Source organism: Vibrio sp. 2433-A1 (assembly GCF_056726085.1).
Window position 1 is genome coordinate 1 of sequence record NZ_JBRESC010000004.1, and the last position, 115343, is coordinate 115343.

Annotated in this window: 98 protein-coding genes and 10 pseudogenes (1 of these 108 running past the window's edge); 59 read left to right on the top strand and 49 right to left on the bottom strand. The window is 45.2% G+C overall.

Going from position 1 to position 115343, the window contains the following annotated elements; genetic code table 11:
- Window positions 1-2604 (top strand): Tn3 family transposase (locus ACU01J_RS05205; RefSeq protein WP_481084707.1); only part of this gene is annotated, 2604 nt, incomplete at its 5' end.
- Between the two features lie 129 nt (window positions 2605-2733).
- Here the strand turns inward: ACU01J_RS05205 and ACU01J_RS05210 are convergent.
- The 3 genes from ACU01J_RS05210 to ACU01J_RS05220 form a co-directional block, all read right to left on the bottom strand.
- Complete coding sequence (locus tag ACU01J_RS05210) at window positions 2734-3447, bottom strand: LytR/AlgR family response regulator transcription factor (RefSeq protein ID WP_481084708.1); 714 nt, start codon at window positions 3445-3447, stop codon at window positions 2734-2736.
- On the bottom strand, window positions 3444-5084 hold the full coding sequence (locus ACU01J_RS05215; RefSeq protein WP_481084709.1) for a LytS/YhcK type 5TM receptor domain-containing protein: 1641 nt from the start codon (window positions 5082-5084) through the stop codon (window positions 3444-3446). Before ACU01J_RS05215 ends, ACU01J_RS05210 begins: the two co-directional genes overlap by 4 nt.
- A gap of 309 nt (window positions 5085-5393) precedes the next feature.
- A complete protein-coding gene (locus ACU01J_RS05220) occupies window positions 5394-5567 on the bottom strand; it encodes a hypothetical protein (protein ID WP_481084710.1) in 174 nt (57 codons plus the stop codon).
- 140 nt (window positions 5568-5707) lie between these two features.
- On the opposite strand from ACU01J_RS05220, the pseudogene ACU01J_RS05225 reads away from it, so the two are divergent.
- The 4 genes and pseudogenes from ACU01J_RS05225 to ACU01J_RS05240 form a co-directional block, all read left to right on the top strand.
- Window positions 5708-5929 (top strand): annotated as a pseudogene (locus tag ACU01J_RS05225) (glutamate synthase-related protein); the annotation flags it as partial.
- Window positions 5930-6092: 163 nt separating this feature from the next.
- Window positions 6093-6284, top strand: a complete 192-nt coding sequence (locus ACU01J_RS05230; protein ID WP_269977973.1) for a hypothetical protein — start codon at window positions 6093-6095, stop codon at window positions 6282-6284.
- Between the two features lie 151 nt (window positions 6285-6435).
- Window positions 6436-6732 (top strand): annotated as a pseudogene (locus ACU01J_RS05235) (peptidase M23); the annotation flags it as partial.
- Between the two features lie 186 nt (window positions 6733-6918).
- Entirely contained in the window at window positions 6919-8472 is a 1554-nt protein-coding gene (locus tag ACU01J_RS05240) for an ATP-binding response regulator (RefSeq protein WP_481084711.1), read from the top strand.
- Window positions 8473-8519: 47 nt separating this feature from the next.
- Here the strand turns inward: ACU01J_RS05240 and ACU01J_RS05245 are convergent.
- Window positions 8520-8723: pseudogene (locus ACU01J_RS05245) on the bottom strand (HD domain-containing protein); the annotation flags it as partial.
- Between ACU01J_RS05245 and ACU01J_RS05250 the strand changes: the two are divergent.
- Together ACU01J_RS05250 and ACU01J_RS05255 are read left to right on the top strand one after the other, a co-directional pair.
- A pseudogene (locus ACU01J_RS05250) lies at window positions 8722-8832 on the top strand (DUF6500 family protein); the annotation flags it as partial. The pseudogenes ACU01J_RS05245 and ACU01J_RS05250 sit on opposite strands and share 2 nt — an antisense overlap.
- An 88-nt stretch (window positions 8833-8920) precedes the next feature.
- Window positions 8921-9655 carry a TrmH family RNA methyltransferase gene (locus ACU01J_RS05255; RefSeq protein WP_481084712.1) on the top strand — a complete coding sequence of 245 codons (735 nt, stop codon included), beginning with the start codon at window positions 8921-8923 and terminating at the stop codon, window positions 9653-9655.
- A gap of 202 nt (window positions 9656-9857) precedes the next feature.
- Here the strand turns inward: ACU01J_RS05255 and ACU01J_RS05260 are convergent, their stop codons facing one another.
- From ACU01J_RS05260 to ACU01J_RS05275, 4 genes and pseudogenes are all read right to left on the bottom strand, one after another.
- Window positions 9858-10676: an FTR1 family iron permease gene (locus tag ACU01J_RS05260; protein WP_481084713.1), complete on the bottom strand. Its 819-nt coding sequence runs from the start codon at window positions 10674-10676 to the stop codon at window positions 9858-9860.
- Window positions 10677-11157: 481 nt separating this feature from the next.
- Window positions 11158-11313: a hypothetical protein gene (locus ACU01J_RS05265; protein WP_481084714.1), complete on the bottom strand. Its 156-nt coding sequence runs from the start codon at window positions 11311-11313 to the stop codon at window positions 11158-11160.
- Between the two features lie 207 nt (window positions 11314-11520).
- Complete coding sequence (locus ACU01J_RS05270) at window positions 11521-11730, bottom strand: cold-shock protein (RefSeq protein WP_481084715.1); 210 nt, start codon at window positions 11728-11730, stop codon at window positions 11521-11523.
- Window positions 11731-11942: 212 nt separating this feature from the next.
- Window positions 11943-12470, bottom strand: a pseudogene (locus ACU01J_RS05275) (glycoside hydrolase family 36 N-terminal domain-containing protein); the annotation flags it as partial.
- A 966-nt stretch (window positions 12471-13436) separates the two neighbouring features.
- Between ACU01J_RS05275 and ACU01J_RS05280 the strand changes: the two are divergent.
- Together ACU01J_RS05280 and ACU01J_RS05285 are read left to right on the top strand one after the other, a co-directional pair.
- Window positions 13437-16529 carry a beta-galactosidase gene (locus ACU01J_RS05280; RefSeq protein WP_481084716.1) on the top strand — a complete coding sequence of 1031 codons (3093 nt, stop codon included), beginning with the start codon at window positions 13437-13439 and terminating at the stop codon, window positions 16527-16529.
- Window positions 16530-16719: 190 nt separating this feature from the next.
- Window positions 16720-17751, top strand: coding sequence for a substrate-binding domain-containing protein (locus ACU01J_RS05285; protein ID WP_481084919.1), 1032 nt, complete (start codon window positions 16720-16722; stop codon window positions 17749-17751).
- Window positions 17752-17869: 118 nt separating this feature from the next.
- Here the strand turns inward: ACU01J_RS05285 and ACU01J_RS05290 are convergent, their stop codons facing one another.
- Window positions 17870-18361 carry a VOC family protein gene (locus ACU01J_RS05290; RefSeq protein ID WP_481084717.1) on the bottom strand — a complete coding sequence of 164 codons (492 nt, stop codon included), beginning with the start codon at window positions 18359-18361 and terminating at the stop codon, window positions 17870-17872.
- A gap of 273 nt (window positions 18362-18634) precedes the next feature.
- Window positions 18635-18958 (bottom strand): ferredoxin FdxA, encoded by a 324-nt coding sequence (gene fdxA / locus ACU01J_RS05295; protein WP_004746605.1) that lies wholly within the window; start codon window positions 18956-18958, stop codon window positions 18635-18637.
- Window positions 18959-19179: 221 nt separating this feature from the next.
- Here fdxA and ACU01J_RS05300 point away from each other — a divergent pair, with 221 nt between their 5' ends.
- The 7 genes from ACU01J_RS05300 to choV all read left to right on the top strand — a co-directional run bounded on the left by ACU01J_RS05300 (window position 19180) and on the right by choV (window position 28158).
- Window positions 19180-20796, top strand: a complete 1617-nt coding sequence (locus ACU01J_RS05300) for an NAD(P)/FAD-dependent oxidoreductase (RefSeq protein ID WP_481084718.1) — start codon at window positions 19180-19182, stop codon at window positions 20794-20796.
- A gap of 470 nt (window positions 20797-21266) precedes the next feature.
- Complete coding sequence (betI, locus tag ACU01J_RS05305; protein WP_481084719.1) at window positions 21267-21863, top strand: transcriptional regulator BetI; 597 nt, start codon at window positions 21267-21269, stop codon at window positions 21861-21863.
- Window positions 21864-21882: 19 nt separating this feature from the next.
- Window positions 21883-23343, top strand: coding sequence for a betaine-aldehyde dehydrogenase (gene betB / locus ACU01J_RS05310; RefSeq protein ID WP_481084720.1), 1461 nt, complete (start codon window positions 21883-21885; stop codon window positions 23341-23343).
- A 23-nt stretch (window positions 23344-23366) separates the two neighbouring features.
- A complete protein-coding gene (gene betA, locus ACU01J_RS05315; protein WP_481084721.1) occupies window positions 23367-25058 on the top strand; it encodes a choline dehydrogenase in 1692 nt (563 codons plus the stop codon).
- Window positions 25059-25096: 38 nt separating this feature from the next.
- A complete protein-coding gene (locus ACU01J_RS05320) occupies window positions 25097-26035 on the top strand; it encodes a choline ABC transporter substrate-binding protein (protein WP_481084722.1) in 939 nt (312 codons plus the stop codon).
- A 90-nt stretch (window positions 26036-26125) separates the two neighbouring features.
- A complete protein-coding gene (gene choW / locus ACU01J_RS05325; protein ID WP_134835543.1) occupies window positions 26126-26968 on the top strand; it encodes a choline ABC transporter permease subunit in 843 nt (280 codons plus the stop codon).
- Window positions 26969-26970: 2 nt separating this feature from the next.
- The gene (gene choV, locus ACU01J_RS05330) at window positions 26971-28158 is read left to right on the top strand and encodes a choline ABC transporter ATP-binding protein (RefSeq protein ID WP_481084723.1); all 1188 of its coding nucleotides are present in this window, start codon (window positions 26971-26973) and stop codon (window positions 28156-28158) included.
- Between the two features lie 267 nt (window positions 28159-28425).
- Here the strand turns inward: choV and ACU01J_RS05335 are convergent, their stop codons facing one another.
- The 3 genes from ACU01J_RS05335 to ACU01J_RS05345 all read right to left on the bottom strand — a co-directional run bounded on the left by ACU01J_RS05335 (window position 28426) and on the right by ACU01J_RS05345 (window position 30861).
- On the bottom strand, window positions 28426-29274 hold the full coding sequence (locus ACU01J_RS05335) for a TPR end-of-group domain-containing protein (RefSeq protein ID WP_481084724.1): 849 nt from the start codon (window positions 29272-29274) through the stop codon (window positions 28426-28428).
- 289 nt (window positions 29275-29563) lie between these two features.
- The gene (locus ACU01J_RS05340; RefSeq protein WP_481084725.1) at window positions 29564-29908 is read right to left on the bottom strand and encodes a rhodanese-like domain-containing protein; all 345 of its coding nucleotides are present in this window, start codon (window positions 29906-29908) and stop codon (window positions 29564-29566) included.
- A 65-nt stretch (window positions 29909-29973) separates the two neighbouring features.
- Window positions 29974-30861 carry a LysR substrate-binding domain-containing protein gene (locus ACU01J_RS05345; protein WP_481084726.1) on the bottom strand — a complete coding sequence of 296 codons (888 nt, stop codon included), beginning with the start codon at window positions 30859-30861 and terminating at the stop codon, window positions 29974-29976.
- Window positions 30862-31016: 155 nt separating this feature from the next.
- On the opposite strand from ACU01J_RS05345, the gene ACU01J_RS05350 reads away from it, so the two are divergent.
- From ACU01J_RS05350 to ACU01J_RS05380, 7 genes are all read left to right on the top strand, one after another.
- Entirely contained in the window at window positions 31017-31415 is a 399-nt protein-coding gene (locus ACU01J_RS05350) for a RidA family protein (protein ID WP_481084727.1), read from the top strand.
- Between the two features lie 66 nt (window positions 31416-31481).
- Window positions 31482-32942: an aldehyde dehydrogenase family protein gene (locus tag ACU01J_RS05355; protein ID WP_481084728.1), complete on the top strand. Its 1461-nt coding sequence runs from the start codon at window positions 31482-31484 to the stop codon at window positions 32940-32942.
- A 78-nt stretch (window positions 32943-33020) separates the two neighbouring features.
- The gene (locus tag ACU01J_RS05360; RefSeq protein ID WP_481084729.1) at window positions 33021-34010 is read left to right on the top strand and encodes a membrane dipeptidase; all 990 of its coding nucleotides are present in this window, start codon (window positions 33021-33023) and stop codon (window positions 34008-34010) included.
- 138 nt (window positions 34011-34148) lie between these two features.
- A complete protein-coding gene (locus tag ACU01J_RS05365; protein ID WP_481084730.1) occupies window positions 34149-35756 on the top strand; it encodes a BCCT family transporter in 1608 nt (535 codons plus the stop codon).
- Window positions 35757-35848: 92 nt separating this feature from the next.
- Window positions 35849-37585 (top strand): hypothetical protein, encoded by a 1737-nt coding sequence (locus tag ACU01J_RS05370; RefSeq protein WP_481084731.1) that lies wholly within the window; start codon window positions 35849-35851, stop codon window positions 37583-37585.
- On the top strand, window positions 37582-38313 hold the full coding sequence (locus tag ACU01J_RS05375; protein WP_481084732.1) for a DUF3726 domain-containing protein: 732 nt from the start codon (window positions 37582-37584) through the stop codon (window positions 38311-38313). The genes ACU01J_RS05370 and ACU01J_RS05375 overlap by 4 nt, the downstream gene beginning before the upstream one ends.
- A gap of 137 nt (window positions 38314-38450) precedes the next feature.
- On the top strand, window positions 38451-38924 hold the full coding sequence (locus tag ACU01J_RS05380; RefSeq protein WP_481084733.1) for a PaaI family thioesterase: 474 nt from the start codon (window positions 38451-38453) through the stop codon (window positions 38922-38924).
- 57 nt (window positions 38925-38981) lie between these two features.
- Here ACU01J_RS05380 and ACU01J_RS05385 read toward each other — a convergent pair whose 3' ends face one another.
- The 4 genes from ACU01J_RS05385 to uraH form a co-directional block, all read right to left on the bottom strand.
- A complete protein-coding gene (locus tag ACU01J_RS05385) occupies window positions 38982-40016 on the bottom strand; it encodes a GGDEF domain-containing protein (RefSeq protein WP_481084920.1) in 1035 nt (344 codons plus the stop codon).
- Between the two features lie 185 nt (window positions 40017-40201).
- Window positions 40202-40327, bottom strand: a complete 126-nt coding sequence (locus ACU01J_RS05390; protein WP_481084927.1) for a hypothetical protein — start codon at window positions 40325-40327, stop codon at window positions 40202-40204.
- 145 nt (window positions 40328-40472) lie between these two features.
- Window positions 40473-41816 (bottom strand): NCS2 family permease, encoded by a 1344-nt coding sequence (locus ACU01J_RS05395; RefSeq protein WP_481084734.1) that lies wholly within the window; start codon window positions 41814-41816, stop codon window positions 40473-40475.
- Between the two features lie 134 nt (window positions 41817-41950).
- Window positions 41951-42304, bottom strand: coding sequence for a hydroxyisourate hydrolase (gene uraH, locus ACU01J_RS05400; protein WP_394126916.1), 354 nt, complete (start codon window positions 42302-42304; stop codon window positions 41951-41953).
- Window positions 42305-42651: 347 nt separating this feature from the next.
- Between uraH and puuE the strand changes: the two genes are divergently transcribed.
- The 16 genes from puuE to ACU01J_RS05480 all read left to right on the top strand — a co-directional run bounded on the left by puuE (window position 42652) and on the right by ACU01J_RS05480 (window position 59911).
- A complete protein-coding gene (gene puuE / locus ACU01J_RS05405) occupies window positions 42652-43575 on the top strand; it encodes an allantoinase PuuE (RefSeq protein ID WP_481084735.1) in 924 nt (307 codons plus the stop codon).
- Between the two features lies 1 nt (window position 43576).
- Complete coding sequence (uraD, locus tag ACU01J_RS05410; protein WP_481084736.1) at window positions 43577-44092, top strand: 2-oxo-4-hydroxy-4-carboxy-5-ureidoimidazoline decarboxylase; 516 nt, start codon at window positions 43577-43579, stop codon at window positions 44090-44092.
- 125 nt (window positions 44093-44217) lie between these two features.
- Window positions 44218-45204: an allantoicase gene (gene alc, locus ACU01J_RS05415; protein ID WP_481084737.1), complete on the top strand. Its 987-nt coding sequence runs from the start codon at window positions 44218-44220 to the stop codon at window positions 45202-45204.
- Window positions 45205-45218: 14 nt separating this feature from the next.
- Complete coding sequence (locus ACU01J_RS05420) at window positions 45219-45770, top strand: ureidoglycolate lyase (protein WP_481084738.1); 552 nt, start codon at window positions 45219-45221, stop codon at window positions 45768-45770.
- Window positions 45771-45793: 23 nt separating this feature from the next.
- Window positions 45794-47074, top strand: coding sequence for a urate hydroxylase PuuD (locus tag ACU01J_RS05425; protein WP_481084739.1), 1281 nt, complete (start codon window positions 45794-45796; stop codon window positions 47072-47074).
- Between the two features lie 87 nt (window positions 47075-47161).
- On the top strand, window positions 47162-47311 hold the full coding sequence (locus ACU01J_RS05430; RefSeq protein ID WP_481084740.1) for a hypothetical protein: 150 nt from the start codon (window positions 47162-47164) through the stop codon (window positions 47309-47311).
- A gap of 107 nt (window positions 47312-47418) precedes the next feature.
- Window positions 47419-47919 (top strand): putative pterin-binding protein, encoded by a 501-nt coding sequence (locus tag ACU01J_RS05435; RefSeq protein ID WP_394126601.1) that lies wholly within the window; start codon window positions 47419-47421, stop codon window positions 47917-47919.
- Complete coding sequence (locus ACU01J_RS05440; protein WP_481084741.1) at window positions 47912-50044, top strand: ATP-binding protein; 2133 nt, start codon at window positions 47912-47914, stop codon at window positions 50042-50044. Before ACU01J_RS05435 ends, ACU01J_RS05440 begins: the two co-directional genes overlap by 8 nt.
- 375 nt (window positions 50045-50419) lie before the next feature.
- Window positions 50420-51712 carry a carbohydrate porin gene (locus tag ACU01J_RS05445; protein WP_481084742.1) on the top strand — a complete coding sequence of 431 codons (1293 nt, stop codon included), beginning with the start codon at window positions 50420-50422 and terminating at the stop codon, window positions 51710-51712.
- A 377-nt stretch (window positions 51713-52089) separates the two neighbouring features.
- A complete protein-coding gene (locus tag ACU01J_RS05450) occupies window positions 52090-53085 on the top strand; it encodes a LacI family DNA-binding transcriptional regulator (RefSeq protein WP_481084743.1) in 996 nt (331 codons plus the stop codon).
- 29 nt (window positions 53086-53114) lie between these two features.
- A complete protein-coding gene (locus ACU01J_RS05455; RefSeq protein WP_481084744.1) occupies window positions 53115-54359 on the top strand; it encodes an extracellular solute-binding protein in 1245 nt (414 codons plus the stop codon).
- 62 nt (window positions 54360-54421) lie between these two features.
- Window positions 54422-55411: a carbohydrate ABC transporter permease gene (locus ACU01J_RS05460; protein WP_394126596.1), complete on the top strand. Its 990-nt coding sequence runs from the start codon at window positions 54422-54424 to the stop codon at window positions 55409-55411.
- A gap of 19 nt (window positions 55412-55430) precedes the next feature.
- The gene (locus tag ACU01J_RS05465) at window positions 55431-56294 is read left to right on the top strand and encodes a carbohydrate ABC transporter permease (protein WP_481084921.1); all 864 of its coding nucleotides are present in this window, start codon (window positions 55431-55433) and stop codon (window positions 56292-56294) included.
- A gap of 14 nt (window positions 56295-56308) precedes the next feature.
- Window positions 56309-57658 (top strand): GH1 family beta-glucosidase, encoded by a 1350-nt coding sequence (locus ACU01J_RS05470; protein WP_481084745.1) that lies wholly within the window; start codon window positions 56309-56311, stop codon window positions 57656-57658.
- Window positions 57658-58752: an ABC transporter ATP-binding protein gene (locus ACU01J_RS05475; RefSeq protein ID WP_481084746.1), complete on the top strand. Its 1095-nt coding sequence runs from the start codon at window positions 57658-57660 to the stop codon at window positions 58750-58752. The genes ACU01J_RS05470 and ACU01J_RS05475 overlap by 1 nt, the downstream gene beginning before the upstream one ends.
- A gap of 142 nt (window positions 58753-58894) precedes the next feature.
- A complete protein-coding gene (locus ACU01J_RS05480; RefSeq protein ID WP_481084747.1) occupies window positions 58895-59911 on the top strand; it encodes a LacI family DNA-binding transcriptional regulator in 1017 nt (338 codons plus the stop codon).
- Between the two features lie 58 nt (window positions 59912-59969).
- Here ACU01J_RS05480 and ACU01J_RS05485 read toward each other — a convergent pair whose 3' ends face one another.
- Window positions 59970-60257, bottom strand: a complete 288-nt coding sequence (locus ACU01J_RS05485; RefSeq protein WP_481084748.1) for a hypothetical protein — start codon at window positions 60255-60257, stop codon at window positions 59970-59972.
- 234 nt (window positions 60258-60491) lie between these two features.
- Between ACU01J_RS05485 and ACU01J_RS05490 the strand changes: the two genes are divergently transcribed.
- Both ACU01J_RS05490 and ACU01J_RS05495 read left to right on the top strand, forming a co-directional pair.
- Complete coding sequence (locus ACU01J_RS05490) at window positions 60492-60779, top strand: putative pterin-binding protein (RefSeq protein ID WP_481084749.1); 288 nt, start codon at window positions 60492-60494, stop codon at window positions 60777-60779.
- Window positions 60780-60819: 40 nt separating this feature from the next.
- Window positions 60820-61044 (top strand): hypothetical protein, encoded by a 225-nt coding sequence (locus tag ACU01J_RS05495; protein WP_481084750.1) that lies wholly within the window; start codon window positions 60820-60822, stop codon window positions 61042-61044.
- Between the two features lie 485 nt (window positions 61045-61529).
- On the opposite strand, the gene ACU01J_RS05500 is transcribed toward ACU01J_RS05495, so the two are convergent.
- From ACU01J_RS05500 to agaR (ACU01J_RS05545), 10 genes are all read right to left on the bottom strand, one after another.
- On the bottom strand, window positions 61530-62384 hold the full coding sequence (locus tag ACU01J_RS05500; protein WP_481084751.1) for a tagatose bisphosphate family class II aldolase: 855 nt from the start codon (window positions 62382-62384) through the stop codon (window positions 61530-61532).
- Window positions 62375-63580 carry an N-acetylglucosamine-6-phosphate deacetylase gene (gene nagA / locus ACU01J_RS05505; protein ID WP_481084752.1) on the bottom strand — a complete coding sequence of 402 codons (1206 nt, stop codon included), beginning with the start codon at window positions 63578-63580 and terminating at the stop codon, window positions 62375-62377. The genes ACU01J_RS05500 and nagA overlap by 10 nt, the downstream gene beginning before the upstream one ends.
- Window positions 63570-64010, bottom strand: coding sequence for a PTS galactosamine/N-acetylgalactosamine transporter subunit IIA (gene agaF, locus ACU01J_RS05510; protein ID WP_481084753.1), 441 nt, complete (start codon window positions 64008-64010; stop codon window positions 63570-63572). Before agaF ends, nagA begins: the two co-directional genes overlap by 11 nt.
- A gap of 69 nt (window positions 64011-64079) precedes the next feature.
- Window positions 64080-64964 carry a PTS N-acetylgalactosamine transporter subunit IID gene (agaE, locus tag ACU01J_RS05515; RefSeq protein ID WP_481084754.1) on the bottom strand — a complete coding sequence of 295 codons (885 nt, stop codon included), beginning with the start codon at window positions 64962-64964 and terminating at the stop codon, window positions 64080-64082.
- A complete protein-coding gene (gene agaW, locus ACU01J_RS05520) occupies window positions 64954-65730 on the bottom strand; it encodes a PTS N-acetylgalactosamine transporter subunit IIC (protein WP_481084755.1) in 777 nt (258 codons plus the stop codon). Before agaW ends, agaE begins: the two co-directional genes overlap by 11 nt.
- Before the next feature lie 17 nt (window positions 65731-65747).
- Window positions 65748-66221 (bottom strand): PTS N-acetylgalactosamine transporter subunit IIB, encoded by a 474-nt coding sequence (agaV, locus tag ACU01J_RS05525; protein WP_481084756.1) that lies wholly within the window; start codon window positions 66219-66221, stop codon window positions 65748-65750.
- 17 nt (window positions 66222-66238) lie between these two features.
- Window positions 66239-67399 carry an SIS domain-containing protein gene (locus ACU01J_RS05530; RefSeq protein ID WP_481084757.1) on the bottom strand — a complete coding sequence of 387 codons (1161 nt, stop codon included), beginning with the start codon at window positions 67397-67399 and terminating at the stop codon, window positions 66239-66241.
- Window positions 67396-68703, bottom strand: coding sequence for a D-tagatose-bisphosphate aldolase, class II, non-catalytic subunit (locus tag ACU01J_RS05535; RefSeq protein WP_481084758.1), 1308 nt, complete (start codon window positions 68701-68703; stop codon window positions 67396-67398). The genes ACU01J_RS05530 and ACU01J_RS05535 overlap by 4 nt, the downstream gene beginning before the upstream one ends.
- A 20-nt stretch (window positions 68704-68723) precedes the next feature.
- Entirely contained in the window at window positions 68724-69488 is a 765-nt protein-coding gene (gene agaR / locus ACU01J_RS05540; protein WP_481084759.1) for a transcriptional repressor AgaR, read from the bottom strand.
- 437 nt (window positions 69489-69925) lie between these two features.
- A complete protein-coding gene (agaR, locus tag ACU01J_RS05545) occupies window positions 69926-70702 on the bottom strand; it encodes a transcriptional repressor AgaR (protein WP_481084760.1) in 777 nt (258 codons plus the stop codon).
- 247 nt (window positions 70703-70949) lie between these two features.
- On the opposite strand from agaR (ACU01J_RS05545), the pseudogene ACU01J_RS05550 reads away from it, so the two are divergent.
- Window positions 70950-71872 (top strand): annotated as a pseudogene (locus ACU01J_RS05550) (IS5 family transposase).
- 110 nt (window positions 71873-71982) lie between these two features.
- Here ACU01J_RS05550 and ACU01J_RS05555 read toward each other — a convergent pair.
- Together ACU01J_RS05555 and ACU01J_RS05560 are read right to left on the bottom strand one after the other, a co-directional pair.
- Window positions 71983-73179 carry an anaerobic sulfatase maturase gene (locus ACU01J_RS05555; protein WP_481084761.1) on the bottom strand — a complete coding sequence of 399 codons (1197 nt, stop codon included), beginning with the start codon at window positions 73177-73179 and terminating at the stop codon, window positions 71983-71985.
- Window positions 73180-73228: 49 nt separating this feature from the next.
- Window positions 73229-74824, bottom strand: coding sequence for a sulfatase (locus ACU01J_RS05560; RefSeq protein WP_481084762.1), 1596 nt, complete (start codon window positions 74822-74824; stop codon window positions 73229-73231).
- Between the two features lie 477 nt (window positions 74825-75301).
- Here ACU01J_RS05560 and ACU01J_RS05565 point away from each other — a divergent pair.
- Both ACU01J_RS05565 and ACU01J_RS05570 read left to right on the top strand, forming a co-directional pair.
- A pseudogene (locus tag ACU01J_RS05565) lies at window positions 75302-75502 on the top strand (transposase); the annotation flags it as partial.
- A gap of 13 nt (window positions 75503-75515) precedes the next feature.
- Window positions 75516-75908, top strand: coding sequence for a response regulator (locus ACU01J_RS05570; protein ID WP_481084763.1), 393 nt, complete (start codon window positions 75516-75518; stop codon window positions 75906-75908).
- A gap of 74 nt (window positions 75909-75982) precedes the next feature.
- Here the strand turns inward: ACU01J_RS05570 and guaD are convergent, their stop codons facing one another.
- The 7 genes from guaD to ACU01J_RS05605 all read right to left on the bottom strand — a co-directional run bounded on the left by guaD (window position 75983) and on the right by ACU01J_RS05605 (window position 85827).
- The gene (gene guaD, locus ACU01J_RS05575) at window positions 75983-77320 is read right to left on the bottom strand and encodes a guanine deaminase (RefSeq protein ID WP_481084764.1); all 1338 of its coding nucleotides are present in this window, start codon (window positions 77318-77320) and stop codon (window positions 75983-75985) included.
- 39 nt (window positions 77321-77359) lie between these two features.
- A complete protein-coding gene (gene xdhC / locus ACU01J_RS05580) occupies window positions 77360-78211 on the bottom strand; it encodes a xanthine dehydrogenase accessory protein XdhC (RefSeq protein ID WP_481084765.1) in 852 nt (283 codons plus the stop codon).
- A gap of 30 nt (window positions 78212-78241) precedes the next feature.
- Window positions 78242-80629 (bottom strand): xanthine dehydrogenase molybdopterin binding subunit, encoded by a 2388-nt coding sequence (xdhB, locus tag ACU01J_RS05585; protein ID WP_481084766.1) that lies wholly within the window; start codon window positions 80627-80629, stop codon window positions 78242-78244.
- Complete coding sequence (xdhA, locus tag ACU01J_RS05590) at window positions 80622-82067, bottom strand: xanthine dehydrogenase small subunit (RefSeq protein WP_481084767.1); 1446 nt, start codon at window positions 82065-82067, stop codon at window positions 80622-80624. Before xdhA ends, xdhB begins: the two co-directional genes overlap by 8 nt.
- 311 nt (window positions 82068-82378) lie before the next feature.
- The gene (locus ACU01J_RS05595; protein WP_481084768.1) at window positions 82379-83110 is read right to left on the bottom strand and encodes a GntR family transcriptional regulator; all 732 of its coding nucleotides are present in this window, start codon (window positions 83108-83110) and stop codon (window positions 82379-82381) included.
- Between the two features lie 201 nt (window positions 83111-83311).
- Window positions 83312-84973, bottom strand: a complete 1662-nt coding sequence (locus ACU01J_RS05600; RefSeq protein WP_481084769.1) for a methyl-accepting chemotaxis protein — start codon at window positions 84971-84973, stop codon at window positions 83312-83314.
- A gap of 497 nt (window positions 84974-85470) precedes the next feature.
- Window positions 85471-85827: a PTS lactose/cellobiose transporter subunit IIA gene (locus tag ACU01J_RS05605; protein ID WP_481084770.1), complete on the bottom strand. Its 357-nt coding sequence runs from the start codon at window positions 85825-85827 to the stop codon at window positions 85471-85473.
- Window positions 85828-85991: 164 nt separating this feature from the next.
- Here ACU01J_RS05605 and ACU01J_RS05610 point away from each other — a divergent pair, with 164 nt between their 5' ends.
- The 4 genes from ACU01J_RS05610 to ACU01J_RS05625 all read left to right on the top strand — a co-directional run bounded on the left by ACU01J_RS05610 (window position 85992) and on the right by ACU01J_RS05625 (window position 89958).
- Complete coding sequence (locus tag ACU01J_RS05610; protein ID WP_481084771.1) at window positions 85992-86330, top strand: PTS sugar transporter subunit IIB; 339 nt, start codon at window positions 85992-85994, stop codon at window positions 86328-86330.
- Between the two features lie 72 nt (window positions 86331-86402).
- Window positions 86403-87746: a PTS sugar transporter subunit IIC gene (locus ACU01J_RS05615; RefSeq protein ID WP_481084772.1), complete on the top strand. Its 1344-nt coding sequence runs from the start codon at window positions 86403-86405 to the stop codon at window positions 87744-87746.
- 49 nt (window positions 87747-87795) lie between these two features.
- On the top strand, window positions 87796-88902 hold the full coding sequence (locus ACU01J_RS05620; RefSeq protein ID WP_481084773.1) for a M24 family metallopeptidase: 1107 nt from the start codon (window positions 87796-87798) through the stop codon (window positions 88900-88902).
- Window positions 88903-88908: 6 nt separating this feature from the next.
- A complete protein-coding gene (locus ACU01J_RS05625) occupies window positions 88909-89958 on the top strand; it encodes a M42 family metallopeptidase (protein ID WP_481084774.1) in 1050 nt (349 codons plus the stop codon).
- Here the strand turns inward: ACU01J_RS05625 and ACU01J_RS05630 are convergent.
- Complete coding sequence (locus ACU01J_RS05630) at window positions 89909-91624, bottom strand: BglG family transcription antiterminator (RefSeq protein ID WP_481084775.1); 1716 nt, start codon at window positions 91622-91624, stop codon at window positions 89909-89911. The genes ACU01J_RS05625 and ACU01J_RS05630 overlap by 50 nt on opposite strands.
- A gap of 250 nt (window positions 91625-91874) precedes the next feature.
- Between ACU01J_RS05630 and ACU01J_RS05635 the strand changes: the two genes are divergently transcribed.
- On the top strand, window positions 91875-92231 hold the full coding sequence (locus tag ACU01J_RS05635; protein WP_481084776.1) for a YibL family ribosome-associated protein: 357 nt from the start codon (window positions 91875-91877) through the stop codon (window positions 92229-92231).
- Window positions 92232-92278: 47 nt separating this feature from the next.
- On the opposite strand, the gene ACU01J_RS05640 is transcribed toward ACU01J_RS05635, so the two are convergent.
- On the bottom strand, window positions 92279-93235 hold the full coding sequence (locus tag ACU01J_RS05640) for an AEC family transporter (protein WP_481084777.1): 957 nt from the start codon (window positions 93233-93235) through the stop codon (window positions 92279-92281).
- 181 nt (window positions 93236-93416) lie between these two features.
- Complete coding sequence (locus ACU01J_RS05645; protein ID WP_481084778.1) at window positions 93417-95198, bottom strand: sodium:solute symporter family transporter; 1782 nt, start codon at window positions 95196-95198, stop codon at window positions 93417-93419.
- A 697-nt stretch (window positions 95199-95895) separates the two neighbouring features.
- Here ACU01J_RS05645 and ACU01J_RS05650 point away from each other — a divergent pair.
- Window positions 95896-96099, top strand: a pseudogene (locus ACU01J_RS05650) (oligogalacturonate-specific porin KdgM family protein); the annotation flags it as partial.
- A gap of 55 nt (window positions 96100-96154) precedes the next feature.
- Here ACU01J_RS05650 and ACU01J_RS05655 read toward each other — a convergent pair.
- The 3 genes from ACU01J_RS05655 to ACU01J_RS05665 all read right to left on the bottom strand — a co-directional run bounded on the left by ACU01J_RS05655 (window position 96155) and on the right by ACU01J_RS05665 (window position 99626).
- Window positions 96155-96871: a 3'-5' exonuclease gene (locus tag ACU01J_RS05655; protein WP_481084779.1), complete on the bottom strand. Its 717-nt coding sequence runs from the start codon at window positions 96869-96871 to the stop codon at window positions 96155-96157.
- Entirely contained in the window at window positions 96871-98733 is a 1863-nt protein-coding gene (locus ACU01J_RS05660) for a putative nucleotidyltransferase substrate binding domain-containing protein (RefSeq protein ID WP_481084780.1), read from the bottom strand. Before ACU01J_RS05660 ends, ACU01J_RS05655 begins: the two co-directional genes overlap by 1 nt.
- 173 nt (window positions 98734-98906) lie before the next feature.
- Window positions 98907-99626: a FadR/GntR family transcriptional regulator gene (locus ACU01J_RS05665; protein WP_481084781.1), complete on the bottom strand. Its 720-nt coding sequence runs from the start codon at window positions 99624-99626 to the stop codon at window positions 98907-98909.
- Between the two features lie 434 nt (window positions 99627-100060).
- On the opposite strand from ACU01J_RS05665, the pseudogene ACU01J_RS05670 reads away from it, so the two are divergent.
- The 3 genes and pseudogenes from ACU01J_RS05670 to ACU01J_RS05680 all read left to right on the top strand — a co-directional run.
- A pseudogene (locus tag ACU01J_RS05670) lies at window positions 100061-100273 on the top strand (SDR family oxidoreductase); the annotation flags it as partial.
- Between the two features lie 118 nt (window positions 100274-100391).
- Window positions 100392-100709, top strand: a pseudogene (locus tag ACU01J_RS05675) (FadR/GntR family transcriptional regulator); the annotation flags it as partial.
- 198 nt (window positions 100710-100907) lie between these two features.
- On the top strand, window positions 100908-102197 hold the full coding sequence (locus ACU01J_RS05680) for an MATE family efflux transporter (RefSeq protein ID WP_481084782.1): 1290 nt from the start codon (window positions 100908-100910) through the stop codon (window positions 102195-102197).
- A 750-nt stretch (window positions 102198-102947) separates the two neighbouring features.
- Here the strand turns inward: ACU01J_RS05680 and ACU01J_RS05685 are convergent.
- Both ACU01J_RS05685 and ACU01J_RS05690 read right to left on the bottom strand, forming a co-directional pair.
- Entirely contained in the window at window positions 102948-105113 is a 2166-nt protein-coding gene (locus tag ACU01J_RS05685) for a heparinase II/III domain-containing protein (protein WP_481084783.1), read from the bottom strand.
- A gap of 2 nt (window positions 105114-105115) precedes the next feature.
- Complete coding sequence (locus ACU01J_RS05690) at window positions 105116-107296, bottom strand: heparinase II/III domain-containing protein (RefSeq protein WP_481084784.1); 2181 nt, start codon at window positions 107294-107296, stop codon at window positions 105116-105118.
- Between the two features lie 421 nt (window positions 107297-107717).
- Here ACU01J_RS05690 and ACU01J_RS05695 point away from each other — a divergent pair, with 421 nt between their 5' ends.
- From ACU01J_RS05695 to ACU01J_RS05705, 3 genes are all read left to right on the top strand, one after another.
- Window positions 107718-108053, top strand: coding sequence for a cupin domain-containing protein (locus ACU01J_RS05695; RefSeq protein ID WP_005450851.1), 336 nt, complete (start codon window positions 107718-107720; stop codon window positions 108051-108053).
- A 34-nt stretch (window positions 108054-108087) separates the two neighbouring features.
- Window positions 108088-109020 carry a 2-dehydro-3-deoxygluconokinase gene (kdgK, locus tag ACU01J_RS05700; RefSeq protein WP_481084785.1) on the top strand — a complete coding sequence of 311 codons (933 nt, stop codon included), beginning with the start codon at window positions 108088-108090 and terminating at the stop codon, window positions 109018-109020.
- A gap of 78 nt (window positions 109021-109098) precedes the next feature.
- Window positions 109099-109722 (top strand): bifunctional 4-hydroxy-2-oxoglutarate aldolase/2-dehydro-3-deoxy-phosphogluconate aldolase, encoded by a 624-nt coding sequence (locus ACU01J_RS05705; RefSeq protein WP_481084786.1) that lies wholly within the window; start codon window positions 109099-109101, stop codon window positions 109720-109722.
- 183 nt (window positions 109723-109905) lie between these two features.
- On the opposite strand, the gene ACU01J_RS05710 is transcribed toward ACU01J_RS05705, so the two are convergent.
- From ACU01J_RS05710 to ACU01J_RS05725, 4 genes are all read right to left on the bottom strand, one after another.
- Window positions 109906-110784, bottom strand: coding sequence for an NAD(P)-dependent oxidoreductase (locus ACU01J_RS05710; protein WP_481084787.1), 879 nt, complete (start codon window positions 110782-110784; stop codon window positions 109906-109908).
- Window positions 110785-111086: 302 nt separating this feature from the next.
- The gene (locus ACU01J_RS05715; RefSeq protein ID WP_481084922.1) at window positions 111087-112250 is read right to left on the bottom strand and encodes an amino acid permease; all 1164 of its coding nucleotides are present in this window, start codon (window positions 112248-112250) and stop codon (window positions 111087-111089) included.
- Window positions 112251-112602: 352 nt separating this feature from the next.
- Entirely contained in the window at window positions 112603-113715 is a 1113-nt protein-coding gene (locus ACU01J_RS05720; RefSeq protein ID WP_481084788.1) for a permease, read from the bottom strand.
- A gap of 214 nt (window positions 113716-113929) precedes the next feature.
- The gene (locus ACU01J_RS05725; protein ID WP_481084789.1) at window positions 113930-114253 is read right to left on the bottom strand and encodes a hypothetical protein; all 324 of its coding nucleotides are present in this window, start codon (window positions 114251-114253) and stop codon (window positions 113930-113932) included.
- Window positions 114254-114406: 153 nt separating this feature from the next.
- Between ACU01J_RS05725 and ACU01J_RS05730 the strand changes: the two genes are divergently transcribed.
- The 3 genes from ACU01J_RS05730 to ACU01J_RS05740 all read left to right on the top strand — a co-directional run.
- The gene (locus tag ACU01J_RS05730) at window positions 114407-114727 is read left to right on the top strand and encodes a helix-turn-helix transcriptional regulator (RefSeq protein WP_481084790.1); all 321 of its coding nucleotides are present in this window, start codon (window positions 114407-114409) and stop codon (window positions 114725-114727) included.
- Between the two features lie 146 nt (window positions 114728-114873).
- The gene (locus ACU01J_RS05735; RefSeq protein ID WP_481084791.1) at window positions 114874-115167 is read left to right on the top strand and encodes an ArsR/SmtB family transcription factor; all 294 of its coding nucleotides are present in this window, start codon (window positions 114874-114876) and stop codon (window positions 115165-115167) included.
- Between the two features lie 124 nt (window positions 115168-115291).
- Window positions 115292-115343, top strand: the 5' portion of a protein-coding gene (locus tag ACU01J_RS05740) for an MAPEG family protein (protein WP_481084792.1). 335 nt of this gene lie beyond the right edge of the window; only the first 52 of its 387 coding nucleotides appear in the window; its start codon is at window positions 115292-115294; the stop codon falls past the right edge of the window.

A 115343-nucleotide genomic window follows, 5' to 3' on the forward strand; every position in this document is an offset into this window, starting at 1 on the left:
TATCCCAAGTATATTTTTGATGAATGCTTAGCCTTCTTTGGCCAAAAACGCATTGGCTTAGCCGCTTATTCAACATTACAAACCATGATCACGTCCGTCCTAGCCAGTGAGAGGAAGAGGACAGAGTCCATTCTCTCAAGCTCCATGTCAGACACCACTCATATGCAACTTAAAAAAATACTGCATACCAAAGGGCGCTTGAATCAACTTTCTGCGCAGAAAGGCTCAGCGAAAGACTTCACCCCATCGGAACTCATGCGTGAAATTGAAACGCACAATACAATAAGAAGTGTGTATCAGGAGATAAAAGGACTCATCAATGAACTAGGGTTATCGCAAGGAAACTTAACGTACTACGCGTCTATTATTCGACACCAATCTATCTATAAGATCCGCCGTTCTCCTGAATGGCAAGGGATGCTATACATCGTGTGCTACTTGTTTTTTCGTTATCAAGAAACGAATGATAAGTTAGTCACTGCTTTTCAATATGTGACCAGAAAACTAAGGGAATCCGCCTCTGCCGCCGCTAAACAACGGATTGCAGATGAGCTTGAAGTGGTCAGAGACAAGTTGACCCACGCCGGTCACCTCCTTGGACTATTTGTCGATGACTCCGTCAGTGACCAGACTCAATTTGGTGATATTCGGCAAAATGCCTTTGAAAAGCTCTCCAAAGATGAAATCCAGCTCATTAGTCAGCACTTAAATAAGGAAAATTTTGATAAGCGACAATACGAGTGGCAATACATTGACAGCCAATATAGAAAGATCTCAAACTCGATTAGACCCCTTTTTCTAGCGATAGATATTGAATGTGAACCCGGTCAGACATTACTTTCTACGCAATTACAAGTAGCAAAATCAGAGCTTCAAAAAGAAAAGCACCTTTGTACTGCAGACCAAAGGTTACTTCTTAAGCAGGACAAAGACTATATCGTTGATAAGGAAGGCGTTAACTATCGACGTTTTGAACATTACTTGTACCAGAAAGTCTCTCGAATGCTTGATAGCAACCATATATTTGTTAATGAAAGTGCGAAAAACAAACGTCTCGAAGATGATCTTATCCCTATAACTGAATGGAAAAAGAATGAAAATCTTGTTGCCAATACAGGGTTAGATAAGTTGATTGCTCCTATCGAGCAAACCCTTGCGACATTAACAAAATCCGTACGTCACAAAATGTCTCAAGTCAGCCGTAATATCAATGATGGAGCCAATGATTTTGTTATCCATCAACCTCGCACCAACCAGCTCACTTGGAAGTTAGCCAATAAGCGTTGGAAAGACGATCTTGATAACCCGATTTACAACCAACTTCAACATATGGGCATTATCGAAATTATGGATTACGTAAATCAGAGAACCGGTTACTTAGATGCCTTCAAAAGTATCGGAACTAAGAAGCTAGGGAGTAAGGCGAGAGAAGAAGACTTACTCGCTTGTATCTTTGGCAATGGCTCTAATTATGGATTGCATCATATGTCATCGATATCTGATCGAGCCATTGGTGTTCTGAGGGCCGTAAATGATGGGTATATTCGGCCGGAGACGACAAGCGATGCCAATGATGTGATTTCAGATTCGCTGGCAAAACTTCCAATCTTTAAACATTACACAATCAATGAGTCCACCCCCTTTGGTAGTATTGATGGTCAAAAGCATGCCTGCCGTATCAATACATTCAAAGCTCGATTTTCAGCAAAATACTTCCGTAAGGGTAAAGGGGTATCCGCCCTAACGTTGGTGTCAAACCATGTGCCAATCAACACCAAGATAATTTCAGCTAACGAGTATGAAGGACATCATGCTTTTGATTTGCTCTATAACAATAGCAGCGATATTCAGCCTAAAGCGTTAGCAACCGATACTCATGGGGTCAATAATGTCAACTTTGCGATCCTTGACTTATTTGGTTACCAATTCGCTCCACGATACGCCAAGTTTAAATATGTCTTCCATGATTTGTTCGAAATAGAGCATGGAGAGGCCGTATCATTAAAGCTGCGCCGACCGTTTAACACCTCACTAATCAAACGTGAGTGGGAAAATATTCAAAGGATCATTTGCTCGTTAAGTCGTAAGACAACGACACAAAGTACGATCATTACCAAGCTGTCGAATGGTAAACAGAACAGTCGAACATTAGCCGCACTTAGAGAGTATGACCGAATCATTAAGTGCCTTTATGTACTCGATTATGTTGACGATAAAGTCCTGCGACAGTTTGTCCAGCAAGCTTTGAACCGTGGCGAAGCCTACCACCAACTACGTCGAGCTATTGCTTCAATCAATGGAAATCAATTCCGTGGAGGTAATGATTATCAGATAGATCAATGGAATGATTGTGCGAGAATTATTGCTAACTGCATCATTTATTATAACTCGGCCTTGCTATCCAGTCTGATTGATAAGTTTGAGCAAGAAGGTAATCAGGAGGTGGTGAATCTGATAGCGGGTTTATCTCCAGTCGCATGGCGTCATATCCAACTTGCCGGTAATTACACCTTTGGTATTCAGAAAGACAATATTGTTCTAGAGAAACTGCTTGAGAACTTAGAGCCTTGGAGAGAGGAGAGCATGGTCGAACTGGTGGCCTAAGAAGGGTGTTAGAAAATAAGCCATTCCCTACAGCCCTTATAAATAAAGAGCTGTAGGCTCACATTGGACTTTTCGCTGAAATGGGCGCAAAACCCCTGTTAGGAATGAAATGCAAATATAGGGAATGAATTACAGCCCCATATGGTCACGAAATGCTTTGATGCTCGAACGACTGACCGGGATCTGCTTGTCACTTCCTTTCAACTTGAGTCGATAGGTACCACTGTGCCAAGGTGTTATCTCTTCGATTTTATCGAGGTTAATCCAAAATGAGCGGTGGGTTTTGAAAAATCGGGTCGATTGATTTTTTTCCACGAACTCGCTGAGCATGTGCGGTGAAGTAAAGGTACCGTGAATAGTCACTACTTGAGTCACTTTGCCATTTGCCTCAGCAAATATGATGTCGCTTTTCTCTGAGACTCGAATACGACTCCCTTGGTAAAGCGTTAAATGAGTACACGACGACTTATCGGTCTCTGGCTGGCATTTTTGACTTAATTTCTGCAAAGTTTTTTGAAACCGTTCTTCAGTGTACGGTTTTAATAGATAATCAAAAGCCTCTATTTCAAATGCTTCAGCAGCGTGTTCTCGATACGCAGTCGTGAAGATGATTTTAGGCTGAGATTTTGAATTATAAAGGCTTTTTGCTAATAGCATGCCATTGATAGAAGGTATGTTGATGTCTAAAAAGGCGACATCAACTTGGGCACTTTGCAAATATTCGAAGGCTTTAAGTCCATCGTCAAACTCTGCGATAAGTTCGAGATCACTGTATTTGCTAATTAAGTATTTCAATTCTTCTGCAGCAAGAGGCTCGTCTTCGACTAATATTACGGTTTTCATTGAGAGGGTCCTGTCGGAATAGTAAAGGAGAACTCGGTACCTGGCTCTAAGCGTGAAATTGTCAAACCTTCACCATAGAGAAGCTTGAGACGTTGATGTACATTATTCAGCCCAATTCGTTTAGATTCGATAGTGCCATTTTGGATGCATTGTATAACAGACTGAGGAATTCCTATGCCGTCGTCACAGACGGAAATTAGAATATTGTTGAGTCGGTTTTTCACCGATATTCGTACGTTACCCCCGCTACCTTTTGGGATGATACCGTGGCCTATCGCATTTTCTACCAGAGGTTGAATGATAAGTGGAGGGACGGATACGGTGACGTTGTCTATATCAAATTCAACTTCTAGTTTGTCCCCAAAGCGCGCTTTTTCAATGGAGACGTAGTCCCTGACTTGGTTAAGTTCCGCTTCTAAGGGAATCATTTCATCGACATTCTCAAGATTAAAGCGCATAAAGGCTGCTAATTTGCCGACTAGTTCACGTGCTTTATCTGGTTGAATTCGGATTAAAGTTGAGATGGCATTTAAGGTATTGAACAAAAAGTGAGGGTTGATCTTATTTTGTAATGCACCAAATTCTGCCTCATTAGCCATTGTTTTCAGTCTTTCTACTTTGGCCACTTCCAACTGTGTCGATATCAGCTGTGATAGTCCGATAGCCATTTCATGTAGTGCAAGGGTGATTTGATGTGGCTTGTTAAAAAAGATCTTAAGGGTTCCGGTCACCTTGGTATTTTCAGAAAGTGGAATGATCATTAACGAACGAAATGAATGTTCGCGAATATCGTTGCTTTTAATGATTCGGTTATCTTGAATCGCTTGCTGTGTCATCAGACTTATTTGGTTGTGAAGATTGCAAAACTGCTCTTCTCCTTGGCCTACGTATACTTGAACGTCTTTTGTATCGGTTATTGCAACAGCATCCGCTTGTGTTTCAGAACGTATAATATTACAGACTTGAGTCAGTGCATCGGGCGAATTTTGACGAATGTAGGGCAAGGTTTGGTTGGCGACTTTAAGAGCTTGCTTAGCTTGGTATGCAGCGACCTTATCTTTTTCGCTCTCCATATCTTGGAGCCATTTGATTATCAGCACTAAGCAAAGTGAGCCTAGGATCATCGGTAAAGCGATAGTCCGTACGATAGAGAACGCTAGCGCCTTGTCTTGGTTTGTCAATATGATGAGTATCATGGTCAGCACTTCACATGAAGCCGCGACGATGAGGCCATATTTCGCATAATTTGCGTAATTTGCTCTGATATGAACCCATGAAGCAGCTACTCCAGCTAGTACGCTTGTAATAAGGCAAGGGATAGAGGAAGGGCCATTTAAATCGATCAGGTAGCGGTGGATGCCTGAGATTAATCCTACAGGTAAACCAACCCAAGGGCCAAATAGAATGCCACCAGAAACAATAGAGATAATGCGTACATTAACTAATGATCCTTCAACGTTTACCCCAGTGTAGGTACTGAAAATGGCAAAAAGAGTAAAGAACACGGTCAGAACGGTCAGCTCCACACCGCTTCTGCTTTGTTTTGCAATAATGGTCTGAAATACTCGCATATGGGTGAAAAAATGCAGAGCCATTAGCAGCAGAGATGCACGCTCCGCCACGGCTAAGAGCATCATCAATTGGTCGTTATACATAAAAAACAGTGTAAGAAAGCAAAGCGAGAATCGTATCTCTGTTCCTTATAGAGATCATTAGGTAATTGCTAGAACTAAAATATCGAATTTTGCTATTCACTGCTTGATGCTGTGGTTAAGAATGAAGCGGTTTTAAGCCATGAAATGGAGACAGCACAGCCTCCATACAACTATCCTACGAATGGTGAGATTTTTTATGAAGGTAAAGACCAAAACAAAAAGGCAGGGAGAACTCTGCCTTTTTCAATTAATCCATTACGATCCCTTTCAGCTTGGAATCTTGTCAAAAGGTTACTTACTTAAAGTGTCGACAAGATTTGGCTCATCATCAGGGTGATGAGTTTGGTGTTCTTCCAACCAATTCGGGTTGTTATGTATCGCTTCTATTAGCTCTTGATCTAAGTGGGTGAAGTAAAGGTCTTCTTCAGCTTTGCCCCTTAGTCTGAGTTTTTCCGTAAAGTCCATGGCTTGCCTCCTTGGATCTCGAGATCCTACTTAAAGTATAGTTAGCCGTGACCCATTCAGATTCGAAGCCCTACAATGATTACTCAAAGTGAGAGGTTGGTGGGGTATTAATTTGCATTTTTTAGCGTGAGCAACTGCTAATTGCAGAGGTGCGAGGCATTGAAGCTGGAACATTGACCATCTATGCGCCGACATTTAAAGACTTACATACCGTTGACGATTTTAAGACTTTCGCCAATCGGGTACGAGAAGTCACTGGCGGCATTCCGATTTGTTTCAAGCTCAGTGCCAATCATATCGAAGAAGATATCCAGTTTGCTCTGGATGCCAGTGCCGATTACATCATTCTTGATGGCCTTGGGCGCTGATGATGTGGCGCTTTATTGCTGAATTGGCTATCGGTAAGCTATTGAGCGTCAAAGGATATCGTAAAAACTCTGCATATCTTGGTATGGTGTTACTAATAAAAGTGTAAATTACCTACTAGAATTAACGGGTGCTTGATGCTTTTTGTTGGAGGTAAGCATGAATTTTTTTGTCCAATTTGATGAAGAAGGTATGTACCAAAATAATCCGTGGGATATACCGGTTCCTTACACAAAAGGTGAGGTACGTGCGCTGAATCCTCTGTTAGCCATGGATCTTATCGAAAGAAACCAAGCTCATCTCCACCATAACAATCAAGATCTTCAAGCTGAACAAGGCAGTATGAAGTAGCTGCTTTTACCGATGTCGTAATTGGAAATACCTGTTGTCATAATGGCAACAGGTCAAATCTAGGTCGTTGACATATTATCTTCGCAAACGACAACAGTGTGCGAGGACAACATGTCACGATTTCTTTTATGCAGCTTTGCCTTTGTGCTGCTCTGCCTACAAGATAGGCCTGTCATCAAAGCAGATTACTGAAATTACTCGGGTGTTGAAAGATAAGGTTAATTTCTCTCGTACGCTTCGTGCAGGTGACCAGTTCGATGTGATGGTCAATAAGCAATATTTTGGTGACCATCCGACGGGGAACAGTGAAATTCAAGCGATCTCATTTAAGCTGGTGAAAGGTGATGTCTCTGCATTTTTAGCCAATGATGGACGCTTCTATGATCGAGATGGTAACAGCCTAGAGCGAGCCTTTAACCGTTATCCGATAGACGCACAATATCGCCAAAAGATAAGCCGGCATTCGTGGCTCGTATTGCTGAGTTTGAAGCTAAGGTGAGTCCAGAAAAGTCTCAAGGGTAAGTGTGCGTTAGCAAAGCAGTATTTCAACGTACTACCCCTTTAGCGTTACATTGTCTTGGGTATTTATTGACTACACTGTAACTATTGCCATAACAGTGAGGGTCGTCTAGGTATGCAAAAATGTCTACTTAATACTGCAAACACACCAGAACGTTTGAAGCTCGTTTTAGATAGCACAAGATTAGGAATGTGGGATTGGTCTCCAGTTACTAATGAAGTTGTGTTTGATGGTAATTGGGCAAGTATGTTGGGGTTAAGGTTAGATGAACTTAGCATGACGTTAGATGACTGGTCTACCAGAGTACACCCTGATGACATGGATAGCTGCTTAGCCGATATTCAAGACCACCTAGAAGGTAAAACCGATTTCTACGAGAACATGCACAGAATGAAGCATGCTGATGGTAGTTGGGTGTACATCCTAGATAGGGGGCGAGTGGTTGAACGTGATAGCGAAGGTAATGCGCTACGTTTTACAGGGACTCACGCGGATATGACGGCGTTAAAAAGTGCAGAGTTTGACGCTTTGCTCGCGACCAAAGCAAAAGAGCGTTTTTTCGCGAGTATGTCTCATGAACTCAGGGCCCCACTCCATGCAATGCTAGGGCTTCTAGAACTGGTCCAAAATGATCATACCGCAAGTGATGTTCCTGAGAAATTGAAGATCATGAACGAGTCGGGTCTACATCTCCTCAATGTGGTGAATAACCTATTAGATGCGAGCCGCCTTCAACATACGGAACTTAATATTAAAAAAGTGGAGTTTGATATTGTTGCGCTGCTCTACAATGTTCGTGATCTGTTTTCTTATCGAGGACAAGAGAGAGGCATCTCGTTAGAAGTCACGAACAACCTAGATTGTGAAGCCTGTTATTTGCTGTCAGATCGTTCGCGCTTTTTTCAAGTGTTGATCAACCTGATTTCAAACGCGATTAAGTTTACTGATCAGGGGTCAGTTACTCTCTCTTTGAACAGAGTTGGAGAATCCCAATCTATCCAGCTTGATGTAACGGACACTGGGGTGGGCATCGAAGATACCTCAAAAATCTTTCAACCGTTCTTTTCTAAAGAAGTAGAAGTGAGTGGTGAGTATGATGGTGCAGGCTCAACGGGGCTCGGGCTTAATATTTCCAAGGAAATCCTAGTTTCATTAGGTTGTGAGCTGAAGGTTCAGTCTGTCGTCGGGAAGGGTTCTACATTTTCAATCGCTATTCCACATTCGTTAGAAGTGAATCGAAGTGCTTTACAACCTAATACTTCAACGAAAGAATCGATTGATTCCGGCAGTTGCATGACTAATTGGTCTGGAAAAGTGGTGTTGGCCGTTGATGACACTCCGATTAATTTGGTGTTGGTGCAAGCGATTTTAGCGCCAACACCTCTTGAGGTCATTAACGCGAGAAATGGCAAACATGCGTTGGAAATTTTGAAGGAAAAACGGGTCGATTTAGTGATTACTGATCTCCATATGCCTGAGTTAGGAGGGCTAGAGCTCTCTCAACAGATACGTTTACACCCCAATATGAAAGATGTCCCAATCATCATATCGTCCGCCGACACAAAACAAGAAACTTGGCCCAAATGTGAAGATGCCAAAGCGACGGATTTTCTTGAAAAGCCATTTTCTGGTCGCCAGCTTTTGAGTATGTTGCAGAACTACTTGTGAGAGGGCTTTGTTAAAAGGACTCTCCTGATAACCGAATGTTGCTTCTATCACCTTATTTCTTGCTTCAGCTGTTGAAGAAATCCTTCCATATAGGCCGTTCTTTTGCGCGCTTCTTGCTTTGCAGATTCGGTATTCATCATCGCTTCGAGTTTAAACAGCTTGTTGTAGAAGTGATCGACGGTGTAGTTCTTATCATCCAATTCTCGGTCAGTACAAAACGGGTCATCCACCCGGTAAAGGTTGGCACCAAATCCAGTGTTGTTGATGGAAGCTACGACATGGTGGATTCAGACTCATGAGCTTGATCATTTCGAGAAAACGACAAAAATCATTGAACTGGTGCAATCAGAATCTGAGTAATCTTGACTAGCCTCTTTAGCTCACCAAGGCTTTACTCTATAATTGCCGCGCTTTTATTTGGGCTAAGCCCTCTTACCTTGGACAGATTATGATTTCAAAAAACCAACTTAAATTACTTCGAGCTCTTGGCCAAAAGAAACAGCGTAAAGCACACGGTCTGTTTTTGGTGCAAGGAGAAAAGAACGTACTTGAGTTGGCAAATAGCGCTCTGTCGGTTAAGCAGATCTTTGCGACTCAAGAGTTTCTGGCTGAGAATCGCAGCGAGCTGAGCGGTTTTGAATGCATCGAAGCCTCGCTTGATGACCTAACCAAAGCGAGCACGCTCGTTAGTAATAATGCTGCAATTGCAGTGGTTGAAATTCCAAGTGTAGAAACACCCAAAGCGCAAGGCTTGATGATAGCTCTTGATGGCGTGTCTGACCCGGGCAACCTAGGTACGATTATTCGTGTTGCTGATTGGTATGGCATCAAGCACATTGTGGCGAGCAGCGATTGTGCAGACCCATATAATCCGAAAACGATTAGTGCGACGATGGGCAGTTTTGGCCGTGTGACGGTAAGCCAGCTTGACCTGCCAAACTACCTAGAGCAATCAAATTTACCTGTTTACGGAGCGTTTCTCGAAGGTGAAAACGTACACAAAACGGAATTTGCTGCTGAAGGTATTTTACTGATGGGTAGTGAGTCTCACGGCATTCGCGAACACGCTGCTAAGTTTGTGACAGATAAGATTACCATTCCAGCCTTCGGTGGCGCAGAGTCACTCAACGTAGCAATGGCGACTGGTATCATCTTAGATAACTTGCGCCGCCAACATAGCTAACTGTTGATACAGAACATAAAAAAAGCGCAGTGATGGATAATCACTGCGCTTTTTTCGTTTTGAGCAGACGGTATTACTTAAAAAGACTTTAGTAGTAAGTTCTATAGCTATTGCTATGCCCACATTAGCGTTTACAGGTAAAAGTCCAGATTATGGTTAGTCTTAAGCGCAGCTTAGAATGTAACGAATTAGGTAGTGAAGTTTACTTCTTCTTATATTTAATTGTTTGATTTTTGGTTAATGCAAAAAGAATAACTAATGTAACAATATAAGCGATCAGCTGAGCTAAACTCGGTTTTTCTGTATATCCAAACATTACGTGAATCAATAAGCCAAACCAATTTGAATGATGATCAAGTAAGGCGGTGCTATTCCATAATGGGTTGATAATTGGATTAATTAACCCTGCTGAAGTAAATTTACTTACAGCATTCATTGCCATACCCGCAGCTAAAAATGACATTAATATTGCAAAGAAGTTGAATACTTTACCAAGATTGATTTTGATGAAACCAAAGTACATTGCAACACCTGCAGCAATCGCGCCAACAGCTCCGATTCCACTACCACTTAAGATTGCAAGTCCGGTTGTTTCACTGTCACTTGTTAAACCTAGAAGAAATAATACAACTTCAATACCTTCACGGAAAACACAAAAGAAAGCGACCAAACTTAGTGAAAATAAAGGTTTATTGTTTTCTTTGATATTATTTACAGAAGCTTTGATATCTTGAGAAGCTTTCATTCCGTTTGATTTCATCCAAATAACGGTATAACCAATTAAAATACTAGATAACGTTAGGATGATTCCTCCTGTGATTTTGCCTTCAATTAGTGTCGTAATAGTTGCGTTGTTTAACGCTAAAATGGCTAGTAATACAGCGAGAATGACTCCTGTTCCTGTTCCTCCTAAAATCCATCTTGATCTGTTGGGTATATCTCTTGTTGCGGCTAAAAGCAAAGAAACAATAATGGCCATTTCTAAGCCTTCTCTAAATACAATCGTTATGCTAGCAAACATCAAAAACATCCTATCTCATTGAAGTCAAACTATGTTAATACAAGTCATTATCAATTTCATTTGCATTTGTGGGAAGTTATATTGATAAAATCGAGAATAAGTGGAAAGGTAAGAGAAAGACCACAAGGGACAGTTCTTGTCGTCTTAGTGGTAGCTTTCTTTTGAATTTTTGCTTGGACTGTCCTTGTAAACCGGTCTAGAACAGACAAAAAGTGCAGTAATGACCAATCTCTGCGTTTTTTCGTCATTCAATAGACTGACGAAGGGAGTAGGGAATCTCTCTAAGTTTCTCAGCCCACCTTTAAAACGCAGGATTTTGTTCTTTGCGCTGTGTTGTGCCCTGAAATTTGTCAGGGTTATTAAAATGAGGTCGATTAATCAGCCCCTCACAAGCTATATATTCAATTTGATAGAAATTTCTTTCTAGTGCTTGATTCGCACTTTTTCAACTTGAACCAGATCTTTTTTCTTCCATTGTTTCTCAAAATAACTCCTCCAAAACGACGCCAGCTTGACCATTGACGACTCTTTGAAGAAGACTATTTACTTTTACTCTTTCAGTAGTTGATGTTTGTTTATTTTGAATAGTCTTACTTCTATTAAATCTATTCTCGTTATTAACTGTTTGATTAGACATATTATGCCCCTTATAAAAATTAAAATTAAGGTGCACTGAACATAGGTATTATTTTTAGGATAGAGAATTAAGTGAGGTTACAGAGAGAAACTTGCTAGGGATGACGCTGAAAAACTTTCTTTATATTTTATCTTTAAACAACTCTTTGCCAGAGCAACTTCCTTACCATACTAATAATGATAAGGAAGTTAAAATTCAACTGTAAGACTATAGTGCCGTTACATTTTCAGCTTGAAGACCTTTTGGTCCTTTACCTATAGTAAAAGAAACCTTTTCGCCCTCAACAAGCTTCTTAAATCCATCACCTAAGATGCTTCGGAAATGAACAAATAAATCATCGCCATTTTCTTGAGAAATGAAACCGAAACCTTTAGTTTCGTTAAACCACTTTACTGTGCCAATTGTTTGATTAGACATATTATGCCCCTTATGAAATTAAAATTAAGGTGCACTGAACATAGGTATTATTTTGGAGATAGAGAATTAAGGGAGATACAGAGAGAAACTTGCTAAGGATGACGCTGGAAAACTTACTTTATATTTTATCTTTAAACAACTCTTTGTCAGAGCAAGAGCAACTATACAGGTTTAAAGAATTAAAGATAGGTTTATTTTTGATCTATTTTCATTAGAAATGGCTGGCGCACGGTTTGGAACTCATGAACCCAACGGCCGTAATAAGTCATCAATTCATTCGCACGAGCGGGCAAAGGCAACGTATTGGCAAGACGGTTCACATGATAAACGCCTGCTTTTTTGTTGGTGAGCGTATGACGCGTTTTCACCACATCGTTGCTATCAAGCTTAAGTTCGGTTTGTAAACGAAGACCTGCGATCGCATCTTCGCTCTCAATCACAATACTGTCGTGCTGTTGTTCAATATGGGAGATGACAAACACTGGCGCCCAATCTTGACCATCGCGATGCCCTTCCACACCAGGGCTGCTAAAAACGCCACGACCAAGCTCTGGGTGTAGAGTCATGGATACGTCGCTGTCCAAACGACCGTATGGCACGGGACGATGTAAAGCCATGCGGAAACCACTAAGGTCACCACTTACTTGTTGTCCCCAATGCAGAATCTCTGCATATTCGCCTAACTCTACAATCAATTGAGTTTGCTGACCGGTTAGCTCAATCAGTGTTTTGTCCGTCATCTTGTCTTACCTTGAAACTGGAAATTACGCTGCATCATAATGAAAAAAACAAAAGAATCTGTGAGCCACACCAAAATCATGGAAACGTTTACAATGAATTTCTAAAACTTGTGCCGTCGCCCGCTACGCCTAATTTCTTCTTATATTATGTTGCAATCAGCTCCAAAAACTCAGATTTTTTGCTTACTTAGCTCATTAAAGCACGGTACGTAAATTCGAATACTAAGCTGATTTATAAAGAATTTCTCACGATTGACTTCACTGCCTTGCAACAAAATCCTAAATAAGGCTACAGACCGCTCAGTTGAACTCCTCACCTCTTGAAGTGGCTAACTGACAATCGTATTCTTGAGGCTTCGAGATTCTTTATGAAGTGTCTTCTTGGGTCCTAACTCAAAATCCCAGTTTGACGATACAGCAAATGCTCGTGTGCAGCGCGCCCACGAACCACTTTCTGTATATGCTTCCTTGTCTCACATGCCCAGTTGATTTCAATTGGGCTCTCTTTTCTAAGAGCGTCCTTTTAATAAAAAATGATTTAATTCAATAGTTTGAATGACATTGGCTTCCGCCTTTAAACTTAAGCATCACCCAGTTCAAGTAAACGATTCCAACCTGTGTGGTTAGACATTAATCAAAAATTGCGCTTAAAATCTCAATTTAAGAGATCACAATCACACAAAATGGTAATAGCCGACCCTGTTACGACAAAAATGCCAACCTCATCATGAAAACGTTTCCAGAGTTTGTTTACACTGCGCAGCGAGTTAGGACTCAAACTATAAAAAAATAGTAAAGATATTTCGTGAAACCCATGGTGGAGTAATGATCTTTTAAGGAGCTCAACGAGTAGAGGAGACCCCATCATTGGTCACTAACACTTAAGCAGCAAAGCGCCTTTCCAGTCAGTTAACAACTCAACACTAGGGTGAAAAAATTAGAAACAAAAAGTTAAGTAGGAAAACCATGAAGGCATTTTCAGAAATTCTCCAAAGACGCGACTGGGAAAACCCGCAATCAGTGAACATTCACTGTCTTAAGGTTCACAGCCCTCTTTCCAGTTTCCGCGATATTGACCATGCCCGCGACGGTATTCAAGCCCAGCGTCAATCGCTGAACGGACAATGGAAATTCAAACTGTTTGATGCGCCAGAGCAAGTTGACGGCGAGTTCATCGAGTCACAATTCAATGACAAAGACTGGGATGAGATTACTGTCCCTTCAAACTGGCAAATGCAAGGTTACGACAAGCCTATCTACGCCAACGTAAAATACCCATTTGAGGTAAACCCGCCGTTTGTACCAAGTGATAACCCAACGGGTTGCTACCGCACTACTGTGTCACTTTCACTAGAAGATTTAGTCAACACTCAGCGCATTATCTTTGATGGCGTGAACTCGGCTTTCCACCTTTGGTGCAACGGCACTTGGGTTGGCTACAGCCAAGATAGCCGCCTGCCTTCTGAATTCGACCTAACACCTTACCTTGTTGCGGGTGACAATAGCCTAGCTGTCATGGTGATTCGTTGGAGTGATGGCAGTTACCTAGAAGACCAAGATATGTGGTGGTTAAGCGGTATATTCCGCGACGTAACTTTGCTATCTAAACCACAACACTGCATTGAAGATGTGTTCATCACACCGGATTTAGACGCGTGTTACCGTGATGGTTCACTGTCGGTTGTGACTTCGATTTCTGCGCCTGACACCTACCAAGTTCAAGTGCAGCTGTTTGATGGCAAACAAGCCGTGACAGAGCCACGAATCGACCGTCCTCACAATCGTCGCATCGACGAACGTGGCACATGGGATGACGTGGTATTCCAAACATTGCACGTACGCGAGCCAAAGAAATGGACGGCGGAAACACCGAACCTTTACCGCTTAGTCGTTTCACTATTGGATGAAAACGGCACGCATTTAGAAAGCGAAGCTTATCCTGTGGGCTTTCGTAAAGTCGAAATCACCGATGGCCAATTGAAGCTAAACGGTAAGCCTTTGCTGATCCGCGGCGTGAACCGTCACGAACATCATCCAGAGCTAGGTCATGTGATGACAGAAGAAGACATGATCCGTGACATCTGCTTGATGAAGCAATACAACTTCAACGCGGTACGTACAGCGCACTACCCGAACCACCCTCGTTGGTATGAACTGTGTGACCAATACGGCTTGTACGTGTGCGATGAGGCGAACATCGAAACGCATGGTATGCAACCAATGAACCGCCTATCGAGCGATCCACAATGGGCGCACGCTTACATGAGCCGCTATACCCAAATGGTGATGCGTGATAAGAACCACCCTTCGATCATCATCTGGTCTTTAGGTAACGAGTCTGGTCACGGCAGCAACCACAATGCGATGTACGCTTGGTCTAAAAACTACGACCCTTCTCGCCCAGTGCAGTACGAAGGCGGCGGTTCAAACACCACAGCAACCGACATCATTGCACCAATGTATGCGCGTGTGAATACGGTCATCGAAGACGAAGCTGTGCCTAAATGGGCAATCAAGAAATGGGTGTCGTTACCAAACGAAACTCGTCCTTTGATTTTGTGTGAATACGCGCACGCAATGGGTAACAGTCTGGGAAGCTTTAATGACTACTGGGATGCGTTCCGCGATTACCCTCGCCTACAAGGTGGCTTTATTTGGGATTGGGTCGATCAAGGCTTGAGCCAATGGGATGAAAACGGCCAGCACTTCTGGGCTTACGGCGGCGACTTTGGTGATGAAATCAATGACCGTCAGTTCTGCATCAACGGTTTGATCTTCCCAGATCGCACGATTCACCCAACGTTGGAAGAAGCAAAGTACTGCCAACGTATGATCACCGTGTCACTGCAAGAACAAACCAAAGACGCATGTACACTGTTAGTGACTAACGAGAACTTGTTCCGCACGACCGATAATGAGCAATTGAACTGGTCTCTGTTGGAAGATGGCAAAGTAATCCAAACGGGTTCGTTCGGACTCAACGTGGAAGCCGACAGCCAAGCAAGTATTGAGATTGCACTTAACTTCACGCCAAAAGCGGAAGCGCAATATCACTTAAATACCGACATTACTCTGATCGCTGCTACGCCTTGGGCAGAAGCTGAGTACGTCGTCGCTTCTGAGCAAATGTCACTACGCAATACAGCAGGCCTTGTTCTGCCAACATTGGAAACGAAACCAGCGCCAATGCTAACGCAGCAAGATAACACCATTTTGGTGTCTAGCGCGGATGAAAAACATCAATGGCGTTGGGATAGCCAGACTGGTTTGATGACCGATTGGCGTGTCGATGGCGAAGCACAAATGCTAGCGGCACCGCAAGATAACTTCTTCCGTGCACCACTGGATAACGACATTGGTGTGAGCGAAATCGACAACGTCGATCCAAACGCTTGGATGTGTCGTTGGGACATGGCGGGTATCGGCCAGTGGGAGCGCCAATGTGTCGCGTACCACAGTGAAACCCTAGCGCACGCAGTGAAAGTGACTTCGACGTTCGCTTACCACTTTAATGGTGAAGTACAAGCGATCACGACTTGGACGCACACGCTGAGCAATAACGGTGAGATGGCATTGGCTGTCGACGTGAAGCTGGCTGATGATTTACCACCAATGCCACGCATCGGTTTGGAGTTCGAACTGCCATTGAATGAGCAAAACGCGCCGATCACGTGGCAAGGCTTAGGTCCATTTGAAAACTACCCTGACCGTTTGGCAGCGGCGCGCTTCGGCCAGCACACACAAACGCTTGAGCAAATGCACACGCCATACATTTTCCCAACCGACAGCGGTCTGCGCTGTGGTACGCAATGGTTGAAGGTGAATGAGTTAGAAATCTCGGGTGACTTCCAGTTCAGTGTGAGTCAGTACGCTCAGAAGCACTTAGCAGCAGCAAAACACACCAATGATTTGGTTGTAGAAGAGAAGATTTACGTGCGCCTAGACCATAAACACATGGGTGTGGGCGGTGATGACTCTTGGAGCCCAAGTGTGCACAAGGAATTCCAACTAACAGACAATCAATACGCTTACAAAGTGACGTTTAAACCCGCTCAGTAATCGATTGAGACCCTAAACACAAAACACGTCAGTGTGGCTTAATCCCCAAGTTTCGGCTTGGGGATTTTTTATTCAAACTAGGTTCTATTTGCTTTAAAACCTTGATACACCGCCACTATTCTCAATTGGGTGTTTGAGTTCATCCTCGGTGCATTGTTAAATGAAGCAAATTTCAGATCCTGAGTTCCCTATGGCTACCATCAAAGACGTCGCAAAAGAAGCTGGCGTATCCATTGCAACCGCATCCCGCGTCATCAATAATGCCCCCCATACTAGTGAAGCAGCAACTATCGCAGTAAAATCTGCCATGAAAAAGCTAGGCTATCGACCAAATGCCACTGCACGTGCGCTCGTCAGCAAGTCATCAAATGCAATTGGTGTATTGGTGAATGACGTCTCTGCTCCCTTTTTCGGAACTATGGTTAAAGCCATAGATAGAATTGCAAGCGAACAAGAAAAGCAACTCCTTATTGGTAGTGGTTATCACGATGCGACCAAAGAGCGAAACGCTATCAACTTATTGATCAATAGCCGCTGTGAATCTCTCATCGTACATAGCAAAGGCTTAGCTGATATTGAGCTGACCCAACTGGCCAACGAAATTCCAGGAATGGTATTGATTAATCGAGTCGTACCCAGTATCGCCTCTCGTTGTATTGCTCTCGACAACCGCAAAGGATCTTACATCGCTACTGAGCATTTAATTAGAAATGGCCATAAACACATAGGATATATCTGCTCTAGCCATGAGATCGAAGATGCCTATGATCGCCGTGAAGGTTACTTAGACGCATTACGGGATAATGGTCTTGAGGTTCATGAAGAGTATATAGAATATGGGGAGCCTGATGAAGTTGGTGGTGAGTTGGCAATGATAAACCTTATGGCGAAAAATGTCCCAATCACCGCTGTCGCTACTTATAATGACTATATGGCTGCAGGTTGTATGACATTACTGCAGGAAAATTGTGTTCGTATACCCGAAGATATGTCTGTGATTGGTTTTGATGATGGACATGTAGCTCAATATATTTATCCTCGCCTCACGACGATTCGTTATCCTATACAGGTGATGGCATATGAAGCCGTAAAGCTATCAATGAAGCTAATTAATTCTGACAAAGCTGATAATGCTGATAAAGCTGAGAGGTCGGATCAAAGATTATTTATTCCGGTTCTAGTTAGACGCTCATCAGTAAGTTATCCCAACAACACCAAATAATTGACTAAGAACTACATCTATACCTGAATGTGTTAGTGTTCCGAGAGCGTTTATGTAAATACCCACAAGACCTTGTATCTAGTGGGTATCAGAATTACGTATTTTAAAAGTAACAGAGTTACTCGTAATCAGAAGCGTAAGTATCTTCGTAAGAGTGTGAATAAAACTCGAATAAGTTGCCAAATGGGTCCTCTAGGTAAACCATTTGCGCTTGCTTTAGGTCATCTTCTGGGTGATAACGGTGGATATCCATGCGCACTTTACCGCCGAATTCTTCTACACGTTTAATTGCTGATTCAAACTGCTCTTTTGGTAGTTGCAGACAGAAATGGAAGATACCTAATCGAGAAAAGTCAACGTTATGGCGCTCTTCACGGTCAACCATTTCGAACAGCTCGACACCAATGCCATCAGTGGTTACTAGGTGAGCGATGTTAAAGCCCTTGAAACCCTCACCAAATACTGCGATACACATACGACCGATTGCAGATTTACGTTCTTCGATGACCTTGGTGTTGTTCATTACAATACGAAGGCCGAGCGCTTTAGTGTAGAACTCTACCGCTTTGTCCATATCGCCAACCATGATACCAACGTGATTCATTTTCATAACTTTCTCCAAAAACTGATTTATTTCGTGTTTCGTTTCGATGTGGAGGAGTATAGGAGAAACGTGAAAATTCAAAAAATTATTGAATATTATAATAATGATAATTTTTATTTATCTATGAGGGCTTTCTATTTGCCTCAGTTAAACTGATGCATCTAAGTCTAACCAAAGGTTAGCAGTATATGTTAGGCACTTTCTAATTCGCTCGTTGTTGAAGGGGATGATGCAAAAAGGGCTGACGTATTCGCCAGCCCTTCTAAATTTTTGATTTTGCTACTTCTCTAGCATGCCCAGCTTATCAGGCACACCATTCCATTTTTCTGCTTCATCCATTGCTGGTTTCACTTCGGTTTGTACTGGCCACAGTTCAGCTAGTTCAGCATTTAGTTCAATGAAGAGAGTTTGATCGTCTGGCACTTCATCTTCTTGGAAGATCGCGTGAGCATCACACTCGTCCACACACAGACCACAATCGATACACTCGATTGGGTTGATGACCATAAAGTTTGGACCTTCATGAAACGCATCTGCCGGGCATACAGCGACACAGTCAGTGTATTTACATTGGATACAGTTATCAGTTACGACAAACGCCATGATGAGTGCTCTTAAGTTTAAGGCCAGTGACCTAGTGAATTTGAAGATAGGGGATAATACTCATCCTAAGCCAAAATTCAATATCCTAAATCGGGAATGTTATTTCCTTACTATGAATTAGTATGACAGACAAACCAATTTCTCGTAAAATGCGCGCCATTGTGAGCTGACCGTTCGTCAAACGGTTTTGGCTAAGACACCTATCTATACGAGACATCAACATGATACGTTTAAATGAAATCAAGCTTCCTCTTGATCATGAGGAAGAGGCACTGACTGCTGCCATCACCAAGAAACTTGGCATCTCTGAAGATCAAGTCATCTCTTACAATGTATTTAGACGTGGCTACGATGCTCGTAAAAAAGCCAACATCCTACTTATCTATACTCTGGACGTGATCGTTGAAAATGAAGCTGCACTACTTGAGCAGTTTGTTAGTGACCCGCACGTAAAGGAGACTCCAGATATGGAGTACAAGTTCGTAGCGAAAGCGCCAGAGAACCTAACAGAGCGTCCAGTCGTTATCGGCTTTGGCCCATGTGGTCTATTTGCTGCGCTGATTCTTGCGCAATCAGGCTTTAAACCTATCGTGGTTGAGCGTGGTAAAGAGGTGCGTGAGCGTACGAAAGATACCTTTGGTTTCTGGCGTAAGCGCACACTGAACACAGAATCAAACGTGCAGTTTGGTGAAGGTGGTGCAGGTACGTTCTCTGACGGTAAGCTATACAGCCAAATTAAAGATCCAAACTTCTACGGCCGTAAGGTGACGACTGAATTTGTCGCCGCAGGCGCACCAGAAGAGATCATGTACGTGAGTAAGCCGCACATCGGTACTTTCAAACTGGTTACGATGATCGAGAAAATGCGTGCGAAAATCATCGAACTGGGTGGTGAAATCCGTTTCAGCACTCGTGTTGATGATATCCACATGGATGGCGATCAAATCACTGGTCTAACTCTGTCTAACGGTGAAGAGATCAAATCTCGCTACGTGGTACTGGCGGTAGGCCACAGTGCGCGTGATACGTTCGAAATGCTGCACGATCGCGGCGTATACATGGAAGCAAAACCATTCTCGGTTGGTTTCCGTATCGAACACAAACAGTCGATGATCGACGAAGCGCGCTTTGGTAAAAACGCAGGTCACCCAATTCTTGGCGCAGCTGACTACAAGCTGGTTCACCATTGTAAGAATGGTCGCACTGTGTACAGCTTCTGTATGTGTCCAGGTGGTACTGTGGTTGCGGCAACGTCTGAAGAAGGCCGCGTAGTAACGAACGGTATGAGCCAATACTCTCGTTCAGAGCGTAACGCAAACAGCGCCATCGTAGTGGGTATTGACCCAGAGCGTGATTACCCAGGTGACCCACTAGCAGGTATCCGCTTCCAACGTGAACTTGAGTCAGGTGCTTACGTACTTGGTGGTGAAAACTACGATGCCCCTGCGCAGAAGATTGGTGACTTCCTGAAAGGTCGCGATCCAAGTGAGATTGGTGATGTTCAACCATCATTCACTCCGGGTATCCACCTAACGGACATTTCTAAAGCACTACCGGATTTCGCAATCGAAGCGATTCGTGAAGCGATTCCAGCATTCGACAAGAAGATCAAAGGCTTTGCATCAGATGATGGTCTACTGACAGGCGTAGAGACTCGTACATCGTCTCCGGTATGTATTAAGCGTGGTAAAGACTTCCAGAGCGTTAACCTAAAAGGCTTCTACCCAGCGGGTGAGGGTGCAGGCTACGCAGGCGGTATTTTGTCGGCAGGTATTGACGGCATCAAGGTAGCTGAAGCGCTATCGAAAGCGATGGTTGAAGACGCCGCTAACGCATAACCTCTAACTCGATTTTTTCAAAGGCTCCAATGTTTGGCATTGGGGCCTTTTTTGTTGCCTATCGCCTGAGTGTGTTTTTGTTTCTATCTTCATTTCTTTTGCTTTGCTAGGTACTCCCTTCTCAAGTAATAGATCGATACACATAAAAATACTTCGCCTTCTAAATATTATGTGAGTGATGGATTTGGCTGTTTTTTTTGCTCCAGTAGACCATGCCTTTCAAATTTAATTCCTGAGGGCGCTTGCTCTAACTTGTTGTTTTTGGTTTGTTTTTTTTGTAAATTTTCGTTCAGTTAAAGCATGCTTGGATTTCTATAACCTTAAATATCGAACTGCATTAATTCATTAGTGCTAATGGTTGTTTTTGTGTAATTAGATCAAATTTATAGATAAATAGTTTGAGATCTAAATGGTTTTGCGGCATTTTATATTTAACTGAACGTTCAATAAAAAAAGAAAAGGGATTCAAAATGCCGAAAGTGGGCATGCCAGAAATTAGAAAACCTCAGCTTGTTAGGGCCACCATGGCGGTTATTGATCGTGTTGGGTTGCATGGCGCAAGCATTGCGCTGATCAGCAAAGAGGCGGGGGTTTCGACAGGGATCATCAACCACTATTTTGGTGGTAAACATGGTCTGCTTGAAGAAACGATGCGAGAGATCTTGCGTCAGCACTCTGCCACTATCATGTCAAAGCTTGCTGACTTGCCAAAAGAGGCCCATCAGCAGCGTATTATTGCCATCGTTGATGGTAACTTTGTTGGTTTCCAGGCAGAGAACCAAGTGGCTAAAACATGGTTGGCATTTTGGTCATATTCGATGCATGACGAAAAGCTCAAGCGCTTACAGCATGTCAATGAAAAGCGCCTACTCTCTCACCTTAAAATTGAACTCAAAGCCCTTTTAGGGGCAGAGCAAGCGGAAGTTGTTGCCCATGGTATTGCGGCATTGATTGATGGTATTTGGCTACGTGGAACGCTCAACCCACAAGGCATAGATGCAGATAAAGCGCGCTTTATCATCAACGATTATCTCGACAAACAACTCACTTTCTACTCAAAAAAATAACGAAAAGTCAGACTTTCAAATGGAAATGAAAACACTTTATATCAATGGCAAAGCGCAATCAGCAACGTCTGGTGAAAGCTTTGTGACATACAACCCTGCAACGGGTGAGCCGCTTGCGGAGGTTGCTCAAGCAAGCCCAAACGACCTAGAACTGGCAGTAGAATCAGCGAAACAAGGCTTTGCCGTGTGGTCAGCGATGAGCCCAACAGAGCGCAGCCGTATTTTACTTAAAGCGGTAGCGCTTCTTCGTGAGCGAAACGATGAACTGGCGGCACTTGAAGTTGCGGATACCGGTAAACCGCTACAAGAAGCGATTGAAGTTGATATAGCAACGGGCGCTGATGTTATTGAGTATTTCGCCGGCCTAGCTCCTGCGCTACAAGGTGAACAGCAGCCCTTGAGTGATAGCCAGTTTTTCTACACTCGTCGTGAACCGCTAGGGGTTTGTGCGGGTATTGGCGCATGGAATTACCCAATTCAGATCGCGATGTGGAAATCCGCGCCTGCACTGGCAGCAGGCAACGTCATGATCTTCAAACCTTCAGAAGAAACGCCGCTTACTGCGCTAAAACTTGCCGAGATCTTTACTGAAGCAGGCTTACCTGACGGTGTGTTCAACGTAGTGCAAGGCGATCACCGTGTTGGGCAAATGCTCACAGCCCACCCTGATATTGCTAAGGTTTCGTTTACTGGTGAATCGGGTACCGGCAAGTTGGTGATGGCTGATAGTGCGAAAACTTTAAAGCAAGTGACGATGGAGCTAGGTGGTAAGTCGCCAATGATTGTGTTCGAAGATGCCAAGCTTGATGACGCTGTCTCTGCCGCTATGGTTGCCAACTTCTACACCCAAGGCGAAGTCTGCACCAATGGCACACGTGTGTTTGTCCATGAATCTCTTTACCCGCAGTTTATTGAACAGCTAAAAGCACGTACTGAAAAGCTGATCGTCGGCGATCCAATGGATATGCAAACTCAAATCGGCGCTCTGATCTCTAAAGAGCATTTAGGCAAGGTTTTAGCGGCTATCGAAAGCGCTAAACAGAGCGGTGCGACGCTGCTTACTGGTGGATATCAAGTGACTGACAACGGTCTTGCTACAGGTAACTTTGTTGCTCCAACGGTGTTTGTTGATTGTGATGACAACATGGAACACGTCCAACAAGAGATCTTTGGCCCAGTGATGTCAGTGCTGACCTTTAGTGACGAGCAAGACGTGATTAAACGTGCCAACAATACCGATTACGGCCTAGCGGCGGGTATCTTTACCCAAAATTTAGCGCGCGCACACCGCGTGATACATCAGATGCAAGCTGGGATTTGTTGGGTCAATACCTGGGGAGATTCACCTGCTGAAATGCCGGTTGGTGGTTACAAGCATTCGGGCATCGGCCGCGAAAATGGCCCAGAAACCCTACGCCATTACACCCAGACTAAAAGCGTGCTGATTGAGCTTGGCGACTACGCCAGCCCATACGCCTAATAACGAATCTACGGAGAGATAACATGCAACAACGCTACGATTATATTATCGTCGGCGCGGGTTCGGCCGGCTGTGTACTGGCGGATCGTCTGACAGAAAGTGGTGAGCACCAAGTGTTGCTACTAGAGGCGGGTGGTACAGATAAAAGCATTTTTATCCAAATGCCAACGGCACTTTCCTATCCAATGAATACCGAAAAGTACGCATGGCAATTTGAAACTGTTGCAGAGCAGGGGCTTGATGGCCGTCAGCTTCACTGTCCACGTGGAAAAGTATTAGGTGGTAGCTCGTCCATTAACGGTATGGTTTATGTTCGTGGCCACGCTTGCGATTTTGACCAATGGGAAGAGCATGGCGCTAAGGGGTGGAACTACCAATCTTGTCTGCCTTATTTCCGCCGCGCTGAAAGCTGGAGTGGTGGAGAAGATAATTACCGCGGGGGGAATGGTCCGGTAGGGACGTGTGGTGGCAACGACATGCAGCGCAACCCGCTCTACCAAGCTTTCATTGATGCGGGTAAAGAAGCGGGTTATCCAGAAACCAAAGATTACAACGGTTATCAGCAAGAAGGCTTCGGCCCGATGCATATGACAGTTGATGGTGGTGTTCGAGCTTCGACTTCTAACGCTTACCTGAGACGAGCTCTAAAACGAGATAACCTAACCTTGGTGAAAGGTGTCGTCGCACACAAAGTGCTCATTGAAGGTAAGAACGCTGTCGGTGTCGAGTTTGAAAAGTCAGGTCGAGTGATTAAGGCGTTTGCCAAGAAAGAAGTAGTGTCGAGCGCGGGGTCTGTTGGCTCAGTGCAATTACTTCAACTATCTGGTATTGGTCCAAAGCAGGTGCTTGCCAAAGCGGGTGTTGAACTGGTTCATGATTTGCCGGGCGTTGGCCAAAACCTCCAAGACCATTTAGAGGTCTACTTCCAGTACCACTGTACGCAACCGATCACGCTTAATAGCAAGTTAGGTTTGGTGAGTAAGGGATTGATAGGCACTGAATGGATCTTAACTCGTAGGGGGTTAGGTGCGACCAATCACTTCGAATCTTGCGCCTTTATCCGTTCACGCAAAGGACTTAAGTGGCCAAATATCCAATATCACTTCCTACCTGCAGCAATGCGTTATGACGGCCAAGCTGCGTTTGATGGCCACGGCTTTCAGGTACATGTTGGTCCGAACAAGCCAGAAAGTCGCGGCTCAATAGAGATCACTTCTTCGAATCCAAACGATAAGCCACGCATTGAATTTAACTACATTTCTACTGAACAAGATCGTCAAGATTGGCGTGATTGTATCCGTCTTACTCGTGAAATTCTGATGCAGCCTGCGATGGATCGTTTCCGCGGTGAAGAGATTCAGCCGGGTGTTGATGTGACCAGCGATGAAGCGATTGACCAATGGGTTAAAGAAAACGTGGAAAGTGCCTACCACCCATCATGTAGCTGCAAAATGGGCTCAGATGATGACCCAATGGCGGTGCTTGATGAAGCGTGTCGTGTGCGTGGTATTGCAGGACTTCGCGTGGTGGACTCTTCGATATTCCCAACCATTCCAAACGGAAACCTTAATGCACCAACCATCATGGTGGCTGAACGCGCCGCAGACATGATTCTTGGTAAGCCAAGTTTAGAAACCAACCAACAAGCGGTTTGGATTGCTCCAAACTGGCAACAAAAACAGAGAAATACCGCTCCACTCAGAGAGCTGGATTAATTCCCCAAAAAGTCAGTAACTATTACAAGGAAAACACCATGTCTATGATGACAAAAACACTTTCGACCATCGCCCTAAGTAGCTTAGCGATGAACGCTTATGCCAACCAATGTGAAACCGTACGTTTTGCTGACGTAGGTTGGACAGACATTACCGCGACGACAGCGGTGACTTCAGAACTACTGAAAGGCCTTGGTTATAAAACCAAAACAGATTTGCTGTCTGTACCTGTGACTTACTCATCAATGGCGAACGGTGATATCGATATCTTCCTTGGCAACTGGATGCCAACCATGGAGGGAGATATCGCTAAATACCGTGAAGCTGGCACTGTTGAAACGGTTCGTGCCAACTTAGAAGGCGCGAAGTACACATTGGCAGTACCCAAGTATGTTTACGATGCAGGTGTGAAGAGCTTTGCCGATCTGGCTAAGAATGCCGATAAATTCAAAGACCGCATCTACGGTATTGAACCGGGTAATGATGGCAACCGCCTGATTCAGTCGATGATCGACAGTGACGCATTCGGTCTGAAAGACTTCAGCCTTGTGGAATCAAGCGAAGCAGGCATGGTGTCGCAAGTGTCACGTGCAGTGCGTCGTAACCAATGGATTGTTTACCTAGGTTGGGCTCCGCACCCAATGAACAGCAACATTGAGATGGCATACCTTGATGGCGGTGATGACTTCTTTGGCCCGAACTACGGTGGCGCTAATGTTTACACCAACGTACGTAAAGACTACCTAAGTGAGTGTCAAAACGTAGGTAACTTGCTTAAAAACCTAGAGTTTAGCCTTGAAATGGAAAACGAGCTGATGGAAGCCATTCTTAACCAGAACGTCAAGCCTGCAAAAGCGGCTCAGCAGTGGTTGAAAGCAAACCCGCAACAAGTGGAAGCGTGGCTTAACGGTGTGAAGACACTGCAAGGTGAAGAAGCGCAAAGTGCCGTGACTAGCTACATTAATTCTAAAGCTTAATTAACGACGCCTTAATTAACGGCACTTGGGGTGGGCACCTTGCCTGCCCTTTCTCACACGCTCAATAATCATTACCACAAAGGCTGTATTGTGAATTTTATTACTGACAACAAAATCCCACTGGGTCAATGGATGGAAGCAGGGGTTGATTGGCTAACCTTCAATGCTGCGGGTCTGTTTGATGCGATTGCGATCTTCTTAGAGACGATCATTCTTTTTGTTGTAGATATTTTTAAGTGGATGCCTCCTGCAATGCCAATCGTTATGACGGCGGCCATTGCTTGGTACTTACACCGTAGTATCCCGCTTGTTCTGTTTGTTATTGGTGCACTGCTTACCATCTTAAACCTTGGCTACTGGCAAGAAATGCTAGAAACCTTTGTTCTGGTTTTCTCAGCGACAACGATTTCTGTATTAATTGGCGTGCCTATCGGGATCATGGCGGCTCACCGACCTTGGTTATACACCTTACTCAGACCAATTTTGGACTTAATGCAGACCGTACCGACGTTTGTTTACTTGATCCCAACGCTAGTCCTGTTTGGTTTAGGCATTGTACCTGGACTTATTTCAACCATCATTTTCGCGATTGCTGCACCGATTCGTTTGACCTACCTAGGTATCACTAAAGTGCCTGAAGAGTTAGTCGAAGCGGGTAAAGCGTTTGGTGCGACGCGTATGAAGCTGTTGTTTAAAGTTGAGTTGCCAGCAGCCATGCCAAGCATTATGGCGGGAGTAACTCAGTGCATTATGTTATCGCTTTCTATGGTGGTGATTGCCGCGCTAGTGGGTGCTGATGGTCTAGGTAAACCTGTGGTTCGCGCTTTGAACACGGTAAATATTTCGCAAGGCTTTGAAGCTGGACTTGCGATCGTTCTTGTAGCGATCATTCTTGATCGTCTATGTAAATCACCAAATCAGAAGGAAGCTTAATCATGGATGCGATTACCATTAAAAACCTCGATGTGGTGTTTGGTGATAAACCACAGCTAGCACTAGAGCTGTTAGATAACGGCAAAACTCGCCAAGAAATTATTGATGAAACCGCGCAAGTTGTTGGCGTTGATAATGTATCTCTGACTGTCAAAGAAGGCGAAATTTGTGTGCTGATGGGTCTATCTGGCTCAGGCAAATCCAGCCTGCTACGCGCGGTAAATGGTCTTAATGAGATTTCACGTGGCGCGTTAGAACTTAAAGACGGCGATGAGAAAGTCGACCTAGCTAACTGTGACGACGAAACTCTGCGCCGCTTACGTACCCATCGCGTGTCCATGGTGTTCCAGAAGTTTGCTTTGATGCCGTGGTTAACGGTATTGGACAATGTTGCATTTGGTCTAGAGCTGCAAGGTATGGGTAAATCTGAACGCCAAAGCAAAGCACGTGAGCAGCTTGAGATGGTTGGCCTGTCCGAGTGGGAGTCTAAGTTTCCTCATGAGTTATCTGGTGGTATGCAGCAGCGTGTCGGTCTAGCGAGAGCGTTCGCTATGGATACCGATATATTATTAATGGATGAGCCGTTTTCTGCCCTTGATCCGCTCATTCGTACTCAGCTACAAGATGAACTTATCATGCTGCAAGAGAAGCTTAATAAGACTATTTTGTTCGTGAGTCATGATCTAGATGAAGCGCTTAAGATTGGTAATAACATTGCGATAATGGAATCTGGCAGACTGATTCAACATGGCAAGCCAGAAGAGATCATTCTTACACCAGAAAATGATTATGTGCGTGATTTTGTGGCTCACACTAACCCGCTTAATGTCCTTAAAGGCCGCTCATTGATGCAGCCAGTCAGCGAGCTCACTAAAGAGCAAAGCCAACTGCAAGTGTGTACTGCGCAGCCAGTGTGGGTAGAGCAAACAAGCAATCAGCTCCGCTTGGTAGAAAGTGATGAGCTAACACTGATTGAATGGGATTGTGAAACCAGCAGAATTGAAGATGTTACGACCTCAACGGTTGTCGTCGCCAGCCCAGATATTGGTATGCGTCAGGCGATTGAACTGAAGCAGCGTAGTGGGCAACCTATTTTGCTAGCTGAAGATGGAAAGCTGGTGGGCGTACTTAATGACAGCGAGTTTTATGACGCATTGCTAGGTAACTATAACTCTCCCCAAGCGGCTTAGCACTGAGTGACTTGATTGAAAAAGGCACCAACTATTGGTGCCTTTTGTCGTTATAGCTGCGCAGTGATTTCCTCAATCTGCTGTTGCCACTTCGGGGTACTGTGTGATGAAGATTCTAACTCGTGGTTGTGCAAAGTGTTGGCTGATAACCAAAAAGTGTCTTAGTGATCTCGTTGCGGAGAGGCACAGTGTAGTTACAAAAGAAAAGGCATCGCCGAAACGATGCCTAAATTAGATGTTAAGAAATGCTAAGTGATGAAAGAGAGGTTATCCCTCCCCTTCAGAGAGCAGGGCATCAAAGCGCGGATTGCCGTGCATACCTTCTAAGTCAGGTTCGGTATCAATCAAGTCTCTGATTGATGGGCTAGCATCAATCGCACGAGCAAGGTCTTCAATCGCTTGTTCTTCAATACCGAGTCGAGAATAGGCACAAGCGCGCTGGTAAAGGGCCGGACCATTCGTATCGTCAAGTTCTAACACGCGATTACATAAGCTCAGCGCCCAGTGGTACTCTTTGATTTCCATTGCCGCATCTGCTTTGTAGGTCAGCGCTTCTAGATCGCCCGGGCGCAGGGTTAAGATCTCATCATACACATCAATACGCTGTTCAGCAGTTGGCATGCTTTGCGCGCGAAGCCAGAGGTTATGGATCTCGTTAATCTTCTCTATCTCTTTGTTGTTTTCACTGATGATGCGTGTTTTACGCTTTAAGTCTCGCTCCAAAGCGCCGAACTTTTTCTGATATTCATCGGCAATCGCATCAAGGCGTTTATCCGCCATCTCTTTAGTATTGGCTTTAAACTCACGCAGAGACTGCCAGCCGACAAAAGCGATCATTGAAGCAACACCTGCAATAATGTAGAAGAAGTAAGTCACTGTCACATTCGCGTAGTTCAATGACTTATCTGCGACGCTAAGCTCGCGGTCAGTGATTTGAATGGTCAACTTGCGTTCTAAATCTTGCTGTTCTTGGCGAAGCGCTTTTAATTCATCCAGGATGTAGCGCTCCATTAAGGGGCGATCGAGTAGGTCCGATTCTGAGTATTTAGTCTGTTCAGCATAGACAGGTTGTAGGTAAGTGAAAAAGCCGATCAATAAGGCAAGAACTACAGGCATGAGCACATCCATTTAACGCGTTGTTTTCTTAGAATTTAACCTTAGCCGTAAAATCGAAATCAACCAATAGAAATTTAGATAATTAATTGAAAGTCTTAACGTAATACGCGTTCCGCTTGCTGAAGAACGAAGTGCTCGTCTAATGGTTTTCCAAGCATCACCTGATGATTCAATAGGCCGAGAGTTAGTGTCTAGAGGGCGTCTTTATGCTCAGTTGTAACATGGCTAAATACTTTTGGTGAGCCACGTATTGTATGAAGAGCCATCTCGCCTTCAGCAAGACTAGCTGTTACTTCGCCTGTTCCATTTCAACAAAGCCACCGGCGTTATGCAGATTAGTAAAGCCCTGAGCGGTTAAATACTGAAAAGCTTTACCAGAACGATTACCACTGCGACAGTAGAGAACAATCTGAGCGTCTTTGTCGATGTTAGCAAAATGCTTGTCTAGCTCAGACAGTGGGTAGTTTTTGGCGTGATCTAAATGACCATCGGCAAATTCTTGTGGCGTTCTAACATCGACAATCAGTGCGCCTTGTTCAATCCATTCCCAACCAATATCGGCTCGCTGGGATGCTAAAGCTTGTGCGCTCAGAAGCGTTGCTGAAGTCAGTAATATTGCGAGCCATTTTTTCATCGTGAGTTCCTTATTCGTTGATGATTAAAGCATAACGAATTTGAACTCTGGTGTTGAGATAAGATTCACATTGCTTTGTCGTAATTGAGATACTCGATGCATAAATCATGAAAGGCTTGAGCTTGGGGCGATATGGTGCGATCGCTCAAAGTGAAAATACCAATCTGTCTTTCTAAAGGTGGGTCGATCAGCGGTATCCAAACCAAGCGAGTTTCATTGGTAGGAAAGGCAAGTTTAGGCAAAGTGGTTACGCCAATGCCCAGCTCCAATACAGAAAACAGTGAAGTAATGTTTTCTACTGAATATAGAGCTTGCTCACTGAGCGCCCTGGCAGGAGTAGGATCGAGGAGTGTACAAGTACCATTGCGAATAAATGGCTGTTCAAGCAATGTTTGCCATTCTATTCCCGCGGGATGCTGAGCAATGGGATTATCTTTCAGGCAAACCACACCAATAGGGTCTGAGAGAAGTGAGGTGAAATTTATCCCGCCTTCATCGAGGTGAGATGGGTTACCGAGCGCCAAATCCACTTCACCAGAAAGCAGCCTTTCTTCAACCCCTGCGGCATTATCATCAATAAGGCTCACTTCTACATTGGGGAATTGTTCACTGAATGCGCCCAGTACACTAGGGATAAGTTTGGCCGCCACCGAAGGCACGCTCGCAATTCTTACCCGTCCTTGTTGCCCAGCAGCAGCGGCTCTTAAGTCGTTATCGAGTGCATTATAGATATTTAGAAACTGGATTATTTTCGGTAAACATATCTTACCAAATGGAGTCAGCTTTGCTTTGTTGCCTGCTTCAAATAGCGGCTGTCCGAGTATCTTTTCCAGTTCTTTGATTGATGTTGATAATGCAGCCTGAGAGCGATTCGCTCGGTGTGACGCTGCTCGGAAACCACCTTCTTCTACCACCATCACAAAATGCATTAATTGTTGAAGCTTGATACTCATCTGACCACCATTTCAATCCCTTTGTTTCTCTGATGTTATTTATAGTGATAAAAAAAACTTATCAAATGTAAAAAATTTACCGTTAGATTTATCAAGTGTCAATGTGCATGATTTAACCATCTCGAAACAAGGCTGTTACAAAGGTTGAAAGGCACGTGAATACTCCATCAAAAAAACACCCAGTTAAAACCGCTCTATTTGCTTCTAAAGCACCACTTGAGTGGGCAGTTGTCGGCAATGGTACTTTGTACACAGCGCAAATCCCAATTGATGATACGGGCGCAGTGGTCGAAGGCGGTATTGAAGCGCAAACACGCCAAACCTTTAACAACCTCGTGCATACCTTGGAGTGTGCGGGTGAGTCTCTCGACTCAGTGCTGCAAGTGCTGATTTATGTCACCGACCGCGAATATCTAAAAACGGTTAATGAAGTGTATGCCGAGTACTTTGAAGCGCCATACCCAAACCGCGCCGCTATGATCGTTGCGGGTCTAGCGCGTGAGGAGATGTTGGTCGAGTTTGTGGTTTATGCATCAGCAAGCCAGCCAGAGTAATAACAACTAACGATAAGAATCGAAGCTGATTGATGTTGTCAGTCAGAACTGAACAAGGAAAGAGCAATGACTTTTATAAATAACGTTCACGCAGAAAAGGCCTTATACATTGGTGGTGAGTGGCAAGCGGGAGTCGATACCATCGCCAACATCAATCCATCGGATATCAACGAAAACCTGGGTAATTTTGCTCAAGCAAGCCAATCACAGGTAGAGCAAGCGATCCTAGCGGCTCAGCAAGCGCAGCCAGAGTGGGAAATGACCCCAATTGAGCGCAAGCAAGCGGTACTGCAAGCGATTGGTGATGAGCTGATTGCCCGCTGTGATGAGCTTGGCACGCTGCTTTCTCGTGAAGAAGGTAAGCCTTTTGCTGAAGGTCGTGGTGAGATTTACCGCGCAGGTCAGTTCTTTCAATACTTTGCAGCAGAAGTGCTACGTCAAATTGGTGATAATGCAGCGTCTGTCCGTCCAGGAGTCTCCGTTGAAGTGACTCGCGAAGCTGTTGGCGTTATCGCCATTATCTCTCCATGGAACTTTCCGACAGCAACCGCTGCGTGGAAGATTGCACCTGCGCTGGCATTTGGTAACAGCGTTGTGTGGAAACCAGCCAACTTAACCCCAGCAAGTGCGGTTGCACTGACTGAAATCATTCACCGCCAAGGCCTGCCTACAGGTACGTTCAACCTTGTGTTGGGTAGTGGTTCTCAAGTTGGTAATACTCTAATCAACTCCAAGCAGGTCAATGGCGTCAGCTTTACGGGCTCTGTGGATACCGGTCGTAAAGTGGCGGCAGCCACAGCCCCAAACTTTGTTCGTTGCCAACTCGAAATGGGCAGTAAGAATGCGCTAGTGGTTGCTGATGATGCGGATATCCAAATTGCGGTTGAAGCGACCATTGCCGGTTCGTTTTCAGGTACAGGTCAAAAATGTACCGCGTCTTCTCGTTTAGTGGTGATGGATGGTATTCACGATGCCTATGTGGAAGCGCTGATCAAACGTATGAACGAGCTAAAAGTGGGTCATGCCCTTGAAGAGGGGATCTTCATGGGGCCAGTGGTTGACGGTAATCAGCTCGATGCCAACTTTGCATGGATTGAGAATGCTCGTCAAAGCGGCGCTGAACTGGCATTTGGTGGCGAGCGTTTGAACCTTGAGCATGAGGGCTACTACATGTCGCCAACCCTATTCCTGAATACGCAAAATAGCTGGGAAGTGAACCAAGAAGAAGTCTTTGCGCCAATGGCGAGCGTGATTCGAGTCGCTGATCTCGATGAAGCGATTAGCGTGGTTAATGATACTCGCTTTGGTCTAACGGGCGGGATCATCACCCAAAGCCTACGTAACAGTGCCATCTTCAAACAACAAGCTCAGACAGGTTGTGTGATGGTCAATCTACCAACCGCTGGAACTGATTACCACGTTCCGTTTGGTGGGCGTAAAGAATCTAGCTTTGGTCCACGTGAGCAAGGTCAGTACGCAAAAGAGTTCTATACCGTGGTGAAAACTGCTTACCAACGTCCTTACTAACAGGATGAGGGAGCAAAGCCGTTCTGCTCCCGACTCAATAAGAAGCAATAAAGGACAGGGAAAGATTAAGGAGTAGGTATGTATCAACAACGGATTGTGATCGATGGACTGCAGTACTGCAATTGGGATCGTGAGTATTTTCAAACCTTGAAAGCGAGTGGAATTACCGCGGTTCACGCAACGATTGTCTATCACGAAAACGCGCGTGAAACACTGACTCGATTCGCGGAGTGGAACTTACGTTTTGAGCAAAACTCAGATTTGATCATGCCAATCTACTCGATGACTGATGTCGAGACAGCTAAAGCGCAGGGCAAAGTGGGGGTCTTCTTTGGCGCGCAAAACTGTTCTCCGATTGATGATGAAATTGGCCTAATCGAAGTAATGCGCCGCCAAGGTTTACTGATCATGCAGCTGACATACAACAACCAGAGCTTACTTGCGACGGGCTGTTACGAGCAAAACGACTCAGGTGTCACTCGCTTTGGCAAGCAAGCGATCCAAGAGATGAACCGTGTCGGCATGATTATCGATATGTCCCATAGCGCAGAGCGATCAACACTTGAAGCGATTGATCTCTCTTCTCGTCCTATTTGTATCAGTCATGCCAACCCAACGTTTGCCCATGATGCGCTGCGCAATAAATCGAATACCGTCATTCAGGCGCTTACCCAGCGTGGCGGTTTGATTGGTTTTAGCTTGTACCCATTCCATCTGCCCAATGGCAGCCAATGTAGCCTTGATGATTTTTGCCAAATGGTGGCGAAAACCGCGGATCAATTCGGGGTTGAACATCTTGGTATTGGTAGTGACTTATGCCTTAACCAACCGCAACAGGTGCTGGAATGGATGCGTAATGGCCGTTGGTCTAAAGCGATGGATTACGGTGAAGGTTCAGCAAACAATTCTGGTTGGCCTGATGCTTTGCCATGGTTTAGTGGCAGCAAGGGTATGGAAAATATCTACAACGGGTTAATTCGCCATGGGTTCAGTGAACCTGAGGCGGGACAAATACTGGGTGGAAATTGGTTTAACTTCCTGCAAGAAGGTCTGGAGCCAATTTCATAACAGAGCATAGAACGATAACTATGCATTACGTAACGCCCTAAACATGGAAAAGCCTACTCATAAAAAACTACAAGGTAGGTGTTAATTCAACTTTGCTGCGAGTTGTCGGCTGCTGCAAAACAGTTCTGGAGTCAGAGTATGTCTGATCTAACCAATAGCATGAAAGAGACCACGGTGGATATGTCATCGGGTCAACCGAAAGCAACACAACAATCGTCCAACACGAGTGTTGAAAATTCACCGGATAAACTGGGGTTAAGTAATCCTGCATTTTGGTATAGCGGCGGTTTTATCGCGCTATTTGTTGCCTTAGCGCTCTACGATGGCGAGTTACTCTCTTCTATCGTTAATGCTGGCTTTGCTTGGTCAGTAGAGGTCTTCGGTCCCTACTGGCAAATCCTACTTCTTCTCACTTTTCTTATTGGTCTTGGTTTAGCGGCAGGGCGAACAGGCAAAGTGATTTTAGGTGGGACAACTCAGCCTGAAATGGATGCATTCCGTTGGATGGCAATTATCTTCTGTACGCTACTAGCGGGTGGCGGGGTGTTCTGGGCGGCGGCAGAGCCGATTGCTCACTATGTTAGCCCACCACCTCTGTATGGCGCGCAAGACAACCCGCAACAAGGGGCGGTCAACGCACTGTCGCAATCCTTTATGCACTGGGGGTTCCTTGCTTGGGCGATTGTCGGCAGCTTAACTTCGATTGTTGTCATGCATCTGCATTATGACAAGGGCTTACCACTAAAACCGCGTATTCTTCTCTATCCAGTCTTGGGAGAAAGAGCGCTCAAAGGCCATACCGGCGCACTTATTGATGCGTGTTGTATCATCGCGGTTGCGGCGGGCACCATCGGTCCGATTGGCTTCTTAGGCTTGCAGGTTAGCTACGCGTTAAACTCTTTGTTTGATATTCCTGATGGCTTTACTACTCAGCTGATTATCATCCTATTTGCGATTGCTCTTTACACTCTTTCTGCGCTGAGTGGCTTAAACCGCGGCATGCAGATGCTAAGTCGCTACAACGTGATCCTAGCGATTGCTCTGATGATTTATATCCTGCTATTTGGTCCAACTGACTTTATCTTCAATGGCTACATTCAAGGTGTCGGCAGCATGTTAGATAACTTCATTCCAATGGCGACTTATCGCGGTGATGAAGGTTGGTTGAGCTGGTGGACCGTATTCTTCTGGGGTTGGTTCTTAGGCTATGGGCCAATGATGGCTATCTTTATTGCTCGTATCTCTCGCGGCCGCAGCATTCGCCAAATCATCTCTACCATTAGTATTGTTGCGCCGTTAACTACCTGTTTCTGGTTCACCATTGTTGGTGGCTCTGGCCTTGCGTTTGAAATTGCTGAACCGGGCAGTGTGAGTAAAGCCTTCGAAGGGTTTAATTTGCCAGGTGCATTACTGGCGGTTACTCAGCAGTTGCCTCTGCCGATGCTGGTTTCGATTTTATTCTTGATTCTCACCACGATTTTCATTGTGACCACAGGTGACTCGATGACCTACACCATCAGTGTGGTGATCAGTGGTGAAACAGAGCCGAATGCAATTGTTCGTACCTTCTGGGGTGTGGCAATGGGTATTACAGCGTTAATCCTTATCTCTTTAGGCTCAGGAGGAATCTCAGCCTTGCAATCTTTCATTGTGATAACTGCCGTTCCGGTGTCGCTGATTTTGCTGCCGTCACTTTGGAACGCGCCGCAAATCGCAATCAAGATGGCTAAAGAGCAAGGTCTATAAAAAAATCCAATAACGATGAGCTTGTGTAGGACATTCCCCTACACCTACACAAGCTCCAATTATTCTTACAATAAAAATAGGTGGTGAGCAAAATGGATGCACATCGTTCTACTTACACTGAAAAACCGCTGCGCGATGCAGCTATCGTCATGGCTCCTGACAGGCTAGGTGCAATGCACCAAAACCGAATCAGCTTTGTACGCAGTTTGATTCGTAAAATGGCTCAGCAAGAGTGGCAAGTCACTAAGCATGACTGGCAACTGTGCCCACGCGGTTTTGGCCACGCTATCTACAAACTGGCGACACCAAATTACGTGTATCATTTAGTGGTATTTTGCGATGAGATCGCCGACGAAGAGCGCAATGATCGCGTTATTGCTGAAAAATGGGATGTAACCTTTGCCTTAGTAAAGGGCGATGTTGACGTTACGCTGCTCGAACAGTTAAGAGCGAATGTACCGCTACAAGAAGCGGGCCGTAACCCCAATAATGTGTTGGTTTTAGCTCGTGCTAATAAGAGTGTTCGCGTGTTTGAGCATATTGTTAGTGCGTTGGCTAGCGGTGAGCAACCAGAGCCCAAAGAGCTGGCTGAAGTGGGCTATATCCTGCGTACCACTGCTGTTTATGGAAACGGTAAATTTGGCATTGCTGATTTTAAGTTGCTGGAAGATAACCCAGACTTTAACCAGTCATTTAGCGCACAAATGTGCGCAGTCTATATATTGCGAGAATTCAGCCTAGACTGGGTGCACTACTTAGCTGAGCAGCAAGGTGGTGATAAAGCGATTATGTTGCACAAAGGCTTGCAGCGTTACCTCGGGGTGGGCAATGCAACAGGTTTAGGTATGGCACCTTATCTTATTAACCACCCATGCATCGTTGATCAGTGGATGACATCAAGAGAGCGCGCTGTGGCTGAAGTGCTAGCCATGCCTTGTGATATGCAGTTTGAGCAACCTCTGAATACCCTGTTGGTCAAAGCCATGTGTCACTTAGAGCAGGTCATTACCATCAATGAACATCAAGACCATTTGAATCAACAAGCGCTTAGCGATATTGATCAGTTGATTGAGCGTTTGCCGCAAGTGATGACTTGTGAGCCAAATTGGAGCGCAGTTCTCAAGCAAGCAGAGATCATGAGTTTGGAAGCCCAAGAAATTCTGACTTCATGCTTGCTTGAGCTTTATCCGACGCTGGTGGATAAGTACGAAAATCAAATGAACACCAGTGAAACGCTTGCGATCCCTAGTGGCAAGAAGGTTGAAGAGCTGGTTAGCTTGATGAAGCAAAAATATCAGTGGGCAGTCGAAGCTGATTATTCGTTAAGCGAGAACAACTACTGGTTCTGGTATCGCTCACAAGATAAAGAAGAGCCAAGGCTTGGTGTTCGCGGTGAAGAAATCGGTGAAGAGCGAGAGCTACCACTGGATATTGGCCGACAAGCGAATCGTTTGTACTTGGCACTGAATCAATGCCCACAAGAGATGAGTGTCGCGGAGTTCTTACTTCAGCATCCTCAATATCGTGCGATTACGCGTCGTGTTTGGACGCTAGGTTGTAGAGAAATGGGTGACATCCAAATGAATGTCTTACGCCAAGATGCGCTGCCTATGCATCTGCTACGCTGCAAACTGGCGGTGTTTGGTGCAACCAAGTTTGATCCTAGATCTGACCGTTGGGTGCGAGTGACTTTCTTCCAAGGTGCGCCGCTACTCGAAGAGATTAAAGATCCTAACTACTGTGATACGTGGATTTTCCCAACGATGCCAAGCGCGCAAGAAGTGGCTCAAAGTGATAATCAGACAATCAATGGAGGGGTTACATCATGATCGTGTCTCACAATGAACTGGTTGCAGCGGTCAACAAAGCCTTTCTAGGCATGCGTCGCCACTGTGGTGAAGCGGATGTGATAGCCAATATGGTTGCTGATCTTCAGATGGTCGGGCTCAATGGTGTTAAGCATTTTAATAATGCCAGCCAGTTTCTTAGCCTCGATTCAGATTGTGCGGTTTCGATTCAGAATCACAAGTCGGGTCGTTTTGATGTCGATTTTCATGGCGGTAGCGTTGCTTGTCACCTTCCTGCGGTGTTGGACTTCGCCTTAGAGAACATGGTCGAATCTAAAGCAATCACTATCACGCTTAAACAGTGCCATAACCGCTGGTTAGCATACAGTGAACTGGTGCGATTGGCTGCGAAAGGCATAGCCTGCCGCGCGCAGTGGGTGAATGGAACCAGCCCGAAGCGCGCCTTGTACGTACTAAACCGTGGTTGTATAGCACCAGAGGTTTTCTTCTCTGATAAGTTAGCGAGTGATCATAGTGATTTTCACTCCATGACCATCGAGCTTGCGACACAAGACTTTGATGTTGCCCAGAGCTCTGAAGGCTATGTGGTTCATATTGACAGTACAGAGCTAAGCCGCGCGCAGAATAGCTCTTGGGATGAGGGGATCTTTGTGGAAGACAGTGAGTGGGAGATGTTGAAGCAAACTGCGACCGTGTTCTTAGTTGAAAACAGTGCTCGCTCAATCCAAGGGGCGGGTGAGCTGGTTTAACTGCACCAATTTGTTTGAGAGGCTGCCCTGTGCAGCCGCTTTTTGTGGATTGGTGAACAAAAATTGTATTCCAAAGCAATAACATACCGGCATTTGCAGTCTATATTCAGTAGAGAACTCTGATTATAGGTGGTGTTATGCAGCAACAGATAGCGATTCAAGATCAGATCCCTAATAACCATTGTTATGGCTGCGGGAGCGAAAATGAATTGGGCTTACAAATCAAAAGCTATTGGCAATCGGAATCACAGGCGAGCTGTATGTTTACGCCGTCCCATCATCACTGCGCAGGCCCACCCCATTTTCTTAATGGCGGCATCATCTCAACCCTTATTGATTGTCATTGTGTCTGTATGGCTATTGCTAAAGGCTATCAGATGCAAGGACAAGAGGTGGGTGAAGGTGAGCCAATATGGTTTGCCACTGGCAGCCTGAATGTTTCATTCTTAAAACCTGTTCCAATACAACAGAGCGTACATCTGACCGCCAACATCGTTGAGGCATCGGCGAAGAAGGTGGTTGTCGAGTGTGAGCTTCTTTCTAACGAAGAGCTGTGTTGTCGAGCTGAGGTGATTGCAGTTAAGGTGCCAAACGAATGGTTCAATCGATAGAAAGTCCATCCGTTCTTCGCCGGGTCACGTTGTAATTTAGACAGTGAGTCGCTACCTTCAGTTACCTGCCACGTGAAAACAATTCTTGCCTGAATTTTTGGCCTGATAAAGTGCTTCGTCAGCCCGGCGGAAAGCGTCAGCTTTTACGGCGCCTTGGTGATGAGCAACCCCGCAACTTACGGTAACTGGCCATTCAAGCCCAAAGTCTTGGCTTGCGATAATGGTTTGGATTGCACTCATGCGCTCTTCAATGATCGAATAATCCGTAACCTCAAACGCAATTAGAAATTCTTCACCGCCCCATCGACCAACTTGCCCGACATGCTTAGTTTCCGTTTCTAACGTGCGTGCGGTTTGGATCAAGACTTGGTCACCGACATCATGGCCATAGTCATCGTTGATCCTCTTAAAATCATCAATATCGACTATTGCCAGCCATTGAACCTTTTGCGGCTCATTCAGTAGCGCTTCCATATGGCGGCGGTTAAAGAGTTGAGTCAACATATCGGTATGAGATAAGGCTTGCAGTTGTCGATTGGACTCCTTGAGTAGCGCCAATGTTTTTCTGCGTCCAGAGTCATAGAAATAGGCAATCGCAAACAAAAAAAGATAGACGATAGTAAGGTGAATGAAGCTGATGGTATCAAAGGGGACCGGTGGCCAATTGTGCATATCTATCAAACAGATGTAAGCGATAATCGCGAAGTTAGCCAAGCTGAAGATAGCGCCAACTTTGTAGCCCAGAACGAAGATCGCCACCACTGGCGTTAAAAAAGAGAATGCCAATGCAAACTCGCTGTGACCTGAGCCGACGACAAACAGCAAACTGACCGCTGTCATCACTGAAACCATAATGGTTGCTGCGATTTTGACATTGCGGCTCTGCCACAGCCAAAAATAAGCCAGTGAGCAAAAGCCGAGCCCAACAGCTTCGATTGATGCGAGCAAAAGGTTAGGAATGAATAGAGTGTTGTAGTAAATAAACAGGCTTAGTACGGAAGACAACACCGTTAAAGAGGCAAAGATAAAAACGCTTTCCCTAAATTCTTCTTGAGTATGGTTTACCCCAAGCCATTTCTCTAATCCACCCATAAACACAACAGTTCATATCTTCCTTATTTAATAAGTGGTCAATATACATGACGAGCTATACAGCGTCACTCATAATACGAAAATGAACTAAATACCCTGCTAGATATATAAAATTGTTAGAGATCTAAACGATTCCAAATTGGTACATTGCGAAAAGAATTAGTGATTAGGTGTTACCTAGACCATCACCAAGCGCTGGCTTTGGAATGGTTACCGACAATACCACCGATTGAGGCAAGCATGTGCTGTAGAGCAAGAAGTAGAGTGATGCCGTGAGGCGGTCTTTTATTGAGTGTATACAGAAGTTTCATTGGTTATACCTCGGAGAGATTTGAGTGGATTTATCTCTCGTTGACTGGGCAATTGACTTCTACAAACTACGTAGGGTCTCGAATTTTGGGTGTAGAAAACTAGCCTAAACAAGCGTTCAGGCTAGATTTCTTTGGGTTGGAGCGATTAGATATAGATAAGTTTAGCGACGAAGATAACAGTTAGGATGTACATTGAAATTGATACATCTTTTGTCTTGCCGGTTGCAACTTTAAGTACTGTATAAGTGATAAAACCTAGTGCAATACCATTCGCGATTGAGAAGGTTAAAGGCATCATCAGTGCAGTGATTGCAGCAGGAGCGCCGTTAGTGAAGTCTTTCCAATCGACGTGCTGCATACTGCTCATCATTACGAAGGCAACATAGATCAGTGCGCCCGCTGTCGCATAGGCAGGGATCATGCCTGCTAGTGGTGATAGGAAAATCGCAGCTAAGAATAGCGCAGCAACAACAATGGCTGATAAACCGGTACGAGCACCCGCAGCAACACCTGCCGCACTTTCTACGTAACTGGTTACTGGTGGACAGCCGACACACGCGCCAGCCACACTTGAAATTGAGTCTGCTTTTAACGCCTTGCTAAGCCCTTCGATCTTGCCCGTTTCTTTATTGACTAGATGAGCGCGTTCCGCGACACCCATTAGTGTACCAGCGGTATCAAACATGTTGACGAATAGGAAAGCTAAGATCACGCTGACCATCGAGATATTAAATGCGCCTGCGATGTCCATTGCCATAAAGGTTGGAGCAATACTTGGCGGCGCTGCGAAGAAGCCATTGTATTGAACCAGACCTAGCATCATGCCAACCACAGTGACACTCAAAATACCGATAAGCACTGCGCCAAACACTTTACGCTCGCTCAGTACAGCGATAATTAGGAATGCGATAGCGGCTAGCATAGCATCAGGCTTAGTGAAGTCTCCAAGTGAGACCAATGTCGCTGGGTTTTCGACGACGATACCGGCCGTTTTAAGGCCAATTAGACCAAGAAACAGACCAACACCTGCTGTCATCGAGTAGCGTAAGCTGACTGGAATACTCTCAATAATCCACTGACGGACTTTATAAAAGCTCATCCCGACGAAGAGGATACCTGACAGGAATACCGCGCCTAACGCCACTTCCCAGCTGTAACCCATTTCGCTAACTACAGTAAATGAGAAGAACGCGTTTAAGCCCATGCCCGGTGCTAGACCGACAGGCCAGTTAGCAAAAAGACCCATGAGTAAACAACCGATCGCGGCACCAATACAGGTTGCGACGAATACCGCACCTGAGTCCATCCCTGATGCCGCCATGATTTGAGGGTTAACGAAAATGATGTAGGCCATTGTAGCGAACGTGGTGATCCCCCCGATCATTTCATTCTTTACGCTGGTTCCATGTGCTTTCAGTTTGAAAAAGCGCTCTAAAAGGCCACCAGATTGACCTTCGTTATTAAGCACTTCTGCTTTGCTTTCGTTCATGTCAGCAAGTCCTTTTGTTTGGATGTTTCTTCAATTGAATACCACGCTCTAGTGTGCTGCCGGCTCTTTTGGCTCGCGACCTAGACTCCAATTTTCCTGATGAATGTTAAGTTTGACGTTGTTAGAAATTCTTTTTAGCTGCCGCGGTACGTTGAGAAACTGTATGGAGAAACAAGCAGCGGAACATGATAATGCGCGCCTTCTTCACCAAGACCAAAGCGGATGACCACATCATCTAGGAATGGCACTTCACCAAGGTCGACATCTCTCTTACGGTAATAGTCTGCTACATGGAAAACCAATTGGTATTTGCCTGTTGTGAATGCCTCACCTTCAAGCACTGGCTCGTCTGTACGTCCATCGAAGTTAGTGGTGACCGTTTTGATTTTTGTCACGCTATTGCCTTCGATGCGAAACAACTCAACCAGAATGTCAGCTCCGGGAACGCCATGCATTGTATCCAATACGTGTGTTGTCAATTTACCCATAATCATTAATAGCGCTCAGCGCTCTCCTAATTTTTTGAGGTTTCTTATTGTATACAAAGTTGTTCTAACTTTGCTTTTGATACCTATATATGTACACAAAATATCCATATAGTAAAGCGCGTTGTTATAAAAATGTTATTATTAAAAGTAGCAAAAAGTGAAATGTGTGACATCAAGCGAATCGAGAAAGATTAAGGCTTATTGGCTAAGTCTATGAAATATAAGGTTGTGTCTCGATAAAGTAACTTTAGCAACAAAATCTTTACATTAAGATAATTTATTGTATACAATGAATGTATGAAATTAAAAAGACAGCTACGAATTGTCTTGGTTTAAGGAGAGCCTGAATGGATAAGGATTATTCACGAGATCTAATTGGCTATGGGGCGAATCCTCCTCACCCTAAATGGCCTGGTGGAGCTCGTATCGCCGTGTCGTTTGTATTGAATTATGAAGAGGGCGGAGAACGTTGCCTTCTGCATGGGGATGAAGAGTCTGAAGCCTTTCTATCTGAGATTCCAGCCGCACAGCCTATTAAAGGTGAGCGTCACATCAGCATGGAATCTATCTATGAATATGGTAGCCGCGCAGGTGTGTGGCGAGTTCTAAAACTGTTTGATGAGTATGAAATTCCTCTTACGGTTTTTGCTGTAGCGATGGCAATTGAGCGCCACCCAGACGTTGCACAAGCGATGGTACAAGCGGGGCATGAGATCTGTAGCCATGGTTATCGCTGGATTGATTACCAATACATGGATGAGTCACAAGAGCGTGACCATATGATGAAAGCGATAGAGATCATCAAAGAGATCACCGGTGAACGACCTTTAGGTTGGTACACAGGTCGTACTGGCCCGAATACCCGTCGCATTGTTGCTGAAGAAGGTGGCTTTCTTTACGACTCGGATGCCTACGATGATGACTTGCCTTATTGGCACACCGAAACGGGTCAGCCACAGTTGGTGATTCCATACACCTTGGACGTGAATGACATGCGCTTTGCAACAGCGCAGGGTTTTAACTCTGGTGAGCAGTTCTATCAATACCTTAAAGATACCTTCGATACGCTTTACGCCGAAGGTGAAACAGCGCCAAAAATGATGTCAGTCGGTTTGCATTGTCGCCTGATTGGTCGCCCGGGGCGTATCGCCTCATTGAAACGCTTTTTAGATTACGTAAAGCAGCACGATGATGTTTGGCTATGTCGCCGTGTTGACATTGCTCGTCACTGGCACGAGAACAACCCATACACACCAACAGAAGGAAAATAACATGACTGAATTTCGTTTTTGTAAACCATCACAGATGGCACGTTCGGAATTTGTCTCTCACTTCGGTGATGTGTATGAGCATAGCCCATGGGTCGCAGAATCGGTCTACGATCAAGGGCTTAGCGACCAAGATAACCTTGTGGCTAACCTGCATTTAAGAATGGCAGAAGCGCTTTTGAATGCAGAGAAAGCAAAGCAACTTGCACTTATTAATGCTCACCCGGATTTAGCGGGTCGAGCAGCAATCGACGGTGAACTCACAGCGGCATCGACTGCTGAACAGGCTGGCGCTGGTATCGATCAGTGCAGCGCTGAAGAGTTCGAAAAATTCACTACGTACAACGACAGTTACAAACAACGCTTCAACTTTCCCTTCATCATGGCAGTGAAAGGGGCCAATCGTTACCAAATTCTTGAATCGTTCGAGAAGCGATTAGGCAATGATAGTGACACTGAGTTTGCTACAGCGATCCAGGAAATCAACAAGATTGCCCTGTTTCGCTTACGAGATATGTAAGTCACGGAGAGGTCGACTATCTCGTTCTAACACCTAACAGGTGTTGATATCCGAAATAAAGGATATAGCGCTCGATAAGAGCTTACTCATTAACCTATTTTTGAATAATTGGAAGGATAAAGGAAATGTCCTTAGACTTTGAACAATACATTAATCTTGCTGACGATAAATTAGGTGCAGAAGCTATCTACGCTACTGACGATTTCTTTGCTGATAAAAGCCGCCTACTGCGCCGTGAAGCGCCAGAGTGGAAAGACGATTTATACGATGATAACGGTAAATGGATGGATGGCTGGGAAAGTCGCCGTAAGCGTGGTGAAGGCTACGATTACTGTGTAATTCGCCTTGGTCTTGCTGGCACGATTGCTGGCGTTGACATCGACACTTCTTTCTTTACGGGTAACTTCCCTCCGTCAGCGTCAATTGATGCGTGTTATTCACCAGACGGTGACCCAACGGATGCGACAGAGTGGCAAGAGATCCTGCCATCAATGAGCCTTCAAGGTGATCATCATCATCTAGAAGAAATTGCAAGCGAAGAGGTATTCACTCACTTACGTCTAAATATCTACCCAGATGGTGGTGTGGCACGTCTACGTGTTTACGGTCGCCCGAGTGTGGATTGGGATCGCATTGACCCACAGCAGCAAGTTGACCTAGCCGCCGTTGAAAATGGTGGTCGTGCACTGGCATGTAGTGATGAACACTACGGCAACAAATCAAATATCCTTGGCCCTGGCCGTGGTGAGAACATGGGTGATGGTTGGGAAACCGCACGTCGCCGTACACCAGGTAATGATTGGGTGATTGTTGCGCTGGGTAATGCAGGTAACGTTGATCGCGTCGTGGTTGATACTGCGCACTTTAAAGGTAACTTCCCAGACAGCTGTTCAATTCAGGCAGCGTATGTGAAAGGTGGTACAGACGACCAAGTCGCGACGCAAAGTTTGTTCTGGCGCGAACTGCTACCAGCTCAAAAGCTTAAAGCTCACGATATTCACGAGTTTATCTCAGAGGTCAATGACCTAGGTGCAATCACGCACGTTCGCCTGAATATATTCCCTGATGGTGGTATTAGCCGTCTGCGTTTGTTTGGCACAAAAGGGAAATAAGCGAGGGGAAGATTATGAGCAATGGAATTCGCCGTTTAGCAATCGAACCCTTAACCAAACAAGCCTTTGCTGAGTTTGGTGATGTGATTGAAGTGGACAACAGTGACTACTTCATGATCAACAATGGTTCGACTCGTCGTTATCACAAACTGGCCAAGACGGATGTGCAAGATCAAGGTGGTGAAGCCATCATCAGCATCTTTCAAGCAACACCGCTTAGCTACCCGTTAACGATTTCAATGCTAGAGCGTCATCCACTAGGGTCACAGGCATTTGTTCCGTTGCTTGGTCAACCGTATCTCATTGTTGTTGCTCCCAAAATAGACAACCCATCACTGCAAAATTGCCGTGCGTTTTATAGCAATGGCCACCAAGGTGTCAATTACCACAAAGGCGTTTGGCACCACCCAGTACTTGCGTTGACCGATCAAGACCAGTTCCTGATCGTTGACCGAGGTGGAGAGGGGCATAACTGTGATGAAGTCTTCTTTGAAGCCGATTTGGTTTCACTACACTTAGAAGACATTCCGGCGAGTAACAGACAAGAAGTAATGCTCTCTGAGTAGAGTGCTGTAAGAAGGAATTTATTATGGATCCACATATCACGGAGTGGTTGAACTTAGCGATTCGCTGGGTTCACATGATAGTTGGCATCGCATGGATTGGTGCTTCATTTTACTTTGTTTGGTTAGAAAACAACTTGAATCGCGTTAATCCAAAAACGGGCCTATCGGGCGATCTTTGGGCGATTCACGGTGGTGGTATTTATCACCTAGAGAAGTACAAACTTGCGCCGCCAGAAATGCCAGAACACCTACATTGGTTTAAATGGGAAGCGTACTTTACCTGGATCACCGGTGTGCTGCTACTGGGTGTGGTTTACTACCTCAACGCCGAGATCTACTTGATTGCTCCTGGCTCAGGTATGGAACCGAGTACTGCGATTGCAATTGGTATTGGTGCCTTGATTGCGGGTTGGTTTATCTATGACCTACTATGTGACTCGCCGTTAGGCAAAACGCCAATGTTATTGGGTGCGGTACTATTCGCACTGTTAGTCGGTGCTACCTATGGTCTGTCTCAAGTGTTTAGTGGCCGTGGTGCGTACATTCATGTTGGTGCAATTATCGGTACCATCATGGTCGGTAACGTATTCCGAGTGATCATGCCTGCGCAGCGTAACTTGGTCAGTGCGATTGAAGAAGGTCGTGAACCTGATCCAGCGCTACCAGCGAAAGGTTTGTTACGCTCTCGTCACAACAACTATCTGACGCTACCCGTGCTGTTCATTATGATCAGTAACCATTTCCCAAGCACCTATGGTTCAGAATACAACTGGGCGATTCTTGCTGGCCTTGCGATCTTTAGTATCTTGGTTCGCCACTACTTTAACACCCGTCATGGTAGCCAGAAGTTTGCTTGGACTGTTCCTGTGGCAGCGTTGGGTATGATTACACTTGCGTTTATTACTTCTCCTTATGCCAACAGACCAGCTGCTCCAGTAGCGAAAGCGACGGTTGTGGCTGAAGCGCCTGTGGAAACGGCGACGCAAGCTGTATCTAGAGACAATGCTCAAGCTGCAAATACCTCAGAGCAGCCTGCTGATATAGAAGTGAACTTCGCCATCATTAATCAGGTTATTCAAGAGCGTTGTTCTGTGTGTCACTCAGCAACACCGACGCATGCTGCCTTTGCTGCAGCACCTGCAGGGGTAATTCTTGATACGCCTCAGGAGATTCAAACCAATAGTCCACGTATTGCGCAGACTGTCACCACCAAATACATGCCGCTTGGCAACATGACCCAAATGACTGACGACGAGCGTACGCTTATCGACAATTGGGTTCAACAAGGGGCGGCGATTAACTAATCGCCAGCAACCAAATCACGTTTATCGGACTGCAAACCCGGTAAACGTGATTCATGCAAACGTGGTATTTCCCGCTATTTATCTCATGTGATCAATGAAATTGCTCCTCACGTTGAAAGCATTGCTGATGTAGCCCGCAGCAATACTGATATGGTGACGCAAACTTCTCAGCGCTGTATCAGCTTAAAAGAAAATGCAGACTCACTTAGCCAACTGGTGGCGAAGTTTAAGTTTTAGCTAGCAGAATATTCAGTTACAAATCGTCGTCTATACTGTGGAAAAGGGTGGTTGCAGTCATCTTGGCTACAACCACGTAGTCAACTGTGACGAAAACTGGGTACTTTATGACTAGATTATTACGTGCTTTGTTGATGAGTTGCGCTGTTGTCTTAGCCAGTACAGCGCACGCGATCCCTTCCCCTCAAGGTGAGCCTATCTTATGGATTTCAGGCAAAATCTCTCAATCTAATTCGGAGTCAGGTGTAGAGATGGATGAGGCGATGGTACAAGGATTAGATAAGGGCACCATTCGTACCAATAACCATGTGATAGAGCAGGTCACAGAGTATTCTGGTCCGACGCTAATTAGCTTACTTGATTATGTTGGCGCAACTGGAACTCAGGTTAAAGTAACGGCGTGGGATGGATATGTTGCAACTATCCCTATCGCTGATATCAAAACCTATCAAGTTTTACTGGCGACTCACGAATCTGGTAAGCGAATGACCATCGATGATAAAGGGCCGTTTTTTATTGTTTTTCCGTTTAGCGATCGTCCAGAGCTGAAGAATGACTATTACTACAGCTTATCGATTTGGCAAATAAAGGACATTGTTGTTGAGTAAAGGTATCGAAGGCACAGATGGAGTCGCAGGGCGATTTTTTATCGGCGTCATTTCGGCGCTGTGCTTAGTCTTGATGGCAATGATTGTCTATTTCTTTCATTCGCTCTCTGAGATACGCAATATTCCCTCTCAGCCTTACGTAACCATCGTCAATAATAATCTAGCAGCAAAAAACAAATTGCTGCTATTGAAGTCTGCGGCCAACCAATTTGCACTGGCCCCAAGTTCCCAAGCGTTAGTGCGACTCAAGGTCAAAGCGAGAGTGTTTAGATCGAGCATTATGCAAGATCTACGTTCGAAAGAGACTCAAAGGGTTCACAAGCAGTATGGGAACATCAATTCGTTGGCAGAGATTATTGCGGGCATAGAGCAAGCGTCGACGATGTTGCAAAAGGTCACTTTGGTGGATGAGCAGGTGTTAACGTCTGCGACGCAAAATTTGGATGCGGTGTATAAAGATCTAAATGAATACTTGTCCGGCTTTATAACTGAAGTTCAAAAGCACCAATTGGAATTTAATAGGCACAAAGAAAACCTCTATGATAAGCAGTATGTGAACCTTGCCATCATTCTTGTTTGCTCACTTTTGATGATAGGGGTGATCTCTTGGATGTACCTCAACCAGAGTAAATTGAGTCGCGATCTAAAAGAGCGTTCTATTCGATTGGAAGAGGCCAAACAGCAAGCCGAAGAAAGCGCCAAAGCCAAAGCTCGCTTTCTTGCCAATATGTCACACGAAATGAGAACCCCGCTGAATGCGGTAATAGGGCTGAGCCAAAAAGAGTACTATCAAGAGTCGGATAAGCAGACTAAAGAGTTTATCTCAATGATTAATAACTCAGGTCAGCATCTACTGAAATTGATCAACAGTGTGTTGGATCTGAGCAAAATAGAGCAAGGCCAAGTTGCACTTGAAAAAGAAGAATTTAACGTAAGTGAGCTGATCAACTCGTGTAAGAGTATTTTGGTTGAGATGAATAAGCCGGAAGTGGATGTATTTTTCCGCTCCGATCTAGAGCAAGATTTCAAACTGTTTGCCGATCTAACCAAATTGCTGCAAGTGATCAATAACCTCAGTTACAACGCCGTGAAATTTACCAGTCACGGTCATGTGGATATTCATAGTGATATGACCCAAGTTGATGAACAGTGCTATTTAGTCATGACGATAACCGACACCGGTATTGGAATGACCCAAGAACAAATGGCAAAAGTGTTTAATGAGTTCACTCAAGCGGATGAATCCATTACTCGCCAGTACGGGGGCACGGGGCTAGGACTCTCGATCTGTCAATCTTTGGTTGAGCTAATGAGCGGGACGATTACGGTGGAAAGTGAGCTAGAAAAAGGTACTTGTTTCACTGTTAGCATACCGGTCGATGTCGTGGAAAAGGTCGATCTTGTTTCCGATCGTACAAGACAACAAAAAGTACACGTTGTAGCGGCAAATCCTTATGCGAAGCAGCTTATTACTTCCGATCTCAAACGTTTAAACACCTTGGATGAGCCCGCAACAGTCACGGTATATTATCAAAGCCGAACTGATGAGTTAGCACAACCTTTGCCTGCTCAGGCTGAAGGTCAACCTATTATCTACATTGGTGATGTCCACAGCGAGCATCCTGAGATTAAGGATCACATAAAGTTGAATAAACCTTATGATATTTTCTCGCTACTCCGTGCAATTGATATGCTCAGCAACGATTACAGTGAACCTGTATTAGCGAGTGATAACTCAGATTTACAGGGGCTATCGGTTCTTATTGTTGAAGACATGAAAGTGAACCAGATTGTTGCTGAAAAAATGCTATCAGTTTTAAATGTGAGTACCACTTTGGCTTATAACGGCCAGGAGTGTCTGGACACACTTGAGTCTCAACATTTCGATATTATTTTGATGGATATTCAGATGCCGATTATGGATGGTATTGAAGCATTGAAACGAATCAAACAGCAGCACTTAGCTCCGAATACGGCCATTATTGCGCTTACCGCCAATACCTTTGAAAGTGATGTCAGCTACTACCTTGAGCAAGGATTTGATGATGTGATTCCTAAACCTTTCCAACTCGACTGGATGAAGGGCATGCTGGAAAAGCACAGCGTTAAATCTCTCGCCTCTTAAAATTTCTCACTGAGTCATCTACCTCTTCATCATTTCGTCGATGATTTTGTTCAAAAACTCACAAAGTAAAATGAGTGTTTTCATGATTATGAAACGTTTCATTTGTGATGTGGTTTTAAGGCTCCAATTCCGTGATATTTTCGTGACAACTTTCGCTGATTTCCATGAAATGAAACCGATTTCAAATCGGATTTTTACGCGGTTTTACTTTTAATTTATTGATTGAAAACATATTTACTTACTGTGCGATTATTGAACAGTTTCATGGGTTTTCGTACCAACGGTGGTTGTGAACCAGTCCGATATTTTCAGGCTTTTCATTGCTTATTATTTTTGCCGAAAGATAGCAAACCTAATAAATAATAGGGATATAACATGAAAAGCTTTAAAGTTTTACCAATCACCCTAGCAGTGGCCTCTTCGCTTGCAGCCGCTTCTGTCCTTGCCGACAACACGGATATCTCTGATCTAGAGCAGCGTATCCAAGAGCTCGAATCCAAGCTGGTTCAACTCGACTATACCGATGATCAACAACCAGCAGTGCTAACGCCTGAAACAGAAGTACCTTCAGGCATTATCTTCTCTGGTTACGCGCGTTATGGTGCGCATTACTCATCTGGCGATAACCGTTATGTAGAGGTGGGCAGCTCTGGTCGTTCATTGGGTCGTCTGGGTAATGAAGCTAACGGCGGTGAAGTACAGTTAGCGAAGATATTCCAAGCGGATAACGGCGCTAAATGGGATCTAGTCTTCATGGTGGACGATTGGAATAATGATCAATGGGGCTCATCGGGCGGCGTGAACCTGAAGAAAATGTATGCCGGTGTGACCAATATTTTTGAAAGCCAACCTGAACTCTATATGTGGGCAGGCCGAGATTTCCATCAACGTCCGCAACAAGGTTTGAATGATTACTTCTGGATGTCTCATGATGGTCAAGGTGCAGGCTTCAATAACTTTAATTTAGGTGGCGCAAAACTCGATATGGGCTTTGTTGGCGCAGTTGATAGCAACGATGGCGCGCTTGGTAACGATTCTGGCCGTTATGCAATTACCTCTAAGCTGCATGGCATTGATCTCGGTATCGGCAACCTTGATCTGTACGCTAACTACGGTTTTGCCTCTGATGAAGCGAACTCGGCCACTGAGCCAAACGTCAGCGATGAAACGGCATGGCAAGTGGGTGCGGTAATGGGGTTAGGCGCTTCAAACAAGTTGGTGATGAAATACGCCGACGGTGCGGACAACTCGGTATTTGAGCTGCAAGGCGATGATTACAAAGTCACTTACGTCAGCTTAGAGGGTGGTTACACAGCGTCAGAGCAATTCATTATTGATTACTTGGTTTCATACAAAAACTTCTCAGGCACAGACACGGATGAGAAGAACGAGTACGCAGGCATCGTTCGTCCACAATACCAATGGGATGACGTTCACTCGACATGGCTAGAAGCGGGTTATGCGATGGAAGACTTTGACGACGGCAGTGAAAAGAACGGTTGGAAAGTGACGCTATCGCAAAACGTTTCGCTAGGTGGCTTGCCTTGGAGTCGTCCAATGTTACGTTTCTACACCACAGTGGGTGATGTGGAAACTAAAGGCCCAAGCACAACAACGGTAACAGCCGATACGGTCGCTGTGGGTGCCATGTTCGAAGCGTGGTGGTAATCAACTCTAGTAATACTGTCTATTTTTCTGCTAGCGGTAAGGCAGTGAAGCCGCTAGCCAGATTATGATTAACTCCAAATCATTTGAGCCGCATTGATGCGGCTCTTTTTTGTTTCTGAAACCAATCCCTCCCTTCATTTCATCGATTCGTAAAATATCTCTTTCTGGTTAGGCTTTAATCATTTCATGAAACAGTTTCATGGCACCATGCGAAACTTCCCCCTGCTTCATTGTTTGGTAAATCAGGCCAAATAAGGCGCGGTTGAGTGTGATTACTCTCACGCTACTCACTAAGCAAATCATCAATACTAGCTCCATGAAAGCGGTTTCTATTGAAGAAATCGGCTTTGAATGCAGGCAGTAGTCGAGGTGTATAAGTGGCCACAATTAAAGATGTTTCTGAGTATGCAGGTGTCTCTCAAGCGACCGTATCACGAGTGATCAACGGTACCAGCCGAGTCAGCCATGATAAGAAGCTCAAAGTGGAAAAAGCGATACAAGTTCTCGGCTATCGCCCAAATGCAATTGCACAAGCGCTGGCTTCTAGCCGTACCGGAAGTATTGGCATCATCGTGCCTGAGTTAGGTGGCCCTTTTTACTCTGGGATTCTACACAGCATTGAGAACAGGCTACGCCGATTGGGTTACCACGTGGTGGTGACAGCGGGTTCCAACACAGAACAAGGGCAGCGAGAGTCAGTTGAGTTTCTTCTTGGTCGTCGAGTAGATGCAATGATTTTGCACACTCAGCACCTGACGGATGATTACTTAACAGACCTTGAAGCGAAAGGTGTCGCGTTAGTGTTGGTCAATCGATTCGTACCAGAGCTTGCGCAGAACTGCATTGAAATAGACAACGAGTTAGGTGGTCAGTTAGCGACTGAACACTTGTTACGAATGGGGCATCGTAACATCGCATGTATTACCGGCCCTCTGGATAAATCCGATGCACGGGGGCGTCTGCAAGGTTATCGCAAGGCACTAGAAGCGGCCGACATCTTGTTCGACGAAGCATTGATTTCAGAGGCCGGTTTTACCGAGGAGTCGGGTGTGAGTGCGATGCGTAAATTGCTAAAACGCGATTGTTCATTTACCGCTGTGTTTGCCTGCAATGATCATATGGCATTCGGAGCGTTTGAAGTGCTCAAAGAGGAAGGGATTAGCGTACCTGAACAGGTTTCATTGATGGGGTTCGATGACATCTTGTTCGCACGCTACATATCGCCACCGTTAAGCACTGTGAACTTTCCTATTGAACAAATGAGTGCCGAAGCCGTTCAACTGGTGATTCAAATACTCAATAAAAACAAGCGAGACGTGAGCTTCAAACTATCACCAACTTTGGTGCCTAGAAGCTCTGTGAAACAACTCTAAATCCTACAAAATCATTTAAGGACAATAAGATGAAACTAAAAACTTTGACGCTTGCCACTGTTACTGCGCTTGGAGTCGCATCAACAGTCAACGCTGCTAATTCTGAGATTCGCTTTGATGGTTTCCCTGATTTTGACAGCAGCTTAAAAGTGCTGCTACCTGACTTTGAAAAAGAGACAGGTATTAAGGTTGATTACCTGATGAACAACCACGGGGACCACCATACGAAGCTGACCACCAACTTAGCAACAGGCTCAGGCGCGGGTGACGTTATTGTTGTTGATGTAGAGAAGATTGGTCCGTTTGTGGCGTCTGGCGGTTTAGTTAACCTGTCTGAAAACTACGGTGCAGACAAATACGCAGAAAGCTTTGCGCCTTACGCATGGGCACAAGGTAAGGGTGCGGATGGTGATGTTTACGGCATGCCTGTCGACCTTGGCCCTGGTGTAATGTACTACCGTACAGACGTGTTTGAGAAAGCGGGTATCGACTTAATTGAAGCCATTAAAGATTGGGATTCGTATATCAAAGCGGGTGAAGAGCTGAAAAAGAAAGATGTTTACCTGATTGCTTCAGCGGCGGATGTAGCGCAAGCGATCATCTTTACTACCGTACCTGAAGGTGAAGGTTTGTACTTCGATAAAAACGGTAACCCAGTGGTCACTTCAGAGCGTTTTGTCCACGCATTTGAAGTGGCAAAAGAGATTCGTGACAAAGGCCTAGATGCTCGTATTTTAGCTTGGTCAAACGAGTGGTATGAAGGCTTCCGTAACGGCACGTTTGCTACTCAGCTATCTGGTGCATGGCTACTTGGCCACCTAAACAACTGGATTGCACCAGAGACTGCAGGTAGCTGGGGGGTATCTAATCTTCCTGATGGTATTTACGGCAGCTGGGGAGGATCGTTCTTATCGATTCCAACCCAATCTAAGCATCAAGACGAAGCGTGGAAGCTGATCGAATATATGACAACTCGTCGCGATATACAGCTTAAACACTTCGAGACCATCGCGGCATTTCCTGCAAACATAACAACTTACGATGCCCCTATGTTTGAAGAGAAAATCGAGTTCCTTGGTGGGCAGCAAGCACGCTTATTGTTTGCTGAGGTGGCACAAAACATCAAGCCAGTGGCTCCAGCAAAAGGCGATCACGTTGCACGTTCTATTATTTTAGAGAATGCGCTAATGGAAGTTCTGGATGAAGGCAAAGATATCGAAACTGCGCTGAAAGAAGCGGAGCGAATGATCAAACGCCGTACTCGTAATCTTTAATTGGTTTGTTATTTGGTAGGGGAGGAAGGCGAGTTTCGCCTTCCTAACTAGAGGTCGTTACTATGAATCATGCAGCGAGCAAGATTATGGACACATCCGAGAGCAAAAGCCTTTTTTCTCGCCTGAGTTTGAAAGCGCTTACACCGTATGGATTCCTACTTCCGTTTCTGATTATTTTTTCTGTATTTGGGATTTTCCCGTTACTGTTTTCAATCTTTCTGTCGTTTCACGAGTGGAACCCAGTCGAAGGTTTAGGGGCGATGGATTATGTGGGGTTAGAGAACTACCACATTGCACTGACTGACCCGTGGCTGTGGCGTTCACTGAAAAATACCCTATGGCTAGCGATTACATCGGGCGTCGCTCAACACTTGGTTGCGTTGCCTGTCGCTTACATTTTGGTGTCAATGAGTGACCGTTTCCGTCATTGGCTGACATCGGCTTACTTTCTGCCGTTCATCACCTCAACGGTGGCGGCATCGCTGATCTTCTTCAACATGTACTCGCCGAACTCGGGCATCATCAACCAGACCCTAATCGCGCTGGCAGATAGCACCTTGTTTGGTTGGGCGTTTGGCTGGGTGAATGACTTTCAGCCAATCCGCTGGCTTGATGACGCGACTATGGTCAAACCATCTATTGCCATCATGGTGTTCTGGAAATACACCGGTTTTAACATCGTTCTGTACACCACGGGCTTGATGACCATTCCTAAAGACATTCTTGAAGCCGCTCGAATGGATGGTGCGAACGCATGGCGCCGTTTCTGGAGTATCTCATTGCCAATGATTCGTCCGTTTATCTTCTTCGCTGTGACCATGACCATCATCGGTAACTTACAACTGTTTGAAGAACCGTTTGTTCTGACTCGTGGTACTGGTGGTACTGGTCAATCAGGTCTAACGATTTCAATGTACCTCTACAAAGTGGGTTGGGAGTGGTTAGAAATGGGCACAGCATCGGCTATCTCTTGGCTGTTATTTATGCTGATTGCAGGCTGTACTGCTGTGCAATTCTTCTTCTTCGGTAAAAAAGGTTTGGGGGAGCAATAAGATGACTACTCAACACGTAATGTCTCCCCGCTGGCGTCCAAGTGAGCGCAGCATCGAAATCTTTACCAAGCTCTTGATGGCAATGCTGGCAGTTGTGCTGATTGTCTCAGCTATCATGACGGTGTTCCCGTTCCTGTGGTCGGCGTTACTGTCTACTCGTGACCGGACGGAAATTTTTGGTACGGGCATCAGCTTCGCCATTGGTGACAGCTTAGCCATTAACTACGCTAAGTTGCTTGAAATCATGCCGTTTTGGCAAGCGATGTTTAACTCCATCTACATTGCTTTTCTTGGGACAACCATCTCGCTGCTGTTTTGTAGCATGGGTGGCTACGCGTTTGCGGTGTACAAATTTAAGGGCAAAACATTCCTGTTCGGCATGCTAGTTGGCTCGATGATGATCCCGCCGGTGCTGAGTTTGATCCCTTACTTCATGATCGTGAAGTTCCTAGGCTTGCTCGATAACCATCTTGCGGTATGGCTGCCGTTCACCACAACGCCGTTTGGTATTTTCTTAATGCGTCAGCATGTGGTGGCTTCGATTCCTAAAGAGTTACTGGAAGCGGCAAAACTGGATGGTGCAGGCGAGTTCAGAACTTATTGGAGTGTGGTGCTTCCGCTGATGAAACCCGCTCTAGCAACGCTTGCTATCGTTCAATTCGTCTTCTTCTGGAACATGTTTATGCAGCCGTTAGTGGTGCTAACAACCCCAGACAACTATGTGATTACTCAGGCACTACGCAGTGTGCAAGGCATTCCAAATACTCCATGGGGAGCGGTAATGCTAGGTACGACTATTTCGATTCTTCCACTGGTAATTACTTACTTATTCGCTTCAAAACAAATGATTAGTGGCCTGACGTCAGGCGCAGTAAAAGGCTAAAAGGTTTAATAACAATGAATAAATTCCAACTTCCTACAGACTCAAAATTACGTAGCCCAGAGTTCCTATTTGGCGTTGCCACTTCTTCTTACCAAATTGAGGGCGGTGCGCAGCTTGGCGGTCGTACTCCTTCTATTTGGGATACCTTCTGTAATAAGCCTGGTGCGGTAGACAACATGGACAACGGCGACGTTGCTTGTGACCACTTCCACCTTTGGAAGCAAGACATCGAGATGATCAAAGGTTTGGGCGTAGATGCCTACCGTCTGTCGATGGCGTGGCCTCGCATCGTTCCACAGGATGGTCAGGTTAACCAAGACGGCCTTAAGTTCTACGAGCAAATCATTGATGAGTGCCACGCGCAAGGCTTGAAAGTATTTGTGACTCTGTATCACTGGGACTTGCCGCAATACCTTGAAGACAAAGGCGGCTGGTTAAATCGTGAAACCGCTTACAAGTTTGAAGAGTACGCTAAGGCCGTGAGTGCTTACTTTGGCGACAAGATTGATTCGTACGCAACCTTGAACGAACCGTTTTGCTCGTCTTACCTTGGTTACCGTTGGGGTATGCACGCACCTGGTATTAAAGGTGAGCGTGAGGGCTTCTTGTCAGCGCACCACCTAATGTTGGCACACGGTTTGGCGATTCCACACATGCGTAAAAACGCACCGAATGCGATGCATGGTTGCGTGTTTAATGCGACACCAGCTTACCCACTGACTGACGCAGACATTGGCGCGGCTGAGTACAGCGATGCAGAGGGCTACCACTGGTTTATGGACCCAGTATTGAAAGGTGAGTACCCGCAGTTGGTGCTCGAGCGTCAAGCGCACAATATGCCGATGATTCTAGAGGGTGACTTAGACATTATTCGCACAGACTTAGACTTCATTGGCGTGAACTTCTACACCCGCTGTGTGGTTCGCTTTGATGAAAATGGCGATATCAAAGATGTGCCTCAGCCAGAGAATGAGCACACCTTCATTGGTTGGGAAATCTACCCTCAAGCATTAACCGATCTACTACTTCGTTTACACGATCGCTACGACAACTTACCGCCGCTGTACATTACTGAAAATGGCGCAGCCGGTGAAGACGACTGCATCAATGGTGAAGTGAACGACACCCAACGTGTCAACTACTTCCAAACGCATTTAGAAGCGGTAGATAAAGCGATCAAAGCAGGCGTAGACGTACAAGGCTACTTTGCGTGGAGCTTAATGGATAACTTTGAGTGGGCGTATGGTTACAAACAGCGTTTCGGTATTGTTCACGTGGACTACGAAACCCAGCAGCGCACCCTTAAACAAAGTGCAATTGCATACCGAAATATGCTGTTAGAGCGTCGAGAGGAGAACCAGTAATGGCAAAAGTTGAGTTTAAAAACATCAAAAAATCCTACGATGATGTGGAAGTGGTAAAGCACTTCGACTTTACGGTCAACGATGGCGAGTTTGTGGTTTTTCTTGGCCCATCAGGCTGCGGTAAATCGACGACGCTGCGCATGCTAGCTGGCTTAGAGAGCATCACCGCAGGCGAGATTTTCGTTGGTGATAAGCTGATGAATAAGATCGATGCCAAAGATCGTGACTTGGCGATGGTGTTCCAAAGCTATGCGCTTTACCCGCACATGACGGTGTATGAAAACATTGCCTTTGCGCTCAAGCTTAAGGGCATGCCTAAAGATCAAATCGATGTTGAGGTGCGAAAAGCAGCGAAAATGCTAGAGCTTGATCCGCTGCTGGATCGTAAGCCAAAAGAGCTATCGGGTGGTCAACGCCAGCGTGTAGCCATGGGCCGAGCGATGGTGCGTACACCAAAAGTGTTCTTGTTTGACGAGCCGTTATCAAACCTTGATGCAAAACTGCGTGGCACGATGCGTGAAGAGATCAAACAGCTGCACCGAGAGCTTCAAACCACCACGATTTATGTTACGCACGACCAAATTGAAGCGATGACCCTTGCTGACCGCATTGTGATTCTAAAAGACGGTTATGTAGCGCAAGTGGGGACGCCAACAGAGGTGTTCCAACAACCAGCGAACAAGTTTGTCGCTCAGTTTATTGGTAACCCATCAATGAATATACTCGATGCACAGCTGGTGGGCGAAGAAGGCAACTGGCACGTTGAGCTAGGCGACACTCGTATCCCGCTGCCAGAGCGCTTCCATGCTCATGCATCTAAGAACCTTGCGCTGCACTTTGGTGTTCGTCCGACAGACATTCATTTACGTGCTGAGCAAGTGGATCATGATCGAGTGCTGCCGTTCCCGGTCAAAATCAAAGATAAAGAGCTACTTGGTGCGAGTATCTTGCTTAAAACCGAGATTGCAGGTCAATCTTTGATGGTTGAAACGCAGGCCGCTGAAGTGGATGTGAATGAGCTGACGCTCTACTTGGATCTGGATGCGATTCATCTGTTCGATGCCATGAGCGAAAAATCATTGGCGTCGTTTTAATCGATAACTCTCACCCCCTAGGTAAGTCAGTGCATTTAGCCACTGGCTTGCCTCTTTAGCTCTCAGTTTCAATCAACGTCTGTTGAGCTCCATAAGAGGAGTTTCTATAGTCGATGTTTCGCTTGTTTAATTGGCAGTTCTTATGACGACCAAAAAGAAAAAAAAACCTTCTATCTATGATGTCGCCAAGCTCGCCGGTGTTTCACCCAGTACTGTTTCTCGCTTTCTAAATCGCACCACTTATGTGTCTGATGAAAAAACCAATAACATCGAGAAAGCGATTAAAACTCTGGGCTACAAACCCAACTACACCATGAACCAAGGCACCAATACTCGTTCGATGACCATCGGCGTATTGGTGCAAAACCCAGAGAGCCCACACACTAGCCGTATTCTTAATGATATGGAGAAAGTGTTCAGTGCGCAGGGCTACTCATTGGTGATTGCGACGGGGCACTGGAAAAACAAACTCGAATCCCATGCGCTCGAATACCTCGCTAAGAGCAATGTCGATGGTGTGATCATTGTGACCGGAAGCCTCACCGAACAACAAATTCTCGACTACGCTGAGAACATTCCGGTAGTGGCGGTTGGTTATGATGTGATTGGTGAACGAGTGCGTTGTATTAACATCGACAACGTGCTCGGCGGTTATATGGCAACGCTGCATTTGCTGCAACAGGGCCATCTAAACATTGCTCATATTAAAGGTTTGCTAAACCAGCCGGATGCAGTAGCCCGCTTTGTTGGCTATAAAAATGCGCTGCAAGAAGCAGGGATTAAAGTCCAGCCTAAACTTATCAAACAAGGGAACTTCAGCAGTGAATGCGGCTATGAGTTAACCAAAGAATTGATTGAGTCAAAAAGCCATTTTAGCGCCATCTTTGCCGCTAACGATCAAACGGCTTATGGAGCCATTAAAGCATTGCATGACCACGGTTATCGAGTGCCTGAAGATGTCTCTGTAGTCGGGTTTGATGACTTGCCAACCTCGTTTTACTTTACTCCCGCTTTAACCACCATGCGTCAGCCTGTTGAAGAGGTTGGGGTAGTGTGTGCAGAATCGATCCTTAATCTATTGAGTGGCGAAAGACACGATGTTCGCCTGCCACCAATTGAGCTGATTGTCAGACAGTCGACCAAGTCGATTTATCGATAGTGCTCAATGAGTACGTTTCCCTTATTGTGACTGCCAAGTGAAGGGAAACGTAGCCCAGTCACTTACCATTTGAGGTCTGTTTACTATCAACACTGACTAACTGACCTTTTTGACTCTCTTTATTCTTTCGCTTATCGAGATAGATATCACTGTCGGCTTTGGCGAGGGTACCTAGGGCAGGTAGGTAATCTTTCGGGCCTGATTGGGCGATGCCAATACTGAGAGAAATATCATTTCTAATTGAGTGGAGCTGTTTCCAAAAGCGAGGAACGTAGTTGGTTTGAGCGTCTTGGCTCATGCAGTTTGGTATAATGACGGCGAACTCATCCCCCCCATTCGAAAGCATAAGTCTATACTCTGTGAAACCAACGAGGTTTTGTTTTCTTCTCAATAACCTGAACCAAAGTGTAAAGGGAGTTTCGATGATTAGAGCGTTATTTTTAGTGCTGGCGTTATTAGGGGGGAGTGTTGTCAACGCAGCCTCAGTGCCCAAAGGCGAGCCCATTTTGTGGGTAAGCGGCAATGTTAGCCAAAAGAACACGGATGATGGCGTCGTGTTTGATGATGTCATGCTGAACAAGTGGTTGAGTACCGTGGTCCTACGTTGTCGAGTTTGCTTGAGTTCGTTGGGGCGCAAGGGACACAGCTTAAAGTCATTGCGTGGGATGGCTATGTTGTCACTATTTCTATCAGCGATATCGAAAAATATGGTGTGCTGCTCGCCACTCATGAAGCCGGTGTTAAGATGACGATTGATGACAAAGGCCCGCTGTTTGTCGTGTTCCCTTTCAATGATTACCCAGATCTAAGAAACGATTTGTACTACAGCTTGTCAGTGTGGCAAGTGCGGCAGCTAGTTGTTGAATAGCACGCAATCACATCTACCGACTAAATATCGAAAACGGGTTGTGAATCTTATCGGTGCGCTCTGCTTAGCTTTTATCTTATTGATCGGTAATTTCTTTCATTCGCTGATAGAAATAGAAAAAATCTCGCCACAACCGTACGTGACGATCGTCAGTAACAACATCTCTTCAACACTTAGCTATATGCATGTCAGTGAATGTCATGTAACAGAGGCGGCAGAGTCTATGGGGAAGTTGATCACGGGGATGTTAGTCGAGCCTAAATAAGCAATGCCGAGAAAGCAAAGACGTACCGTAAAGGCACTGAAAGCCAGTAAACCTAATGTTGAGCCAAAAGTGAGAAAAGAAGAGTTTGATCTCTTGCCAGAACTCACGGACAAGGAGATAAGTGATATTAGAGCAGAGTTGGATTTTTTAAGTTGGTAGTGAGCTTAAAGCCACTTCTTGAGAGTAGCTTATCTTATTATTGCCCCATTATCATTTTCGGACAACATTTTTATGGACGTAAACAGGGAGGATTTTCCCAAATACAGATCATGTGAGTGTGAAAATAGTTATGCTATAAAATAGAGTTTTTAGATTGCGATGGTAAGTTGCTTCGGGATAAAAGTAACTTGCAGTTAACAGTGATAGAAAAAGGGAGCCTTGACTAGAGGCTCCCTCAAATAACACCGACTATAGGGGGGAGGGTGTTAACCTATAGCTTTCAGGAGAGATAGCTTGAGGATTTTAAAACCGCTTATTGAAGTGACCTAGATACGGCCTTCACTGCCACAAACGCGGATCTTACTCATCACCACTTCTTTCATTGCCGCTTTACCTGGAATGATGTATTTACGCGGGTCGTTCGCATCTGGATGATCACTAAAGTAGTGTTTAACTGCGTCGGCAAAAGCGATTTTCAGCTCGGTTGCCACGTTGACTTTGCAAATACCTAGGTCGATACAGCGACGCACCATCTCATCTGGCACACCAGACGCGCCATGCAGTACCAATGGGATATCAACCACTGAACGGATTTTTTCTAAACGTTCAAAGTCGAGCTTCGGCTCTGCTTTGTATAGCCCATGTGCTGTGCCGATTGCCACGGCTAATGAGTCAATACCTGTACGGCGTACAAACTCTGCCGCAGAGGCGGGATCGGTCATGAGTGCATCGGCGCTATCGACGATCAGGTCATCTTCCTGACCACCAAGACGCCCCAGTTCTGCTTCTACGCTGGCATCAAATCGGTTGCAGTGATTGACCACTGAACGGACAATTTCAATGTTTTGGTCGAAGGCATGGTGTGAGCCATCAATCATGACGGAACGAATACCTTGGTGTACTTTGTTATAAATATCTTGCTGCTCTTCATGGTGATCAAGATGCAGAACCAAAGGGAATTTGTGTTTTTGTGCCGCTGATTTACAGATATTGATCAGGTAATCTGTCCCCGCGTAATCGTAAGTACCAGGTGTCCCGGCTAAGATGACTGGAGAGCCCATTTCAGACGCTGTTTCAACAATAACTTGAACGGTTTCTAGGTTGTGAATATTGAATGCAGGAACTGCGTAACCGCCTTTTTGAGCACGTTTTAGCATTTCACGAGAAGAAATTAGATACATAAAGCCTCCTGACTTGGTTGTTGCGCCGTAAACACAAGGCGTCCATTCACCCAAGTTTTAACAATTGAGAAATCTGATTTAATCGCAACCATAGAAGCGCGTTTGCCAACTTCTAAGCTGCCTAATTGGTCTTGCAAGCCTAAGGATTGTGCTGGGGTCAGTGACGCCATCAGCCAGGCCTGCTCTAGTGGTAAGTTGAGCCACTGTTGAATGTTTTGGATGGCACGGGGCATGGTTAGAGTGCTGCCTGCCAAACCGCCTGTGTCGGTAGTCACTACGCCATCTTTCATCTGTACTGTGTATTCACCGAGGATGTATTCGCCATTTGGCATTCCTGTCGCACTCATAGCGTCAGTGATGAGTGTCAGGCGACTGCCGCAGCAACGGTGAGCCACATCAATTGCCGCTGGGTGAACGTGATGGCCGTCGGCAATCATTTCGACATAGCTGTTGGCATGTAGCAGGCCTGCGCCCACCACACCTGGGTCTCGATGATGAAGCCCACGCATACCGTTGTAACAGTGCACAATGCCATTGGCGCCCGCGTCTAATGCTTGCTGAACTTGGTCATAGCTGGCATCGGTATGACCCAGCATGACTTTGATGCCTTGCTGACGTAAGTAGCGAATCGCATCGATCGCCCCTGCTTTTTCTGGTGCTAGAGCGACTGTGATTAGCTGGTTGTCAGCGTAAGAGATCCAGTTATCTAGCTCTTCAACTGAAAGATCACGAAACCAAGTGGTAGGGTGAGCGCCTTTGTTTTTTTCCGTAAAGTAAGGGCCTTCTAAATAGGCACCTAGGATTTCTGCCCCCTCAACACCTTGTTCTTTGCTCTTGGCGACCTGCTTGAGCGCGGAACGAATCTTGGCGACCGGAGCCGTCACCGTTGTCGCAACAAAGCCTGTTACGCCAAGGCTGGCAAAGTATTGCGACATCGTGTTTAAGCTAGCGTGACTGGCATCCATCACATCGAAACCTTGTGCACCGTGGACATGGCTATCAATCATGCCCGGCAGTAAGCTTACGTCACCAAGATCGATGCAATCGTTGTGCAACTGGGCGTTAAATGGCTCGATTGCGCTGATAAAGCCATCATGATCGATGGTAACGAACGCATCGCTTAGCCAAGTCGCACCGTGCAGCACACGTTGAGCGCGATAGCTTTGTTGAGTAGAGGAAAGCGGATTAGATACCATCTTCTTCTACCGCTTGTTGAGGTTGCGCTTTAGCGGCCATTTCGGCTGCTAGTGAGGTAATACCACGATGGCCACACGCAACGGCTTGGTCACGGAAATCGATAAGGTTGAGCTCGTCGCGCTCAAGCAACATTTCTGCGGCCATTTGTAAGTTAGTGCCAGTGACCACTTCGATATCGTTGCGCTCTTGGCTAAGTAAAGAGGCGGTACGGAAAGGCGTGCCACCGAGTAAGTCAGTTAAAAAGACAATGCCTTCACCTGAGTCGATTTCTGTGATTGCTTCACGCATTTGTGCTTCAAGCTGTGGTGTGGTCGCCTCTTCTGGGAAATCGATAAATTTAAACTGAGGTTGTTCACCAATGACCTGAAAAACCGCTTGAGCAATACCTGAAGCAAAGCCACCGTGACCAGATAAAATAACAGCAATCATTTTTGTATCCTTATTGGGGCTGACGCATCAGCCCCATTTTTCGTTCTTATAATTTGCAGAGAGACGGGGTTATAGGAAGCCCATAAAGCGACCAACAACGCCCAGTGTTACTGTGATAGCGATGAGTTTTAGTGGGCTCCAACCACGTTTCACCAGTGCGTACATAGCTAAGGTGTAAACCAGTGGTAGGAACGCTGGCATCAGCTTGTCGATAACGTCAGCTTGCAGTTTCACAACTGCGTCACCTGCGGTGATTTCAGCGGTGGTGGATAGACGAACGTAAGTCGCGACTAGCGCACCGATGACCGTCATACCGACCATAGAAGCCGCGTGTCCCACCTTCTTGGTATTGGCTTTGATGACTGGAATTGCCGCGACACCCATACGGTAGGCGTAGTGTGCTAGACCGAAACGTAGACCGAAGTGCACCACGTTAAACAGTACGAAAAAGAACACAGCACCCATGATTGAGCCTTGCAGCGCTAAGTCAGCACCGATACCGCCACAGATAGGCAGTAGAGTTAGCCAGAACATCGCGTCACCAATACCACCCATCGGCGCACCAACGGCGATCTTGGTACTTTGAATACTGTTGATGTTCTGCTTAGAGCGTTCCATGGCCAGTACCACACCCATAACGAATGTCACTAGGAACGGGTGCGTGTTGAAGAAGCCCATGTGACCTTGCATGGATTTGGCTAGGTCAGCCTTGTTGGTGTGGATCTTCTTCAGTGCTGGTAATAAGCCGTACAGCCAACCAGAAGCCTGCATACGTTCATAGTTAAAAGAGGCTTGCAGTAGCAAGGATCTCCATGCCATGCGGTTGATGTCCGCTTTGGTCAGATCTGCGCCAATTTCTTTGTTTTCATATTCGTCTGCGCTAACACCTAGAGCGGGTTGTACATCAGCGTTTTGTTGACGAAGGTCGAGTTCGTTGCTTACATTAGATTCCATCTTCAAAGTCCTCAGCTGGTGCTGTTGCAGGGGTTGGTTCTGTTTTGCGCATAAAGTCGATGATTGCCATTGCCGTGGCTGCGGCTGCAATCGCTAGGATTGGGAGTTGTAGCCATGCTGCTGCGACGAAACCTAGGATGAAGTAAGGGATGTAAGCGTTTTTCATCATGATCTTCATCAGTACGGCGAAACCGATCGCTGGCATGATGCCGCCCGCAACACCTAGACCGTCAATAAGGTCTTTAGGCAGTACTTCGACGATTTTTCCTGCGTGTTCTGCGCCTAGGAAAACCGGTAAGAACGCACAAAAGAAGTAGAAAGAACCCAGAACCGCAAGCGCCATGTAGTTCACGCGCTCGATACCATGGGTATCGGCGTTTTGAGCGAACTCATCACACTTAGACATAACCGCTGACATTGCAGAGAACAGTAGGGTGATACCCATTTGTACCGCAACAGCGAAAGGAACAGCGACACCAACCGCGACGTTAGGATCGACTTTAGTGGTGATGGCGAAAGCCGTACCAACAATAGTACCGATGATGACGTTTGGTGGCTGAGCACCCGCAAGGGGCGCTAGGCCCATCCAAATCAGTTCTAGCGTACCACCGACTAAAATACCGGTTTGCAAGTCGCCTAATATCAGACCAACGAGCGGACCAAGTACCACTGGGCGGTGGAAGTGTGTTAGACCATTAAATAAATCTAGGCCCGCAAAGAAGGCTAGGATGCCGAGCATCAACGCCTGTAAGAGTCCTATTTCCATGATTGGTGTCCTTATGTTTAGATAAGAGTAAAGATGTCAGTTGCACTTTCAGTTGGTACACCTTGAATAGTGCACGTCACCCCTAGCGCTTTTAGTTGACCAAACTCCGCCACATCATCAGCATCGACTGAGACTGTTTTGGCAATTTGGTTTTTTCCTTCTGCGTAGTGCATGTTGCCTACGTTGATATTGCTAATTGGCACACCGCCTTCGACCAATTGACGGAAGTCTTTTGGTGTGCGGCATACCAGTAGAATGCGTTGACGATCGGATGCTTTTTGGATGGTTTCGATGGTCTTTTGCACCGTCCAGAAACGGATGGCGATACCGTCGGCTAAAACCATTTCCATCAAGTTTTGTTGGATGGTGTCTTCAGCGACTTCGTCGTTAACCACAACAATGATGTTTGCATCGGCAAAACCTACCCACTGCACACCTACTTGGCCGTGAACAAGACGCTCGTCGATACGACTTAAAACGATATTTGGCATGATGATTTCCTTTCAAATTATTGTTGGTTGTATGGGTAGATAGTGACGCCTTGCACCACTCGGTTTACTTCACCTGTTGGGCATGGGTTGTCTGGCCCAAAACCCAGCTGGAGCGATTTTTCAAAGGCCAACATTTGGCAGAAAACGATGTATGGGAAGCAAAGCCATTGGTCGCCAAGGTCAAGCTGACCAAGTTCAAAAACGGCTTCCTCATTCAATGGCTTCTCTGTGAACGCGATGTGTGCCAAGGCTTGTTTGTCACGACGGATCTCAGTGAACAAATCCAAGTCGTACTGGCGGGTATAGGATTCACTGGAAAGCAATTGGATAACCAGTGAGGTCTCGTCGATAGTGAATTTAGGGCCGTGACGAAAACCTAAAGATGAGTCGTATGCGGTCATCACTTGACCGGCACTTAATTCAAGAGATTTAAGCGATGCCTCACGTGCAAGGCCAGCAAAGCCACCGCTACCTAATACGATAAGGCGTTGGTAAGGTTGGCTTGCGAGCGCTTTAATGGCTGTTTGCCATTGCACCAATTTGCCTTCGCACAATGCCGCGGTTGCTTCGATCTGCTTGTGCCACTCAGCGGGCGTTTGACCGCCTAGCAGAGTCAGGGTAGACATCAGCATGCAGCTAAAGCTGGAGGTCATTGCGAAGCTCTTATCGTTTGAGCCTTCTGGCATTAGCATGCAGTACGCGTTGTTGGCGGTTTGTGCGTAACGAGACAGCGCGCCTTCTGCGTTACAAGTCAAAAACAGGTGGTGGCAATCAGGTACAAGTTGGTCAACCAAGGCAACCGCGGCCACACTCTCAGGGCTGTTACCTGAACGAGCGTAAGAGACCAGCAGTGTCGGACGACTTGGGTCAAGGTATTGCGTTGGGTTTGAAACCAAATCTGTGGTTGGAATTGATTCAACACGAAAACCAAGACCCGCGCTGATAAACGGTGCAGCTGCATCACCAACGAATGCCGAGGTACCAGCACCAGTCAGAATGATGCGTAGGTCGGAACGCGCAAGAAGCGGGTTAAGGAAAGCACTCACGGCATCATATTGCTGTTCTAGAATGTCAGACAGAGCACGCCATAAACGTGGTTGGTGGCTGATCTCTTGTGCTGTGTGAACGCCGTTGTGCTCTTCTAGCCAAGGCAGTTCATAGCCTAAAACTGAACTCATTTGATAGTCTCCTTCCATACTACTGCGTTTGCGTAACAAGCTTCTGAATAGACTTGCGTTACTTCCATAATCTTGTGCATCACAATCTCAGCGGGTTGATTTGGTATTTGGTGTTGAGAAATAGCCTTAGCTTGATTTGGTAAATATTGGCTAAGGAGAGTCATAGGCAGCGGCTTAGCCGTTAAGTTGTCAAACAGTGCTTGTTGCGCTGCTTGCACTTCTGGATGAGTCCAGTAGTAACGAATGCGATCGCTTAAGCTGTAGCTGCAGTCTAAGAATTGTTGATGCCCTTTGCTGGCATAGTGTGAGTGCCAGTAGTTTGGTTGCTCATGCATCACTTGTTCGATGGTTTCACGCAGGTGAGACGCTTTGTGTGTGCCTAACCACTCTTTTTCCGCGCGGTCTAAGCCATAAAGCGCTTCACGCAGAGCAAATGTGAGAGCAGGACCAACCTTTATAATGGCAAAGTGGTCGCGAACTAACTCGTGGTAAGCCATAGGATTTTGGTAATCGGTAGAGTGCGCTTCAAACACAAGGTTTGGTTGGCTCTCAATGAGCTTGCTCAGTGATTGCGCGGCAAAGCTGTCATAGTGGTGCACACTATGATGGTCAAATTCCACACCTGGCTGAACAACAAGACCGATAACGCGAGGCCACACATAACCAAGATCCATATCGCTAAATGCTTGATGGTGAACGTCAAGTGTCGCGATAGCTTCTTCAGGCTTAGTGACTTCCATCCCTTCTTCTAAAGATTCCAGTGCACCTCCTGGGGTTGGAACTTCGGTACCAATCACATAAACCGGAGCTTCACCGCCTGCGATCTTCCATGCATTTTCTGCAACCAGACATAATTTGGCGGCACGCTCAGCCATGATGGCTTCACTTAGTGGGGTTTGTTCGTCAGCACATGACATTGAGCAATCTAGGTGGATTTTCTTAAAACCCGCTAAGACATAGTCATTGATCATCTGCTCTGAATATTCCATAGCTTGGCTTGCTGATAAGTGTTTCCAGCAGTTAGGACCTAAGTGGTCGCCACCTAAAACAATATTTTCAGCAGGGAAATTCAAACGTTCAGCCAGGGCAAACATATGCTCGGCGAAGTCTTTTGGTGTCATACCTGTGTAGCCACCAAATTGATTCACTTGGTTTGATGTAGCCTCAATTAAAACAAGCTGTTCGTCTTGTGCTGCCTGCTTAATCGCAGCTTCAAGCACGAGTGGGTGCGCAGAACAAACTGAGTAAATGCCAGTGGCATTGCCTTGTTTATGTTGGTCGATAAGAGAAAGTAACACTTTCATTTTTAATCCTAATTTACAGTTCAGTCTGCAAGAATGACGGTGACACCCATATCAGCTAAGGCTTGGTGAGTGGCATGTGGAATATTGTTGTCTGTAACCAAAACATCGATTTGGTGCGCCGCTCGGATCATGCAAAAACTCTTGCGTCCGAACTTGCTTGAGTCAGTGACTGCAATCACTTGGCGAGCGACATCGCACATCGCGCGGTTCATTTGCGCCTCATGATTGTCAGGCGTGGTAATACCGGCTTGCAGATCAAATCCGTCGACACCCAGAAACAGTTTGTCGAATAGATAAGCACGAACTTGTTGCTCACCTTGATGACCGGTCAATGAACACGATGTGCGGCGTAAATTTCCGCCGACTACATGCAAATCAACGTTGTCGTTATTGCTCAACTGATAAGCGGTGTTGAGCGCATTTGTCATCACCACCAAATGCTGTTTGTTACTGAGATACTGTGGCATTAGACCTATGGTGGTACCTGAATCCAAAATGATGGTGTCGCCATCGTTAACGAGCTTTGCCGCAGCTTCGGCGATGTATTGCTTGGCACTGCGATTAAGCTGATCCTTACGGTGCAAAGGTTGTTCGAAAGCGAAGTTCGGGTTTAATGTCGCGCCACCGTAACAACGGAATACACAGCCTTGTTTTTCCAGTAAGTTGAGATCATGACGAATGGTGACAGCAGAGACGTCGTATTGCTGAGCAAACTCATCTACTTTGCCTGAGCCATGGCTGCGAATATGCGCCATGATTTGCTGTCTTCGTTCTGCACTGGTCATTTACCAATTTCCCTTTCGTTACATTTCAACTTAAGGAGTGAAATGTTTCGATTTCTTTTGATTTTGATTAAATCAGCAAACAGTGGACGAAAACGAAAGATAGATCACAAACATTTTTCTTTCGTTTTGGGGTTTTAAAACTTTCGTTTGAGTAAAAGTGAAAGGTTTTTCTTTCACTGTTAGGCGCTTATTTTGTGTTGCGAACCACTTGAGCCTTGGGTTTGTGAAGTGAAACAGTGAAAGCGAAATGAAAACCTTGCGAAGTAACAGGGTTTCGCTAGGTAAATCGACGCAGATCACAAAAATTGAACTTATGGTAATTTTTGAACGGGGAGAAACAAAAAAGAGCCGTCCTGAACGGGCGGCTCTTAGCAAGTGAAAGCGGAAATTAATATGCTTATAGTGGCTTATTTTCGGCGCGAAGTTAGTGGTATTGGTTAGGAATTTGCGTCGACAATATGGACGTCAACCCCCATTTCAGTCAGTCGCTCGACATAGTCTTGGGGTATGCCACTATCGGTAATTAAGATATTTAACTGCTCAGGACGGGCAATTAAGCAAAAGCTTTGGCGGTTAAACTTAGAGGAGTCAGTGACCGCGATAACGGTTTGGGCTGCTTCGACCATTTTACGGTTAATGTCTGCCTCGCCTTGATGCGGGGTGGTAATACCGGCAACCTTATCAAAGCCATCAACCCCTAAGAATAATTTGTTGAAACGAAATCCGGCTAAGAATTCTTCTCCACTTGTGCCATGCACGGAATAGGAGTTATGACGCATCACGCCTCCGCTAACCATTACTTCGATGTTCTCTTGGTTAGCGAGATGATAAGCGATATTAATGCCGTTGGTCATGACGACAAGATTATGCTTCGGGTTGAGGTGATGGGCGATTTGTTCCGTGGTGGAGCCAGAATCAAGAATGATTTTGTCGCCGCTTTGCACCAAAGAGGCTGCGTATTCTCCGAGTTTTGCTTTGATATCGCAATGGAGCTGCTTTTTATCGTTCAGTGGCCGCTCGAAGGCAAACTGGTTGTTGAGCAAGGCCCCGCCATAACAACGAGTCACGCAGCCTTTCTTTTCTAAATAATTGAGATCATTACGCACAGTGACTTCTGAAACATCGTAAAGCTCGACAAAGTAGTTCACCTCACCTTTTTGGTGAGTCTGGATATAGTGAAGAATTTCTTCACGCCTTTGGGTAGCAGTGGTCATAAAGAGATGTTCCGACAAGTAATCATTTGTTCTAACTAATTTTAACAGAATACAATAACACCCACTTTACTTCACGATGTAATGCAGTGTTACGCAATGACTCTTTTCGTTTTGGGCATTTAATGATGGTAATTCACGTCTAGCAGTTCTCTGAAGTCCTTAATGCTACGGCTTTGTTGCGTAATTCAATGGAACTAAATCCAGAAACTACGTCTGATTTGCTACGTCCACTATCTCTCGTAGCCTCATGCCCAAACCACGTTACAAAACAACCAACTGGAAGCAATACAACCAATCACTTATTAACCGTGGCTCTTTGACCTTTTGGATTGATGAAGAGGCGATAAGCGGGTGGGTGCAAAGAAAACAGAATAAGCGCGGGAGGCCACGTCGGTTCAGTGATTTAGCCATCACGGCAGCACTAATCGTGAAACGAGTTTTTTCTATGCCATTGAGAGCGCTGCAAGGATTTATCGACTCGATATTTAGGTTAGCCCATGTACCGTTAAGTTGTCCGCATTACACCTGCATCAGCCGTAGAGCCAAGCAAGTTAAGGTCTCATTTAAGACTAAAACGAGAGGAGTGATACAGCACCTAGCCATGGATGCAACTGGCCTTAAGGTTTATGGCGAAGGCGAATGGAAAGTCAAAAAACACGGGACGGATGGCACGCGCAGAGTCTGGCGAAAGCTGCATATTGCCATCGATACAAGCACTCATGAAATTATTTGCAGCCGAGCTAAGTTTATCGACGGTTACGGATGGGGAAGTTCTCCCGAACTTACTGAAACAAACACGCCGCAGTATCCTTGAGGTATCTGGTGATGGGGCTTACGACACGAGAGTGTGTCACGCTGTTATTAAGATTAAGGGAGCTATTGCGCTTATTCCCCAAGAGAGAGGGGGCAGCCTTCTGGCAGCGTGGTCACCCTCGCAATCTCGCCGTGGGTTGTCAGAAGCTATACGGCTCGAATAAGTATTGGAAAAAGCGGTATGTATACGATAAACGTTCATTGTCAGAAACAGCGATGTATCGAGTTAAACAGTTGCTAGGAGGACGGTTGAGCTTAAGAAATTACAATGCACAAGTGGGTGAAACTTACGCGATGATAAAAGCGTTGAATAAGCTCACTAGGCTAGGTATGCCTGAAACTTGTCGTATTGACTAAAAAGCATGCAAAACGGGCGGCTCTGTCTCTAAACTGAATTACGCAACAAAGCCGCAGAACATGGCAGTTACGAGCACGATAAGAACGTCTAGAGTTAACTCGTTAGTCGCTTATACTTGTTTTTTTGCCCACTCCATAACTGCAAAGACATTGTGCCCTTGATTTAGTTCTTTCACCATAAAATCCATGTATTTCGCCACGTGCTTAAAATAGTGCTGATAGCTTTGGCATAGATAGTTGTGTGGCAGTTGGTCAACGCTGGTATCGATGCGATGTTTTGGACATCCGCCATAACAACAAGTAGAAAACGGACATTGCAGGCACTGCTTCGAGAGCACAGATTTAGCACAAGAAAATTTCTTTTGCTGCTTACTTAAGACAAGTTCTGACAAAGGCTGCTGTTGGATATTACCTAAGCGAAACTCAGGGTAGACAAAGTGGTCACAGGAGTAAACATCACCATTACGTTCAATGATCAACGATTGGCCGCACTCTTTATTGAACAAACACATGCTCGACTCATAGCCAAACCATGAGATTAACGTTGCATCAAATAGCTGAATAAAAACGTTGCCTACATCCTCTTTGATCCACTCATCAAACACATCCGCCATAAACTGACCATAGCCATTTCGTGGTGTGGAAAACGGTTTAACACTTGAACAGTTTATTCTAATTACTGACTCTTCATCAGGGAATTGAATATCTTCAGCTTCGACAATTGGAATATACTGATGATGTCGAGAACCTAGCGATTTTAGAAAATTATAAATATCGGCACCATATTTATAGTTTTCGTTATTGACGACAGTTAAGGTGTTATATTCAACCTTATATTGATTAAATAAATTAATCACGTTAATAACCTTTCCAAAACTTCCTTTCCCAGAACGAGTAATGCGGTAGCGATCATGAATCGCTTGCATACCATCAATCGATATACCGACTAGAAACTGGTTTTTAGCCAAGAAGTAGGCCCAATCTTCGTTAATCAATAGGCCATTGGTTTGCAGCGTATTTTTGATGATTCTGCCGTTGGCGTGCTTGGTTTGAAATTGCAATGCACGCTGAAAAAAGCCCAATCCAGCCATGGTCGGTTCACCGCCTTGCCAAGCAAACTCCACCACATCAGTAGACTGGGAGTCAATATATGACTTGATATAGTTTTCAAGCACCTCATCACTCATGGCAATGCATTTTTGCTCTTTACGGTACAACGACTCTTTTTCCAAATAGAAGCAGTAGTCGCAGTTTAAGTTACATTCGAACGATGTCGGCTTAGCCATTAGATGGAAATTTTTATACATAACAAACCCTTCCCCCTCACTCTTGAATAGACTGAGGGGGGGAGACAGATTAAAGTTTCGCTAGTTCAGCAGGTGTGTAAAGTGGTTCGTCTTTACCAGTAATGCGATTGACTGGCCATTGAACATGTTTTGCTTTTAGCTCTTGCTCAAGTGTTGCTGCCATCTCGGCCAATTTCTTCGGTTCAGATTGAGCAAGATTGAAGCGTTCACCGATATCCTTGGCTGTGTTGTACATTTCCCACGTTTTGCTGTTGTAGAAGTAGATCACCTTGTAATCACCTTTACGTAGCGAAGTATGTGGTTCATAACCTGGACCGTGTGGCCCCCAAATATGTGGGTAGTGCATCACAAGAGAGCGTTCAAGGGTTTTGTCTGGATTTGACCATAGCTCTGTGGTGTCGACGCCATCAATCACGTAGCCCTCAGGAAGAACAGGCTTCGCCTTCGCTGCGCTGAGCAGAGTTGGGAACAAGTCTTCAATGATGATTGGTGATTCAGACACTGTACCAGACTCTATTGGAAGTGCTTTTTGTAGCGGGTTATTTAGGTTTGGTTGTGCCCAAGATACTAGATATGGAACGCGCGAACCACCATCGTAAGCTGAACCTTTACCCGCTTTAAGTGGGTAGTAGTGCGTGTTTAATTCAGTACCACGTGGGGAAGTTTGACGCGAATGCCCTGATAAGCCACCGTTATCTGAAGTGAAAACAACAATGGTGTTGTCAGCGACCCCTTTCTCTTCTAGGAATGCGAGAATGTTGCCCACACTGTCATCCATACCTTCCACTAAAGAAGCATAACGCGCTTCGATATCTGGCACTGCAATATCGGTGTTTTTGTACTGTTTTCCACGGTAGTTATCGATAAAGCGATGGTGCTCTTCGATTGGCGTATGTACCGCGTAGTAAGCCATATTGAGGAAGAAAGGTTTATCTTGAGCGAGGGCTTTTTCAATTTCACCATGGGCTTTTTCAGTTAGAACGTCCGTTAGGTGGACTTTCTTACCGTGATATTCGCTAAGCCCAGGTACGCCTTGTGGGTAACCATCTTTGACTGGTAGGTCATTGCCAAAGTTTCTCTCACCTTGATAGGATGCTGGCGCACCAGCAGCATGACCAGCCACGTTGACGTCAAACCCGAGGTTGAGTGGGTCTGCGCCGGTGGTATTGAGTGCTCCAAAGTGTGCTTTACCAATATGCATGGTGTAGTAGCCAGCATCTTGAAGTTGCTTAGCTAGAGTGACATCGCCTTTCTCAATGCCAATTGTATCCCAATTGCGTGGTGAGGTGTTTGGTCCCCAAGGGCCATTTTGTGCGTCACTGTTTGGCAGCATGATCCAGTTAGAGCTATGGTGACGCACTGGATTTTGACCTGTCATCAATGAGATACGGCTTGGGCTACATACTGCATGCGAATATGCTTGGGTAAATTTCACACCATTTTTAGCAATTTTTTCCATTGCTGGCGTGCGATAAAAATCGTTAGCAGGGACTCGCTCTGGCGCAAACTGTACTGAGGTATCTGTCCACCCCATATCATCGACCAAAAATAGAATGATATTGGGCTGCCCTTGGCTTTCTGCTAATACATTGCCACTAGTTAGTAACCCTAACCCGATGGACATAACAATTTTGGACTTGTTCATTTTGTACTCCATGTAAGCATATCGATGGATTGATTAAATATGCTGACATCAAGATTATTTTACGTCCTTAAAGAAAACATGATTGTTTGTCACATCTTTCAATGTGACTATTTTTCGTTAGAAACCTTTCATTATTACCATTTTATTTCGCTAAACTTTCACTTCGTGCTTACATTTATCTAACACAGCTCACAGTTATATTAAAATAATGAAAGTAATTATTTAAAACTATCAACCCCTCTTTTGTTAATTCACAAATTGATCAACTTCACATTTCAAAAAATATGCATAAAATATTTACGACGCACTGCAAGTAAGTGGCTTTGTTGCGTAATTCGTTGGAACTAAATCAGAAAGTTACGATCGCCCACCAATCGTTGTAGCCTCATGCCTAAGCCTCGTTACAAAACAACTAACTGGAAGCAGTACATAAAGCCTTAATCAACCGTGGTTTTCTGACCTTTTGGATTGATGAGGAAGCGCAGAGTCTGGCGTAAGTTGCACATCGCAGTAGATACAAGTACTCACGAAATAATCGCAGCAGAGCTGAGCTTATCTAACGTAACCGATGCCGAAATGCTCCCCAACTTACTCAAGCAGACACGTCGTAAAATCATTGAGATATCAGGTGATGGCGCTTATGACACAAGGAACTGGCATGATACTATACGGATAAAGTGAGCGGGCGCTAATGCCTACAGCGGCAGACTCTCCATTACGAGCACTGGTTGTTGAAGATATGCAAGTGAATCAGTTTGTAGTCGAGAAAATGTTGTCGCTTTTGAAAGTGGAAGTAGAGATGGTTAACAATGGCCAGGAATGTCTCGAGCGTCTAAAAGAAAGTGAGTTTGACGTGATCTTTATGGATATTCAAATGCCTGTTATGGATGGCATGGAAACGCTCAAACATATTAAAGCTCAACGACTCGCCCCCAATTCGGTCATTATTGCTTTAACCGCCAACACATTTGAAAGCGACGTCGCTTCTTATCTTGAGGCAGGGTTTGAAGATGTCCTATCGAAACCGTTTCAGCTTGAGTGGATGAAAGAAATGCTGAGCAAATATTGCCATCGACATGAGTAAAAAAACGCTCCCCATGAGGAGAGCGCTTAACAATAAGTTGAGAGCGCTGGGTTAAATTACCCTATTGTATTGGTTTAACTAGCGAACTTTTTTACGTCGATGTTTCCTTGTGCTGCGTAAGCCTTTTCACCGTAAATGAAGGTCTCACATACTGTGCGGTCATCACCTAAGCTCATTAATACAAACAGCTTTTCTTCAAGCGTGGACGCTTGTTTCATTCTAAAGCGCATCAATTGGGTTGCATGCAAATCAAGCACGACGAAATCGGCTTCCTTACCTACTTCTAAGTTACCAATCTTATCTTCTAGGTGGAGTGAGCGTGCGCCACCTAAGGTTGCTAGGAACAGCGATTTGAGCGGGTGGAGTTTCTGTTGCTGAAGCTGCATAATTTTGTACGCTTCACTCATGGTTTGCAGAATCGAGAAACTAGTACCTGCACCGACATCGGTACCCATGCCGACTCTTACGCCGTGTTCTTCAAGTTTTGGTAGCTTAAATAGACCAGAGCCTAAGAATAGGTTCGAAGTTGGGCAGAAGGCGATAGCAGACTCAGTATCGGCTAAGCGCTTACATTCACAATCTGATAGATGAATGCCGTGAGCAAACACAGAGCGCTTGTGCAGCAAACCGTAATGGTCATACACATCTAGATAAGAGTCCCGCTCTGGGAATAGTTCGAGTACCCATTCAATCTCTTTCTTATTTTCAGAAAGGTGGGTGTGCATGTAGACATCAGGATACTCTTCAAGCAGTTTTCCAACAGTAGCGAGCTGCTCTGGGGTGCTGGTTGGTGCGAAACGCGGTGTTACGGCGTACAAGAGTCGATCGGTATTGTGCCACTTCTCGATGAGTTCTTTTGATGCTTCATAGCCAGACTCTGGTGTGTCTGTTAGGTAATCAGGGGCGTTGCGATCCATTAATACCTTACCCGCGATCATGCGCAGTTTACGTTTTTGCGCTTCTTCGAAAAACACATCGACCGACTCTTTGTGTACGGTGCCAAATACCAGTGCGGTGGTGGTGCCGTTACTGGCTAGCTCGTCAAAGAACAGCTTAGCCACTTTGTGGGCGTAGACTGGGTTCTTAAAACGGCGCTCTTCTGGGAAGGTATAGTTTTCTAGCCAATCAAGCAACTGCTCACCGTAAGAGGCGATCATTCCGGTTTGAGGGTAGTGAATATGGGTATCGATAAAGCCTGAGGTGATCAGTTTATCTTCGTATTCGGTAATACTGATATCTTTAGGTTGGCGAGCCAAAACTTCTTCTGTCTCACCGATATCAACAATATGGCCATCTTCGACAACGATAATACCGTCATCAAAAAATTGATAAGAGTGGTCTAGTCCGACATCTTTTGGGTCAGCGATGCTGTGCAAAATGGCTGCACGATAAGCGTTACGTTGCGTTGTCATTGTTACTTCCTTTTAAAACCCGATTACCTTGCAATCGAGTTAGGCGATTTTCTCTTCCAATTCGGAATCGCTCTGTTGATTACTTTTACTGTGTGCCGTAGGGCGTTTTTGTTCAAGAGGAATGCCCTGATAGTGTGCGATAAGTTCACCTGCAACCGAGACCGCTATCTCTGCTGGGTGTTTTCCATTCACCATGCTGACACCAATCGGGCAAATCATGGTGTCGATTTGTTCATCGGTGTAACCACGCTGCGCTAAACGCATATCGAACTTCTTACGTTTGGTCAGTGAGCCAATCATGCCGAAGTAGACGCTGTCATCACGGTCAATAATGGCTTTAGCAAGGTCAAAGTCGAGCTGGTGGTTGTGGGTCATTACCAAGAAGTAACTGTTTGGCGGCAGGTCTCGAACATCGCCCACCGGATCGTCGGTCACTAACTTAGTCACATTACGTGGCAGATCATCAGGGAAAACGTCATCGCGTTGATCAATCCAAGTCACTCGGAAAGGAAGGGTGGAGACGATATGCAAAAGGGCTTTGGCAACATGACCTGCACCGAACACAACCAGATGCTTTTGCGCGGTGCCAATCGGTTCAAAGCTCAGTGTTGCCATTCCGCCACAACACTGCCCCAAACGAGCACCAAGATTAAAGCGTTCTACTTTTAGTGAACGTTCACCCGCAATTAGCATTTCACGCGCCATTTTGGTCGCAACATGCTCGAGATGACCACCACCAATGGTAGCAATCAGTCGGTCACGGGTTACCAGCATTTTAGTCCCGGCATCCCTTGGCACAGAGCCACGGTCTTCCAATACCGTTACCATCACACACGGTTCGCTGTTTTTTTCTAGTTGCGCCAGTTCATGAATCCAATTGTCCTTAAACATACGTCTCTCCTTGAACGGTTAAGCCCTTTGTTATGCTTCCTGAGTGCTTTGCTGTGAGGTCTTCTGAGGCTGAGTTACTTTAGAAATTGCCATCAGAACACGCTCTGGTGTCGCAGGTGTATCCAGTTTTGGAATGGCACCATCTACGGCAACAGAAGCGATCGCGTCTCTTAGAGCGCTCCACACTGACATACCCAACATGAATGGCGGTTCACCGACAGCTTTCGAGTTGAATACCGTATCTTCTGGGTTAGCTCGGTTTTCCAGAAGTTGGGTATGGAACTCAATCGGCATATCCGCAATTGCAGGGATCTTGTAACTTGCAGGGCCGTTGGTCATCAAGCGACCCTGCTCGTTCCAGACCAGCTCTTCGGTGGTTAGCCAGCCGACACCTTGCAAGAAGCCGCCTTCAATCTGACCAATATCGATCGCTGGGTTAAGCGATGCGCCTACATCGTGAAGGATATCTGCACGAAGGATTTTGTACTCACCTGTTAACGTATCAACGATAACTTCTGAACAAGAGGCACCGTAGGCGTAGTAGTAGAACGGACGGCCACGTGCTTTTTCATGATCATAGTAGATCTTCGGTGTACGGTAGAAGCCAGTGCTCGACAGCGAAACCTGGTTGAAGTACGCCAGTTGAACAAAGGATTCAAAGGTCATGATCTCATCACGGATGACGATCATGCCGTTTTTGAACACCACTTCTTCTGGTGATACTTTGAAGTGACTAGAAGCAAAATCAATCAGACGTTGTTTGATCGTCAGAGCGGCATTTTGGGCTGCTTTACCATTGAGGTCGGCGCCCGATGAGGCCGCAGTTGGCGATGTGTTCGGTACTTTGTCGGTATTGGTAGCGGTGATTTGGATACGTTCAACATCAACTTGGAACTCCTGTGCAACGATTTGTGCCACTTTGATATTCAAACCTTGCCCCATTTCCGTACCACCGTGATTCAAATGAATACTGCCATCGGTGTAGATGTGTACTAGAGCACCTGCTTGGTTTAGGAAAGTCGCCGTGAATGAAATACCAAATTTCACCGGAGTAATCGCTAAGCCTTTTTTCAAGATAGGGCTTTGCTTGTTGAACTCCGCAATGGCTTTACGACGCGCATGGTAGTCACTGCTTTGCTCAAGTTGTTCGGTGATCTCTGGTAAGAAGTTATCTTCAACCGTTTGGTAGTAGTGAGTGACATTACGCCCTTCACCACCGTAGTAATTCGCTTTACGTACTTCGAGTGGATCTTTGCCTAGATATAGCGCGATCTCGTCCATGATGTGCTCGATGGTCATCATGCCTTGTGGGCCACCAAAACCACGGTAAGCGGTATTCGATGCCGTGTTGGTCTTGCAACGGTGCCCCGTGACTGTTGCATCACCTAGGTAGTAGGCGTTGTCTGAATGGAACATCGCACGGTCAACAATCGAGCTTGATAGATCTGGTGAGTAACCACAGTTACCTGACACGATGATCTCAGAGCCTTGAATCACACCATCATCATCAAAACCAATTTTGTATTGGTTGTAGAATGGGTGGCGTTTACCCGTCATGGTCATGTCTTCTGCGCGTGGTAGGCGCATCTTGGTCGGTCGTTTAGTTAGGTGAGCGATCACAGCTGCCATACACGCAGGTGCTGCGGCTTGGGTTTCTTTACCACCAAAGCCACCACCCATACGGCGCATATCGATCACCACTTTGTGCATCGGTACACCAAGTACTTCGGCAACCAGTTTTTGTACTTCAGTCGGGTTCTGCGTTGAAGTGTAAACGATCATGCCGCCATCTTCGGTTGGCATCACGCTGCTCACTTGGGTTTCAAGGTAGAAGTGCTCTTGACCGCCGATATCAATATCGCCCTCAATCACGTGTTTTGCGTTGGCAATGGCGGTTGCAGAGTCACCACGTTTTTGCTGGTGGCTTTCTGTTACGAACAGCTCTTTTTCCAGTGCTTCTTTGACATCAAGAACAGGAGGCAGCGCTTCATATTCCACGATAGCCGCTTGAGCCGCTTTACGTGCTGTTTCCATATCGTTAGCAGCAACGGCGATGATCGGTTGGCCGTAGTATTGAACTAGGCCATCAGCCAGTAGCGGGTCCCCAGGGAAAACTGCACCGATATCCAGTTGACCTGGGATGTCTTCGTGGGTGATCGCAATGGCTACGCCTTCAAATTCATAACATGGCGAGACATCAAGCTTGGTAATTTTTGCGTGCGCTTGGGTACTTAAACGCGCATACACATGAAGCTGATTCGGGAACTCTAAACGGTCATCGATGTAGACCGCTTCACCGGTTACCTGTTTTGGGGCGCTGTCATGTTTTACGCTTTTACCAACGCCAGTTTTAAGATCCTGCTTTACGATGGCGACCATCTCATCATGAGAGAGAGTCGGGTGGTGTGCGTTAGACATAAGACGTTACCCTTGTTTCAATCTGGTTGTTGTGATGGTTCTGCTCGATGTAGAAACGACGTAGCATATTGGCCGCTGTCATTGAGCGATACTCTTTGCTGGCGCGGAAATCGGACAGTGGTTCAAAGTCGTTGTGAATCTCTTGCATCGCTTCGTCGACATTTGCCTGAGTCCACTCTTTGCCCAACAAGGCGTTTTCACAGCGTGTTGCACGTTTGGGGGTTGCTGCCATACCGCCAAAGGCGATACGAGCGCTAATCACTTTGTTGTCTTCAATTTGGATATTGAATGCGCCACAAACCGCTGAAATATCATCATCTAGGCGCTTAGAGAGTTTGTAAGCGCGGAACGTCTCATTTGTCTTCGGTTTCGGGATGATTACTTGCTCGATAAACTCACTCTCTTGCTGAGCAGTGACTTTGTAGCTAATGAAGTAGTCTTCGATTGGCACAACGCGTGATTGCTTACCACGACGCAGTTTTACTTGCGCGTTGAGTGCGATCAGAAGTGGAGGCGCATCACCGATTGGCGAAGCGTTACCAATGTTGCCGCCAAGCGTGCCTTGGTTACGTACCTGCAGAGAGGCAAAGCGGTGCAGCAATTCACCAAAATCAGCGTAGTGATGCGTCAGTAACTTGTAGGCGTCACTGATCGCTACGTTGGCACCAATGTGCAGCGCGTCTTCACTCTCTTCACACACTTTCATATCTTCAACTTGAGTGACGTTAATCAGAGTTTCGATTTCACGGTGGAACTGAGTCACCTCAAGGGCTAAATCTGTACCGCCTGCCACCAGTTTGGCATTGGGGTGTGAAGAATACAGATCAGCCAGCTCATTAACGCTACGAGGAAGGTACGCGGTTAAATTGCCATGGCTTAGGCTTGCTGGCTGTTCTTGTAGGGTTTGTAGTCTTGCGATTGTGGTTTTTTCAAGCTCAACGAATTGATCCATTAATGGCTCGTCAGAGGCCAGAGATAATGCTGCATCCACAATCGGGCGGTAACCCGTACAACGACATAAGTTACCTGCTAGGGATTCCATTACGTCTTCTTTATTGGCGGCTGGTTTGTTCTTGCTTAGGGCGAACATCGACATAATGAAGCCCGGCGTACAGTAACCACATTGTGAGCCGTGGAAGTCGACCATGGCTTGTTGAGTCGGATGCAGTTTGTTTTTGTTTTGAAGATCTTCCACAGTAATCAATTGCTTACCGTGTAGGCTTGAGACGAACGTCAAACAAGAGTTGACTGAACGGTATTGAAGCTGACCGTTGATTACTTCACCTAGTACGACTGTACAGGCACCACAGTCACCTGAACCACAGCCTTCTTTGGTACCTGTTTTTTGTACTTCTGTTCTCAGGTATTGAAGGACCGTCATATTTGGCGACAGCTCACTTTCTTGTCTGAGTTCTTGATTGAGTAGGAAAGTAATCAAGAGACCTCCTTGTGTATTGACACTTTTGTTTCGTAATTTTTTCTGACCTTGTGGTCAATAATTGGTTATTTTGACCGCAAGGTCAACTTTAAATTTACAAAAATGCAACATGAAAAAAGGTGATTTAGAGATTGGGATTAGTTGATAATACTATTAACTTGTTGTATTTATTGATTTTTTAATAATCTTTTAATTAAAAATCTCTACGTAAAGAATTTTAATATTGTATTTTATTTTGTGTACAATTTTGGTGTGAGAAAGAAAAAAACCCAGCAGAGTGCCGGGCTTGGAATTTTGTGAAATGCTAATGGCTATCGGCTATTGAGCACATCTGAAAATACGACATGTAGGTCGTTAGAGGCTGCGTTACTGTCTAGGTTTAACTTAGAGCGAATGTGGTCAAGATGTTCTTGCATCATATCGACAGCGCGTGTTGTCTCTCCTAACTCAATTGCATCGAGTAGATTTGAGTGCTCATCGAGAGAACAGTTGGCATGATTTCCGGTTTCGTACTGAGCAATCAAAAGCGATGTTTGAGATACTAGGCTACGCTGGAATGCAAGTAGCGGAGCGTTGTTGGCCATCTCGGCGAGTTTAATGTGGAACTCACCGGACAGTCGCAGTCCTTTACCATAGTCGTCATTGTCGAACGCTTGATTCTCTTTCTCTACCAAGCGACGGCATTCTTCAATTTTAGCGGGCGTTGCATGCTCCACAGCAAGCTCGGTGATAGCAAGCTCCATTACTTCACGTGCTTTAATAATTTGCTTAGCATCTTCTTTAGTGGGAGCTGCGACCATAGCGCCTCGATTAGGGCGAATACTCACGACCTGCTCCATCGAAAGACGCAGTAGTGCACGTCGAATAATCGTACGGCTGACATTGAATATTTCAGCTAGGGCTTCTTCATTGAGCTTTGTAGCTGGTGGTAGACGTTGTTCAAGAATTGCATCGAAGATATGGCAGTAGACAACGTCATCTTGTGTTTGACCGGCGACTTTAGTTTTTACGTTTTTAGCCACAGAATTTTTTAGATTTGCCATAGGCTGCGTTCACTCTCAAACCATTTATTTCCCTAATAAAACAATCATACTTTACTTTGTATACATGTGGCTAGCACCGAGCGTCTTTTGCGACTTTGTACGCACACCCCGTTGGAAATTAGATGAAACAAAACGATAACATTTCAGGTTCTAAAAATAAGAAAGCCGCCAGTGGTTGGCGGCTTAGTCATGTGTAAAAGGTTATACCGTGAAGCGATCAACCAGTTCGTACAACTCATTGGCGCGCCCGTTGAGGGCTTGGCTACCAGTACGGTTTTCATTAGCAAGCTCTGCGGACTGATAGCTTTGGTCGGAAATCACCACAATGCGTTGCGAGATCTCCTGTCCGACTAAGCTTTGTTCTTCGGTTGCGGTAGCGATCAGAGAGTTCATATCCATAATCGTACCGATCGATTCTTGGATCTGAATCAGTGCTTGCGCGGCAGCTTTTGCTTCTTCAACGGTGCTTGCACCACGTTTTTGACTCGATTCCATTGCTTTTACCGCATCATCTGACGCCGCCTTGAGCTGTTCAATCATCTGGTGAATTTCCCCTGTGCTGTCTTGAGTTCGACTCGCAAGTTTACGGACTTCATCGGCAACCACGGCGAAGCCTCGGCCTTGTTCACCCGCACGGGCTGCCTCAATCGCAGCATTGAGTGCCAGTAGATTAGTTTGCTCGGCGATGTCTTGTATCACGGCCAGTGAAGAGGAGATGTTTTGCACGTCACCTTCCAGGCGAGAAATCACGCCATTCGCTTTGGAAACCTCTTCCGCCAACGCTTCCACAGACTGAACCGATGAATTGACAATGTTTTGTGCTTCCTTCGCGTTGTCGTCGGCTTCCTTGGCAGAGTTGGCCGCTTGGCTAGCGTTATTTGAGATTTCACTTGCTGTAGTGGTCATCTCGGTCATTGCTGTCGCGACTTGCTCGGTTTCCTCGCGTTGGCCTGAGGCTAGGTCATCAACCTTGCTAGCGCGTGATGACATGTTATTGGTTTCTTCCACCACCTGTTGGCCTACGTCTGTCACACTTCGGATGATGTCTTGCAAGCTAGCAACGAAGGCATTGAAGTTTTTGCTTAATCGTGAGAATTCAGGTGCTTTGAAGTCTTCCATTCGAGCTGTTAAATCCGCATCACCGCTGGCGAATGAACTGATAGAGTCATCGAACAATTCAAGCGGCTTCATAATGGTGCGGTTTACTGCGACTGCAAACACAGCGACGATTGCCGCGATGATCAAACAGAAAACGATGATTGCTGAAAGGGTGGTTTGCAGCGCGCTGGTAGTCGCGTTTTCCATTTCAGCGATAATGGCATCAATATCGTCGGTGTAGAAACCCGTACCAAGCATTAAATCCCACTCTGGGATATAAATTGAATAGCTAAGTTTCGGAAGAGCTTTTGTTTCACCCGGTTTAGGGAAATAGTAGGTGGTGAACTCGCCAGTTTTAGCATTACGAATCAGATCTTGAATCAGATAGTTACCATGCTTGTCTTGCAAGTTCCAAAAGTTCTCACCGACCCCTTTTTCACTTTGGCCTTGGACTCGGCGTACCCCTTTAGAGTCATAACCGAAGACATAACCAGATGTACCATATTCAAGAACTTTCAGTGTAGGGTAAGCTTCTTCGAGTGTTGCTCCTTTATCAAGAAAAGGTTGAATTGCCGATTTCGCCATTTGAAGATAGTTTTTGAGTTCTTCCTTCTTCATGTTCATCATGTTGGTGTGGGTAATGTCGATCTGTTGCTCATTCAAATCGGTAGTTTTCATATAGGTAAAGCTAAGCATACCCAGAGCAATAACCAGTAGCGGAACCAGTGCCAAAATATAAAGGCGGCTGCGAATTGTAAGGCTCATACAAATATCCTTTTGTTGTAATTGAGGCTTTTATCTCTAGAGCAAACAGGCCAGAAAAGAGCGTCTCATTCTCGGATTTTAACGAGTATCGTTTTGGCTGATATTATAAGACTAATCGATTCTCGTGATTGTAATGATCATTTTGACAAATCTGTCAATTTTGTATTATTAGACCTTAGTTGGATAATTCTCGGGTATCAACTTTAAGGTGTAATCTGGTAAATAGGTTGCCTTAAGTAATCCTTCTACGCCACGTTTTGCTTTACTTGTGAGCAACCCATACAGAGCCTTAAAATGGTTGATGTATGGAGGGGCATAGCAATAGCCACATGTATCGGTTAGGCTGGGAATATTAAATGACTTAGACTTAGAGTTGAGGGTAGCCTATTGGCCATCTCTGGCGACTTTTATCATCAAAACTCGTTGCGAGGTTCTAAATGATAGGGGGGACGTGGTGTTTATTCACCACGTCGGCATTGCTGTAGGAGCGGGGGGGATTAGCGGTTTAGCAATGCTTGTTCTAATTTGTACATACGACGGTTTTGCTCGATCATTTTACGGATTAGCTCACGCTCAGATAGTGTTGTCATTAAGTGATCTTGAGCGTGTACCATGATCATGCTGACAACTATTTTTTTACCACCGATTTCTTGGCGAATCAGATCCGTTTGTACCTCATGAGCTTTTCGTACGCTCATATTACACTGCTCCATCATCGCGGCTGCTTCTTCAAACTTTCCTTCTTCTGATAGCATTAAAGCTTCATAAGCATAACCCTTCGCTTCGCCAGAATAACTAACGATAGAGATTATGACTTTTTCGAATTCTTCGTTCATTTCTTGAGAGTTGCTCATGGGGTATTCCTAAGTTTTTATTTGATGATTACACCTTATCAGAAGCGAATAAAAAATCGATGAAACTTGATTTCACAATGTCAGTGAAATCAAGTTTCATTGACGAATGTAAGTAAATGTTTATAAATTGACCTGTACCCGAATAATAAATAAAGGACTGTATGATGAATATTTTATTAGTGTGTGCTGGTGGTTTTTCAACAACCATGATGATGGAAGAAATAAAGAAAACTATCAATGGTAGTCAGAAGCTTAATATTGAGGACTTTAACCTTGAAGCGATTTCAGTAGATCGACTACCAGAAAAAATTAATAACTTTGATGTTATTTTGGTAGGGCCTCAATTAAGTCACAAATATAAAAATATTGAAGAGTCTGCTTTAGAAAATAATAAACCTTCTGTTCTACTTTCAGCGGAAATTTACGGCGCAATGGATGGGGCCACTGTACTCAAACAAGCCTTACTTGCACATAAAAAGCACCAAGTGACCTTGGCTGACTAAGCTTTTCTCCTATCCCTATCACCTGCGTATATACGCAGGTGGTACTTACAATAATGAATAAAGGTTACGCATATGAGCCTATTTGCCTCGTTTGAAAAATTGCTCAGTAAAGTGTTATTACCGATTGCTGAGAAAATTGATAAACAAGCTCACTTAAGTGCTGTAAAAAAAGGTATGGTTGTATTAACACCAATCTTACTTTTAGGTTCAATGGCTTATCCATTGAAAGCTCTAAAGAATGTATTTTCTGATTCTGCTGCCGTACAAGAGTGGTTTATTCATAACACCTATCTTATCGATGTTTTAATTAAGTTTTCACTTGGTTTTATTGCAATTTATACTGTGATAGCTATTTCTTATTTTTTAAGCGAAGGCTATAAAATATACACAGTTGGTGCAGTGGCTTTATCTCTTTTTGCTTATTTGATTATGACGACATCTGTCCACCCTGATGGTTCTCTAGATGTCAGCTTCTTCGACTCAAAAGGTCTATTTACAGCGATATTTATTGCGATCATCAGTGTGGAAATCTATCGCTTCTTTACTGAAAAGAAACTGGTGATCAGGATGCCTGAAGGGGTACCAGATTTTGTTTCCAGTTCATTTGAATTGATTACACCAACTGCCTTTATCGCTGTGTTGTTTATTTCTGCACGTTACTTTATTGCACAATGGACGGGGGGCTTATTATTACCTGAAATCCTGATGCAAGTACTTGCTCCTGTGGTCGGTAGTCTAGATAACCTATGGGTCGTGTGGTTTGTGATCTTACTGCGCCTATTGTTCTGGTTCTTCGGTATTCACTCTGCAGTATTAAGTCCGATTCTATCGCCGATCTTTGTTCAATACTTATCTGAAAACATCGCAGCGAAAACAGCAGGTATCGAACTTACTCACTTTGTCACTGGCGGTACGTTCTCAGCATTCGTTAACTTTACTGGTTCCGGTGTTACTTTAGGTCTGGTGATTGCGATGTTGATCGCCAAAACTCAACGCTACCGTAAGGTTGGGCAGGTCTCTTTAGTGCCAAGTTTGTTTGGCATTAACGAACCTGTGCTGTTTGGTGCCCCTATCATCTTGAACCCTATTTTGTTTATTCCGTTCGTATTAGGTGGTTCGTTGATTGGTATCTTCCCACTGGTATTGATGAAATATGGCTTCTTAGCCAAACCGTTTTTTGATCCACCGTATCTACCACTGTTCTTTGAAGGTTACTTAACTAGCTTTGACTGGAAGACACCGTTTGTTCAGATAGTGCAGATCGTCGCTTCATTCTGCTGTTACTACCCATTCTTTAGAATTATGGATAGACAAGAGATGGCACGCGAAGCAGCACATAAAGAGGAACAAAATAAAAAATCAGTCTTTAGTAAGAAAGATGATGAGCTGCTAGATGAGTTAGGACTTGATTTCTAACGTAACAGCGCCAGCGTGTGGTTTTTTATACTAATTAATGGATATTGGAATGCGAACATTTAGCCTGGAGCCTTACCTAGAAAAGTTTGATGCTCTGCTTGTCAGTGATAGTCACCACAAACGTTATTTAAGTGGCTTTACTGGCAGTGGAGGACACTTACTGTTGACTCCATCAGGCAATGAGCTTCTAGTGGCCGGTAAATATTGGCAGCAGGTTATTGAGCAAAGCCCTAATTGTTTAAGTGTATCAACAGACCGATACGGCTGGTTAGAAACATTACAACAGAGGTTAAATGTTCACGGTATTCAGAAGTTAGGTTTTGAGAGCCACGCGCTGAGCTTTCAGCAAGTTGCACAGCTAAAACAAACTCTTTCACAGCAATTGGTGGACACGAATAATATCATCTCTCCGATGAGACGTTGTAAATCTGAACTGGAAATTGCTCTTATCCGCCAAGCGTGTGATATCACCGAAAGGGCCATTGAGAGAGGGTTAAGCGAATTTTACCTAGGCATGACTGAGTCTCAATTGGCAGCGTACATAGAGTTTCATGCTCGAATGTTGGGTGCTGATAGTGTTGACTTCCTAATCGTTGTATCTGGTGAACGTGGAGCGCTTCCTCATGGTCGACCTTCTAGCCGTGTGATTGAGGCAAATGAACTGGTCACGATTGATTTTGGCGTGGTTTATCAGGGTTATCACTCTGATGTCACTCGAACTTTTTGTACCGGGCCAATTGTCGAACCGTTGCAATCTATTTTTGATGTGGTTTATAAGGCACAGAAAATTGGGGTTGATAAGCTTCGTCCCGGAATCGCTGCTAGTCAAGTGGATAGGGATGTCAGGCAGTACATTACCTGCCAAGGGTATCGAGAAGAGTTTTGTCACGGTTTAGGTCATGGTGTAGGGCTGCAAGGGCATGAATACCCGCAGCTCACACCAGATAGTAGTGCGACATTAGACGTAGGAATGGTTGTAACTATTGAACCAGGGATCTATGTACCACAAGTTGGAGGGGTTAGGATCGAAGATACATTAGTGATCACTGAAAGCGGAAGTGAGAGTTTGACTCAACTACCGAGAGAACTTCGTATGATCCCCTTACAGCCTTTCCAATTTATGAATCCGATGACCAAAGAAGAGCATCAGGAGTAATAATTAATGAATAACTTCAGTTTGTTAGCACAACTGAACAATGCCCATGCACCATCTGGACGTGAGTGTGAAGTAAGAAAAGTTTTGTGTGATGAACTTGTGGATATCGCAGATGATATTCACTTTGATGGTTTAGGCAGTTTGATTGCGCGGCTAAATCGCAGTGCAATTGGCCCTAAAGTAGCTTTGGTTGCACATATGGATGAAGTGGGCTTTTTGATTCGAGAGATTCGCAGTGATGGTTTACTTAAAGTATTTAAGTTAGGTGGTATTGATCCACGAGTGGCGATCAACAGTGAAATAGAGCTCAAAACGCGCGGTGGTGAAAAGTATACAGGCCTATTTTGGAGCGACAAGCCACTAGCAGATTTAACTATGGAAGATTTGTGGCTTGATGTGGGTGCAACAAGTCGTGAGCAAGTTGCTGAAATGGGTATCGAAATTGGTGATAGTGCGGTATTCGCAACTCGTCATTTCCAATTAAATGCTAGCGATACCTTTGTAGGTAAAGCAATGGACGATCGTATTGGTTGTTGGCTTGGGGTTGAAGTAATGCGTTCACTCAAACAGAACCTACCTTTTTGTGATCTTTATTTCGTTGCTACAGCACAGGAGGAAGTGGGCACCAAGGGTGGAAAAACCGCGATTGAGCAGCTGAAACCTGATGTTGTTATCGTTTTGGATGTAGCGACTGCAAAGCATCTTACCTCAGACTCTGGATCTCAGCGCCTGTACGGCCATGGACCATGCCTAGTTGTTGCTGACAAAATAGCTTTAGGGCATTACCCATTATTGAATTTAGTGAGTGATGTGGCGAAAGAGCACGGTATTGCTGTTCAGCGTGATTTTCTTGCGGGAGGTGGTACAGACAATGGTGCAGCGACGCTTGTTGGGAGTGGTATTGCAGGCTTGGCAATTATATTACCCGTGCGTAACTGTCACTCTGCTTATACCCAAGTTAGACAAAGTGATGTATTAAACTGTCTCGCCTTGCTCAAGCATGTAGTTACTCAGTTGGATGAAACGCAGATAGCGCGTTTGTACTCCTATTGTTAAAGGGAGCTTCTGTATCGGCTGAAAGAAAAGGCCCTTGCTCGGTAAGCTTTTGGTGCAATTGATGTACAGCACGTAAGTGCTGTACATTATCCAAATGACTGATCATTACGATTTGACGGATACTTCGTTGGAAAACATCACTGATTGGCTTATCTAAGCGCAAATGAACAAAGCTGATTCGCTTACAGTGCGATGCACTTTTACCATGACAAACGAGTAGACCATGCTGAGGAAAATAGGCATGGTTACGGGCGTAAAATAGCGTAATGATGCCTTGATAATAGTGTTCGTTGACCAAGCCAAGGTTGTTCATCTTATTACTTAACCAGTTGAGTATTGGTATTAATTTGCCATCAGTAGGTAAGGTTGACGTTGCTTTTAGGGTTACCAGTAAATCATCCAATGATGGTAAAGCACGGTCGTCAATCACCTTATCACCGAGCTGAGCCAATATTTGTTCAACAAATGTTTCATTGTGGAGCCCAACACAGCTGTTTTTAGTAATCGCTAACAAGGTTTCTAAAGAGATACAGTGATCGCTATGCGCTTCAATTGCACGATTGATCAATCGGGTAATGTAACAGATTTCTTCGTTACGCAGTGGCTCAACAAGATGGTATTGATATTCTATTGCAACAGCTTTAACTTGTTCAAATAACAGTTTTGAGTATGGACTTTGTTCACCAAGTTGCGTGTTGAGGTTGTTTTTAGCTCGATACACCGCGGTCATCAGATAAGTGACGATATCATCTAGCAATGCAGTGTCAGTTAGAAGATCTTTTCCACAATCTTGGCTAACTACGCTTAGAAGTTGGAATATAAAACTTTCTACTTGAAGGCGCTTTTCATAGAAACCATCAGTATTTACCCCTCCAAGGAAGTACTCAGAGAGATGCAGAGCTTCAAAATGAAACCTTTCTTGTTGCCAATCCAATGCATCCTTTATGTAGCCAAAAGCTTTGGTTGATTGCAAAAAAGTCGCATTATTTTTGCGTGTAATAAATACCCCTTGATCAATGCGGCTTAAGGTGATCATTACGTAGATAGTAAATAGGTTTCTAAACTCATCGCTTAAAGCACAGTGTGCACTTTGTTCAATTTGAGTGACGGATAAAAACGCTTTATATGGCTGATACTGTTCGATATAACTTTGCACAATGGCCACTATATCTCGCTCGTAGAAATAGCGTTTTTTGAGATAATTAACTTGGTTATTTTTGCAATAAAGATACTTGGAGGCGTAACACATTTGTAAATAACGTATCTGCTTCTCTTTACCTGTTACGTGCAGATGTTGATCGATGACGATCAGTTCTAATCCTAACGTATTGAACATTTTATTGGTGGCACGTAGATCTTTGTTGAGTGTTGGCCGACTGATCTTCAGATACTGTTGAACCTTACATAAAAGCGTCTGCGGTGCGAATAGTGCTATGACGGCAAGGTATTCCTCCCGCTCAAATTTGGAGTAGACAAAGTTGGTCGCGAACGTATCACCAAAAAACGGACTGGGGTCATAAGGGTAGTGGAGCTCACCGTTGGTTAACTCGATAGGTGTCATTCCCAACTTTTCTAGATAAAAATTGATGTTCTCAATCGCATAGCGAAGGTTACGCGAAGTCATGTTGAATACAGAAGCGAGGGCATTGATAGTCGTACATTGCATAGTAAGGGCCGTGACGATATCAAAATGCTGTTTATTGAGACTCATGAGCGGTTAGAACAGTAGAATTTGTTTAACTATATCAACGATAAACAGATATTTATGAGATCTAGCCAACTAAAAAGGAGCGAGAGGAAGCTGTCCTTTTGTTTTTAAATAGAGGGACGATTTGTGAGGTGAGGATTATCGTTAGGGTAGTGAATCGCCTTGTGCTACACTCACAGCCCTTTTCTGTTTCAATGAGATAATGACCATGAGCCTTAAACAAGAACTACAAAACCTGAATAACCGTATCGATAGCTGCAATCGCAAACTTGATGCTGCAAAAGGCCGTGGTGATGGCGAAATGATCAAGAAGTTTACTGATGAGCTAGACAAGCTAAACAAGAAAGTAAGCTCAATGAAGCACAAACAACAATACGACATGAACAAAGAGCGTAAAAGCCTACAAGACATGCCATTTTCTCGTGAAATCACTAAAGCAGAACAGGCTGATATGGGCCAACTGAAAAAGTCTGTGCGCGGTTTAGTGGTTGTTCACCCAATGACAAAACTGGGCAAAGAACTAAAACTTGAAGTGATGACAGGTTACGCACCAAAAAAATTCTAAACTCAATATGCTTCTATCGTTGGCGACTTCATATGAATGTCGCCGTTCTAAATCAAGCTATACGCTTTTAAAATTACAATCCCCACAGTACAAGTCACCGTTGAAATCACCGTTGTTAAAGCAATGATATTCGCCGCTAAGACCGAGTTTCCTCCCATTGAACGTGCCATAACATAGCTTGCTGCCGCTACAGGAGAGGCGTTCATAAAGAACAGAATGCCAAGCTCAATCCCTCTAAAGCCGAATAAATACGCACCTGTGGTAATCACGATAGGAGCAACGATCAGTTTGTAGCTACTGGCAAACCAAGACGGTCCTTTCTCTTTCTTCATCAAACTCAAATCGAGTGAGCCACCAGTGCACAAGAGGGCGAGGGGAAGTGTCATCTTCGATAGATAGTTACCGGCATCAATCGCCACATCTGGAACTGGAATCGATAGAAGATAGAACGCCATGCCAGACACAATCGAGATGATCAGCGGATTGCGGGTTAAGGTTCTCATCATCATTTTGGCAGCTTGAGAGCCTGACGTTGCACCTTTTGGAGACAAGCAAATCACGGCTTGCACGTTATAGATAAAGGTGGTCACCGCAACATAAAGCGCAGCCAGAGCGACACCTTGTGAACCGTAAGCGTTCGCTACATACGCAATACCAATGATGCCCGTATTGGCGCGAAAGCCTCCTTGAATCAAAACACCTTGGTCTGGTGAAGATTTGAAGAACAGTTTGACGGAAATATAGGTGAAGATAAAAAACGAAATGCTGGCAATAATGCCGTAATTTACAAATCCACTGGCTGCGGAAAAGTCGTGTTCGGAGACGACGATACTCAAAAATAGCATCGCAGGCAGCGTGACCTGAAACACTAGTTTCGAGCCGACTTCGATAAAGTTGTCGTTGATAAGCCCAATGCGTTTGAAGATAACGCCCGATAGCAGCATTAAGCAGATGGGACCAGTGATCGACAACGAGAATAGCAACTGATGTAAAACAGCATCCATGAGTGTATCCGCAGCAAAAGAAAAGAGCTTTATAATTGTCATACAATTAAACCATAACTCAATCTTAGGAGACAGTAGGGTGGTGAAATTTTCTGTAGTTATTGTAAGGAGTCTAGTGTTGTTTCGACGTTAAGATTAGAAAGCGGCCAGCACGTGACCGCTTAATTAAAGATGGTGAAAATTAGCTTTCGGTTACCGCTTGTTGGGTTTGAGTACCGTTGTCGTCAACCGCTTTAACAAGTAGCAGACCAACGCCACCTACAATGGCACCACACAAGATGAAGACTAAGCGTCCCCACACTGGGTTTGGCAGTAGCGCCATCAGCATTACGCCTACACCAGCGACTGCGATCAGCTTGCCAAGCATTTGACGTTGCTTGTTATCCAGAATTTTCTGCTCTGTAGATTCAGCAACAAGTGGTGTTGATAGGTTGTCGAAGAACTTATCTACGTCTGCCTGACGTTTATCACTTAGCGGCTTGTAGAACAGCGTTGATAGGACGAAGAAGCCACCCGTTAGCGTAATGTGGCTAACTAGACCAATCGCCACTTTAACGTCTGACCATTCACGGCCAGTAAGCTGTTCAAGACCGAATGCTGAAGAAACCATGTCAGCAGTGATAACGAAACCAACAACGTAAGAGACAAGACCACCGACAATCAGCGTACCCCAACCAGCCCAGTCTGGCGTTTTCTTAATAAAGAAGCCTAGGAATGCAGGGATGGTCATTGGGAAGCCGATCAAGGCACCTACGTACATCATGGTGTCGAACAGGCTTAGCCCTTTTAGTGAGTTGATGAACTGCGCAACCAGGATGATGGCAATCCCAAATACCGTTGAAGTAATTTTCGATACCGTTACCAGCTCTTTCTCTGATGCTTGGCCACGGCGAATTACTGGTTCGTAGAAGTTCTTAACGAAGATACCAGAGTTGCGGTTTAGACCTGAGTCCATTGAAGACATGGTCGCGGCAAACATTGCTGCTACGAGAAGGCCAACCATACCTGCTGGCATGTATTCTTGTACGAAGTAAAGGTAAGCGAAGTCGCCTGCTTTATTGCCTGCATCTGGGTAAGCGGCCGATAGGTCAACGCCTTGACCCGCAATGTACCAAGAAGGCATGAACCAAATGAATACGCCGCCTAGCATTAGAACACACGCTAGCAATGCTGCTTTCTTCGCGTTTTTCGAGTCTTTTGCTGCAAGGTAGCGGTAAGAGTTCAACATGTTGTTAGTAATAGAGAACTGCTTAACAAAGATGAAGAACGCCCAAATGCTAAAGATGCTTAGGTAGTTCAGGTTGTTACCAGAGACGAAAGAACCGCCTTCTGCAACAGGGAAGTTACTGATGACTTCAGTAATGCCGCCGCCTTGAACGATAGCAACAACCGCACAGGTTACCGTTACCGCCATGATGATCACCATCTGCATAAAGTCAGACGCAATAACCGCCCAAGAGCCACCCGTTACTGACATAATCAGTACCACCAAACCGGTAATCCAGATGGTTGCTGTCATATCAAAGCCGAAAATGCCAGAAGCGATGATTGCCAGTGCATTCAACCAAACACCAGCAGACACCACACTGTTTGGCATTGAAGACCAAGTAAAGACTTGTTCGTTCGTCGTGCCAAAACGCATACGAATCGCTTCAATTACCGTCACTACACGTAGCTGGCGGAACTTTGGTGCGAAATAAGCAAAGTTCATGAAGTAACCGAATGCGTTTGCTAGGAAGATAACCGCAACCGCGAAACCATCGTTATAAGCTTTACCTGCTGCACCAGTAAACGTCCATGCAGAGAACTGCGTCATGAAGGCCGTTGCACCAACCATCCACCAAAGCATGTTGCCGCCGCCTCGGAAATAGTCACTCGTCGTACTGGTAAACGTCCTGAACATCCAACCTATTGCAATTAAGAATAGAAAGTAGATGCCTACAATAAGTGTATTGAGTTCCATCTTTAGACCTTTTGATCGTTATTTAATATCTTGAGGTAATACTAACTACTGGCTTTTTTATTTGTAGTACAATAACTCAAAATCGTGACGAGTGATACGGAATGAGTCATTTCAATAATCATACAAGTGATCGTGATCGGATATTGACATTGAACTCAAAAGGGGAAGGGTACACCAAGTCAGTATCGCGATAAGTTATCAATGACTTTGGCATGCACTCGATTGGTTCAATAGCGTTTATAGCCTTGGGTAATAAGGGTAATAATGAAGTAATAAGGTGTGAATTATTGTTAGATTTGTATGACTATTATGGGTGAAAGAACGCCCACGACATGCCTGTAATGCGTGGGCGAAAAACGGTATTGATACCGTCTGAACCAAGGGCTTTGTTGGATTGCAATAGAACTGTGAAATGAGCTTCTGGATGTAGCTGATAGATACTCGAGGGGTACATCTCTCATCGTTGCCTAAGCACGTTACGCTGTAAGAGCTTCGACAATTATTGCTGAGTTCAACAAAGCTAGGCTCTGCAAAGTGTTGTTATGATATGGGAGCAACTATACCAGTCGACACAATTTATCCTCCTTGTCTGCTCGAACTCGGCGTTTTACTTATGCCGATTGGTATTAAATATTTCCCACTTAAGTTCAATGAGAACCACAACCGTTGGAAGCAACAATAAGCTGCTTAGAAACATCAAGACTTCTTTAGTGATGAGTGGAAATTGGGTAATCGTGACGGTAAATATGAATGGGATAACAACATGAAAACCGGCTACAAAGGCGAGGGCTGGAATTGGCGTCCATACGTTGAGGTTGGAAACGTGCAGTGCAATAGTTCATGTGATGATAGCTCGTCTCGTCAGTTACGTAGTCGTATCGGTGTGACTTACCGCTTCTAAATTGTGCGTTATTGTCCGTCTAAAAAGCCAGCGATATGCTGGCTTTTTCGTGTCTCTAGTGGCTTAATCGATAGAGTAAACCTATCGTAACGGGCTTACTTGAGGCGAGTCGTGCTTCTTGAGCAAGTAGTAACTCTGCGGTCGCGACAGCATCCATTAAGGCATTATGCTCTATGTATTCAGGCAGTTGGTAGCGTTCTCTTGTTGCACCAAGTGACACATCAAGGTCTTGATGATTATTGATCGCACGTGCTAACTTTTTTTCGATACAAAGCGTATCTAGCCACATTAAAGGGACGGCATTCAGCTGAAAACGATACGAGAGGTAACGCTGGATAAAACTGTTTTCTACAGAGCAAGAGTGGGCAACCAATACTTTACCTTGTGCAACCTCAAACAACATCTGCATTGCTAGGTGTATGGAAATGCCACCTTCCAGCATCTGAGGCGTGATATGGTTGATAACCGCTGTTTCTGGTTTGATTTGCGAATCACTATTGATGTACATGTGCTGGCTGGTGGCTAGATCCACTTTGCCATTGACAATATTTACCCAACCGATCGACAAAATCAAATCTTCTTCGCTGTCTAAGCCGGTTGTTTCCAAATCCAGCACCATGTAATTGGCGTCTCGTGCGAATTGCGCCGTTTCAAGACGTGGCGTTTGAACCAGCGCTTTGATGTGCTCTGGCATAGTCGTCTGTTTAACGTATTGTTCGCGCTTTCGATTCAGGCGCGAGCAAGGATGAAAGTGTTCTAAGATTCGCTTCATTAACGGCTCCCAAACCGCACTTTCGCCGCTTCTTGTAAGTCAGCAATAATACGAAAGGCGTCTTTCAGGTGTTGGCGCTCAAAGCTACCGAACGTATTTGGGTCGATGTGGTTATTTGGCTCTTCACCGCGTTTCAGCGCTTCTAACTGATGACCAAAACGGAACGACAAGATGAACTGGTAGGCGTTCAAAATGTTCTTGTACGCATCTTCACTTAATACGCCCGCTTCATTCGCGGCTTTGAAACGCTCGTCGGTTGCCGTTAAATCACATTCAACCGCCAAACCGTAAATGCGTGCCAAATCGATGATCAGATTGATGGCGTACTTCTTCACATCGAGCGTCTTCTTATTATCACCTGACTTCTCCAAAACCAAACTGTTGAAGATGCCCAAGGGTGGGTTGGTGTTCACCGCATCGTTGACAAGCATGGCGAGGAACTCACGATTACTGCGAATGTTAGTATGCAGTTCATCTCGCAAGATGCTCTCGTAATCTTTATTGCCGTAAAGGGTACGAATTTCCAAGAACACGCTGATGTTTAGCAAGCGCTCGTACTCTGGGTTGGCAACCCATTTCTTGTAGTATTTCTTCCAGACACTCAGAGGTTGGCACCACTTGGGCGTTGCGGCCATAAATTTGCCAGTACACAAAGGGTAATCACAGCTCGCAAGGCCATTACTGACGATCATAGCAAGATGTTTGAAATAAATTCGATCGTTTTCCGTCGCGTGGTCAGCAAGAACAATCGCACTGTCTTGATCTGACAACATGTGGACTTCGTTACGAGCGTGGGAGCCTGCCACAATCCATGAGAACTTACATGGCGGCGGACCAAGCTTATCCATCGCGATTTGAATTAAACGGCGCGTGTAGGCATCCATGATCATCGTCATCACTTTACCGATGGCTTCTGGTGAGACGTGTCCATCCACCAAGGCTTCAAAGATCGCTTGGCGCTCAGGGGTAAAGCTCGACAGGGATTTCACGCTGCCTGCGTATTTGATTTTTTCGATCAAAAAGATCGCTTGTACACGGTGGTTTTGCACAAGGTGTGTTGTAGTCAGCACGCCAACGACCTTGTTGTTTTCCACTAATGGCAGGTTGCGAATATTGTGCTGCATCATCATTGATGCGGCATGCAAGACGAGCTCATCCGGTTTGATGGTTTGTGGATTGTGGGTCATCACTTCATAAATAGGGCGGTCAGTACTTACACCTTGTGCGATAACGCGCTTGGTCATATCGCGGTCGGTAATCAAGCCTACGATTTTGTCGTTCTCGCAAACCACGGCGCATGGCGAGCACTTGGTCAGCATCTCGTTTGCAACGGTTTGAATCGACTGGTCGGCAGTCACCACAGCAACGCGACCGCTAGCAACCTCACTAACCCGGCGAATGAACAAACCTTTCTCTTTGTTGGACCAAACGACATCCAGTGCTGATTTCAAACGAACCTGTGCCTGTGAAGCAAAATGCTCCGCACATTCAGGGTGGGTTTCGAACAGTTTTTTAAGCGCCGAGTTGGGAATCACATAAATCAGTGAGTTCTCTATCGCGATGGCACGGTAGCCTTTCGTGCTGTCGATTTGGTTGCCAAGAAAGGTAAAGCCGAAGATGTCTTCTGGCCCCAGTTTCGCACGCAGCACGCCATCGGACTTTCTTTGCTCCATGGAGCCTGTACGTATGATGTAGAGTGACTTTTCTTGGCCTGTCACGCATTGGTCAATGACTTCACCTTTGCCAAGGTAGGTAATCTGCACGTGCGATGCGAGTTCACGCAAGGCGGGTTTTGGGATCTTGTCGAATGGGTCGATTTGTCCAATAAATTGCAGGATGTTTGGCAGCAAAGATTCAGTCATAACACAGCACTTTAGTAAATTTAATTTGTATTATTATATATATAAATTAAATCAAAGTATCACTGAATAAGAAGTTTTTTGTGAGGATAGAGAGGGTTTTGGCTGAAGCAAGAGGGGAGTAGATACAAAAAAGCACGCGAAGGACTCGTGCTTTCAATGGTTTGTCGCTGAACTTATTTTACTGGTGCTAAGCGGTGCTTAGAGTCTAATAAGTGATTTGCTGATGCTTGGCGTGCTTTGTCAGCGTTACCTGCCATGATTGCATCGTAAATCTGACGGTGTTCTTTGATACAAGTGCTGCCTTCTTCCGAAGAGTGTGAAATAAAGTTAACGAACATCGTCGTCAGGATATTACCGAATGGCAGGTAGAAGTCGTTACCCGTTGCGTTGAAAATCAAGCTGTGGAAACGCGTGTCAACTTCCATCCATTTTGCGCGATCAAGTTCATCCGCTTCTGCAACATCAACCATCTGCTGGAAAGTTTCAGATAATTCAATACGTTGTTCCGCAGTAGCATGGATCGCAGCAAGTGCACATGCTTCTGGTTCGATCGCACGGCGTAAACCAAGGAATTGACCACAGAACTGATCAGTATCTGTGAGGCCATCCATCCACTCTATCAGTTGAGGGTCTAAGAAGTTCCAGTAAGCGCGGTTGATGACGCGAGTACCCACTTTAGGACGCGACTCAAGTAGGCCTTTCGACGTTAGTAATTTCACTGCCTCACGTAGTGCAGTACGGCTAATGCCAAATTGCTCACAAAGAACCATTTCGCCAGGTAGGATCGAGCCTTGAGGGAGCTTACCAGACAAAATGCCACGTGCGATTTCACGTGCAACTTGTACATGAAGGCTTCGCTTAGAGCCTGATATAGAATGAAATTCGCCGGACATAATCTTCACTTAATTGCTAAATATGTATTATTTAAGCCGTACTATAGCACTGTTGCCCCCATCCACCAAGCTGATGTGAACGCAATATAAGAAGGTTCACATAACGCGTGTTTTCGCTAGACACAATCAATGAGTGCGTGACTTGACCGCTTCTTCAATATTGTTTTTATCGCTATCAAGTTATTGAATAATCCATATAAATAGGAGGTATAGGATCCTACTTGTCGTGACAAAAACCACAAATGCAACCCAAAACTGACGAATTTTTCCGAGTCTAGCTCAATTGAGCGCAAATACGCTTGCAACAAAAATCTTATTGTATTATTTATTTTGAGGGCGATAATAGCTAACATAGGTGAACCGGCATTAATAGTCATCAACCGGCCCTGACGCAGAAGTAGCTGTGCCTGAGCTAACCGGACTTGGTGATGATGTTAATTTTTCCAGGCACTATCGGCACCGCATTCCACGATGGTAAATATGACGAGTTGAAAGCAGCAATCGCAAGCGGTAGCGGTATCCCTATGGGTCGTTTCGGTTGAATCGAAGAAGTGGCACCAATGTTTGCTTTCTTCGCTTCACACGCATGCTCTGGTTGCATCACTGGCCAAGTGCTTGATGTAAACGGCGGACAAATGGCGTTATAAGTGCTGACCCATTTTGTATCAGACGAATACACTGACCTCAAAAAGCCAGCTTCGTCGGGCTTTTTTGATCATTTATCAAGTGCTACGGTACTGGAAGCATAATTATAAGGAGCGTCAAATGGCAAAGTTTTCTCTTGTGGAGGATTCACACCGCAAGATCCATGTGCAAGTTGCCAGACAAATCGCCCGTAAAATACTGTCAGGTGAGCTAAACCAAAATGAAAAGCTACCCAATGAGATGGATCTCTGTGACGCGTTTGCCGTGAGTCGCACAGCATTACGCGAGTCAACCAAACTGCTCTCAGCAAAAGGGCTAATAGAGTCAAAGCCGAAGGTGGGTACGACCATTCGTGCGCGCAACCACTGGCATTTCCTCGACCCTCAACTTTTGGAATGGATTCAAGATTTAGAAGATACCGAGCCGTTTCTGGCTCAGGTCGTCAACGGTTGATGAATCAACGTGTATTTGGCTTTGCTCTAACGGTGAAAGGATAGGGCAAGGCCAACGTTTAGCGGCAACAGCTTGCTTGCTAGTTGCGCTTGTGACAACTCCGAAAGGTCTACCATGTCTTCCCAACCCCATATAAGAAAAAATCTGTCCCTTGCTTGGCCGTTGGCCTTGAACGCTTTATTAATGCAGTCGATGTTAATGATCGACACCTTCCTTGTCTCACCGCTAGGTGAAGTTTCCCTTGCCGCCATGGGTATTGCCACCACCATCGTCTCCTTTGTTTTAGGTATCCAAATGGCGTTGGCGAACGGCTCACAGTTGGTACTCAGTCGAGCGGTTGGGTCTGGGCAACACCTGTCTCTGAACAAAGGCTTCTGGGCGGGCTTAATTATCAACGTTTTGGTCGCGGTAGTGTTTTGGACACTGATTACCGCCTTCGACAAAGCGTTGATCAGTAAGTTGACCGACAACGTTGCTCTTTATGCAGAGACTGAACGTTACCTCGCTGTCGCCAAATTCATCATCATCTTCAACGCGATTACCCAAGTTATGATCGCTTTGTTTAATGCACTTGGCCGAACCAAAGTGCCGTTCAAAGGGTATTTGATTGAGCTACCAGTCAACATGGCAATGTCGTACGTGTTGATTCATGGCTTTACTGGTTTTGAGGGCATTGGTGTGCAAGGCGCGGCTGCAGGCAGCTTAATCGCTATCACCATTCGATTGCTGTACTTAACTCTTTGTATTCGATGGGATGATTCCATCGTCTTGTCGATTAAGAACTTAGACGCCTCACTGAAGGCCAACACGCTGAACCACTTTAAAGAGATATTCCCCGTTGCAGCAAACGTGACCATGTTGCAAACCGGTGCGACTATCTACATGTTGTTGTACTCACAGCTGACATTGAACGCCTACGTAGCGATGACCATCGTGATGCCTTGGATTAAAGCAGGTACACAGTTCATCACAGCTTGGGCACACTCGTCGGCGATTACGATCAGTCAAGCGATTGGTTCACGACAAATGGATGAGTTACGCAAGAACGTTGATATCAGCATCGATATGGCAGTGATGATCTCATTTGTGTCCGCTGCCTTCTTTCTTGCTTTGAGTTTCGTTCTTCCAGATTTGTATCCAGATTTGGACCCGACTACATACGTTGCACTTGATTCTATTGCCCCGCTGTACATTTTGTTGCCAATTGTGCGTGGCTATAACACGGTGCATGGGCATGTTTTACGTGCATTAGGTAAGACAACGGAAGTCTTCAAGATTAACTTCACTGGTCAGTGGATTGTGTCCATCCCACTGTGTGCATTGATCATTCTGCATTGGGATCTCTCTTTCTTCTGGGCGTTCGCCGTTATGCCATTTGAAGAAATAGTGAAAGCACTGCCATTTAGGCACTTGGCGCGTAAATCACTCAACGAGTTTGATCTGAAGAAAGCTGAGAGGCTTATGTATGATTAATAAGTAAGTTGTCATCCGATTAAAAGCCCTCAACGACAAGGGATTTTTTATGCCAGTTGCTTGCTCACTATGGAAGGGAGACAACCGATGAGAGGAGCTTTAGCACCGATTTCTGCGGATAAGGTACTCAGTGAAAGGGGCGCTTTAAGTGATAGGGCGGACTCAAGAGAGAACAAGAAGCCCTCGCTTTGAAAAGCTCGAAACATTGGTTAAGTTGGTGGGGTTTTGTTCTCCAAGTTAAAGCTAAACGGTAAGTAACCTGATAGCTAATGAATAATTTAAACCATCCCTAATCAGCAGAGTCCAATGGTTAGGGATTTTTTGTGTCTCCAACAAAAACAAAACATGCACAAACGATTTGATTGGTATTGATAAAACGAAGAGGGGGCTGTTGATGGAAGTAAAAGAAAAAAAAGCCGGACATGATGTCCGGCTTTGAATTAGTTCCCGATTTTTACATTAATTTTTAGTGGCTAGGGTCTGTTGACCTTTCGTGATGATTTTTGCAGCAGTTTGTAGGTATTTTATGCAAGGCAGAGGCTTTGATATGTAGTTATTCTACCTGATAAGCCGATAACGCAGTAGAAAGCACCTACAAACGCTACCCAAAGGGTTCGGCTAAAAGCGTTTTACTCTTTGTTGAGTCAATTTTACTTAGAACCACTAGGCTTCAATCGACTCGCCGCGATTAAAACGCTTTTATCTCGAACAAAATTTAACCACGAAAGATAAACAGACCCTATCTAAAGATTAAATTTGTGCGAATGCGCCTTCCCAAGTGTAAGTCACACCGTCGAACTCAACGCGATGTGCCGCGTTTTGCTTGTCTTCGTCTAGGTTGCAGATAGCGAAGTGGTAAGCGTTGCCTGTTGTGGTTTGCAGACGAATCACAGTACCCACTTCGTTGTTGCCAACGACGGTTACTGACTCTACTAGGCCACGAGCGCCAACCGATGCTTCGATAGACTCGTTGAAGTAACCGTGTGTCTCTAATACAGAAGCAAATACGTGGTTCTGACCAGATTGACGTAGGATCAGTGCTGGCTCGCTCTTCAAGTTGAAGTCTGGATCATTTGCGCCTGTGCGGGTGAAGAACACTTTGCCACCGTTAGTTGCGCTTGTGATTAGCGAGTAGTAGCTGTTGTCGTGCAACCAGCTTATCAGTGAACTGCCTTCGACTTGACCAGAACCGATGTTCCATAGGTGCTGGTAGCCGTTGTCTTCGCCCATTGGACGCAGTGTGCTTTCTACATCGTATTCAAAATCCGTACGGATGATTTGACCAGAGTAGTGCACCGGCAGGTCGTATTGGTGCTCTTGATCTGCTTCGATGCGGTAAACATCAATTACAAGTGGTTTTTCGAATTCTGGCAACTCAGCAAGAATGATGCTGCGCTGCATGTCTACACCGTTGTAGTAACCAGAAATACGACCGCTCATGCCTTGCAGTTTTTCGTCATCAGCTTTGAAGAAGTGCTTAGAACCGAACTTGGTTTCTGCTAGCGCTGTGTCGAAGTTGTTTTGCGTCTTTTGGTCAACCGTTACTGTGTTGTGCGCGACCGTCTGCTTACAGTAAGACTTGTTCTCTGGGATGTAACGACCGCCAAATTTAGGCTCAACGTTTACCCAGCGACCAAAGCCGTAATCGTGCAGCACTTCATGACCACGGTTAAATACGCTCAGATGCAAACCATCGTAGTGACCGTGGTCTAGCGCTGAGTGGTACTGGTGGTCGCTGCCGTGTTGACCAAACCAGATAAGCGCCATTGTGTCGTCGTCTTGCTCGTCACGGTGACGAAGAATGCTTATGCCGCCTTTTTCGCCTTCTGGGCCGTCAGTCACGAATAGGCTACCCCAGTTGAATGGCTTGATGTTGTCTGCAGCTGCAACCGCATCAGACAATGTTTTGCCTGAGATATGAACCCAAACGTCTTGTTGGTGGTCTGCCATGCCAAGTAGCGTTTCAGACTGCTCGTAACGGTGGAAACATACTGACGTTGCCATGATTACGCCTTCATCGTTAATCGAAATCGTCTTCGATGAATCGTTCAGTGCAGGCAAAGTGCCATCTGGGAATGCCGTCTTAAATACTGCGTAAGACGTGGTCTTGATGACCGAGTCGTTGAACTCGTAAATACCAAGCTCAGGCTGACGACGCTCAATCGCTTCTGCGAACAGGTAGATTGGACGCAGCGAGAAACGGTGGTAGTAAGGACCTTCCATGTAGTAGCCGTCTGGTGAGAACAATTGGTCTAACTGAGCTAGGAATCCGCCGCTGACTTTGTCCAGTTTCAAACCGTAAAGTGCTTTGTCTACCGCATCTTGATCGTTAATTGCGTAACCACAGATACCGACTGCTGCTACAGCCCACAGACCGTGGTTGTGTACGATGTCGAAGTCGTGACCGTAAGTGACTACGAACAGCTCAATCATTTGTTTGAACAGGTCGTTTTCAATCAGTGTTTTTTGCTCTTCTTCCAATGTGTGGTAAATGCAGCTGTACGCACAAGATGCGTATAGCATCCACATGTTCTCGTTCAGAGTTTGGTGGAAGATCTTACCCGGAGGGTTAGAGTCACGGCTGGTGTTGCTTTCTAGCGTCGGGTAAACCTTCGCGTAAGCCGTTAGCATGTCCACGATGTAATCGCGGTACTTCTGTTCGCCAGTGATAAGGAATAGGCGACCCGCTAGATCAATGTGGATGTAGTTTTGCTTGTGGCGGTTGTGCTCGTAACCACCACCTTCGCCGTGACCTGGAACTTCAATACCCACCTCTGCCATGTAAGCGTCAGTTTGTTTGATGTCACGTGCTAGTGCATTTCCTAATAGGCTATCCGTGCCAAGTGCTTTGCTTAGTTCTGCCGCTTCTTCAAAGTTCATTAATAGCGGTTGGTAAGACTGGGTTTGGTAGCTCATTATTACTTCTCCTGCCCAAATGCGTTCACTTCTAGAGAGTAGAAGCCATTCCAGCTGTAGGTTTTACCGTTCATTTCTACTTGGTGTGGGGTTTGGTCGTCAGCGCCTAGCACATTGCTGATCATCACAGTAACCAGTGATTTTTCAGTCGCGATTTCTACGATGCTGCCAACGGCGTTGTAACCCACGACGCGAATATCTTTCACCTGACCAAGTGCATTCACCGATTGCTCAAACTCTTCATTGAAGTAGCCGTGTGTTTCTAGCACAGAAGCAAATAGTGTCGATTCGCCCTTGCTGCGCAGAATGAATGCCGGTTCGCTACGTAGGTTAAAGCTTGGGTCATTGGCGCCAGTGCGAGTGAAGATCACTTCATTATCTCGCGTGTTCTCATCGACAATAGCTTTCGCGCTGCTGCTTGTGCCTAACCAAGTGTAGTAGGTGTTGTTTTGTAGCCAGCTAACCAATGCCATATCTTGCGTTTTGCCGCTTGCTACTTTCCAAAGGTGCTGGTAACCGAAGTCATCGCCAAGCGTGTTCAGTTCACCAAAGCTTTGGTAATCGAAGTTAGTACGTACGATTTGACCATCGTATTGATGAGAGTAGTCGTACTGATGCTCGCCTTCACCTTCGATGCGGTAAAGGTCTAGCAATAGCGGTGCTTCAAGCTCATCTAGGTTAAGCATGAACACACTGCGCTGCATGTCTGTATTCGGGTAATGGTCGTTCGCAAACGCACTCATACCGTTGATTTCAGTGCCTTCTACTTTAAAGAAGTGAGGCAAACCGTGTACTGAATCAGCGCGGTCTACATCGAAACCATTCTGACATTGCTCATCAATCGTTACTGCGTTGTGCGCGATAGTTTGACGTGCGTACGATTTGTTTTCGTCTAGGTAACGACCGCCGAATTTAGGCTCTACGTTTACCCAGCGACAGAAGCCGTATTCACGCAGCACTTCTTGACCACTGTTGAAGAAGGTAATGCCAAGCGTATCGAAGTTACCATGTCCCATGCCGTGTTGACCGTAGTTCATCATAAGCTGTGACACATCACCGGTTTTATCCTGCATACGGATAAAGCCTTGTGCACCGTTGTTACCAGCTGGACCTTCGTTAAGTTCCACACTTGGCCAGAAAGGCATGCCGATTTCACGGTCTGCGATTGCTTTATCGTAGGCTTGAGAAAGCTCAAGACCACATGGGTGCATCCAAACGGCGTTTTGAATCTTCGCCATGCCTAGGATGTTGTCATCCATACCGTAGTGTTTGCTGTAAACGCTCACTGCCACTTGAACGCCCATGTCGGTAATGCTCATGGTACGAGATGCGTCATTAAGGGCAGGGAACTCACCATTCGGGTAAGCCGTTGCCAGCATCGCTTGTACTGTGTTGCCAATCACTTTGTCTTTGTAGTTGTAAATGTCTACTTCAGGCATGTGACGGTGTACTACTTCTGCAAATACACAAGTTGGACGAATCGCATAACGATGGTAGTAAGGACCTTCCATGTAGTAACCAGAAGGGGCGAACAACTGTGAGATTTGCGCTAAGAAGCCGCCAGTATCATCACGGTCTTGACCGTATACCGACATCTCTAGATATTCAGGTTTGCCAATAGCTAGACCACAAATACCAACAGCCGCAACTGCCCAGATACCGTGGTTGTGAATGCGGTCGAAATCGTGCGCGTACTTCACGGTGAACATGTCTAGCATTGGTTCGAATATGCGCTCAACAACGGCTGTGCGCTCTTCTTCTGTCATCACTGATGCCACGCAAGAGTAAGCAAGGCTAGTAAACATTAACCAACAGTGTTCATTAAGGATCTGGTGGAAAAGACGACCTGCTGGGTTAGTGTTTTTCTGTACGTGGAAATCAAAGGTGAGGTACTTTTCTGCGTAAATAGCGAGAAGATCTTTAACGAACTGCGCGTACTTTTCTTCTTGAGTGATCAAGAACAAACGACCGGCTAAGTTCATGTAGGTATAGTTTTGTTTGTGGCGGTTGTGCTCGTAGCCACCCGCTTCGCCGTGACCTGGTACGTCTAGAGGCAGACGCATGAAGGCTTCAAGTTCTTTGCGGTTTGCGTCAATGGATTTGCCCATTAAGCTCGGCTTTCCGACTTCCTTTCTTAGTAGTTCGACTTCTGCTTCAGTCAACAAAATCGGTTGTGTAGTCATTTCTTTACCACCCTCAGATGAAGTGTGTTGTTTTCTTAAATTCCCAATAAAGTAATACAATATTAAGTTTTGGTGTAGTTTTTGTGGCAAGAAGGGAGAGTGAAATCACGCGAATTTAGCTAACTTGTTGATTTGTATTGTTGTGTCAATCCTTGTTGTGGCTGATGTTTCGGCGTTATCAATCGTTAAGTGGAATGCTTTAGCGAGCACCGTTTGATGGATATCACATATTTTTAGATATATTGTATTACAATTGATATGAGTGGGATATGCTCGTTACTAATTCGACAGCAGACCCTTTCGATTTGCGTTTCACTTTTATCAATACGACGCTTTTTTAAGAGAACCTTTTAATGAAAGCACGGTTAAGAATGAAGTGCCGTAGGGTTCGCTTTAATAGAGATTTTTTAGGAGTATGACGATGAATTCTTTCTTTGTATTAGATGAGAACCCGTGGGAAGAGCTAGGCGGCGGTATCAAGCGTAAAATTGTTGCTTACACAGATGACCTAATGGCGGTTCACCTATGTTTTGATAAAGGTGCGATTGGCGCTCCGCATACTCACGAAATTCACGATCAAATCGGTTACGTAGTACGTGGCAGCTTTGAAGCAGAAATCGAAGGTGAGAAGAAAGTACTAAAAGAAGGCGATGCATACTTTGCTCGTAAGCACATGATGCACGGTGCAGTTGCATTAGAGCAAGACAGCATTCTTCTGGATATCTTCAACCCAGCTCGTGAAGACTTCTTAAAATAATCTATAGCGCAACCTCAGTTGCTAAGGTGACAACATGAAATCATTAAACATCGCGGTCATTGGCGAATGTATGGTTGAGCTACAGAAAAAGGAAGGTCAGCTAAAGCTGTCATTCGGTGGTGATACGTTGAATACCGCACTGTATTTATCTCGTTTGACCAAAGCTCACGACATCAAAACCAGCTATGTAACGGCTCTAGGTAACGATCCTTTTAGCCAAGAAATGCTATCAGCATGGCAAGAAGAGGGCATCGATACTAGTCTGGTTCTTTCCGTTAAAGAAAAGCAACCAGGTATCTACTACATCGAAACCGATGAAACTGGCGAACGTTACTTCCACTACTGGCGTAACGAAGCGGCCGCTAAGTTCCTATTCGAGCAAAACGAGTCTCCGCTATTAGTCGACAAACTTTACTCGTACGATGCGGTTTACTTGAGCGGTATTACATTAGCGATCCTTACTGAAGAAGGTAAGACGCAACTGTTTGGCTTCCTTGAGCGCTTCAATGCACAAGGTGGTAAGGTTATTTTCGATAACAACTACCGTCCTAAATTGTGGGAAAGCCGCGAGAATGCCATGTCTTGGTACCTTAAGATCCTTAAGCACACGGATATTGCACTGCTCACATTTGAAGATGAGCAAATGCTTTACGGTGACGAGCATCTAGAACAGTGCATTGAGAGAACCTCTGCACTGGGCGTGGATGAAATCATCATCAAACGTGGTAGCAAAGATTGCTTGGTTGTCGCGAATGGCGAAGCGCAATACGTGGCGCCAAACAAAGTCGACAACGTGATTGATACAACAGCGGCTGGTGATTCTTTCAGTGCGGGCTTTTTGGCGAAGCGTTTGACTGGCGGCAATGCAGCGGAATCGGCTTACTCTGGCCACTGTATGGCTGGCGCGGTAATTCAACATAAAGGTGCCATCATTCCACGTGAAGTGATGCCAGATCTTCCTTTGTAATTCTTTTGCCGAGCGTTGATAAATCGGCGCTCCGCAGTGATTTATTGAACTCAAGTTAACGACGACGAGTACACTCTTATGACGACATTAAACGAACAACTAGCAAACCTAAAAGTAATTCCTGTTATTGCCATCAACAAAGCAGAAGATGCGATTCCTCTAGGCCGCACTTTGGTTGAAAACGGTATGCCTTGCGCAGAAATCACGTTCCGCACAGAGTGTGCTGCAGAAGCGATTCGTGCGATGCGCGCTGAGTTCCCAGAAATGCTGATCGGTGCAGGTACGATCCTAACTAACGAGCAAGTTGACCAAGCGATCGAAGCTGGTGTGGACTTTATCGTAAGCCCAGGTTTTAACCCTCGCACGGTTCAATACTGCCTAGACAAAGGCGTGGCTATCGTACCTGGCGTAAACAACCCAAGCCTAGTTGAGCAAGCGATGGAAATGGGGCTGCGTACACTTAAGTTCTTCCCTGCTGAGCCATCTGGCGGTGTTGGTATGCTTAAAGCACTAACGGCAGTTTACCCAGTGAAATTCATGCCAACAGGTGGCGTGAACCTAGGTAACGTAGACGAGTATTTGTCTATCCCTTCAGTACTGGCATGTGGCGGTACTTGGATGGTGCCAACAAAACTTATCGATGAAGGTAAGTGGGATGAACTAGGTACACTGGTTCGCGACGCAGTAGCTCACGTAGCATAAGTGTCGTAACTCCCCGACAAAACTAGCGAAAGAATGAAAAGCGAGCCTCAGTGCTCGTTTTTTGTATAGAGAGAACCTGCCGCTAGACTGGGGGGGAACGAAAAAAGGTTAGCGCATACGCGATGAAATAAAAAAAGCGCTCCCATGTTATTTCATGGGAACGCTTTGTAGATACTTATCTTATTAAGCTTGTAACTCAGCAAAGTAGTCGAAGATTACTGGAACATCGTTGTTACCTAGACCCTTTTCAACAGCAGCTTGCAAGCTCTTAGAGGTTCCTTGCGCTATTAGAGACTCGGTGCCTAGCTCTTCACAAAGAGCAAGGAAGTAACCTAGGTCTTTATTTGCGTTGTTGATAGAAAAACCTAGTCTCTCTTCGCCGTCTACAGCGTAGAACTTACAGAATTGCATAAATGGTGAGTTAGATGGACCTGCAGACATGATGTCAAATAGCTGTTGTCCATCGACACCAGCTTGCTTAGCTACAGCGAATGCTTGAGACATCGTCGCTACAGTAGTCATACCCATGAAGTTGTTTACTAACTTAGTTACGTGACCAGAGCCTAGTGCACCTAGGTAGAATACGTTTTCACCTTGATCATCAAGGACCGGTTTCACTTTGTTGAATGTGTTGATATCACCGGCTGCCATGATGTTCAATAGGCCATCTTTAGCATGTGCAGGGGTACGACCTAAAGGTGCGTCGATCATGCCTGCCCCTTTTTCTGCTAGAGCAGCTCCGATCTTCTTAGTCGATGCTGGTATCGAAGTACCAAAGTCAATCAGTGTTGCGCCTTCGTTAATACCTGCAATGATACCTTCTTCACCGTAAACGACCTTCTCAACGACTTCTGAGGTTGTTAGACATAGCATCACGATGTCACTTTTCTCGGCGAGCTCTTTTGGTGTGTGCGCTTCTTTAGCACCACGAGCCACACACTTTGCGACAGCATCTTTATTTAGGTCCATTACGTTTAGTTCGTAACCACGGTTTTGTAGGTTTTCAACCATGTTGCCACCCATCAAGCCTAAGCCGATGAATCCAATAATAGGTTTAGTCATATCTCACTCCAAATATCTTATTGTATGATTATATGTCTTTATATTAAGCGCTGACAAAAATTATGCAATCGGCAAATGTACTGAACGATGAAAAATGAAGAACTTTTAATGAAAAGTGAGATGTTGATTGGAGTAAGCAGCTACAGGTTAAGATCGTGAGTGATTGTCAAACGAAAAGCGGTTAATTCATAACGTGAGAGCGAAAAGGCTAAAAAGAGAAATTGTATTACTAATGGTGCATTTTAATAGGAGACGTTTACGTCTTTATTCATTCATAAAGACGTAAACGTTTAATTGGTTATTTAACTCATAAACCAAGAGACGAAGATCAAGGCACCGAACAAGAAAGTGACGTTGAGTGCCAAAGTGCCACCGCCTGCAGTATAAGAGGTCTCCAAACACAGGTTAGGGAAGTCTGGCTGACGTACCTTTTTCACCATCATGAGCGGCCCCCAAATCGCTAAGAACACTAACACCATTCCGGCGTAGTCGAGCATGCTAACGAACTGGTTTGAGAACAGACTTGCCAAAGCCAGTGGTAGTACAAATGTCAGTAAGTAAGCGGCTGGTTTATTTGTGGTAATCGCATCTTGGTTTTGGTCGTAAAGCGCCATAGAAACACCAAGGAAAGAGGTTACAAGTGCAAGAGCAGAGAAGATTGCCACAATCGTCTTGATCATAGACTGCGATTCACTGAAGGCGTTAATCAGCTCAGAGATATTATGGAAGCGGCTGATGGCCTCTGTACCAAGGTTGCCGATAATGGCAAATAACCAAATTAGGTAACAGAACAGAGGGATCAGTGAGCCGAGCAAAATCATGTTTCTGATTTCCTTTTGGCTTGCTTCACGGTTGTAATCAATCAAGGACGGGATCACCACCATAGAGGCGAAACTGGTAAAGATAATCGCGCTGTACTTTACGATATCGTTGACTGAGTAATCTGAGTCTTGAGTGATGTAATCGAGATTAATGTTATTGAGCAGCGAGAAAATGACGATAAACAGCATCGCGACCATCATTAAGAATAGGCCACGGTTAAGGCGGTCAATGTGTCCTTTACCCGCAACCACGATTACACCCATCAATAAGCTAAATAGGGTATAGCAGGTCGTGGTAGAGACTGAGATACCTACATCTCCCAACAGTTTGTTGAGGATGTCACCAATGCCAAGGATGTAAGCAATCGACATACAAACGAGCAATAGGTAGAACAAGATATTAATGAAGTGCTGACCTGTTTTGCCTAGGGTTAAGTATGCCACACTGCTCATGCTGTTGCTTTGTTTCGTTTTACTGCAAGCCTCGGCGAGAAGAAGCGCAGAGAAAGTGGTGCCGATAAAGATAAACAGCATTAAAACGGAACTGACGATAAAACCAAATTGGGCTAAAACCATGGGGATAGCAAGCATACCTGCCCCAAGAGCGGTTCCTGCTAAGATCAAGGAACTGCCGAATAATTTCATATTCAAAAAAAATACCTTACCTAAAAATAATTACAGCTTAAGTTGTAAAAAAAAATTTCCACAAGCCTAGCAAATTTGAGCTCAAAACGGAGTCTGTTTTTTCTAAGAAATATTGATTTTTCCTAAAATATTTTGATGACACCCGCCGGGTGAATGGTTGTTGGGGGTGTGTTATTTGTTTGGTGAATGCCTGTTGGTGGTGGGTTGGAACAATGGGTGTACATATTCACTTCAAGCGAAGTCCAACGACTTCGCCATTGTTGTTACCGTAATTGACTATCTTTACTGGCTCTACGGTTGTAGGAACTGAATGCTTTTTCATTTGTGGCGGTTAACCTAAGATCTTATAGGATTAACCAAAGATAAAGCTGTACAGGAAGCCTGCACCGATCGCCATACCTAAGATGACGGTAAGGAAAGCAGCAATCATCTGATTCTTAAAGATAGACTTGAGCAAAATTACCTCTGTCAGACTTGCACCAGCACTACCGATGATTAGTGCCATTACCGAACCTAAAGCCATTCCTTTCTGTACCAAAGCTGCACTTAGCGGAATCACCGCTTCAGCGCGAATGTACAGTGGGATACCAATCACTGCTGCCACTGGAATCGCGTACCACTTACCCGCACCAGCATATTCTGCAATCAGTTCTGTTGGGATAAAGCCGTAGATGAATGAGCCTATCGCAATACCTAGCATCAAGTATGGGAACACTTGTTTAAAGTCTTTCCAAGTTGAATGCCAAATTCTTACCCAGCGGTTTGGCTCGCTCTTTTCAACGATAGTGGCGGTTGCCACACTGTCAGAACCGCAGCAGTTAACTTCAATTTTTGGTTCTTCCTTGCTGCTACAGCATGAGTCTGTTTTCGCTGCGCTGGCTTTTGCCATAACTGGAGCAGGTTCGCCGCAGCTAGAAGTCCCACATGATGACTCTTTCTTTGGTGCTGGTTTAGTGTCGCCACAGCTAGTACCACAACTTGACGCTTCTGCTGCTTGGTAAGCTTCTGGCTTTACATAACGCTCAAAGCCCAGTTTTTCTAATGTGTAACCCGCGACTACCGATACGATCATCGCCACTAAGAAATAGAACAGCGCGACTTTCCAACCGAAGGTGATGACAAATAAACCTATGATAACTGGGTTAAGTAGCGGGCTACCAAACAGGAACACCATCATCGGGCCGAATCCAGCTCTTGCACGTAGCAAACCTTTTAAGAAAGGAATGGTTGAGCAAGAACAAAATGGGGTGATAGCGCCAAGTAACGCCGCAACGATGTAACCTTTACCATTGCGCGAGCTCAAGATGGACTGGATCTTTTGCGGTGTTAGAAACTCTTGCAGTACGCCGACGATGTAGCTGATCGCCAGAAACAGAATGATCAGTTCAGTGGCGAGGAAAGCGAACATATCAAGGGCTTCACTTGCCATCGACATTAACTCATTGCTTGGAAAAACTGTATTCATAATGTAACTCCAAATTCGAAAATCAATGAACCTGAGTAGTCAAATTCATTTCTACCTTTCTCGAATTATAGAAATATAAACTTAGAGATCAATAATTATTTCGATAAATTTCGAAATAATTATTAAGTGCTTGATTAGTAGTTAAATAATTTTTATGGGTATGGGAGGGCCGTTAGTGAAAGTAAATAATGCGCGACAGAGAAGATTTAAAGCGCTAGGCGAAGGCGGTGCTTTGCTCTAACCAAGCATCAATTAATCGAATATGGAAATCGATACAGATCACCCCGCATAAGGCGATCTCTCTTTCAGGCTCAGACATATTGATTAGAATGTTCTCGATTTCACTTAAGGCGATCATCTCTTCATGCAGCTTGAGCTCTTTGTAGGTCATCAAGCGCTGTTGAGCTTGGTACAAAGCTTTCATAGCATTAGCTGACAAGGGACGAGTTAGTTTCCCGTGCTTATCGCTGTCAATTGTGATCAACTTTTGCAAATTGCGAGTGTGAACTTTGCAATCTGCGCTGAGTGAATAGCGCATTCTTATCCTTGAGTAAACGATTGGCTAGGTAAGTGTCTGTATCGACTTGATTCTATTGAGCTACTCGTTTGGGGTAAATGCAGTGCGGAAAATATGGTCCAGTTATTGCTCCAAATAGGACAAATGAGTCCGGTTTTCTCAAGGAGGGAGCTCATGGATCCTATCATCACCGTGATCATGGAACGACGAAAGCAGGCAGGGCTATCACAAGAAAAAGTCGCGAAGCTTGCTGGTATGAGTACCAAAACGTATCAGCGAATTGAAAGAGGCGAGTCAGACCTTAAGTTGTCACAATACCGCTCTATCTTACGCTCGTTAGGTATGACCCATCTAGATGTCGCAATGGATGAGCTTTCGATCAGGAAAATTGAATCGGATGACCTTGTATCAGCCGTTCGGTTGTTAGACAAAGAATCTAAGTTATTACTGATCAGATTTATTTTACAAATCTCAAAATCATTCCAGAAACCTTAGTGGCCGCCATCCTCCAGATTTATTATTAGTCACGAGATTCATTTTCAAGCCTTCTATTCGTATACGATCTATTTGCAAACTCTTTATTTGCAAATAAGGTATATTTCGATTATTTTAGAAATGTATTGTTTGCTACGGAGTTTCTAATGGAACTTGAAGTTGTTGCTAAAGCGCTCAAAGAACTAGGGCATCCTACACGTCTGTCGATTTACAAGTCAGTAGTAAAGGCGGGATATCAAGGTATCGCAGTCGGGAGCCTACAAGAAGTGCTTGGTATTCCCGGTTCGACGCTTTCTCACCATATTTCTAGCCTGGCATCGGCGGGGTTATTGAGCCAGCGCCGTGAAGGTCGCACACTATTTTGTGTCGCTGAGTATCAATGCCTAGAAGGGGTAATTGGTTTTCTACAAGATGAGTGTTGTGCTGATGAGCGTTGTTAATCAATCGAGATTATGATCAAGCCTCGTGAATTTGCGGGGCTTTTTGCTATTTGAGACTTGGTATCGATGAAAGATTACCTACACTGATAAGGTCTTAGTTATCTGATAAATACGGAGAAGAACAATGGTAACTGCGCTCTATGCGGCAATTTTGGCAGCTCTGATGATTTGGCTGT

Coding starts and splice junctions, on each gene's coding strand:
- ACU01J_RS05210 (WP_481084708.1), bottom strand. CDS start 3,447: ATGAAAACCGTAATATTAGTCGAAGACGAGCCTCTTGCTGCAGAAGAA.
- ACU01J_RS05215 (WP_481084709.1), bottom strand. CDS start 5,084: ATGATGCTCTTAGCCGTGGCGGAGCGTGCATCTCTGCTGCTAATGGCT.
- ACU01J_RS05220 (WP_481084710.1), bottom strand. CDS start 5,567: ATGGACTTTACGGAAAAACTCAGACTAAGGGGCAAAGCTGAAGAAGAC.
- ACU01J_RS05230 (WP_269977973.1), top strand. CDS start 6,093: ATGAATTTTTTTGTCCAATTTGATGAAGAAGGTATGTACCAAAATAAT.
- ACU01J_RS05240 (WP_481084711.1), top strand. CDS start 6,919: ATGCAAAAATGTCTACTTAATACTGCAAACACACCAGAACGTTTGAAG.
- ACU01J_RS05255 (WP_481084712.1), top strand. CDS start 8,921: ATGATTTCAAAAAACCAACTTAAATTACTTCGAGCTCTTGGCCAAAAG.
- ACU01J_RS05260 (WP_481084713.1), bottom strand. CDS start 10,676: ATGTTTGCTAGCATAACGATTGTATTTAGAGAAGGCTTAGAAATGGCC.
- ACU01J_RS05265 (WP_481084714.1), bottom strand. CDS start 11,313: ATGTCTAATCAAACAGTTAATAACGAGAATAGATTTAATAGAAGTAAG.
- ACU01J_RS05270 (WP_481084715.1), bottom strand. CDS start 11,730: ATGTCTAATCAAACAATTGGCACAGTAAAGTGGTTTAACGAAACTAAA.
- ACU01J_RS05280 (WP_481084716.1), top strand. CDS start 13,437: ATGAAGGCATTTTCAGAAATTCTCCAAAGACGCGACTGGGAAAACCCG.
- ACU01J_RS05285 (WP_481084919.1), top strand. CDS start 16,720: ATGGCTACCATCAAAGACGTCGCAAAAGAAGCTGGCGTATCCATTGCA.
- ACU01J_RS05290 (WP_481084717.1), bottom strand. CDS start 18,361: ATGAAAATGAATCACGTTGGTATCATGGTTGGCGATATGGACAAAGCG.
- fdxA (WP_004746605.1), bottom strand. CDS start 18,958: ATGGCGTTTGTCGTAACTGATAACTGTATCCAATGTAAATACACTGAC.
- ACU01J_RS05300 (WP_481084718.1), top strand. CDS start 19,180: ATGATACGTTTAAATGAAATCAAGCTTCCTCTTGATCATGAGGAAGAG.
- betI (WP_481084719.1), top strand. CDS start 21,267: ATGCCGAAAGTGGGCATGCCAGAAATTAGAAAACCTCAGCTTGTTAGG.
- betB (WP_481084720.1), top strand. CDS start 21,883: ATGGAAATGAAAACACTTTATATCAATGGCAAAGCGCAATCAGCAACG.
- betA (WP_481084721.1), top strand. CDS start 23,367: ATGCAACAACGCTACGATTATATTATCGTCGGCGCGGGTTCGGCCGGC.
- ACU01J_RS05320 (WP_481084722.1), top strand. CDS start 25,097: ATGTCTATGATGACAAAAACACTTTCGACCATCGCCCTAAGTAGCTTA.
- choV (WP_481084723.1), top strand. CDS start 26,971: ATGGATGCGATTACCATTAAAAACCTCGATGTGGTGTTTGGTGATAAA.
- ACU01J_RS05335 (WP_481084724.1), bottom strand. CDS start 29,274: ATGCCTGTAGTTCTTGCCTTATTGATCGGCTTTTTCACTTACCTACAA.
- ACU01J_RS05340 (WP_481084725.1), bottom strand. CDS start 29,908: ATGAAAAAATGGCTCGCAATATTACTGACTTCAGCAACGCTTCTGAGC.
- ACU01J_RS05345 (WP_481084726.1), bottom strand. CDS start 30,861: ATGAGTATCAAGCTTCAACAATTAATGCATTTTGTGATGGTGGTAGAA.
- ACU01J_RS05355 (WP_481084728.1), top strand. CDS start 31,482: ATGACTTTTATAAATAACGTTCACGCAGAAAAGGCCTTATACATTGGT.
- ACU01J_RS05360 (WP_481084729.1), top strand. CDS start 33,021: ATGTATCAACAACGGATTGTGATCGATGGACTGCAGTACTGCAATTGG.
- ACU01J_RS05365 (WP_481084730.1), top strand. CDS start 34,149: ATGTCTGATCTAACCAATAGCATGAAAGAGACCACGGTGGATATGTCA.
- ACU01J_RS05370 (WP_481084731.1), top strand. CDS start 35,849: ATGGATGCACATCGTTCTACTTACACTGAAAAACCGCTGCGCGATGCA.
- ACU01J_RS05375 (WP_481084732.1), top strand. CDS start 37,582: ATGATCGTGTCTCACAATGAACTGGTTGCAGCGGTCAACAAAGCCTTT.
- ACU01J_RS05380 (WP_481084733.1), top strand. CDS start 38,451: ATGCAGCAACAGATAGCGATTCAAGATCAGATCCCTAATAACCATTGT.
- ACU01J_RS05385 (WP_481084920.1), bottom strand. CDS start 40,016: ATGGGTGGATTAGAGAAATGGCTTGGGGTAAACCATACTCAAGAAGAA.
- ACU01J_RS05390 (WP_481084927.1), bottom strand. CDS start 40,327: ATGAAACTTCTGTATACACTCAATAAAAGACCGCCTCACGGCATCACT.
- ACU01J_RS05395 (WP_481084734.1), bottom strand. CDS start 41,816: ATGAACGAAAGCAAAGCAGAAGTGCTTAATAACGAAGGTCAATCTGGT.
- uraH (WP_394126916.1), bottom strand. CDS start 42,304: ATGGGTAAATTGACAACACACGTATTGGATACAATGCATGGCGTTCCC.
- puuE (WP_481084735.1), top strand. CDS start 42,652: ATGGATAAGGATTATTCACGAGATCTAATTGGCTATGGGGCGAATCCT.
- uraD (WP_481084736.1), top strand. CDS start 43,577: ATGACTGAATTTCGTTTTTGTAAACCATCACAGATGGCACGTTCGGAA.
- alc (WP_481084737.1), top strand. CDS start 44,218: ATGTCCTTAGACTTTGAACAATACATTAATCTTGCTGACGATAAATTA.
- ACU01J_RS05420 (WP_481084738.1), top strand. CDS start 45,219: ATGAGCAATGGAATTCGCCGTTTAGCAATCGAACCCTTAACCAAACAA.
- ACU01J_RS05425 (WP_481084739.1), top strand. CDS start 45,794: ATGGATCCACATATCACGGAGTGGTTGAACTTAGCGATTCGCTGGGTT.
- ACU01J_RS05435 (WP_394126601.1), top strand. CDS start 47,419: ATGACTAGATTATTACGTGCTTTGTTGATGAGTTGCGCTGTTGTCTTA.
- ACU01J_RS05445 (WP_481084742.1), top strand. CDS start 50,420: ATGAAAAGCTTTAAAGTTTTACCAATCACCCTAGCAGTGGCCTCTTCG.
- ACU01J_RS05455 (WP_481084744.1), top strand. CDS start 53,115: ATGAAACTAAAAACTTTGACGCTTGCCACTGTTACTGCGCTTGGAGTC.
- ACU01J_RS05460 (WP_394126596.1), top strand. CDS start 54,422: ATGAATCATGCAGCGAGCAAGATTATGGACACATCCGAGAGCAAAAGC.
- ACU01J_RS05465 (WP_481084921.1), top strand. CDS start 55,431: ATGTCTCCCCGCTGGCGTCCAAGTGAGCGCAGCATCGAAATCTTTACC.
- ACU01J_RS05470 (WP_481084745.1), top strand. CDS start 56,309: ATGAATAAATTCCAACTTCCTACAGACTCAAAATTACGTAGCCCAGAG.
- ACU01J_RS05475 (WP_481084746.1), top strand. CDS start 57,658: ATGGCAAAAGTTGAGTTTAAAAACATCAAAAAATCCTACGATGATGTG.
- ACU01J_RS05480 (WP_481084747.1), top strand. CDS start 58,895: ATGACGACCAAAAAGAAAAAAAAACCTTCTATCTATGATGTCGCCAAG.
- ACU01J_RS05485 (WP_481084748.1), bottom strand. CDS start 60,257: ATGCTTTCGAATGGGGGGGATGAGTTCGCCGTCATTATACCAAACTGC.
- ACU01J_RS05500 (WP_481084751.1), bottom strand. CDS start 62,384: ATGTATCTAATTTCTTCTCGTGAAATGCTAAAACGTGCTCAAAAAGGC.
- nagA (WP_481084752.1), bottom strand. CDS start 63,580: ATGGTATCTAATCCGCTTTCCTCTACTCAACAAAGCTATCGCGCTCAA.
- agaF (WP_481084753.1), bottom strand. CDS start 64,010: ATGATTGCTGTTATTTTATCTGGTCACGGTGGCTTTGCTTCAGGTATT.
- agaE (WP_481084754.1), bottom strand. CDS start 64,964: ATGGAATCTAATGTAAGCAACGAACTCGACCTTCGTCAACAAAACGCT.
- agaW (WP_481084755.1), bottom strand. CDS start 65,730: ATGGAAATAGGACTCTTACAGGCGTTGATGCTCGGCATCCTAGCCTTC.
- agaV (WP_481084756.1), bottom strand. CDS start 66,221: ATGCCAAATATCGTTTTAAGTCGTATCGACGAGCGTCTTGTTCACGGC.
- ACU01J_RS05530 (WP_481084757.1), bottom strand. CDS start 67,399: ATGAGTTCAGTTTTAGGCTATGAACTGCCTTGGCTAGAAGAGCACAAC.
- ACU01J_RS05535 (WP_481084758.1), bottom strand. CDS start 68,703: ATGAAAGTGTTACTTTCTCTTATCGACCAACATAAACAAGGCAATGCC.
- agaR (WP_481084759.1), bottom strand. CDS start 69,488: ATGACCAGTGCAGAACGAAGACAGCAAATCATGGCGCATATTCGCAGC.
- agaR (WP_481084760.1), bottom strand. CDS start 70,702: ATGACCACTGCTACCCAAAGGCGTGAAGAAATTCTTCACTATATCCAG.
- ACU01J_RS05555 (WP_481084761.1), bottom strand. CDS start 73,179: ATGTATAAAAATTTCCATCTAATGGCTAAGCCGACATCGTTCGAATGT.
- ACU01J_RS05560 (WP_481084762.1), bottom strand. CDS start 74,824: ATGAACAAGTCCAAAATTGTTATGTCCATCGGGTTAGGGTTACTAACT.
- ACU01J_RS05570 (WP_481084763.1), top strand. CDS start 75,516: ATGCCTACAGCGGCAGACTCTCCATTACGAGCACTGGTTGTTGAAGAT.
- guaD (WP_481084764.1), bottom strand. CDS start 77,320: ATGACAACGCAACGTAACGCTTATCGTGCAGCCATTTTGCACAGCATC.
- xdhC (WP_481084765.1), bottom strand. CDS start 78,211: ATGTTTAAGGACAATTGGATTCATGAACTGGCGCAACTAGAAAAAAAC.
- xdhB (WP_481084766.1), bottom strand. CDS start 80,629: ATGTCTAACGCACACCACCCGACTCTCTCTCATGATGAGATGGTCGCC.
- ACU01J_RS05595 (WP_481084768.1), bottom strand. CDS start 83,110: ATGGCAAATCTAAAAAATTCTGTGGCTAAAAACGTAAAAACTAAAGTC.
- ACU01J_RS05600 (WP_481084769.1), bottom strand. CDS start 84,973: ATGAGCCTTACAATTCGCAGCCGCCTTTATATTTTGGCACTGGTTCCG.
- ACU01J_RS05605 (WP_481084770.1), bottom strand. CDS start 85,827: ATGAGCAACTCTCAAGAAATGAACGAAGAATTCGAAAAAGTCATAATC.
- ACU01J_RS05610 (WP_481084771.1), top strand. CDS start 85,992: ATGAATATTTTATTAGTGTGTGCTGGTGGTTTTTCAACAACCATGATG.
- ACU01J_RS05615 (WP_481084772.1), top strand. CDS start 86,403: ATGAGCCTATTTGCCTCGTTTGAAAAATTGCTCAGTAAAGTGTTATTA.
- ACU01J_RS05620 (WP_481084773.1), top strand. CDS start 87,796: ATGCGAACATTTAGCCTGGAGCCTTACCTAGAAAAGTTTGATGCTCTG.
- ACU01J_RS05625 (WP_481084774.1), top strand. CDS start 88,909: ATGAATAACTTCAGTTTGTTAGCACAACTGAACAATGCCCATGCACCA.
- ACU01J_RS05630 (WP_481084775.1), bottom strand. CDS start 91,624: ATGCAATGTACGACTATCAATGCCCTCGCTTCTGTATTCAACATGACT.
- ACU01J_RS05635 (WP_481084776.1), top strand. CDS start 91,875: ATGAGCCTTAAACAAGAACTACAAAACCTGAATAACCGTATCGATAGC.
- ACU01J_RS05640 (WP_481084777.1), bottom strand. CDS start 93,235: ATGGATGCTGTTTTACATCAGTTGCTATTCTCGTTGTCGATCACTGGT.
- ACU01J_RS05645 (WP_481084778.1), bottom strand. CDS start 95,198: ATGGAACTCAATACACTTATTGTAGGCATCTACTTTCTATTCTTAATT.
- ACU01J_RS05655 (WP_481084779.1), bottom strand. CDS start 96,871: ATGAAGCGAATCTTAGAACACTTTCATCCTTGCTCGCGCCTGAATCGA.
- ACU01J_RS05660 (WP_481084780.1), bottom strand. CDS start 98,733: ATGACTGAATCTTTGCTGCCAAACATCCTGCAATTTATTGGACAAATC.
- ACU01J_RS05665 (WP_481084781.1), bottom strand. CDS start 99,626: ATGTCCGGCGAATTTCATTCTATATCAGGCTCTAAGCGAAGCCTTCAT.
- ACU01J_RS05680 (WP_481084782.1), top strand. CDS start 100,908: ATGCAGTCGATGTTAATGATCGACACCTTCCTTGTCTCACCGCTAGGT.
- ACU01J_RS05685 (WP_481084783.1), bottom strand. CDS start 105,113: ATGAGCTACCAAACCCAGTCTTACCAACCGCTATTAATGAACTTTGAA.
- ACU01J_RS05690 (WP_481084784.1), bottom strand. CDS start 107,296: ATGACTACACAACCGATTTTGTTGACTGAAGCAGAAGTCGAACTACTA.
- ACU01J_RS05695 (WP_005450851.1), top strand. CDS start 107,718: ATGAATTCTTTCTTTGTATTAGATGAGAACCCGTGGGAAGAGCTAGGC.
- kdgK (WP_481084785.1), top strand. CDS start 108,088: ATGAAATCATTAAACATCGCGGTCATTGGCGAATGTATGGTTGAGCTA.
- ACU01J_RS05705 (WP_481084786.1), top strand. CDS start 109,099: ATGACGACATTAAACGAACAACTAGCAAACCTAAAAGTAATTCCTGTT.
- ACU01J_RS05710 (WP_481084787.1), bottom strand. CDS start 110,784: ATGACTAAACCTATTATTGGATTCATCGGCTTAGGCTTGATGGGTGGC.
- ACU01J_RS05715 (WP_481084922.1), bottom strand. CDS start 112,250: ATGAAATTATTCGGCAGTTCCTTGATCTTAGCAGGAACCGCTCTTGGG.
- ACU01J_RS05720 (WP_481084788.1), bottom strand. CDS start 113,715: ATGAATACAGTTTTTCCAAGCAATGAGTTAATGTCGATGGCAAGTGAA.
- ACU01J_RS05725 (WP_481084789.1), bottom strand. CDS start 114,253: ATGCGCTATTCACTCAGCGCAGATTGCAAAGTTCACACTCGCAATTTG.
- ACU01J_RS05730 (WP_481084790.1), top strand. CDS start 114,407: ATGGATCCTATCATCACCGTGATCATGGAACGACGAAAGCAGGCAGGG.
- ACU01J_RS05735 (WP_481084791.1), top strand. CDS start 114,874: ATGGAACTTGAAGTTGTTGCTAAAGCGCTCAAAGAACTAGGGCATCCT.